The 111,565-nt window shown below is 68.3% G+C and carries 111 protein-coding genes (2 of these 111 only partly in view); 56 read left to right on the forward strand and 55 right to left on the reverse strand.

Annotation, left to right across the window (positions count from 1 at the left end; genetic code table 11):
• Positions 1-1,389, reverse strand: the 5' portion of a protein-coding gene (gene dnaG / locus ACR9FL_RS13740) for a DNA primase (protein WP_436355979.1). The gene continues 504 nt to the left of window position 1, outside the view; the window shows 1,389 of its 1,893 coding nt (coding positions 1-1,389); the start codon lies at positions 1,387-1,389; its stop codon lies beyond the left edge, outside the window.
• A gap of 126 nt (positions 1,390-1,515) precedes the next feature.
• On the reverse strand, positions 1,516-2,652 hold the full coding sequence (locus tag ACR9FL_RS13745; protein ID WP_436355980.1) for a patatin-like phospholipase family protein: 1,137 nt from the start codon (positions 2,650-2,652) through the stop codon (positions 1,516-1,518).
• A 197-nt stretch (positions 2,653-2,849) separates the two neighbouring features.
• On the opposite strand from ACR9FL_RS13745, the gene ACR9FL_RS13750 reads away from it, so the two are divergent.
• Positions 2,850-3,110 (forward strand): hypothetical protein, encoded by a 261-nt coding sequence (locus tag ACR9FL_RS13750; RefSeq protein ID WP_296177064.1) that lies wholly within the window; start codon positions 2,850-2,852, stop codon positions 3,108-3,110.
• Here the strand turns inward: ACR9FL_RS13750 and ACR9FL_RS13755 are convergent.
• The 3 genes from ACR9FL_RS13755 to ACR9FL_RS13765 form a co-directional block, all read right to left on the reverse strand.
• The gene (locus tag ACR9FL_RS13755) at positions 3,107-4,075 is read right to left on the reverse strand and encodes a hypothetical protein (RefSeq protein WP_436355981.1); all 969 of its coding nucleotides are present in this window, start codon (positions 4,073-4,075) and stop codon (positions 3,107-3,109) included. The two genes, ACR9FL_RS13750 and ACR9FL_RS13755, sit on opposite strands and share 4 nt — an antisense overlap.
• Positions 4,076-5,236, reverse strand: a complete 1,161-nt coding sequence (carA, locus tag ACR9FL_RS13760; RefSeq protein WP_296177059.1) for a glutamine-hydrolyzing carbamoyl-phosphate synthase small subunit — start codon at positions 5,234-5,236, stop codon at positions 4,076-4,078. It lies immediately after the preceding gene.
• Between the two features lie 95 nt (positions 5,237-5,331).
• Positions 5,332-6,627, reverse strand: coding sequence for an amino acid permease (locus tag ACR9FL_RS13765; RefSeq protein WP_436355982.1), 1,296 nt, complete (start codon positions 6,625-6,627; stop codon positions 5,332-5,334).
• A gap of 203 nt (positions 6,628-6,830) precedes the next feature.
• On the opposite strand from ACR9FL_RS13765, the gene ACR9FL_RS13770 reads away from it, so the two are divergent.
• From ACR9FL_RS13770 to ACR9FL_RS13820, 11 genes are all read left to right on the forward strand, one after another.
• A complete protein-coding gene (locus ACR9FL_RS13770; protein WP_436355983.1) occupies positions 6,831-7,535 on the forward strand; it encodes an HAD family hydrolase in 705 nt (234 codons plus the stop codon).
• 270 nt (positions 7,536-7,805) lie between these two features.
• Positions 7,806-11,084, forward strand: coding sequence for a TonB-dependent receptor domain-containing protein (locus ACR9FL_RS13775; RefSeq protein WP_436355984.1), 3,279 nt, complete (start codon positions 7,806-7,808; stop codon positions 11,082-11,084).
• Between the two features lie 215 nt (positions 11,085-11,299).
• On the forward strand, positions 11,300-11,575 hold the full coding sequence (locus tag ACR9FL_RS13780) for a hypothetical protein (RefSeq protein ID WP_178823261.1): 276 nt from the start codon (positions 11,300-11,302) through the stop codon (positions 11,573-11,575).
• 9 nt (positions 11,576-11,584) lie between these two features.
• Positions 11,585-14,884 (forward strand): carbamoyl-phosphate synthase large subunit, encoded by a 3,300-nt coding sequence (gene carB / locus ACR9FL_RS13785; protein ID WP_436355985.1) that lies wholly within the window; start codon positions 11,585-11,587, stop codon positions 14,882-14,884.
• A 250-nt stretch (positions 14,885-15,134) separates the two neighbouring features.
• Positions 15,135-15,419 carry a DUF1294 domain-containing protein gene (locus tag ACR9FL_RS13790; protein WP_436355986.1) on the forward strand — a complete coding sequence of 95 codons (285 nt, stop codon included), beginning with the start codon at positions 15,135-15,137 and terminating at the stop codon, positions 15,417-15,419.
• A gap of 67 nt (positions 15,420-15,486) precedes the next feature.
• A complete protein-coding gene (locus tag ACR9FL_RS13795) occupies positions 15,487-16,803 on the forward strand; it encodes an amidohydrolase (protein WP_436355987.1) in 1,317 nt (438 codons plus the stop codon).
• A 91-nt stretch (positions 16,804-16,894) separates the two neighbouring features.
• Positions 16,895-17,125 (forward strand): cysteine protease, encoded by a 231-nt coding sequence (locus ACR9FL_RS13800; protein WP_296178082.1) that lies wholly within the window; start codon positions 16,895-16,897, stop codon positions 17,123-17,125.
• A 67-nt stretch (positions 17,126-17,192) separates the two neighbouring features.
• Positions 17,193-17,861 (forward strand): glutathione S-transferase, encoded by a 669-nt coding sequence (locus ACR9FL_RS13805; protein ID WP_436355988.1) that lies wholly within the window; start codon positions 17,193-17,195, stop codon positions 17,859-17,861.
• A gap of 68 nt (positions 17,862-17,929) precedes the next feature.
• Complete coding sequence (locus ACR9FL_RS13810) at positions 17,930-18,109, forward strand: hypothetical protein (protein ID WP_296178077.1); 180 nt, start codon at positions 17,930-17,932, stop codon at positions 18,107-18,109.
• Between the two features lie 141 nt (positions 18,110-18,250).
• Entirely contained in the window at positions 18,251-18,724 is a 474-nt protein-coding gene (gene greA / locus ACR9FL_RS13815; RefSeq protein ID WP_105564745.1) for a transcription elongation factor GreA, read from the forward strand.
• A 65-nt stretch (positions 18,725-18,789) separates the two neighbouring features.
• Positions 18,790-19,743 carry a mitochondrial fission ELM1 family protein gene (locus ACR9FL_RS13820; RefSeq protein ID WP_436355989.1) on the forward strand — a complete coding sequence of 318 codons (954 nt, stop codon included), beginning with the start codon at positions 18,790-18,792 and terminating at the stop codon, positions 19,741-19,743.
• Here ACR9FL_RS13820 and ACR9FL_RS13825 read toward each other — a convergent pair.
• Positions 19,740-20,039, reverse strand: a complete 300-nt coding sequence (locus ACR9FL_RS13825; protein WP_436355990.1) for a hypothetical protein — start codon at positions 20,037-20,039, stop codon at positions 19,740-19,742. The two genes, ACR9FL_RS13820 and ACR9FL_RS13825, sit on opposite strands and share 4 nt — an antisense overlap.
• 28 nt (positions 20,040-20,067) lie before the next feature.
• Positions 20,068-21,573: a TIGR00341 family protein gene (locus ACR9FL_RS13830; RefSeq protein ID WP_436355991.1), complete on the reverse strand. Its 1,506-nt coding sequence runs from the start codon at positions 21,571-21,573 to the stop codon at positions 20,068-20,070.
• 79 nt (positions 21,574-21,652) lie between these two features.
• Between ACR9FL_RS13830 and trxB the strand changes: the two genes are divergently transcribed.
• Entirely contained in the window at positions 21,653-22,660 is a 1,008-nt protein-coding gene (gene trxB, locus ACR9FL_RS13835; protein ID WP_296178354.1) for a thioredoxin-disulfide reductase, read from the forward strand.
• A 120-nt stretch (positions 22,661-22,780) separates the two neighbouring features.
• On the opposite strand, the gene ACR9FL_RS13840 is transcribed toward trxB, so the two are convergent.
• The 5 genes from ACR9FL_RS13840 to ACR9FL_RS13860 all read right to left on the reverse strand — a co-directional run bounded on the left by ACR9FL_RS13840 (position 22,781) and on the right by ACR9FL_RS13860 (position 26,304).
• Entirely contained in the window at positions 22,781-23,347 is a 567-nt protein-coding gene (locus ACR9FL_RS13840) for a DUF3885 domain-containing protein (protein WP_436355992.1), read from the reverse strand.
• Between the two features lie 76 nt (positions 23,348-23,423).
• The gene (locus ACR9FL_RS13845; RefSeq protein WP_436355993.1) at positions 23,424-24,611 is read right to left on the reverse strand and encodes a cell wall hydrolase; all 1,188 of its coding nucleotides are present in this window, start codon (positions 24,609-24,611) and stop codon (positions 23,424-23,426) included.
• A gap of 110 nt (positions 24,612-24,721) precedes the next feature.
• Positions 24,722-25,201, reverse strand: coding sequence for a Dps family protein (locus ACR9FL_RS13850; protein WP_296178359.1), 480 nt, complete (start codon positions 25,199-25,201; stop codon positions 24,722-24,724).
• A gap of 304 nt (positions 25,202-25,505) precedes the next feature.
• Positions 25,506-25,868 carry a DUF6481 family protein gene (locus ACR9FL_RS13855; RefSeq protein WP_105564738.1) on the reverse strand — a complete coding sequence of 121 codons (363 nt, stop codon included), beginning with the start codon at positions 25,866-25,868 and terminating at the stop codon, positions 25,506-25,508.
• A 235-nt stretch (positions 25,869-26,103) separates the two neighbouring features.
• A complete protein-coding gene (locus ACR9FL_RS13860; protein ID WP_436355994.1) occupies positions 26,104-26,304 on the reverse strand; it encodes a hypothetical protein in 201 nt (66 codons plus the stop codon).
• A 365-nt stretch (positions 26,305-26,669) separates the two neighbouring features.
• Here ACR9FL_RS13860 and ACR9FL_RS13865 point away from each other — a divergent pair, with 365 nt between their 5' ends.
• The gene (locus ACR9FL_RS13865; protein ID WP_436355995.1) at positions 26,670-27,755 is read left to right on the forward strand and encodes a cell wall hydrolase; all 1,086 of its coding nucleotides are present in this window, start codon (positions 26,670-26,672) and stop codon (positions 27,753-27,755) included.
• 22 nt (positions 27,756-27,777) lie between these two features.
• On the opposite strand, the gene ACR9FL_RS13870 is transcribed toward ACR9FL_RS13865, so the two are convergent.
• Positions 27,778-27,987, reverse strand: a complete 210-nt coding sequence (locus tag ACR9FL_RS13870) for a hypothetical protein (protein WP_105564736.1) — start codon at positions 27,985-27,987, stop codon at positions 27,778-27,780.
• 109 nt (positions 27,988-28,096) lie between these two features.
• On the opposite strand from ACR9FL_RS13870, the gene ACR9FL_RS13875 reads away from it, so the two are divergent.
• Entirely contained in the window at positions 28,097-29,245 is a 1,149-nt protein-coding gene (locus ACR9FL_RS13875) for an acyltransferase family protein (protein ID WP_436355996.1), read from the forward strand.
• Here ACR9FL_RS13875 and nadC read toward each other — a convergent pair.
• From nadC to ACR9FL_RS13910, 7 genes are all read right to left on the reverse strand, one after another.
• The gene (gene nadC / locus ACR9FL_RS13880; RefSeq protein ID WP_436358162.1) at positions 29,199-30,056 is read right to left on the reverse strand and encodes a carboxylating nicotinate-nucleotide diphosphorylase; all 858 of its coding nucleotides are present in this window, start codon (positions 30,054-30,056) and stop codon (positions 29,199-29,201) included. The genes ACR9FL_RS13875 and nadC overlap by 47 nt on opposite strands.
• Positions 30,057-30,120: 64 nt before the next feature.
• Positions 30,121-31,668, reverse strand: a complete 1,548-nt coding sequence (locus ACR9FL_RS13885) for an L-aspartate oxidase (RefSeq protein ID WP_436355997.1) — start codon at positions 31,666-31,668, stop codon at positions 30,121-30,123.
• 4 nt (positions 31,669-31,672) lie between these two features.
• Positions 31,673-32,560 carry a metalloprotease gene (locus ACR9FL_RS13890; RefSeq protein WP_296175581.1) on the reverse strand — a complete coding sequence of 296 codons (888 nt, stop codon included), beginning with the start codon at positions 32,558-32,560 and terminating at the stop codon, positions 31,673-31,675.
• Positions 32,561-32,572: 12 nt separating this feature from the next.
• The gene (nadA, locus tag ACR9FL_RS13895; RefSeq protein ID WP_436355998.1) at positions 32,573-33,652 is read right to left on the reverse strand and encodes a quinolinate synthase NadA; all 1,080 of its coding nucleotides are present in this window, start codon (positions 33,650-33,652) and stop codon (positions 32,573-32,575) included.
• Positions 33,653-33,758: 106 nt separating this feature from the next.
• On the reverse strand, positions 33,759-33,968 hold the full coding sequence (locus ACR9FL_RS13900; protein ID WP_436355999.1) for a helix-turn-helix transcriptional regulator: 210 nt from the start codon (positions 33,966-33,968) through the stop codon (positions 33,759-33,761).
• Positions 33,961-34,653 (reverse strand): hypothetical protein, encoded by a 693-nt coding sequence (locus tag ACR9FL_RS13905; RefSeq protein WP_436356000.1) that lies wholly within the window; start codon positions 34,651-34,653, stop codon positions 33,961-33,963. The genes ACR9FL_RS13900 and ACR9FL_RS13905 overlap by 8 nt, the downstream gene beginning before the upstream one ends.
• Positions 34,654-34,719: 66 nt before the next feature.
• Positions 34,720-35,055 carry a GIY-YIG nuclease family protein gene (locus tag ACR9FL_RS13910; RefSeq protein ID WP_436356001.1) on the reverse strand — a complete coding sequence of 112 codons (336 nt, stop codon included), beginning with the start codon at positions 35,053-35,055 and terminating at the stop codon, positions 34,720-34,722.
• Between the two features lie 174 nt (positions 35,056-35,229).
• Here ACR9FL_RS13910 and ilvA point away from each other — a divergent pair, with 174 nt between their 5' ends.
• Both ilvA and ACR9FL_RS13920 read left to right on the forward strand, forming a co-directional pair.
• Positions 35,230-36,786: a threonine ammonia-lyase, biosynthetic gene (ilvA, locus tag ACR9FL_RS13915; protein ID WP_436356002.1), complete on the forward strand. Its 1,557-nt coding sequence runs from the start codon at positions 35,230-35,232 to the stop codon at positions 36,784-36,786.
• A gap of 11 nt (positions 36,787-36,797) precedes the next feature.
• Positions 36,798-37,484: a LamG domain-containing protein gene (locus ACR9FL_RS13920; protein ID WP_436356003.1), complete on the forward strand. Its 687-nt coding sequence runs from the start codon at positions 36,798-36,800 to the stop codon at positions 37,482-37,484.
• On the opposite strand, the gene ACR9FL_RS13925 is transcribed toward ACR9FL_RS13920, so the two are convergent.
• From ACR9FL_RS13925 to ACR9FL_RS13970, 10 genes are all read right to left on the reverse strand, one after another.
• Positions 37,477-38,007 carry a methylated-DNA--[protein]-cysteine S-methyltransferase gene (locus ACR9FL_RS13925; RefSeq protein WP_436356004.1) on the reverse strand — a complete coding sequence of 177 codons (531 nt, stop codon included), beginning with the start codon at positions 38,005-38,007 and terminating at the stop codon, positions 37,477-37,479. The genes ACR9FL_RS13920 and ACR9FL_RS13925 overlap by 8 nt on opposite strands.
• On the reverse strand, positions 37,988-39,109 hold the full coding sequence (locus ACR9FL_RS13930; RefSeq protein WP_436356005.1) for a bifunctional transcriptional activator/DNA repair enzyme AdaA: 1,122 nt from the start codon (positions 39,107-39,109) through the stop codon (positions 37,988-37,990). The genes ACR9FL_RS13925 and ACR9FL_RS13930 overlap by 20 nt, the downstream gene beginning before the upstream one ends.
• 76 nt (positions 39,110-39,185) lie before the next feature.
• The gene (locus ACR9FL_RS13935; protein WP_436356006.1) at positions 39,186-40,319 is read right to left on the reverse strand and encodes a hypothetical protein; all 1,134 of its coding nucleotides are present in this window, start codon (positions 40,317-40,319) and stop codon (positions 39,186-39,188) included.
• 23 nt (positions 40,320-40,342) lie between these two features.
• Positions 40,343-40,642 (reverse strand): PadR family transcriptional regulator, encoded by a 300-nt coding sequence (locus ACR9FL_RS13940; protein WP_436358163.1) that lies wholly within the window; start codon positions 40,640-40,642, stop codon positions 40,343-40,345.
• Between the two features lie 164 nt (positions 40,643-40,806).
• A complete protein-coding gene (locus tag ACR9FL_RS13945) occupies positions 40,807-41,559 on the reverse strand; it encodes an energy transducer TonB family protein (protein ID WP_436356007.1) in 753 nt (250 codons plus the stop codon).
• On the reverse strand, positions 41,549-41,938 hold the full coding sequence (locus tag ACR9FL_RS13950) for a YbaN family protein (RefSeq protein ID WP_436356008.1): 390 nt from the start codon (positions 41,936-41,938) through the stop codon (positions 41,549-41,551). Before ACR9FL_RS13950 ends, ACR9FL_RS13945 begins: the two co-directional genes overlap by 11 nt.
• Before the next feature lie 16 nt (positions 41,939-41,954).
• Positions 41,955-42,545 (reverse strand): biliverdin-producing heme oxygenase, encoded by a 591-nt coding sequence (locus tag ACR9FL_RS13955; RefSeq protein WP_296175600.1) that lies wholly within the window; start codon positions 42,543-42,545, stop codon positions 41,955-41,957.
• A 26-nt stretch (positions 42,546-42,571) separates the two neighbouring features.
• On the reverse strand, positions 42,572-46,072 hold the full coding sequence (locus ACR9FL_RS13960; RefSeq protein ID WP_436356009.1) for a TonB-dependent receptor domain-containing protein: 3,501 nt from the start codon (positions 46,070-46,072) through the stop codon (positions 42,572-42,574).
• 98 nt (positions 46,073-46,170) lie between these two features.
• Positions 46,171-47,118, reverse strand: a complete 948-nt coding sequence (locus tag ACR9FL_RS13965) for a FecR family protein (protein ID WP_296175604.1) — start codon at positions 47,116-47,118, stop codon at positions 46,171-46,173.
• A 72-nt stretch (positions 47,119-47,190) separates the two neighbouring features.
• On the reverse strand, positions 47,191-47,700 hold the full coding sequence (locus ACR9FL_RS13970) for an RNA polymerase sigma factor (protein ID WP_296175606.1): 510 nt from the start codon (positions 47,698-47,700) through the stop codon (positions 47,191-47,193).
• Positions 47,701-47,853: 153 nt separating this feature from the next.
• Here ACR9FL_RS13970 and ACR9FL_RS13975 point away from each other — a divergent pair, with 153 nt between their 5' ends.
• A complete protein-coding gene (locus ACR9FL_RS13975; RefSeq protein ID WP_436356010.1) occupies positions 47,854-48,516 on the forward strand; it encodes a hypothetical protein in 663 nt (220 codons plus the stop codon).
• On the opposite strand, the gene ACR9FL_RS13980 is transcribed toward ACR9FL_RS13975, so the two are convergent.
• Positions 48,479-50,074 carry a hypothetical protein gene (locus tag ACR9FL_RS13980; RefSeq protein ID WP_436356011.1) on the reverse strand — a complete coding sequence of 532 codons (1,596 nt, stop codon included), beginning with the start codon at positions 50,072-50,074 and terminating at the stop codon, positions 48,479-48,481. The genes ACR9FL_RS13975 and ACR9FL_RS13980 overlap by 38 nt on opposite strands.
• Before the next feature lie 176 nt (positions 50,075-50,250).
• Here ACR9FL_RS13980 and ACR9FL_RS13985 point away from each other — a divergent pair, with 176 nt between their 5' ends.
• Positions 50,251-50,649 carry an IPTL-CTERM sorting domain-containing protein gene (locus tag ACR9FL_RS13985; protein ID WP_436356012.1) on the forward strand — a complete coding sequence of 133 codons (399 nt, stop codon included), beginning with the start codon at positions 50,251-50,253 and terminating at the stop codon, positions 50,647-50,649.
• An 18-nt stretch (positions 50,650-50,667) separates the two neighbouring features.
• Here ACR9FL_RS13985 and ACR9FL_RS13990 read toward each other — a convergent pair whose 3' ends face one another.
• A complete protein-coding gene (locus ACR9FL_RS13990) occupies positions 50,668-51,933 on the reverse strand; it encodes a dicarboxylate/amino acid:cation symporter (protein ID WP_436356013.1) in 1,266 nt (421 codons plus the stop codon).
• 164 nt (positions 51,934-52,097) lie between these two features.
• On the opposite strand from ACR9FL_RS13990, the gene ACR9FL_RS13995 reads away from it, so the two are divergent.
• The 4 genes from ACR9FL_RS13995 (at position 52,098) to ACR9FL_RS14010 (ending at position 56,788) form a co-directional block, all read left to right on the forward strand.
• Positions 52,098-52,871, forward strand: a complete 774-nt coding sequence (locus ACR9FL_RS13995) for a CVNH domain-containing protein (protein WP_436356014.1) — start codon at positions 52,098-52,100, stop codon at positions 52,869-52,871.
• 95 nt (positions 52,872-52,966) lie between these two features.
• Complete coding sequence (uvrB, locus tag ACR9FL_RS14000) at positions 52,967-55,327, forward strand: excinuclease ABC subunit UvrB (RefSeq protein WP_436356015.1); 2,361 nt, start codon at positions 52,967-52,969, stop codon at positions 55,325-55,327.
• An 826-nt stretch (positions 55,328-56,153) separates the two neighbouring features.
• Positions 56,154-56,360: a hypothetical protein gene (locus ACR9FL_RS14005; RefSeq protein ID WP_436356016.1), complete on the forward strand. Its 207-nt coding sequence runs from the start codon at positions 56,154-56,156 to the stop codon at positions 56,358-56,360.
• A gap of 98 nt (positions 56,361-56,458) precedes the next feature.
• A complete protein-coding gene (locus ACR9FL_RS14010; RefSeq protein WP_105562705.1) occupies positions 56,459-56,788 on the forward strand; it encodes a hypothetical protein in 330 nt (109 codons plus the stop codon).
• Between the two features lie 171 nt (positions 56,789-56,959).
• Here ACR9FL_RS14010 and ACR9FL_RS14015 read toward each other — a convergent pair whose 3' ends face one another.
• From ACR9FL_RS14015 to ACR9FL_RS14050, 8 genes are all read right to left on the reverse strand, one after another.
• Positions 56,960-57,247 (reverse strand): GNAT family N-acetyltransferase, encoded by a 288-nt coding sequence (locus ACR9FL_RS14015; protein WP_436356017.1) that lies wholly within the window; start codon positions 57,245-57,247, stop codon positions 56,960-56,962.
• A gap of 14 nt (positions 57,248-57,261) precedes the next feature.
• On the reverse strand, positions 57,262-57,636 hold the full coding sequence (locus tag ACR9FL_RS14020; RefSeq protein ID WP_296177817.1) for a hypothetical protein: 375 nt from the start codon (positions 57,634-57,636) through the stop codon (positions 57,262-57,264).
• A gap of 9 nt (positions 57,637-57,645) precedes the next feature.
• Entirely contained in the window at positions 57,646-58,029 is a 384-nt protein-coding gene (locus tag ACR9FL_RS14025; RefSeq protein WP_436356018.1) for a serine/threonine protein kinase, read from the reverse strand.
• Between the two features lie 58 nt (positions 58,030-58,087).
• A complete protein-coding gene (gene folB, locus ACR9FL_RS14030) occupies positions 58,088-58,477 on the reverse strand; it encodes a dihydroneopterin aldolase (protein ID WP_436356019.1) in 390 nt (129 codons plus the stop codon).
• Positions 58,474-59,010: a 6-pyruvoyl trahydropterin synthase family protein gene (locus ACR9FL_RS14035; RefSeq protein WP_296177836.1), complete on the reverse strand. Its 537-nt coding sequence runs from the start codon at positions 59,008-59,010 to the stop codon at positions 58,474-58,476. Before ACR9FL_RS14035 ends, folB begins: the two co-directional genes overlap by 4 nt.
• A gap of 94 nt (positions 59,011-59,104) precedes the next feature.
• Positions 59,105-59,884: an SDR family oxidoreductase gene (locus ACR9FL_RS14040; protein ID WP_436356020.1), complete on the reverse strand. Its 780-nt coding sequence runs from the start codon at positions 59,882-59,884 to the stop codon at positions 59,105-59,107.
• A complete protein-coding gene (locus tag ACR9FL_RS14045; RefSeq protein ID WP_436356021.1) occupies positions 59,885-60,286 on the reverse strand; it encodes a dihydroneopterin aldolase in 402 nt (133 codons plus the stop codon).
• Positions 60,287-60,419: 133 nt separating this feature from the next.
• On the reverse strand, positions 60,420-61,127 hold the full coding sequence (locus ACR9FL_RS14050) for a DUF6624 domain-containing protein (protein ID WP_436356022.1): 708 nt from the start codon (positions 61,125-61,127) through the stop codon (positions 60,420-60,422).
• 95 nt (positions 61,128-61,222) lie between these two features.
• On the opposite strand from ACR9FL_RS14050, the gene ACR9FL_RS14055 reads away from it, so the two are divergent.
• The 5 genes from ACR9FL_RS14055 (at position 61,223) to pgsA (ending at position 65,444) form a co-directional block, all read left to right on the forward strand.
• Entirely contained in the window at positions 61,223-61,696 is a 474-nt protein-coding gene (locus tag ACR9FL_RS14055) for an NUDIX domain-containing protein (protein ID WP_436356023.1), read from the forward strand.
• 9 nt (positions 61,697-61,705) lie between these two features.
• Positions 61,706-62,152, forward strand: coding sequence for a DMT family transporter (locus tag ACR9FL_RS14060; RefSeq protein WP_296177827.1), 447 nt, complete (start codon positions 61,706-61,708; stop codon positions 62,150-62,152).
• A 16-nt stretch (positions 62,153-62,168) separates the two neighbouring features.
• On the forward strand, positions 62,169-64,058 hold the full coding sequence (gene uvrC / locus ACR9FL_RS14065; RefSeq protein ID WP_436356024.1) for an excinuclease ABC subunit UvrC: 1,890 nt from the start codon (positions 62,169-62,171) through the stop codon (positions 64,056-64,058).
• A 44-nt stretch (positions 64,059-64,102) separates the two neighbouring features.
• Entirely contained in the window at positions 64,103-64,717 is a 615-nt protein-coding gene (locus ACR9FL_RS14070) for a carbonic anhydrase (protein WP_296177831.1), read from the forward strand.
• A 94-nt stretch (positions 64,718-64,811) separates the two neighbouring features.
• Complete coding sequence (gene pgsA / locus ACR9FL_RS14075) at positions 64,812-65,444, forward strand: CDP-diacylglycerol--glycerol-3-phosphate 3-phosphatidyltransferase (RefSeq protein WP_296177833.1); 633 nt, start codon at positions 64,812-64,814, stop codon at positions 65,442-65,444.
• Positions 65,445-65,483: 39 nt separating this feature from the next.
• Here the strand turns inward: pgsA and ACR9FL_RS14080 are convergent, their stop codons facing one another.
• Together ACR9FL_RS14080 and ACR9FL_RS14085 are read right to left on the reverse strand one after the other, a co-directional pair.
• Positions 65,484-66,011: a GNAT family N-acetyltransferase gene (locus ACR9FL_RS14080; RefSeq protein ID WP_436356025.1), complete on the reverse strand. Its 528-nt coding sequence runs from the start codon at positions 66,009-66,011 to the stop codon at positions 65,484-65,486.
• The gene (locus tag ACR9FL_RS14085) at positions 66,008-68,125 is read right to left on the reverse strand and encodes a S46 family peptidase (RefSeq protein WP_436356026.1); all 2,118 of its coding nucleotides are present in this window, start codon (positions 68,123-68,125) and stop codon (positions 66,008-66,010) included. Before ACR9FL_RS14085 ends, ACR9FL_RS14080 begins: the two co-directional genes overlap by 4 nt.
• Positions 68,126-68,313: 188 nt before the next feature.
• Here ACR9FL_RS14085 and ACR9FL_RS14090 point away from each other — a divergent pair, with 188 nt between their 5' ends.
• Positions 68,314-68,625, forward strand: a complete 312-nt coding sequence (locus tag ACR9FL_RS14090; protein ID WP_436356027.1) for a YdeI/OmpD-associated family protein — start codon at positions 68,314-68,316, stop codon at positions 68,623-68,625.
• Positions 68,626-68,694: 69 nt separating this feature from the next.
• Here the strand turns inward: ACR9FL_RS14090 and ACR9FL_RS14095 are convergent, their stop codons facing one another.
• A complete protein-coding gene (locus tag ACR9FL_RS14095; protein ID WP_436356028.1) occupies positions 68,695-70,788 on the reverse strand; it encodes a S46 family peptidase in 2,094 nt (697 codons plus the stop codon).
• A gap of 195 nt (positions 70,789-70,983) precedes the next feature.
• On the opposite strand from ACR9FL_RS14095, the gene ACR9FL_RS14100 reads away from it, so the two are divergent.
• The 3 genes from ACR9FL_RS14100 to ACR9FL_RS14110 are packed head-to-tail and all read left to right on the forward strand — an operon-like array spanning position 70,984 to position 73,950.
• Positions 70,984-72,156 (forward strand): ABC transporter permease, encoded by a 1,173-nt coding sequence (locus ACR9FL_RS14100; protein WP_296178189.1) that lies wholly within the window; start codon positions 70,984-70,986, stop codon positions 72,154-72,156.
• Complete coding sequence (locus tag ACR9FL_RS14105; protein WP_296178187.1) at positions 72,153-72,908, forward strand: ABC transporter ATP-binding protein; 756 nt, start codon at positions 72,153-72,155, stop codon at positions 72,906-72,908. Before ACR9FL_RS14100 ends, ACR9FL_RS14105 begins: the two co-directional genes overlap by 4 nt.
• A 25-nt stretch (positions 72,909-72,933) precedes the next feature.
• Positions 72,934-73,950, forward strand: a complete 1,017-nt coding sequence (locus tag ACR9FL_RS14110) for an HlyD family secretion protein (RefSeq protein WP_296178184.1) — start codon at positions 72,934-72,936, stop codon at positions 73,948-73,950.
• 233 nt (positions 73,951-74,183) lie between these two features.
• Here the strand turns inward: ACR9FL_RS14110 and ACR9FL_RS14115 are convergent, their stop codons facing one another.
• Both ACR9FL_RS14115 and ACR9FL_RS14120 read right to left on the reverse strand, forming a co-directional pair.
• Complete coding sequence (locus ACR9FL_RS14115) at positions 74,184-74,981, reverse strand: crotonase/enoyl-CoA hydratase family protein (RefSeq protein WP_436356029.1); 798 nt, start codon at positions 74,979-74,981, stop codon at positions 74,184-74,186.
• 121 nt (positions 74,982-75,102) lie between these two features.
• Positions 75,103-75,261, reverse strand: coding sequence for a hypothetical protein (locus ACR9FL_RS14120; RefSeq protein ID WP_292083720.1), 159 nt, complete (start codon positions 75,259-75,261; stop codon positions 75,103-75,105).
• Positions 75,262-75,427: 166 nt separating this feature from the next.
• On the opposite strand from ACR9FL_RS14120, the gene ACR9FL_RS14125 reads away from it, so the two are divergent.
• Both ACR9FL_RS14125 and ACR9FL_RS14130 read left to right on the forward strand, forming a co-directional pair.
• Positions 75,428-75,655, forward strand: a complete 228-nt coding sequence (locus ACR9FL_RS14125) for a DUF1289 domain-containing protein (RefSeq protein ID WP_436356030.1) — start codon at positions 75,428-75,430, stop codon at positions 75,653-75,655.
• 207 nt (positions 75,656-75,862) lie between these two features.
• Complete coding sequence (locus ACR9FL_RS14130) at positions 75,863-76,345, forward strand: TIGR02281 family clan AA aspartic protease (protein WP_436356031.1); 483 nt, start codon at positions 75,863-75,865, stop codon at positions 76,343-76,345.
• Between the two features lie 130 nt (positions 76,346-76,475).
• Here ACR9FL_RS14130 and ACR9FL_RS14135 read toward each other — a convergent pair whose 3' ends face one another.
• Positions 76,476-77,318: an LD-carboxypeptidase gene (locus tag ACR9FL_RS14135; RefSeq protein WP_436358164.1), complete on the reverse strand. Its 843-nt coding sequence runs from the start codon at positions 77,316-77,318 to the stop codon at positions 76,476-76,478.
• A 76-nt stretch (positions 77,319-77,394) separates the two neighbouring features.
• Here ACR9FL_RS14135 and ACR9FL_RS14140 point away from each other — a divergent pair, with 76 nt between their 5' ends.
• The 7 genes from ACR9FL_RS14140 to ACR9FL_RS14170 all read left to right on the forward strand — a co-directional run bounded on the left by ACR9FL_RS14140 (position 77,395) and on the right by ACR9FL_RS14170 (position 85,093).
• Positions 77,395-78,783, forward strand: a complete 1,389-nt coding sequence (locus ACR9FL_RS14140; RefSeq protein WP_436356032.1) for a UDP-N-acetylmuramate--L-alanine ligase — start codon at positions 77,395-77,397, stop codon at positions 78,781-78,783.
• 117 nt (positions 78,784-78,900) lie between these two features.
• Positions 78,901-80,502: an ATP-binding protein gene (locus ACR9FL_RS14145; protein WP_296172664.1), complete on the forward strand. Its 1,602-nt coding sequence runs from the start codon at positions 78,901-78,903 to the stop codon at positions 80,500-80,502.
• Between the two features lie 129 nt (positions 80,503-80,631).
• Positions 80,632-81,297: a PepSY-associated TM helix domain-containing protein gene (locus ACR9FL_RS14150; protein WP_436356033.1), complete on the forward strand. Its 666-nt coding sequence runs from the start codon at positions 80,632-80,634 to the stop codon at positions 81,295-81,297.
• Between the two features lie 24 nt (positions 81,298-81,321).
• A complete protein-coding gene (locus tag ACR9FL_RS14155) occupies positions 81,322-81,834 on the forward strand; it encodes a DUF2271 domain-containing protein (protein WP_436356034.1) in 513 nt (170 codons plus the stop codon).
• Between the two features lie 12 nt (positions 81,835-81,846).
• The gene (locus ACR9FL_RS14160) at positions 81,847-82,641 is read left to right on the forward strand and encodes a DUF4198 domain-containing protein (RefSeq protein WP_436356035.1); all 795 of its coding nucleotides are present in this window, start codon (positions 81,847-81,849) and stop codon (positions 82,639-82,641) included.
• Between the two features lie 50 nt (positions 82,642-82,691).
• Entirely contained in the window at positions 82,692-83,717 is a 1,026-nt protein-coding gene (locus ACR9FL_RS14165; protein WP_436356036.1) for an FAD:protein FMN transferase, read from the forward strand.
• Positions 83,718-83,719: 2 nt separating this feature from the next.
• On the forward strand, positions 83,720-85,093 hold the full coding sequence (locus ACR9FL_RS14170) for a sulfite reductase subunit alpha (protein WP_436356037.1): 1,374 nt from the start codon (positions 83,720-83,722) through the stop codon (positions 85,091-85,093).
• A gap of 171 nt (positions 85,094-85,264) precedes the next feature.
• Here ACR9FL_RS14170 and ACR9FL_RS14175 read toward each other — a convergent pair whose 3' ends face one another.
• From ACR9FL_RS14175 to ACR9FL_RS14200, 6 genes are all read right to left on the reverse strand, one after another.
• Entirely contained in the window at positions 85,265-85,942 is a 678-nt protein-coding gene (locus tag ACR9FL_RS14175) for a Fe2+-dependent dioxygenase (protein WP_312062183.1), read from the reverse strand.
• A gap of 82 nt (positions 85,943-86,024) precedes the next feature.
• Entirely contained in the window at positions 86,025-88,295 is a 2,271-nt protein-coding gene (locus tag ACR9FL_RS14180; RefSeq protein WP_436356038.1) for a TonB-dependent receptor, read from the reverse strand.
• A gap of 129 nt (positions 88,296-88,424) precedes the next feature.
• The gene (locus ACR9FL_RS14185) at positions 88,425-89,636 is read right to left on the reverse strand and encodes an NAD(P)/FAD-dependent oxidoreductase (protein WP_436356039.1); all 1,212 of its coding nucleotides are present in this window, start codon (positions 89,634-89,636) and stop codon (positions 88,425-88,427) included.
• Positions 89,637-89,726: 90 nt separating this feature from the next.
• Positions 89,727-90,053, reverse strand: a complete 327-nt coding sequence (locus ACR9FL_RS14190) for a hypothetical protein (protein ID WP_436356040.1) — start codon at positions 90,051-90,053, stop codon at positions 89,727-89,729.
• 116 nt (positions 90,054-90,169) lie between these two features.
• Positions 90,170-91,243, reverse strand: a complete 1,074-nt coding sequence (gene rsgA / locus ACR9FL_RS14195) for a ribosome small subunit-dependent GTPase A (protein ID WP_436356041.1) — start codon at positions 91,241-91,243, stop codon at positions 90,170-90,172.
• Between the two features lie 150 nt (positions 91,244-91,393).
• Positions 91,394-94,474: a DUF3857 domain-containing protein gene (locus tag ACR9FL_RS14200; RefSeq protein ID WP_436356042.1), complete on the reverse strand. Its 3,081-nt coding sequence runs from the start codon at positions 94,472-94,474 to the stop codon at positions 91,394-91,396.
• Between the two features lie 251 nt (positions 94,475-94,725).
• Here ACR9FL_RS14200 and ACR9FL_RS14205 point away from each other — a divergent pair, with 251 nt between their 5' ends.
• The 12 genes from ACR9FL_RS14205 to glk all read left to right on the forward strand — a co-directional run bounded on the left by ACR9FL_RS14205 (position 94,726) and on the right by glk (position 106,959).
• A complete protein-coding gene (locus tag ACR9FL_RS14205; protein WP_296172633.1) occupies positions 94,726-95,010 on the forward strand; it encodes a YerC/YecD family TrpR-related protein in 285 nt (94 codons plus the stop codon).
• Between the two features lie 9 nt (positions 95,011-95,019).
• Entirely contained in the window at positions 95,020-95,901 is an 882-nt protein-coding gene (hisG, locus tag ACR9FL_RS14210; protein ID WP_436356043.1) for an ATP phosphoribosyltransferase, read from the forward strand.
• Positions 95,901-97,208: a histidinol dehydrogenase gene (gene hisD, locus ACR9FL_RS14215; protein ID WP_436356044.1), complete on the forward strand. Its 1,308-nt coding sequence runs from the start codon at positions 95,901-95,903 to the stop codon at positions 97,206-97,208. Before hisG ends, hisD begins: the two co-directional genes overlap by 1 nt.
• On the forward strand, positions 97,205-98,638 hold the full coding sequence (hisB, locus tag ACR9FL_RS14220; RefSeq protein ID WP_436356045.1) for an imidazoleglycerol-phosphate dehydratase HisB: 1,434 nt from the start codon (positions 97,205-97,207) through the stop codon (positions 98,636-98,638). Before hisD ends, hisB begins: the two co-directional genes overlap by 4 nt.
• Before the next feature lie 154 nt (positions 98,639-98,792).
• Positions 98,793-99,395: an imidazole glycerol phosphate synthase subunit HisH gene (gene hisH, locus ACR9FL_RS14225; RefSeq protein ID WP_436356046.1), complete on the forward strand. Its 603-nt coding sequence runs from the start codon at positions 98,793-98,795 to the stop codon at positions 99,393-99,395.
• Positions 99,392-100,126: a 1-(5-phosphoribosyl)-5-[(5-phosphoribosylamino)methylideneamino]imidazole-4-carboxamide isomerase gene (gene hisA, locus ACR9FL_RS14230; RefSeq protein ID WP_436356047.1), complete on the forward strand. Its 735-nt coding sequence runs from the start codon at positions 99,392-99,394 to the stop codon at positions 100,124-100,126. Before hisH ends, hisA begins: the two co-directional genes overlap by 4 nt.
• Positions 100,123-100,890, forward strand: coding sequence for an imidazole glycerol phosphate synthase subunit HisF (gene hisF / locus ACR9FL_RS14235; protein ID WP_436356048.1), 768 nt, complete (start codon positions 100,123-100,125; stop codon positions 100,888-100,890). The genes hisA and hisF overlap by 4 nt, the downstream gene beginning before the upstream one ends.
• A 169-nt stretch (positions 100,891-101,059) precedes the next feature.
• Positions 101,060-101,698: a bifunctional phosphoribosyl-AMP cyclohydrolase/phosphoribosyl-ATP diphosphatase HisIE gene (gene hisIE / locus ACR9FL_RS14240; RefSeq protein WP_436356049.1), complete on the forward strand. Its 639-nt coding sequence runs from the start codon at positions 101,060-101,062 to the stop codon at positions 101,696-101,698.
• Between the two features lie 49 nt (positions 101,699-101,747).
• On the forward strand, positions 101,748-103,208 hold the full coding sequence (zwf, locus tag ACR9FL_RS14245) for a glucose-6-phosphate dehydrogenase (RefSeq protein WP_436356050.1): 1,461 nt from the start codon (positions 101,748-101,750) through the stop codon (positions 103,206-103,208).
• A gap of 144 nt (positions 103,209-103,352) precedes the next feature.
• Positions 103,353-104,060, forward strand: coding sequence for a 6-phosphogluconolactonase (gene pgl / locus ACR9FL_RS14250; RefSeq protein WP_436356051.1), 708 nt, complete (start codon positions 103,353-103,355; stop codon positions 104,058-104,060).
• Positions 104,060-105,961, forward strand: coding sequence for a phosphogluconate dehydratase (gene edd, locus ACR9FL_RS14255; protein ID WP_436356052.1), 1,902 nt, complete (start codon positions 104,060-104,062; stop codon positions 105,959-105,961). The genes pgl and edd overlap by 1 nt, the downstream gene beginning before the upstream one ends.
• A gap of 29 nt (positions 105,962-105,990) precedes the next feature.
• Complete coding sequence (glk, locus tag ACR9FL_RS14260) at positions 105,991-106,959, forward strand: glucokinase (protein WP_436356053.1); 969 nt, start codon at positions 105,991-105,993, stop codon at positions 106,957-106,959.
• Positions 106,960-106,979: 20 nt separating this feature from the next.
• Here glk and ACR9FL_RS14265 read toward each other — a convergent pair whose 3' ends face one another.
• Entirely contained in the window at positions 106,980-107,360 is a 381-nt protein-coding gene (locus ACR9FL_RS14265; protein ID WP_436356054.1) for a hypothetical protein, read from the reverse strand.
• Complete coding sequence (gene hmgA, locus ACR9FL_RS14270; protein WP_436356055.1) at positions 107,357-108,652, reverse strand: homogentisate 1,2-dioxygenase; 1,296 nt, start codon at positions 108,650-108,652, stop codon at positions 107,357-107,359. The genes ACR9FL_RS14265 and hmgA overlap by 4 nt, the downstream gene beginning before the upstream one ends.
• 134 nt (positions 108,653-108,786) lie before the next feature.
• On the opposite strand from hmgA, the gene ACR9FL_RS14275 reads away from it, so the two are divergent.
• Positions 108,787-110,136 (forward strand): Gfo/Idh/MocA family protein, encoded by a 1,350-nt coding sequence (locus ACR9FL_RS14275; protein WP_436356056.1) that lies wholly within the window; start codon positions 108,787-108,789, stop codon positions 110,134-110,136.
• A 16-nt stretch (positions 110,137-110,152) separates the two neighbouring features.
• Here ACR9FL_RS14275 and ACR9FL_RS14280 read toward each other — a convergent pair whose 3' ends face one another.
• Entirely contained in the window at positions 110,153-110,437 is a 285-nt protein-coding gene (locus ACR9FL_RS14280; protein WP_436356057.1) for a hypothetical protein, read from the reverse strand.
• 123 nt (positions 110,438-110,560) lie between these two features.
• On the opposite strand from ACR9FL_RS14280, the gene ACR9FL_RS14285 reads away from it, so the two are divergent.
• On the forward strand, positions 110,561-111,322 hold the full coding sequence (locus ACR9FL_RS14285; RefSeq protein WP_436356058.1) for a ribonuclease T2: 762 nt from the start codon (positions 110,561-110,563) through the stop codon (positions 111,320-111,322).
• 59 nt (positions 111,323-111,381) lie between these two features.
• Positions 111,382-111,565, forward strand: the beginning of a protein-coding gene (locus ACR9FL_RS14290) for a hypothetical protein (RefSeq protein WP_296172595.1). 194 nt of this gene lie beyond the right edge of the window; the window shows 184 of its 378 coding nt (coding positions 1-184); it begins with the start codon at positions 111,382-111,384; its stop codon lies off the right edge, out of view.

Here is a 111,565-nt window from a genome sequence, read left to right on the forward strand (position 1 = left end):
GGCGCCCTCGGCCGTCTGACCCAGCTTGGGCGGCGGACCGCGCCAGCGCCCGCCGGGACCGCCCCCTGCACCGGGGCGTCCTCCGCCCTGCTGGAAAGCCTGCTGCTGCTGACGCGGAAACAGGGCGTCGAAACGCTCGAACAGGTCGCGCCGATACTGCTCGGCCAGATCCTTGTCCTGAATGGCGCTGGCCGCCTGACGCAGCCGCCCCTTCAGCCCGGCCTTGCGCTCGGGCGTGTCCAGCGGCTCGGCCTCGGCCTCGCGGCGGAACAGGACCTCGATGAAGGGCCGGGTCTCGCTCAGGGCGTGGCGCAGGGCCGGCGCCCCCTTGTCGCGCAGGATGTCATCCGGGTCCTGACCCGCGTCCAGTAGAGCGAAGCGGAAGGACCGCCCCGATTTCAGCAGGGGCAGCGACCGCTCGATCGAGCGATAGGCGGCCCGCAGCCCCGCCGCGTCGCCGTCGAAACAAAGCACCGGCTCGGACGAGACCCGCCACAGCCGCTCCATCTGCTCCTCGGTCAGGGCCGTGCCCATGGGCGCCACGGCCGGCAGGCCCGCCCGCTGGCAGGCGATGACGTCCATATAGCCTTCGACGACGATGATGCCCTGCTCGCCCCGGCTCTCGGCCCCCAAGATGCGGCGCGCCTCGGGCAGGCCGTAGAGGGTGGCGCCCTTGTGAAACAGCGGGCTTTCCGGCCCGTTCAGATACTTGGCCCGGTCATCGGGGTTCATGGCCCGCCCGCCGAAGCTGACGATACGCCCGCGCGCGTCCAGAATGGGGAACATCAGCCGGTCGCGGAAGCGGTCATAGGGGGCGCCGCCGCTTTCCGGCGAGATCAGCATCCCGGCCTCGACCAGATCGCCGGGCTTGGCCCCGCGCTGGAGCAGCGCCGCCTTCAACCCCTCGCGGTCGTTGGGCGCATAGCCCAGACCGAAACGCTCCCACTGGTCCTCGGGCAGGCCGCGCTTTTCCAGATATTCGCGCGCCGCCTTGCCGACCGAGCGACGCAGGTTGGCGGCGAACCACTTCTGGGCCAGGTCCATCCAGTCGGTCAGGCCCTGCTTCTTGGCCTCGCGCTCGGCCGACTGCGGGTCCTCGGCGGGCAGCTGCATCCCCGCCTCGCCCGCCAGCCTCTGCACCGCCTCGACGAAGCTGAGCCGCTCGGTCTCCTGCAGGAAGCTGATGATGTCGCCGTGCTTGCCGGAACTGAAGTCGTGGAAGAAGCCCTTGTCGTCGTTGACGAAGAAGCTGGGCGACCGCTCCTTCGAGAAGGGGCTCAGGCCCACATACTCGCGGCCCTGACGCTTGAGCTTGACCGTCCGCCCGATCACGTCGGACGGGCGAAGGCGGGCCTTCAGTTCTTCAAGGAAACGATCGTCGAAACGCACGATCTCAGACACTCCGACGCGGCGATGGGGGGAAGGGCCGCCGCATCGTCAGACATGGCCATCCCCGGTTCTGTTTTCCACAGCCTGTGAAGATCGAGGAGAACCGCATCGCTTGCGGACGCGGCCCTACTTCCACGCCTCGCCGGTGCGCCCCAGGGCCTCGCCCAGATCATAGACGGCCTGCATCGAGGCCTGATTGAAGTCCAGGCTGTCGGCCCCGTCATAGTCCTCGGGGATGGCGGCGACGTGGAACTCAAGACCATTACGGGTCGCAAAGGCGCGGTTGGCGGCGATGGTGGCGCGCAACTGTCCGTTCAGGGCCGCGTCCAGGCTGCGGGTCAGAACCGGGATGGCCGCATCGCGGGTGACGGCGAAGCGCGGCGCATCCTTGCCGTTGACCACGACGTGCAGACGCGCGCCCTGGAACACCCCGGCGACGTCGTCCCAGCTCCACATGATCTGCGGCAGGGCGACAAAGGGGTTCATCACCCCGCCGTCGACGTGCATTTCTTCAAAGATCCCGTCCTGTCCCTGCGAGCGGATCATGACGGGAGGAAAGGCGCCGGGAATGCTGGCCGAGGCGATCAGCACGTCGCGGAACAGGGACAAGGCCTCGGGTCCGCCGCGCTGGGCGATGGCGCCCATGTTCCAGATGACGCCGCGCTGGGCGTCCAGATCCGTAGTGGCGACCAGCAGCAGCCGCCCCTTGGCGTGCTCGGCGGCGATCTCGGCCAGCATGGCCTCGTCGACATTGTTCTCGACCAGTTGGCGCAGCGGCTCGCCGCTGAACACGCCCGACCCGACCAAGGCCTTCAGGCCGCGACTTCTCAGCAGGCCCGTCGCCTGACCGCCGGTATAGGCCTCCTTCAGCCGCCCGTCCCAGCGCGGGCCGAGGAAGACGAAGGGCGCAGCCAGTGCGCCGGTGGACACCCCCGTCACCACCTCGAAATCCGGCCGCTTGCCGCTGGCGGTCCAGCCGTTGATCAGGCCGGCGGTGAAGGCCCCGTTGGCCCCGCCGCCGGACAGGGCGATCAGGTCGAAATGGCCGTCCTGCCCCTTCGGAACGCCCTCGGCCAGTTGCGCCTCGATCTGCTGCGCCTCCGCCTCGTCCTCAACCGAGAAGCGGACATTGGGGAAGCCCACGGGCGAGGCCGCCTCGCGCTCGTTCAGGCCGAAATCGCTGCGCGCCCCGCTGGCGCAGGCCGACAACAGCAGGCCGGCGCTCGCAACGGCCGCGACCGTCCGCATCAGGCTGAAACTCATGAGCATCCTCCAAGGCCGACCACCTTAGGCGCGATCGATGACAGATGGAAAAGGACCGTCGCTAAAAAACGGCGTTAGGCCTTCATTAACCAAGAAGGCCGTCGCAGCCCCTTCATCGTCCGAATGCGAACGAAATGCCGCGCGACAACCGCATTATCCACAGCCTGTGGATTGATTCGCTTTTACGGAAGTCTCGAATGTTCATCGCCATCGCCCGCCCGGCGGTGGAGCCCCAAGGCCCCGACGCCGTCGCCGTCCCCGGCTCCCCCGCCATTCCCTTCCTGACGCCGCGCGCCCTGCACGCCCGCCTGCTGGACAACGCCGCCGCGCGTCGTCGCCGGGGACAGGAAAGACGCCAGGCGCACCGGGCGGAGGACGCGGCCTACTGGATTTCAGCGGCGCCGGCGGCGGTCAGAAAAGCCTGCGAACTGCGTCACCGACTGGCGCCCCTGCCCTAACGCAGTTCGGGCAGACGACGCAGAACCGAGTCCTTCAGCTTGCGCCGGCGCTGAGCCGCGCTCTGGGGTCGCACGCGCTCGCGTCGTTCCAGCCCGTCGCCCCATCGCGCATAGGCCGCTTCCAGCAGATGGGGATGGCGGTCATGCTGATGGACGATGGCGCTGACGCCGCCGTCGGGATTGACGATGCGTCCATCCGCGACCGTCAGCTGCTGTCCGGGCGTCAGGCCCAGCGTGGCCACCCGACCGTAGTTGGCCTTCACCTCGCCCTCGATCATGCCGAGGTGAAGCGCGATGTTGCAGGCCGCCTGATCGGCGCCGAACGCCCCCCCGATCTCGGACCGGGGAATGGCCGCCAGCATCAACAGCGTCCGACAGAAGCGCATCATGGCGTCGCGTGCGCCGACCACGGTGCCGACACAGACGCACGGCTTGCCGGACAGGGCGCGGGCGATGTCCTCGCCGCCGACGCCGCGCAGATACTTCATGTTGAAGGCGTGATCGGCCAGCGTCCCCTCGTCGTATTCCGAAAAGAACTCAGAGCCCTGCGGCGCGGGGAAGAAGGGATCGGCCTGGAAGACCACGTCGCGGACGTCGGTCATCAGGACGTGCCGCGCCCAGGGGCGCTCGGCCATCAGGGCGTCGAAGGCGGCGAAACGGGCCATGACGGGATGGGGCGCCCAGGCCCCGGCGGCGACCGGACGCGGCGCCACGCCCTCGACGTCATGGTCCGCCAGGAAGGCCAGCATGGCCGGGTCCTGATCCACCACCAGGACCAGAGGTCCGTCCCAGACCGCGCGCAGGGACCGCACGAAGGGGGCCACGTCGGCGACGTCATAGCCGGTGGCGTAGCCCAGGATCAGATCGCCCGGCGCCCTGGCCGCGGTCGAGGCGACGCCCCGCTTCCCCGTGATCGCGTCAGCGACCCAGCCCAGATAGACTGACTTCGCCGCCGGTCCTGACATTTAGGCCCTCATCGACTCGGCGAAGCGGTTGAACAGATAGAGGCTGTCGGTCGGCCCCGGCGAGGCCTCGGGGTGGTGCTGGACGCTGAAGATCGGCTTGTCCTTGACCGCGATGCCGCAGTTGGTGCCGTCGAACAGGCTGACGTGGGTTTCGACCACAGCGTCGGGCAGGCTGTCGCGGTCCACGGTGAAGCCGTGGTTCATCGACACGATCTCGACCTTGCCGGTCGTCAGATCCTTGACCGGATGGTTGGCGCCGTGGTGGCCCTGCTCCATCTTGACCGTCTGTGCGCCCAAGGCGATGGCCAGCATCTGGTGGCCCAGGCAGATGCCCATCAGGGGCTTGCCGCTGGCGACCAGCTTCTTGATCTCGGGGACGGCGTATTCGCCCGTCGCGGCCGGATCGCCCGGACCGTTCGACAGGACCACGCCATCTGGATTGCGGGCCAGGATGTCCTCGGCCGAGGTGGTGGCCGGAACCACGGTGATCTTGGCGCCCGTCGAGGCCAGGGCGCGCAGGATGTTGCGCTTCACGCCATAGTCCACGACCACGACATTCTTGTCGGTCGCTTCCACGCGCGGATAGCCGGCGGGCCATTCCCACACGCCCTCGTTCCAGTCGAAGGCCTGCAGGGTCGAGGCGTCCTTGGCCAGATCCAGGCCGACCAGGCCGGTCCAGGCCTTGGCCTGGGCCACCAGGGCCTCCAGGTCGAACTGGCCGTCCGGGTGGTGAGCGATGACGGCGTGGGGCGCGCCCTTGTCGCGGATGATCTTGGTCAGGGCGCGGGTGTCCACGCCCGACAGGCCGACCACGCCGCGGCGCTTCATCCAGGCGTCGAGGTCGCCACCCGAGCGCCAGTTGGCCGGATCGGTGGGGACGTCGCGGAAGATGGCGCCGCGCGCCGAGGTGCCCGAGCCGTCGCCGATCTGCTCCACGTCCTCGACGTTGACGCCGACATTGCCGACGTGCGGGAAGGTGAAGGCCAGGATCTGGCTCATGTAGGAGGGGTCGGTCAGGATTTCCTGATAGCCCGTCATGGCGGTGTTGAAGACCACCTCGCCGAGGGCCGTGCCGACGGCGCCGACGCCGATACCCTGCAGGATGGTGCCGTCAGCGAGCGCGAGGACGCCAGTGGCGCCGGACAGAATCTGGGTCGTCATGGCGCAGGCTCCTAACAATGAATACGGGCAGACAAACGGCGGCGTGACTAAAGAGATGCAGGGGCGGGGTCAACCGCCCTTGGAGCTTATAGGCCTTAAACCTTCTGACCCTTGCGCACCCAGACCCAGGCCAGGCTGGTCAGGGCGAAGAATCCGACGCTGGGCAGGATATAGCCGCCCGCCGCCGCCGCCACCGCAAAGGCCGAAAAGACCACGCCGACCACGGCGAGCGCCCGCCAGCCGGTCTTGGTCGTCAGCTTCCACAGCGTCATCGAGCACAAGGCATAGAGACAGAGCGTCAGCACCGAGGTCACGCCGATCAGGACGCCGAACTGCTGGCCCAGGGTCGGCTGGGCGCTGGCGATGACCATGACGCTCATGACGACGCAGTTGAGAATGGGGTTGCTCAGCGGCGTCTTGCCCTTCTGCGCCCCGCCGAACCAGCGCGGCATCCAGCCGGCCTCGGCGGCGCCGCGCGAGGTCTCGCCCGCCAGCATGGTCCAGCCGGCGATGGTGCCCAGCACCTTGATGACGGCGCAGGCCGCGACCAGACCGGCCACCGACGAGCCCATGACCCGCGCCACCAAATCGGCATAGGGGCTGGTCGAATGCACCAGGACGTCCGCCGGAATGACGCCGAAGACGGCCACGCTGGCGGCCACATAGACGATGAAGGCCAAGGCCACGCCGCCCAGGGAGGCCCGGCCCACATCGACCGACGGGTTCTTGACCAGACTGGAGAGGGCGGCGGCGCTCTCCACGCCCAGGAAGGCCCAGAAGATGATGGCCAGCGAAGCCGGCACCGTCTTCAGCAGAGGCTGGTCGCCGGGGCTCCACGAGCCCATGAAGGTCTCGCCGCTGAAGGCCATGGCTCCGGCGATGATGGCCAGGACGATCGGGATCAGGCCGAGGCCGAGCGTGATGGCGCCGAACCGCGCCGCCGTCCGGGCGCCCGAGGCGTAGGCCGCCGAGGTCAGCCAGATCAGGGCCAGGTTGCTGACCGCCGCCCACAGCGGCTCCTTCAGCGCCGGAATGAAGAAGGCCAGGTAGCCCGTGCCCGCCACCGCCAGGGCCACATTGCCCGCCAGGCAGGCGGCCCAGTAGGCCAGCCCCGTCTGATAGCCGATGAAACGGCCCATGCCGCGCCGGGTGAAGTCCGACAGGCCGTCGGCGTCCGGCTGCATCCGCCCCAGACCGCCGAACACCAGGGCCAGGGTCACAGCGCCAAGGCCGCAGATCAGCCAGCCGATGATGCTGGAACTGCCCGTCGGCGCCAGGGTCGCGGGCAGCAGATAGACACCCGAGCCGATCATGTTGCCGGCCACCACCAGGGCGGCGAGCGCCCATCCGATGCGGTGCGGCGGGTCGGGCAAGATTTCCGTCTGGGTCATCTTCGCCGCATAGACCGAAATGTCGCACCCGTCTTCCCCTCCCCGTCATCCCGGCCGAAGCCTCGCGACGCGAGGCGCAGAGCCGGGACCGCCAAACCCTCAGAGGGCGGCGCTTCTGGCGGTCCCGGATAACGGCTCTCGCCGCTTCCGGGATGACGAGGAGAATGTGCTAAAGCCCCGCCGAAGATTCTGGAGCCTCCCCCATGACCATCACCACGGTCGGCCTCGATGCCGACGACACCCTCTGGCACAACGAGACCATCTTCCGCCTCAGCCAGAAGCGGTTCGTGGACCTGCTGGCCGACCACGCCGACGAGCCGGTGATGATGGGGCGCCTGGCGGAGGTAGAGCGGCGCAACCTGCGGCTCTATGGCTACGGGGTGAAGGGCTTCACCCTGTCGATGCTGGAGACGGCGATGGAGCTGTGCGACGGCGCCGCCCCGCCGCACATCATCCGCGAGATCCTGGCCGCCGGGCGCGAGATGCTGGCCCATCCGGTCGAGACCCTGCCCGGCGTCGACGAGGTCCTGGCCGACCTGTCCGAGAAGTATCGCCTGGTCCTGATCACCAAGGGCGACCTGATGGATCAGGAGCGCAAGCTGGCGGCGTCGGGCCTGGGCGAGTTGTTCGCCGCCGTCGAGATCGTGTCCGAAAAGGACCGCTCGACCTATGAACGCGTCTTCGCCCGCCACGGCACCGGCGCGGCCGAGGCCGTCATGGCCGGCAATTCGATGAAGTCCGACGTCCTGCCCGCCATCGAGGCCGGCGCCTTCGCCTGCCACATCCCCTACCACATCACCTGGGCCCACGAACTGGCCGACGCCCCCGAGGGTCACCCCCGCTACGTCAGCCTCAGCCGCATCGGCGAACTGCCCGACTGGATCGCCGCCATCGACCGTCCCGAGTAAATTTCAACGTTACTGGAACAGAAATATAAATTTCAAAGAACAGCGTGTTGATAACACTGTAACTCCACATATCGAAACCAAGATCGTCTTAAATGTGTCTTGTTTGCACCACACGCGACACAAGTCGTCGATTTGTCCACACTTCGACCAAAACTAGACAAACTCAGCCCCATTTCAGCCACACCTGGAGGAATGTGTGGCCGCTTCCGGCTTTTTTGTGTCAGGTGTATTATAGTAATGAGAGCTTTCCTCCTCGGTTCGACGGTGTTGGTGAGCGCAATCGCGCTGACGGCTCCGGCTTTCGCCCAATCGGCCGATGCCGCGCAGCCCGTTTCCCAATCCGACGTGGCCACCGAAGTGGGCGAAATCGTCGTCACGGGTTCGCGCCTTCGTCGCGACCCGGCCAACGCCCCGACCCCGATCATCACGGTCACTCAAGAAGAAATCCTGTCGACTGGCCAAACCAGCGTGATCGACTACCTGTCGACCATCCCGGCCCTCCAGAACTCGACCGTTCCCTCCGACACGACCGGTTCCAGCCTGAACGCCGGCGGCCTGTCCCTGGCCAACCTGCGCGCGCTGGGCGCCAACCGCACCCTGACCCTGGTTGACGGCCGCCGTCACATCGGTTCGTCGGGCGGCGAGTTGTCGGTGGACGTGGACACCATTCCGCGCCTGCTGATCCAGAACGTCGAAATCATCACCGGCGGCGCTTCGTCGGTCTATGGCGCCGACGCCGTTTCGGGCGTCCTGAACTTCATCCTCAAGAAGGACTTCGAGGGCCTGGAGATCGACGCCAACTACGGCCAGATCAACGACAACGGCGAAGCCACGCGTCGCGTTTCGGGCCTGATCGGCAAGAACTTCTTCGATGACCGCCTGAACGTCTACGCTCACGCCGAATACGAAAAGATCGACAACGTCGACTCGATGGATATCGACTGGATTCGTCGTGGTCCGATCCGCCTGGGCGTCGATGCCGATCCGACCAATGCGCCGTATGACGGCGTTCTGGACGCCGACGTCTTCTACGGCGTGAACCGTCTGGATATCGTGCCGTGGGGTCAGACCACCCTGGCCAATATTCAGCGCCCCAGCGACCTGACCAACCCCAACATCCCCTACCAGAACTGCTTCAGCGGCGGCGCCTTCACCTATGCCGCCAACTGCTTCGGCATCACGCCCGGCAAGACCTACTGGTATGAAAACGGCGGAGCCCGCCTGGCCAACTTCGGCGAGCGCGTCGGCAACACCGGCATCAACCGCCCCTACAACATCGGCGGCGACGGCATGCCGCTGGGCGAAGTGGCCGGCTTCAGCCGCGTGCCGTCTTCGGAATCCCAGCGCTATCAGGTCGGCGGCAGCTTCCGCATCACCGACGAGATCAACTTCACCGCCTCGGCCAAGTACGTCACCGAAGAGACCTTCATGCGGGGTCAGCGGACGTTCTTCGACATCGATCTGGACAACAGCTCCTACGGCGCCGACGAAACCAATTCGATCTGGGGCACTTCGGCCTTCGACCTGCGCTGGGCCGACAACGCCTTCCTGCCGCAAACGGTGAAGGACGCCATCGCCGCCAACACGGTCGATATCTACGCACCGCCGACCGCTGACGCCCCCGGCGCCCTGATCGGCACGCAGGCCCTGCCGATCGCCCGCCACACCTTCTTCGGTCCTGAGCGTTCGCAGTCCAACACCCGCGACATCCAGCGCTATGTCGTCGGCTTCGACGGCAGCCACGGCCCGGTGGGCTTCGTGAAGTCCTGGTCGTGGGACCTGGGCTACACCTACGGCAAGGCCGAGATGGAGAACATCGAGCGCGGCGTCGACACCCAGCGCATGGCCCTGGCCGCCGACGCCGTGATCGACACGGCCGGTCTTCTGGGAACCCCGGGCGGCGTGGTCTGCCGTTCGACCCTGCTGGACGCACAAGGCTTGGCGGTTGCGGACAAACACCGCGGCGGCGATCTGCGCGATACGCAATATGGTCGTGACTCGATCGCCCAATGCACCCCGCTGAACATCTTCGGCGCGGGCAATCAGTCGGCCGAAGCGCTCGAATACGTGGACGCCTTCGTCCGCGTTAAGGAAATGAACGAGCAGCATCAGGCCATCGGTTCGGTTTCGTCCGAACTGTGGGACCTGTGGGGCGCCGGCAACCTGGGCGTCGCCTTCGGCGCCGAATGGCGCAAGGAAACCACCTCGGCCATCGGTCGCAGCACCAGCGCCGGCGATCGTCTCCTGTTCCTGAACACCGGCGCCGACTTCCCGGAAGTCAGCTACGAGTCGAAGGAACTGTTCACCGAAGTCTCGCTGCCCCTGTTCCGCGACAGCTTCCTGGGCGACTATGCCGAACTGAGCGGTTCGTACCGCTGGGCCGACTACTCGACCGTCGGCAACGTCGATGTTTACGGCGTGAACCTGGTTTACCGTCCGATCCGCGACCTGACGTTCAAGACCAGCTTCAACACCTCGGTCCGCGTGCCGAACCTGGGTGAAAACTACTCGCCCTACGGCCAGACCTTCGCCAACAACTTCGTCGATCCGTGCGCCACGGCCTCGATCGCCGGCGTTGACGATCAGCAGATCAAGGCGAACCGCATCAAGAACTGCACCGCCCTGGCCGCTCAACAAGGCCTGGTGTTCGACTTCGCGGGCGACACCGCCACCAACACCGACGACTTCCGTCCGAACTACACCTCGGGCATCGCCGGCGTTTCGGGCGGCAACCCTGACCTGGAGCCGGAAGAGTCGGAATCCTTCACCTTCTCGACCGTCTATCAGCCGCGCTTCGCGCCCGGCCTGACCCTGTCGCTGGACTACTATGAAATCCGCATCGACAAGGTCATCGCCTCGGTTTCGGCCGCCGGCATCGCCGCCAACTGCGTCAGCGGCGCCGAACTGAACATGGACGCCTGCAACTCGATCTTCCGCAACAGCCCGAGCATCGAGTTCGGCGTCGGCGCGCCGTCGGGTGACGCCATCGGCGGCTTCATCGAGCGTTCGTTCAACTACGCCGCTCTCGAAACCCGCGGCCTGGACTTCGGCGCCATCTATTCGTGGGACACCGCGGACTGGGGTCGCAACTGGGGTTCGTTCAACTGGCGCCTGAACGGCTCCTGGCTGATCGAACAGAAGCAGTTCCTGAACGAAGGCGATCCGAGCGACTACAATGAGCTGGCCGGCGGCATCAGCGGCACGAGCGTCTATCCGCGCGTCCGCATGTCGTCCTCGCTGACCTGGCGCCCGAACGACGTCTGGAACGTCAACTGGACCGCCGACTGGCAGTCGAGCGCCAACATCGTTTACGCCCGCGACTTCGTGAACAACGCCGACTCGCGTCTGCCCGACCAGATGGAAACCGGCGACTTCACCCGTCACGACATCACGGTTCGCTACAACGTCCGTGACGACCTGACGCTGCGCGCCGGCGTGGTGAACGTGTTTGACGCCGAACAGCGCGACATCCTGGGCACCACCATCTACTCGAACTACGACGCCTACGGTCGTCGCTTCTTCCTCGGCCTGAACTACCGTCCCTGGTAATTCCGGTCTGAAGACAGGTTGAAGGGCGGCCCGCGAGGGCCGCCCTTTTTCTTTGCCTCCTGCAAGGCTTTCCGGGTCTTGCCAGCGGGGGTTCGGCTCTCTAAACGGGCCGCTTAACCGACAACCTGAACGGATCGGTCGCGGGCCTCGCCCTGCGTCCGGTTTCTTCGCGCGCGTGGAGCCCGCCGCTGACCAGCCATGAGGAAAAGGATGCTATGGTGCGCGCTGCTCTGGCCGAGCAGGGCGACAGCGGGATCACCCCGCGCCATACGCTGTTCTATTTCTATGGCGACGGCGACCACGGCGACCTCAACGAGGTGGCCCGCCGCGCCGGGTTCCTGACACGGGGCCAGGACGACATGACCGTTCTGGAGACGACCATAGCGGTCGACGAGGCGTCGTTTTCGCCTGTGTCGGCCATGATGCAATCCTGGGCCGCGGCCTTCCAGCTCGATTACGACGGCTGGGAGTGCGCGGTCGTGACGAACTGAGTAACGCCGATGCCCAAGCGCACAGACATCAAGTCCATCCTGATCATCGGCGCCGGCCCGATCGTCATCGGCCAGGCGTGTGAGTTCGACTATTCGGGCGTCCAGGCCTGCAAGGCGCTGAAGGCCGAGGGCTACCGGGTCATCCTGGTCAACTCGAACCCCGCCACCATCATGACCGACCCGGAGGTGGCCGACGCCACCTATATCGAGCCGATCACCCCGGACATCGTCGAGAAGATCATCGCCAAGGAGCGCCCCGACGCCCTCCTGCCGACCATGGGCGGCCAGACCGCGCTGAACACGGCCCTGGCCCTGAACGCCTCGGGCGCTCTGGCGAAATACGGGGTCGAGATGATCGGCGCCAAGGCCGAGGTCATCGACAAGGCCGAGGACCGTCAGAAGTTCCGCGACGCCATGGACAAGCTGGGTCTGGAAAGCCCCCGCTCGCGCGCCATCCACCATATCGAGGAAGCCGACGACGCCCTGGCCTTCGTCGGCCTGCCCGCCATCATCCGCCCCAGCTTCACCCTGGCCGGCACCGGCGGCGGCATCGCCTACAACATCGAGGAGTTCCACGAGATCGTGGAGCGCGGTCTCGACCTGTCGCCGACCACCGAGGTCCTGATCGAAGAGTCGGTGCTGGGCTGGAAGGAATACGAGATGGAGGTCGTCCGCGACACGGCGGACAACTGCATCATCATCTGCTCGATCGAGAACGTGGACCCGATGGGCGTCCACACCGGCGACAGCATCACCGTGGCCCCGGCCCTGACGCTGACCGACAAAGAATATCAGCTGATGCGCACCGGCTCGATCAACGTCCTGCGCGAGATCGGCGTCGAGACCGGCGGCTCCAACGTCCAGTGGGCGATCAACCCGGCCGACGGCCGCATGGTCGTCATCGAGATGAACCCGCGCGTGTCGCGCTCCTCGGCCCTGGCGTCGAAGGCCACCGGCTTCCCCATCGCCAAGGTCGCCGCCCGTCTGGCCGTCGGCTACACCCTGGACGAGCTGCAGAACGACATCACCCAGGTCACGCCCGCCTCGTTCGAGCCGAGCATCGACTATGTGGTCACCAAGATCCCGCGCTTCGCGTTTGAAAAGTATCCGGGTTCGGAACCCCACCTGACCACGGCCATGAAGTCGGTCGGCGAGGTCATGGCCATCGGCCGCACCTTCCAGGAGTCGATGCAAAAGGCCCTGCGCGGTCTGGAAACCGGCCTGAACGGCTTTGACGAGATCGAGATTGAAGGCGTCGCCGACGCCGACGACGACGCGGGCGCCCGCGCCGCCGTCATCCGCGCCCTGGGCGAGCCCACGCCGGACCGCATCCGCGTCATCGCCCAGGCCTTCCGCCACGGCCTGACCGTGGAAGAAGTCAACGGCGCCTGCTTCTACGAGCCCTGGTTCCTGCGTCAGATCGCCGACCTGATCCGCACCGAGGGCCACGTCCGCGTCCAGGGCCTGCCCGCGACCGAGACCGAGTTCCGCAAGCTGAAGGCCAAGGGCTTCTCCGACGCCCGTCTGGCGGCCCTGACCGGCAAGACCGAGGCCGAGGTGCGCGCCGCCCGTCGTCACCTGAAGGTCCGCCCCAGCTTCAAGCGCATCGACACCTGCGCCGCCGAGTTCGCCTCGGCCACGGCCTATATGTATTCGACCTATGAGACCGGCGCCCTGGGCCAGGTCCCCGAGTGCGAGGCCGAGCCGTCGGACAAGAAGAAGGCCATCATCCTCGGCGGCGGTCCCAACCGCATCGGCCAGGGCATCGAGTTCGACTACTGCTGCTGCCACGCGGCCTTCGCCTTTGCGGACATCGGCGTCGAGTCGATCATGGTCAACTGCAACCCCGAGACCGTCTCGACCGACTACGACACCTCGGACCGCCTCTACTTCGAGCCGCTGACGGGCGAGGACGTGCTGGAACTGATCGACGTCGAGCGTTCCAAGGGCGACCTGATCGGCGTCGTCGTCCAGTTCGGCGGCCAGACCCCGCTGAAGCTGGCCCACGCCCTGCAAGAGGACGGCGTGCCGATCCTGGGCACCAGCGTCGACAGCATCGACCTGGCCGAGGACCGCGAGCGCTTCCAGCAGATGCTGCAGGCCATCGGCCTGCAACAGCCGCCCAACGGTCTGGCCCGCAGCGCCGAAGAGGCCGCCCAGAAGGCCGAGGAAGTCGGCTATCCCGTCGTCCTGCGCCCCTCCTACGTCCTGGGCGGCCGCGGCATGATGATCGTCCACGATCGCGAGCAGCTAGACCGCTACGTCCATGAGGCCATGCGTGTCTCGGGCGACGATCCGGTCCTGATCGACCACTATCTGAACCGCGCCACCGAGGTCGACGTCGACGCCCTGTGCGACGACGAAGACGTCTTCGTCGCCGGCGTGCTGGAACACATCGAAGAAGCTGGCGTCCACTCGGGCGACAGCGCCTGTTCCATGCCGCCCTTCTCGCTGCGTCCCGAGATCGTCACTGAGCTGAAGCGTCAGACCACCGCCATGGCCAAGGCCCTGAAGGTGCGCGGCCTGATGAACGTGCAGTTCGCCATCGAGGAGCCGCACAGCGACAACCCGCGCATCTTCGTCCTGGAGGTGAACCCGCGCGCCAGCCGCACGGCGCCCTTCGTGGCCAAGACCATCGGCCAGCCGGTCGCCGCCATCGCCGCCAAGGTCATGGCCGGCGAGAAGCTCTCCAGCTTCGGTCTGGTGGACAAGGAACTGGAGCATATCGCGGTCAAGGAAGCCGTCTTCCCCTTCGCCCGCTTCGCCGGCGTGGACACCATCCTCGGCCCGGAAATGCGCTCGACCGGCGAGGTCATGGGCCTGGACTGGAAGCGCGACGGCGAGGCCGATCTGGCCCCCGCCTTCGCCCGCGCCTTCGCCAAGTCTCAGATCGGCGGCGGCACCACCCTGCCGACCGAGGGCTGCGCCTTCGTCTCGGTCAAGGAGGCCGACAAGCCCTTCATCGTCGAGGCCGTCCGCTCGCTGCTGGACCAGGGCTTCTCGGTGATCGCCACCTCGGGCACCCACGACTACCTGAAGGCCCAGGGCCTTGAGGTCGGCCTGGTCAAGAAGGTGCTGGAAGGCCGCCCCAACATCGTCGACGCCATGAAGAACGGCGAGGTCCAGCTGGTCTTCAACACCACGGACGGCAAGCAGGCCCTGGCCGACAGCTTCTCCATCCGCCGCACGGCCCTGATGATGAAGATCCCCTACTACACCACCGCCGCCGGCTCCCTGGCCGCGGCCCAGGGCATCGCCGCCATCCGCGCGGGCGAACTGGATGTCCGCCCGGTGCAAAGCTACAACTGAGCCCTCGCGGTTTCAGCCTGATCCAGCCCCCGGTGCTCCAACGCCGGGGGCTTTTTCTTGACCAAAGCCCTCCCCCTCAAGGGGGGAGGGTTGGGTGGGGGTGCAGGCAGACCGTTTCCAATGAGGGCTCAGAGACGCCGCCCATGTCTCACGCGCCCAATCCAGAAGCGCCGCGCCCTCCCCCCCATCCCCCGCCCTTCCCCCTCGAGGGGGAAGGGAGCAGAAACTCAAGCTGGGCAAACAGAACCCCATGACCGACGCCATCCTCCCGTCCCTCACCCTCTTCTCCATCGCCAACCTCCTCGCCTTCAGCCTGTTCGCTGTCGACAAGGCGCGCGCCAGGGCCGGCGGACGCCGCATCCCCGAACGCACCCTGCTGACCGCCGCCCTGTTCGGCGGCCTCGGCGCCTGGCTCGGCCAGCAGCTTCTGCGCCACAAGACGCGCAAGCAGCCCTTCGCCGCCTGGCTGGGCCTGATCCTGACGCTCCACGCCCTCGCCCTGCTGGCGGGCGGCGTCCTCATCTGGCGCGGCTAGGTCGCAGCCTGACCCTTGCCGCCCCTCGCGAAAGGCATAAGCTCGCCGCAGGGATCAGGGGGACATCATGAAAAGACTATCGATCACGGCCGTTCTAGCGGCGGTTCTGGCGGCGAGCGCCGCGCCCGTATTGGCGCAGGACGCCGGACTGAAGGCAGCGGTCAAGGCGGACTATGACGCCAACCTCGGCGCCCTGTTCGACCACTTCCACCGCAACCCTGAGCTGTCGGGCATGGAGGTCCAGACCTCGGCGCGGATGGCGCGGGAGCTGCGCGCCCTGGGCTATGAGGTCACCACCGGCGTCGGCGGGACCGGCGTGGTCGCGGTGCTCAAGAACGGCGCAGGCCCCACCGTCATGATCCGCGCCGACATGGACGGCCTGCCTCTGGCCGAGAACTCCGGCCTCGCCAACGCCTCGACCGCGCGTCAGGTCGACTCGGACGGCGCCGAGAAGCCCGTCATGCACGCCTGCGGCCACGACGTGCACATCACCGCCCTGGTCGGCACGGCGCGTCAGATGGCGGCGCGTAAAGGGAACTGGTCCGGCACCCTGGTCCTGATCGCCCAACCGGCCGAGGAGCGCATCTTCGGCGCCCGGGCCATGATCAACGACGGCCTCTACACCCGCTTCCCCAAGCCGGACTACGCCCTGGCCTTCCACGTCTCAGCCGACACCCCGACGGGCAAGATCGAGGCGCCGCTGGGCATCACCTCGTCCAGTTCTGACAGCGTGGACATCACCGTCCACGGCGTCGGCACGCACGGCGCCTCGCCGCACCTGGGCGTCGATCCGGTGCTGGTGGCGTCGCAGATCGTGGTGTCTCTGCAGTCCCTGCGCAGCCGCGAGACCAACCCCCTGGACGGAGCCGTGGTCACCGTCGGCGCCATCCACGGCGGCATCAAGCACAACATCATTTCCGACCGCGTGGACATGCAACTGACGGTGCGCGCCGACAGCCCCGAGGTCCGCGCCCAGCTTCTGGACGGCATCGACCGCATCACCCGCAACACGGCCCTGGCCCTGGGCGTGCCCGAGGACAAGCTGCCGACCGTGACCCGTTCGGCGCTGGAGAACACCCCGCCCACCATCAACGACGCCGCCACCGCCGCCCGCGTCCGCGCCGCCTTCGTCGCCGGCCTGGGCGAAGACGTGCTGATCGACAAGCCGCGCGGAGGCATGGGCGCAGAAGACTTCGCCTATTTCGTCACCCCCGAGAGCGGGGTGAAGGGGGTCTATTTCAGCGTCGGCGGCACCCCCGCCGATCAGGTGGACAGCGCCCCCGGCCACCACTCGCCCCTGTTCCGCATTACGCCGGAACCGGCCGTGACATTGGGCGTCGAAGGCTCGGTCCTGGCCGCCGAAACCCTGATGCCCCGAACCTGAGTAGACCCGAACCTGAGTAGGCCTGAACCTCTGAACCGCCGGGCGGCTGATCCGTTCAGTCTCGGTCGCCCAGTCTTCACGGAGTTTCCCCATGCGTCTGCCTCGCCTCGCCACCCTCTTGGGGGGTCTGTTGCTGTCGCGGCGCGGGCGCGGCTTCGCCGGTCGCCATGCGGGCAAGCTGGCCCTGGCCGCCCTGGCCTTTGAACTGTGGCAGAAGCATCAGGCCAGCCGCCCCGGCGCCGCGCCTCGCTCGCCATCCGGCGCCAAGCCGAACGCCCGGCCTCATGCCCGCAACCGTTGGAGCGGCCGCTCCCGTCGTTGATCCGTCCCCTCTGGACGGACGCAGCGTCAAGCGCTCAAGCTGAGCCTTCATCAGACGGAGCGCGCCCATGATCCTCGTCCATCACCTGAACAACTCCCGCTCGCAGCGCGTGCTCTGGCTGCTGGAGGAACTGGGGCTTCCCTATGAGGTCAAACGCTATGAGCGGGACCCGGCCACCATGCTGGCCCCACCCGAGCTGAAGGCGGTCCATCCCCTGGGCAAGTCGCCGGTGCTGGACGACGGCGACGTCCGCGTGGCCGAGACGGGCGCCATCGTCGAATACCTGCTGGACGCCCACGACCCGGAGGGGCGGCTGCGCCCGGCGCGCGGCACGGCCGACGGGCGGCGCTTCACCTACTGGCTGCACTATGCCGAGGGCTCGGCCATGCCGCCCCTGCTGCTCAAGCTGATCTTCGGCCAACTGCCCAAGCGGGCGCCGGGCCTGGTCCGCCCCGTCGTCAACGGCATAGCGGCCAAGGCGCAGGCCAGCTTCATCGACCCGCAACTGAAGGCGCACGCCGACTGGCAGGAAGCCGAACTGGCCGCCACCGGCTGGTTCGCCGGGCCGTCGTTCAGCGCCGCCGACATCATGATGAGCTTCCCGCTGGAGGCCGCGGCCAGCCGCGCCATCGACCTGGCCGCCTATCCCCACATCGCGCGCTTCCTGAGCGCCATCCACGCCCGCCCCGCCTGGAAACGCGCTCTGGAGCGGGGCGGGGAATACGCCTACGCCTGAGGTCCGCGTTCGTCGATCACGGCTTCGGGAGGTCGCAACCCCGGCAGGGCGACAACGTTAACGACCCCATGCGCCTGTCCATCATTCAAGTCATCGCGGCCCTGGCCGCCGCCGTCTGCGTTGTCATCGCCTTCATCGCCGCGGGGGTCGGACTGATCTCCACCGTCTTCATGCTGCTGGCCGTGGCGGCGCTCGGCTTCATCGCCTGGACCGCGATCCGCCGGGCCGTGAGCCAGACCAAGCCCTGATCCGTCACGCCGATCATGCTCTTGAGTTTGGCTGAAGGGCGCCCTAGACTCTTGGCCCCGATCACGCGCGCCCCGTGATCGTGTCTGTGCTGATTTACGTCTCTCATTAGTCTCCGGGCGAAGCAAGAAACTCACGACACAATGGAAAAAGTGCCGATGACGGCCGAGGGCTACCGTGTCCTCGACGAACAGTTGAAGCAATTGAAGCAGGTCGAACGGCCGAGCGTCATCGCGGCCATCTCCGAGGCCCGCGAACACGGCGACCTGTCTGAAAACGCGGAGTATCACGCCGCCAAGGAACGCCAGGGCTGGATCGAAGGCTCGATCGCCGACATCGAGGACAAGCTGTCCCGTGCTCAGGTCATCGACGTGTCCAAGCTGTCGGGCAACCAGGTCAAGTTCGGCGCCACCGTCACCTATGTGGACGAGGACACCGAGGAAGAGGGCGTCTATCAGATCGTCGGCGAACACGAAGCCGACGTGAAGCTGGGCAAGATCTCCATCGCCTCGCCCATCGCCCGCGCCCTGATTTCCAAGGAAATCGGCGACGTGGTCGAGGTCAACACGCCCGGCGGCGTGAAGGCCTATGAAATCCTCAAGGTCGAGTGGAAGTAAGCCTTCCTCCGTCTGAGAAGGCCACAGGGGCGCGCGGTTCTGCCGCGCGCCCTCTGTCTGTCTGGGTGGTCTCGGACGGTCGCGCCGGCATCCAGAACCAGGCCCTGGGCCTGGCCGAGGCGGTCGCCCGTCTGACCCCCGCCGACATCGCCGTCAAACACGTCCGCTGGCGGCCCCTGTTCGACCGCTGGCCGTCCGGGCTGAAGACGCCCGCCATGCTGGCGCCCGGCTCCTTCAACCCGCGCGACGTGACCGACTGGCCCGACCTGTGGATCGCCACCGGCCGCGCCAGCCTGCCCCTGTCGGCCCGCGTCCGCGACTGGAGCGGCGGCCGGACCTTCACGGTCCAGACCCAGGACCCGCGCTGGAACAACGACGCCTATGACCTGATCGTCGCCCCCGCCCACGACAGCCTGTCCGGCGACAATGTCTTCGAGATCATCGGCAGCCCCCACCGCATCACGCCGCAAAGGCTGGCCGAGGCCGCGCCGGCCTTCGCCGCCCGCACCGCCCCCCTGCCCCATCCGCGCGTCGCCGTGATGATCGGCGGCCGATCCAAGGCCTTCGACCTGACGCCCGCCCATGCGGCGCTCCTGGCCGACCGGATCAAGGCGGCGGTTCAGGCGTCTGGCGGCTCGCTGCTGCTGACCTTCTCGCGCCGCACGCCGGGCGCCGCCCAGGCCGTCATGACCGAGCGCCTGTCGGCCCTGCCCGGCTGGATCTGGGACGGGACCGGCGACAACCCCCTGTTCGCCATGCTGGACGCCGCCGACCACGTCCTGGTCACCGAGGACAGCGCCAATATGGCCACCGAGGCCGCCGCGACCGGCAAGCCGGTTCACGTCCTGCCCATGATCGCGCTCAAGCCCGCCGGCAAGTTCGCCCGCCTGCACGCCGACCTTCGGGCCCACGGCGCCGCCCGCCCCTTCGACGGGATGCTGGAGGGCTGGACCTATGCCCCGCTCAACGAGACCGAGCGCGCCGCCCGCGCCGTGCTGGAGGCGATGCGGACGCTCTAGTCGCAGCCGCCCCCGCCGCCGCCATCCGACGAACAGCCGGCGTCGCTGGCCGACGACGAACTGGATGACCCGCTGTCCGGGATGTAGGTCGGATCGGACCCTGCGCCTTCGGCCTTCTTCTTCGACTGGGCCAGCATCGCCCCCATCAGGGCCACGCCCAGGCCGCAGCCGATGGCCACGCCCAGCGACAACCCCAGGGCCAGGTTGTCGGTCGCCACGCCGACGCCCACGCCAATCGCGACGCCCGCCCCGATGCCGATGGGCAGGAAGGCCGCCGCCTTGTTCCCCGACTTCATCCCGTCTCCCCCTCGATAAAGACCCGACCTAGCTGAGCGCCAGACGGGCCAGATTCTGATCGCCGCGCTGGCAGGCGGGACCGGCCTCGTCGCGGACCGACACCCCCGCCGCCGCCAGTTGGGCGCGGAAGGCCTGACCCGCGTCCGGCTGGGCTTCGCGGTCGTCCGTCGCCGGGGCGCCGGACGCCGGGCGACACAGGCTCAGGGCCGGGCTGGCGCGCCAGCGGGCCAGGGCCCAGACCGTGCGGGCGCGCGCCTCGGCGTCGCCCAGGTCCACCGACTTCGGCTCCTGCACCGGCGGCGTGACCCAGACGTCCACCCCGTCAAAGCGTCCGCGCAGGGCCGCTTCCAGAGCATAGGCGCTGTCCAGGTCCAACCCAGCGTCGGGCCGCAGCAGGACGATGGCGCGCCGCCCCTCGGCGTCGGTCATGACCGCATCGGTGGCGAAGGGCACGGCGTCGGCCAGACGGTTGCGCAGGGCCGCCGCCGGATCGGGCGCGGCGGTCTGACTGGTCTGGACGGCGCGGGCCGCCGCCTGCGGGTCGGCCACGACGATCTGGTCCAGGGTGGCGGTGACCGGGACATGCAGGGCCGCCGTCAGCCGCTCCTGCAGCCGGTTCTGGGCGTCCGCCACCAGCTTGCGCGTGCTGACCAGGGTCGAGACGGTCACGCCCTTCCCCTCGCTGCGCGCGTCCAGAAGCGTGATGCGGGATTCACCGCCGGCGAAGATGTCCTCGACCGCCAGCCGGGTCTCGGCCGTGGCCCGGCTCTCCAGGGCGATGCTGCGCAGCGACAGGGCCAGGGGAACGGCCAACAGGACGAAGACCACCATGACCGCCACCCCGCGCCAGGGCTTGGGCCGTTCCAGCAGGCGCGGCCGGAAGCCATAGAAGCCCGCCGTCACTGTCGCCGCCAGGGCGATGGCCACCAGGTTGGTCATGAACAGGAAGAAGGCGCCCGCCGCGATCGACAGGTCCCCGGTCCCCAGACCGAAGCCCACCGTGGCGACCGGCGGCATCAGGGCGGTGGCGATGGCCACGCCGATGATGGTCTCGCCACGCTGGCGGATCACCGCATAGGCGCCGGCCACCCCGGAAAAGACCGCGATCAGCAGGTCGAAGAAGTTGGGCCGGGTGCGGGCCAGGATCTCGGCCGTCGGCTCCTTCAGCGGCGACAGCAGGGTCAGCAGGACCGCCACGAACAGAGCCAGACCCACCCCGACGCCGAGCGCCGTCAGCGACTGCTTCAGCTCGCTCCAGTCCAGCAGGGCCAGGGAGAAGCCCAGGGCCACGATCGGCCCCATCATCGGCGAGACCAGCATGGCCCCGATGACCACGGCCGGCGACGACAACATCAGGCCCAGGGCCGCGATGGAGGCCGAAATGACCGTCATCATCAGATAGCGGCCGTTCAGCCCGCCGTTCTCATAGACGGCCTGCGCCACCTCGGGGTGTTCGACCCCGCGTCGGGCGCTGACCAGCAGGCGTCGCAGCAGGTTGCGGGTCTCGTGGGCGGCGGGATTTTCAGCGGTCATGACGCCTTCATATCGCTCCATGAAGCGTCACGGAACGTGGGGCGTCGCGAAATCGGGAATCAGCGCCTAAATAGGACCCATGACCCAAGCTCGTACTGTCCGCCTCGCCGTCATCGGTTCCGGTCCCGCCGGCTGGACCGCCGCCATCTACGCCGCCCGCGCCTCGCTGAACCCGGTGGTCATCGCCGGTCTGCAACCCGGCGGCCAGCTGACCATCACCACCGATGTCGAGAACTATCCCGGCTTCGCCGAGACCATCCAGGGTCCCTGGCTGATGGAGCAGATGCAGGCCCAGGCCCTGCACGTTGGGACCGAGGTCATCCACGACATCGTCACCAAGGCCGACCTCTCACAGCGCCCCTTCCGCCTGACGCTGGATTCGGGCGCCGAGCTGCTGGCCGAAACCGTGGTCATCTCGACCGGCGCCCAGGCCAAGTGGCTGGGTCTGGAGAGCGAGGCCGACTATCAGGGCTTCGGCGTCTCGGCCTGCGCCACCTGCGACGGCTTCTTCTATCGCGGCAAGCAGGTCGTGGTCGTCGGCGGCGGCAACACCGCCGTCGAGGAGGCCCTGTTCCTGACCAACTTCGCCGAGAAGGTCACGGTCATCCACCGCAAGAATGAGTTCCGCGCCGAAAAGATCCTGCAGGACCGCCTCTTCGCCCATCCCAAGATCGAGGTGGTCTGGGACGTGACGGTCGATGAAATCCTGGGCGTCGTCGACGGCGTGGCCCGCAACGTCACCGGCGTCCGCCTGAAGAACGTCAAGACCGGCGACCTGTCGGAAATCCCCGCCGACGGCGTCTTCATCGCCATCGGCCACGCCCCCTCATCGGAACTGTTCGCCGGTCAGTTGGAGATCAACTCCGGCGGCTATCTGCGGGTCAAGCCGGGCACGGCCGCGACCGCCATCGAAGGCGTCTACGCCGCCGGCGACGTGACCGACGACGTCTATCGCCAGGCCGTCACCGCCGCCGGCATGGGCTGCATGGCCGCCCTGGAAGCCGCCCGCTTCCTGGCCGAGGAAGACCACAAGGCCGCCCACACCCCCATCAGCCACAAGGAAGCCGAAAAGATCGGCGCCTGGTAGGCCTCGCAAGCCCATCCTCCCCGTCCGGGAGGGTGGGCGACGGCGCCCGGCGCGCCTAGGTCGACGTCCGATAGATGACGGCTGGTGAATGTCTGCTTTCGACCCTGAGCAGACATTCCGTTATAGGCCTAGAGGATGCTGCGAGAGCCAATCCTTGTGTCGTTCAGACATTCGCAGGACTTGCTCAACGTCGGGCAGAAAGAGATCAACGCCGCCGTCATAAGGAGCGAAGATCGCACCATTCGCGGCCATCCAAAGCGTCGGCCCGGCCTTCTCATCCGCCACTGCAAGAAGCAAATCGTCGAACCGACCAGACGACCAATTGGTTTGGACGGCGTACACCCGCCACGGGCGATCTTCGTCGTCTACGAGAAACGTTGAGACGAAACCTAACCCCAACTCGCGGGTGGCCCGGAAAGGATCGTATTGATCTGCTGCGTCGATCTCATTGGCGTGCGTCGTCCAATGGGTCTGAACAAGCCAGCACGGGTCCGCGCCAAGCACCTCCTCAGCTAGAGCATTGTGACGAGCCAATAGAATTGAACGCTCGTCGTCGGTGTCAGCATAGCGTTTCGAGGCGGGCAGCGAATGAAAGCGCAACCAGTTTTCCGCCCCGTCTTCTCGCAGCATCCAGCCGACCGGTCGTTCACCAGCGTGATACTTCGTCCAAGCATTTTCGAATGACATCTTGTGAGCGTAGCAGGCGAGCGCCTGTATGTCCGCTTTCCACCCTTAGCGGTATTTCAAAGCGACAGCCTTCGGGCTAGGCGGCAGGCTTGCCGACTTCCTCGACCGCCATGGCGGTGACGCCCGGCGGCGTGACCGTCACGGTCGGCGCGGGCGCGGCCTCATAGGCCTTCAGCCGCTCGTTGATGGCGGCGATCTCGTCCTTGCTGGCCTGGCGACGGCCGCCCAGGCTGGCGACGCCGACGACGCGGGTCTGGCCGTCGATCTCGACGGTGCGCAGCTGGTTCGGCGCGGCGCCCGCCAGGGCTTCCTCGACGCTGTCGGCGGCTGTGGCCAGCAAGACCCGGGGGCGAGCGAAGCGGGCCTCGTCGATGACCGGCTCACGGCCCGCCGACTTCTGGACGAAGGCGGCGCTTTCGCCCGGCGCGCCCTTCCAGCGATAGAAGATGTGCGCCCCGACCTGGGTGATCTTGGCCAGGGTCGGCGACCACCAGGGGTGGACATAGTCGGCGTGATAATGGGTCGCGGTGCCCACGCGGGTCGCCACATGACCGGCCAGGGCGCGCTCGGCCACGCGGGCGGCGCGGGTCCAGGCCCAGTTGATGGGGGCGCGGCTCAGGGCGCCATCGCAGGTGAAGCTGAACTGGCAGCCGGTCGTCCGCTCGGCCCCCTGATAGACGACGCCGCAGACCGTGGCCGGATAGTTGGGATCGCGCACCCGGTTCAGCACCACCTGGGCCACGCCCTCCTGCCCCTCGGTCGGCTCCAGCGCCGCCTCGTAATAGACGGCCTGGGTCAGGCAGCGCAGGGCGCGCCTGCGGTCGGCCTCGGTGGCGGGACGCAGGTCGAAGGGCCTGGCCGGCTGCAGGGCGCCGAAAGCATTGGGCATGGCCGCGTTCAACTGCTGGGCGGCCACGCCCGAAACGCCCGCGTCCAGGGACGGCTTGCCGCCCAGGCTCAGGCTCTCCCACCCCGGCGTCAGATCATAGAGCTCGGGCAGGTTCAGGGCCGGATCGAAGCGGCGGGCCACGGCCAGTTGCCCCGCATCCAGCCGCGCCATGACCAGGTCCAGGCCGCGCGGGGTCAGGTCCCCGCCGGTGGCGCGGGCCACGGCCTCGGCGGTGCGGTCGATATCCGGGCGCGGGCTGGAGCTGGCCGACATGGCCACGCCCATGACCGCCAGGCTGACAGCCATGACCATGGGCGCCGCGGCGATGGCCCGGCGTCCCGTGGTCTTCAGCGGCGGCAGTCGGCCTTTCAGCATCCAGCGTCCTGTTTGCGGCGCTGGCGCGCGCCGGAAGGCGATCTGAGTGATCCCTCAATCCGGCGCTTTTCAGGCCCGAAGATTACTGTTCCGTGAGGAGCCGTCGCGATCTAACGATCGCCCAGGCTGGAGCGCAGCATCCAGGCGGCCTTTTCGTGGGCGGCCAGACGCTGGGTCATCAGGTCCACGCTGGCCTCGTCGCCGACCTCGTCGGCGGCGTCCAGGGCGGCGCGCGCGGTGGCGATCAGCACGCCGTGGTCCTTGATCAGTTCCTTCAGCATCTCGCCGGCGTCCTTTTCGGGATCGCCGTCCTTGATCGAAGTCAGATTGGCGAAGGCCGAGGCGCTCTGCGGGGCCAGTTCGCCCAGGGCGCGGATGCGCTCGGCGATGTCGTCCAGCGCGGCCCAGATCTCATTGTATTGCTGCTCGAGCAGCTTGTGCAGGCTGAAGAACTCCGGCCCGCGGACGTTCCAGTGATAGCCGTGCGTCTTCTGATAGACGGCGAAGCTGTCGGCCAGGACCTTGGACAGTTCCCGCGCGACGTCGGCGCGTTCCTTGGGTTTCAGCCCGGTGTCGATAGCGGCGGTCATGGCGGCTCCTGTTTGCGTCGCTGTGAGAAAATCCAGCCTTGCAGTTAGGAAATCCGGACCGCGATCCAAGGGGGCGCGCCCGGTCAAGGCCGGAAACTTCGCCCCTGTAACGCTGCAGCCGCAGGGGCGTTGCAATACGCTTCCTTCTCCCCTTGCGGGAGAAGGTGGCCCGTCAGGGCCGGATGAGGGGTCTCGCAACGGCGGCTGAGGGCGGCGAGTCGAGCCTCGCGCAACCCCTCATCCGTCCGGCTTCGCCGTCCACCTTCTCCCGCAAGGGGAGAAGGGTCTATCGGGAGACGTCTGTTTAGCGCTGACGCGCCTTGCGGGCGGCGTAACGAGCGTCGCGCGCGGCCTTCTGTTCTTCCTTGGTCAGCTGCTTGCGCTCCTTGCGGGCGGCGCGCTTGGCGGCGTCGACCTCGTCCTGGGCGGCCATCTCGGCGGCCAGGCGGGCGGCTTCCTTCTCGGCCTTCTCGCGGCGCTGTTCGGCCTTCTCCAGCTCGAACTGCTGACGCTGGGCTTCCTTCTCGGCGGCGCGCTTTTCAGCCAGCTTCTCGAACTCGGGATCCTGGACCGTCGGCTTGGGCTTGAACTTGGCCAGCAGGGCCTTCTTGGCGTCCTGTTGAGCGGAGATGCGGTCGTTGAAGCCGGTTTGTTTGAGGTCTCGCATGCGTAGAGGCGGTCTTCCTTGAAACTCTGATGAGGGGCGACGCCGATCAATGGCGGCCCGGCGGGCGTGCGGATGCGCGAACGGCCCGGCGCGCTGCCAAAGCGGAATCCGACGCGGAAATCAAGCTCTGCCGCCGTTTTGAGGCGTCAAACACGCAATTTCGCGCCGAAATCGACGTCGGACAGGCAGATGGAGGTTTGCGGCGCCCCAGGCAAGCGGCGCCGCGGATCGCCTCTTATCGGTTCGGCTTGTCGATATGGCCGACGGCCGCGCCCGCCGCGCCGCCAACCGCCGCCCCCACCGGTCCGGCCACCACGGCGCCGGCGATGGCGCCGGTCGCCGCCTTCTGCTCGACCGTGTGCCCGCAGGCGGAAAGAGTCAGGGCCGAAACCCCCAGGGCGAAAACAGCGGCGACGCGGATCGTGGAACGGGTCATCAGGCGAAGAACTCCTTGAAATGGTTGAGCTTGCAACGCGGTCAAAGCCGTTGAGTTCCCATCTGAGGCCGGAGTCAGGCAGACAAGTAAACACCCCCACGCCAATAGGGTTTTGGCCCAACCTCGCCGGACATCGAAATCATCGCCTCGTAATCAAATACAGATGTCGGAAGATGTGCTTCAGCAAAAACTCGCCACATTTATCCATCGTCAAAACATCGTCTGTAGGACGGTAACGAATTGCTGCGCCGCAACAGCAATTGCCGAATCAACCACATTGAGGCCATAAACGGATGGCTTAAGGCCCGCCTTCCGGAGGTCGGCCGTTCGTCGATCTCTGGTCCGGAGCTGGTTCGCGACGCGTCATGTCGCCTGGTTTCGTTGAGTACGGGGGCGGCATCCTCGCCCTGCTGAACAGGACTACGCCTTTGAGTTTCTCCTCGCAGACGCGTGCGCTGATGCACGCCGCCCAATCTGTTCGCCTGCGCCCCAAGACGGCGGCTGCGGCGTTCGGCGGCGTCGTCAGCCTCGCCGTCGGTGGAGCCTATCTGGGCGGCGTCGCCGCCCAGGCTTCGACCGTTCGCGCCCAAGCTGAACGCCTGCAGGGCGCCGGCGCCGAGGGCTATACCCAGGAAGCCATGGCCGCCGCGGCCGGCGGCCTGGACGCCAGCGCCCTGGCCATCGCCGATCGTCACGATCCCTATTCCGTCGCCGGCGCCGCCCAGCGCGACCGCCAGGCCGAGCTGCTGACCGCCCGCCTCGACGAATCCCAGAACGGCCTGCGTCGCGCCAAACTGACCAACCCCGCCGCCCAGCCCTTCCGCCTCGGCGCCCCCCTGGATCAGTCGCGCGACCTCGATTGCCTGACCAGGGCCGCCTATTATGAAGCGCGCGGCGAAGGCGTGGACGGCATGCGCGCCGTGGCCCAGGTGGTGCTGAACCGCGCCCGCCACCCCGCCTTCCCCAATACCGTCTGCGCCGTGGTCTATCAGGGCTCGAACCGCAGCACCGGCTGCCAGTTCAGCTTCACCTGCAACGGCGCCATGCGCGGCGCCGTCAACCGCGCCGCCTGGAACCGCGCCCGCGACGTGGCCTCCAAGGCCCTGTCGGGTCAAGTTTACGCCGCCGTCGGCAACGCCACCCACTTCCACACCACCGGCGTCTCGCCCGGCTGGCGCAACAGCCTGATCCGGGTCGGCCAGGTCGGCGATCACCTGTTTTATCGCTTCGGCGGTCGTTCGGGCTCCAGCGACGCCTTCCGCTACACGCCGCGTCCCTCGACCAGCGCCGAACAGCCACGCATGATCCAGGCCAGCCTGACCACCGCCGAACCGGCCAAGGTCGGCGGCGCCGTGGCCTATACGGCTGTCCTGGCCCGCGAAGGCGCCAGCGTTCCGGCGGCGGTCACGACGGCTGCGACCACCCCCGCCGAGGCTGCGACCACGGAGTGATCCGGGTCGCGGCCGACCGCCCTCAGCGGTCCTGCGTCTTCCATTGCGGCGTCATGTTCTGCTTCAGGTTGCCGAACCGGCCCTGTTGACCCGTGTTGACGTCCGCGTCGCCGGGCTGGCCCGACTGGGCGCCCGTGGCCAGGTCGCGCCGATCCGCCATGTCCTGGATAGTGCGCGCGCCGTGATCGGCGAAGCTGCGCTGCTCCTTGGGAACCGTGGGGGACTTGGTCATGAACCTCTCCTTTCGCCCTCATGAAACGACCTCCGGCGCCGAGGCGTTCCCGGCCTGCTTCTTGCTATAAGCTCGACCGAACGCTCCTCTGACGTCCCGAGTAGGCCGCATGACCCAGACGACCACCGCCCCGGCCGCCCCCGCCAAGACGCGTGGCGGCGCGCTTGACGCCCTGCGCTTCGTCGCGGCCCTGTTTGTCGTGGTGTTCCATTTTGGCAGCTCCGCGCCGATCGAGCTGGAATCCATGCACGCCTTCCTGGGGCGCGGCTATCTGGCCACCGACTTCTTCCTGATCCTGTCGGGCTTCGTCCTGGCCAAGGCCTATGGCGCCGCCGTCGCCAGCCGCAAGGTCTCCCTGGCCCGGTTCTGGCTCAAGCGCCTGGCGCGCTGCTACCCGACCCACATCATCACCCTGGCCATGCTGGTCGCCATGGTCCTCGCCGCCGGCTGGCTGGGCCTGGCCCAGAGCAACGAGGGCCGGTTCGACCTGTCGGGCCTGCCCGCCCAGATCCTGCTGCTGCACGCCTTCGGCCTGGGCGGCGGTCACTGGAACATCCCCAGCTGGACCATCTCGACCCTGCTGATCTGCTACGCCTTCTTCCCCATGCTGTGGCGCGGCATGCTGAGGATCAACAGCCTCTGGGTCAGCCTGGGGCTGGGGCTGGCCATCATCGTCGGCTCCAACGCCCTCAGCCTGGCCCTGCTGGGCGAGCAGCAGTTCAGCCTGCCCTTCCAGTGGTGCATGTTCCGCGCCGCCCCCCTCTTCCTGGTCGGCCTGACCCTGGCGCGCGCGGTTCAGACCGGGCGCTGGACCAGCGGCTCGGCGCGTCTCGTCGGCTTCGGCGGCGGCGCCGTCCTGCTGGCCAACGCCTGGCTGGTGGGGCCGGATCTGATCAACGTCCTGGCCATCTGCGCCGTCATCATCGGCTGTGGCGCCTCGCCGGTGACCAAGCCCATCCCCGGCGCCGAATGGGGCGCCAAGGTCAGCTTCTGTCTCTTCATGGTGCACACCATCACCGGCGCCGTCTGGTTCGACGTGGTCGAGCCCCTGGCCGCCCGCCTGCACCCGGCGGTCGAGAGCGTGGCCTGGGAGGCTTGGGCCATGTGGCTCGGCGCCCTGGTCTTCACCCTGATCGCCTCGGACCTCTACAACCGCTTCATCGACGAGCCGATCCAGAAGTGGATCGGCCGCAAATGGTTCGCCCGGCCGGTCAGTTCGCGTCCAGACCCACGTCCAGTTGCGGAACCGAGTGCGTAAGGGCGCCGACCGAGATCACGTCCACCCCGGTCGCGGCGATGGCGGCCACGGTCGTCAGATTGACCCCGCCTGAGGCCTCCAGCACCACAGGGCCGAAGGCGCTGCCCTTCACCCGGCGCACGGCCTCTTCCAGATCGGCCAGACTGAAGTTGTCCAGCATGACCACGTCGGGGCGTTCCGGCAGGACCTCGTCCAGCTGAGCCAGACTGTCGACCTCGACCTCGACCTTCATCAGGTGGGGCGCGAAGTCCCTGGCGCGGCGCACCGCCTCGCCTGCCCCGCCGCAGACGGCGACGTGGTTGTCCTTGATCAGAATGGCGTCATCCAGTCCGAAGCGATGGTTCAATCCGCCGCCACAGGCCACCGCGTGCTTCTCCAGCGCGCGCAGGCCGGGCGTGGTCTTGCGGGTGTCGGCGATGCGGGCGCCGGTTCCCGCCACGGCCTGGACATAGGTCCGGGTCAGGGTGGCGATGCCGCACATCCGGCCCAGCAGGTTCAGCGCCGTCCGTTCCGCCGCCAGCAGGGCGCGCGCATCAGCCTCGGCCTCGACCAGCACCGTCCCCGCCTCGAAGGCCTCGCCGTCGGCGACCTTGATCGTCACCGTCGCGGACGGGTCCATGGCGTGAATGGCGATCCGCACCACGGCCCCGCCGGCCATCACCCCGGCCTCACGCGCGGAAAAGACGGCGCTGAAGCGGGCGTCCTCGGGGATACAGGCCTGGGCTGTCACGTCGCCGACGCGGCCCAGGTCCTCAGCCAAGGCCATCCGCACGACGGGTTCGATCAGCAGGTCCGGCAGGGTTCGGGTCATGGTCTCAACGTCTTTCATTTCTCGCCGTCATCCCGGGACGCGAAGCGGACCCGGGACCCAGGCGTCAGACTATCTCAGCCGCCTGGGTTCCGGCTCGCGCCTGCGGCGCGTCCGGAATGACGGAAGAATGGGTCATGCGGGTGTGCAAGGCCGTCGGCAGGCTATCCGGATAGTCGGCGCGGAAATGCCCGCCCCGGCTCTCGCGCCGGTTCAGCGCGCCTTCGGCGATCAGCCGCGCCGCCGTCAGGACCACGGCCTCGGGATGGGCCTTGGCCAGCCGGTCGATGACGACGATCAGGGCGCTCAGCCCCTCCTCGTCGCGCACCACCCCCGCGCACCGGGTCATGGCGGCGCGCAGCTCGGCCATGGCTTCGGGCGGCAGGTCCGTGGACGCCCGCGCGGGCCTCAGCGGCACCTTGCCCGGCTGCACCTCATGCGCCGCCGCCCGCCCAGCGCGCCGTCCAAAGGCGCCCGCTTCCAACAGGGAGTTGGAGGCCAGACGGTTGGCGCCATGCACCCCGGTCGCGGCGCATTCGCCAATGGCGTAGAGGCCGGGGACGGTCGTCCGCCCCTCGTCGTCGGCGACGATGCCGCCCATGTGGTAATGGGCCGCCGCCGCCACCGGAATGGGGCTGACGCGCGGGTCCAGCCCGGCGCGCATGCAGGCGGAAAACACCGCCGGAAACTCGTGCGGGAAGGCCTCGCCCACGGCTTTGGTCGCATCCAGAAACGCCCCGCGCCCGTCGGCCCGCGCCGCGTGCACCGCCCGCGCCACGATGTCTCGCGGCGCCAGATCGGCGTCTTCGTCCGCGCCCAGCAGATAGGCGCCGGTCCCGTCGATCAGCCGCGCCCCCTCGCCGCGCAGGGCCTCGGTCGCCAGCGGGGCCGGGTCGAGGCCGACGTCGATGGCGGTCGGGTGGAACTGCACGAACTCGGGGTCGAGAATTTCAGCCCCCGCGTTATAGGCCAGGGCCAGACCCTCGCCGCGCAGGGCCGAGGGGTTGGTGGTCACTTCATAGAGACCGCCGACGCCGCCGGTCGCCAGGACCACGGCAGGTGCGAAGACCTCGTCCACACGGCCGCCGGATCGTTCGATCAGGGCGCCGCGCACCCGGCCGTCCGCGTCCTGGATCAGGCCGCGCAGCCGCCCGTCTTCCCAGATCTCGACATGCTTCGACGCCCGCGCCGCCGCCACCACCGCCGACAGGATGGCCCGCCCCGCGCCGTCGCCGCCGACCCGCGCCACGCGCGGCAGGCTGTGCGCCGCCTCCAGCGACACGGAGAAACCTCCCGCCTCGTCCCGGTCGAAGGGCGCGCCCAGCGAGGCCAGCCACTCCACCGTCTCGCGCCCGCGCTCGGTCAGGGCGCGCGCCGCCTCGGGCTCGACCAGGCCTGCCCCCGCCCCCTCGGTGTCTTTCGCGTGCAGGACCGCGCTGTCCCTGGGCGACAGGGCCGCCGCCAGCCCGCCTTGCGCCCAGGCCGAGGAACAGGCGTTCAGCAGCAAATCCGGCGTGACCACCAGAGCCTTCGCCGGCGCCGCCTCCAGCGCGGCCGACAGCCCCGCCAGTCCGCCGCCGATGATCAGCGGCCCCTCATGCCGGATGCGCGCCATGCGTCTAGCGGCCTCCCACGCCGATGAATCTCAGGCCCATGTCGAAGGCCGGCTCGACCGCGCCGCCGGTCAGGGGCAGCAGGGCGCCGATGGCCGCCGCCGCACAGATCGCCGCCGTGGCCAGATAGAGAGCCAGGCTGCGCCCCGCCTCGGGCCAGCTCAGCCGCCCCCAGGCCGCGCGCCAGACGCCACGCTTCAGATGGCTGATCACGGCGATGCCGAGGAAGACCGCCAGAATCAGCCGCCCCGTCGACAGGCCCCACCAGACGGCCAGACCGCCGACGGCTAGAAGCGCCACCTGCTCCAGTCGCGGATGCACCCGCGTCAGCACCGGGCCGAGCGCCTTGGACCCGTCCAGCGGCGGGGCGGGCAGCAGGTTCACCAGATTGATCATGGCGATGAAGAAGGCCGCCATCAGCCACTCGGGCGACCGCAGCCACAGGCCCGCCGCCACGAAGGGGATCATGGCGATCAGGCCGAAGGCCGGTCCCGCCAGCGACACCAGCACCCCGTGCCACTCGCTCTTGGGCTCGCGCTGGGCCTTGGCCATGCCGCCGAGGAAGGGGATGATGTAGATGCGCGCCGGCCCCATACCGAGGCGGTTCATCGCCAGCACGTGCCCATATTCATGCACGAACAGGCCGAACAGGACGCCGCCCGCCACCACGACGCTTTGCGTGATCCACCACAGAAAGCCCGCCATCAGCAGGGTCGAGGCGATGGCCCAGCCCGGATGCTGGCCCTTGTCCTCTTGCGGCGCAGATCGACGCACAGGTTCAGGCGCCGCCTGTTCGGGCGGCAGGTCCCAGGGACCGGGACGACGGATTGGTGTGTCAGTATCGCTCATGGCGTCGAACTGGGCTTGCAGCGAGCGACCCGCAACGGGCCGCATCGCCGCAGGACCTCAGATCAGCTCCACATCGACGTGGTGTTTGGCCTTGAACAGGTCGTAGCGCGCCGGGACGGCCGGCGGCGGCAGGTCGATCATCCGCTGCACGGCCAGACGCCCGCGCTCGGCCATGTCCGGCTCCACCGTCACCTCGAACTGCATGTCACGCAGGCAGTCGCGGATGTTCTCCAGGGTGATGCGCTTCATGTGCGGGCACAGGTTGCACGGGCCGATGAAGTCGACGCCGGGCACGTCGCCCTTGACGTTCGAAGCCATCGAACACTCGGTGATCATCACCACCTGCTTGGGCTTGCGATCGACCACATAGTCGATCATGGCCGCCGTCGAGCCGGCGAAGTCCGACGCCGCCAGCACGTCCTCGGGGCATTCCGGGTGGGCCAGAATCTCCGCGCCCGGATAGGCGGCGCGCATGTCGGCGATGTCGTCGGCGGTGAAGCGCTCATGCACCTCGCAGCGGCCCTTCCAGGCGATGATGCCGACATTGGTCTGGGCCGCGACGTTGCGCGCCAGGAACTCGTCGGGGATCAGGATGACCTTGTCGACGCCCCACTCCTTCGCCGCCCATTCCACCACCTGCACGGCGTTGGCGCTGGTGCAGCAGATGTCGGTCTCGGCCTTCACGTCGGCGGTCGTGTTGACATAGGTGACCACCGGCAGACCGGGATAGCGCTGCTTGATCAGGCGCACGTCGGCGCCCGTGATCGAAGAGGCCAGCGAGCAGCCCGCGCGCAGGTCGGGGATCAGGACGGTCTTGTCCGGCGACAGGATCTTGGACGTCTCGGCCATGAAGTGCACGCCCGCCTGAACGATGACCTTGGCGTTCGAGCGCGCGGCCTCCTTGGCCAGGCCCAGGCTGTCGCCGACATAGTCGCCGACCCCGTGGAAGATTTCCGGCGTCATATAGTTGTGGGCCAGGATGACGGCGTCGCGCTGTTTCTTCAGCGCATTGATCTCGCTGATCAGCCTGGCCTGTTCCGGCCACTCCAGCGGCGTCACCAGACCCTTGACCTTCTCCCAGACGGGAGCGGTCTCTTCCGCCAGTTCCTTCGACAGACCGAAAGCGCCGTCCGCCATCGCCTCAACTCCCTTGCGGCCGTCTGCGCGGCCCCGACTTATGCTCAAAGTTAGCATAAGCAGGCGCAATGTAGGCCACCCGGCGCGCGGCGCAAGCCAAAAACGCTCAGTCCTCCAGCGCGAACAGGGCGTCCAGCGGCACGTTCAGCGCCCGCGCCAGCGTCAGGGCCACCAGGACGGAGGGGGTGAAGACGCCGTTCTCGACCGTATTCACCGTCTTGCGCGACAGCCTGGCCCGGTCGGCCAGTTCCTGCTGCGTCAGCCCCGCCGCCGTCCGCACCGCCTTCAGATGAATGACCAGACGCGGCTCAGCCACCGCTGGCCCGCCGGTCCAGCTGCCAGTAGCGCAGCCCCGCCGCCGACGACGTGACGAACATCAGGCCCGGCATGGCCGCTACCGCCGCCTCGGGCCGCCACAGTCCCAGAGCAAAGACGCCCAGCAGCCCGACCATGGCCACGGCCAGCGCCATGTTCAGCGCCGAACGTCGGAACGACAGGGTCAGTTCGTCCTCCAGCAACCGCTTCATCTTCTTGTCGCCAGAGTTGTCGAGCCCGGCGACCATCAACAGCAGAACCAACGGAATCATCGGCGACAGGGCAGCCATGCTCCAGTCCGCTTGGTCGCCCCGCCCGTTTGCGATGTTCCAGGCCCCGAGCGTTCCCCGATAGACCAGATAGAGCGACGTGATCGGCATCAGGGCCATCGACACGGCCCGCTGCTTCTGGATCATGTCGCGATAGCCGCCCTTGGCGTTTTCGACGCGGATGGTGTCGCCGTTGGGCATATGGCGGCCGCCCCAGGCGAAGCTGGAAGCCACGACGCTGATCCCGACGACCGCCAGCATCACGGCCAGCGGCTCAGAGGCCGGCCAGCCCGTATTCCATAGAAAAGCAGCACAAGGCAGGGCGGCCACGCCCAGCCCGCCCAGGCCGGCCGCCATCCACAGACGTCGAGCCCTATGCCGCTCGTTCGCCCTGGCCTTTTCCAATTCGTCGCTCATCCGCCCCTCCCGTGACACCTATGGGTTACACATATCACCTACAGGTTACATTGCAAGAGCGCCGGTTCAGAGCTTCTCCGCGCCAAGCCGCGCGGTCCAGAGGGCGGCGCGCTTCTTCAGTTCGTCCTTGCGCGCCATGGCGGACAGGTCGGGCGACAGGCGGTCCAGTTGCTCGAAGCGGAAGCTGTCGGCGCCGTGGGCGTTCCACTCGGCCTGCAACGACCGGAAGGGACTGCCGCCCATCTTCAGCGCGAACCACAGGCCGTTCTGCTGGGTGTCGATGTGGCGGCTCTGGCCCACCCAGACGCGGCCGGTGGCGGAACAGATGACGGCGAACACCCCGGCGATGGTTTCGCGGTCCTTGTAGTCGGCGATCATCGCCTTGCGGTCTGCGGACGTCATGGACGCCTCCTCTTGTTTTACCCGGATCAAATATCAGCAATTATTATCCGGGTAAATATAGACGACCACCGACAATCCAATCGCCGCGCGACGCAAGGCCCTTTCCCCACGACCGACTTCTGGCCTAGACGAAGGGTCGATTGATCCTCCCTGTCGCGCCGCTTCGAGAATTTCGTGCAAGACACCGTCCGCCGCATCCTGACCGCCCGCGTCTATGACGTGGCCGAAGAAACCCCTCTGGACCCGCTGAAGCGGCTGTCGGCGCGGCTCGACCGCCCGGCCCTGCTCAAGCGCGAGGACCTGCAGCCGGTCTTTTCGTTCAAGATTCGCGGCGCCTACAACCGCATCGCCAACCTGAGCGAGGCCGAACTGGCGCGCGGCGTCATCTGCGCCTCGGCGGGCAATCACGCCCAGGGCGTGGCTCTGGCGGCGGCCAGACGCGGCGCGGCCTCGACCATTGTCATGCCGACCACCACGCCGGGCATCAAGGTGGCGGCGGTCAAGGGCCTGGGCGGGACCGTGGTCCTGCACGGCGACAGCTTCGACGACGCCTACGCCCACGCCCGCCAGCTGGAACAGGAGACGGGCGCGACCTTCGTCCACCCCTTCGACGACCCCGATGTGATCGCGGGCCAGGGCACGGTCGGGCTGGAAATCCTGCGCCAGCACCCCGACCCCGTCGACGCCGTCTTCGTGCCCATCGGCGGCGGCGGTCTGGCGGCGGGGGTGGCGGCCATCGTCCGCTTCCTGCGCCCGGAGACGAAGATCATCGGCGTCGAACCCGCCGACGCCCCGACGATGAAGAGCGCCATCGACGCCGGCCAGGTGGTGACCCTGGATCAGGTCGGCCTGTTCGCCGATGGGGTGGCGGTGCGCCGCGCGGGCGACGAGACCTTCCGCCTGTGCCGCGACCTGCTGGACGACATCGTCCTGGTCGACACCGACGCCATCTGCGCGGCGGTCAAGGACATCTTCGACGACGTCCGCGCCGTGGCCGAGCCCTCGGGCGCCGTCGCTCTGGCCGGCTTGAAGATCTGGGCCGCGCGCCATCCCGGAACCGGCGCCCTGGTGGCCGTCAACTCGGGCGCCAATGTCAACTTCGACCGCCTGCGTCACGTCGCCGAGCGGGCCGAGATCGGCGAGGGCGCCGAGGCGCTTCTGGCCGTGGCCATGCCCGACCGCCGCGACGACTATCACCGCTTCCTGCAAAGCCTCGACGGCCGTTCGGTGACCGAGTTCAACTATCGCTGGTCCGGCGACGGCACGGCCCAGATCTTCGTCGGCGTGTCGCTGAAGGGCGGCGGCGCCCTCAAGCAGCCGAGCGCCGCGCGCGAGGCGATAGGGCAAGAAAAAGAAGACCTGATCGAACGCCTGCGCGCCGACGGCTACGCCGTCGAAGACATGAGCGACAACGAGACGGCCAAACTGCACGTCCGTTACATGGTCGGCGGGCGCACCATCGGCCTGCCGCACGAGCGCTTGCTGCGCTTCGAATTCCCCGAGCGGCCCGGCGCCTTCCTGCGCTTCCTCAACAGCCTGCAGCCCGCCTGGGCCCTGACCCTGTTCCACTATCGCAACCACGGCGACGACGTCGGCCGGGTGCTGGCCGGCGTCAGCATCGCCCCGGATCAGGTCGCCGCCCTGTGGACCGCCCTGGACGCCCTCGGCTACCCCTATGTCGACGAGACCGACAATCCGGCCTGCCGCCTCTTCCTCGACGGCGCCGCCTGAGGGGAAGCCGCATGACCTTGAACCGCCGCGCCGTCCTGGTCGCCCCGATCGGCCTCGCCGCCTGCGCCTCCCTACCCGCCCCCGCCGCGCAGCCGGGCCAGACGGTCTGGACCTTCGACCGCCTGACCGGCATCGGCGGCGAGGTCACCCATGTCGAGGGCGCGCCCCGCATCATCGCCAGCCCCTTCGGCCCGGCGGTGCAATTCGACGGCGCCGACGACGCCCTGTTCATCGACAGGCATCCACTGGCGGGCGCCGCGACCTTCACCTTCGAGGCCGTCTTCCGTCCCGACGGCGGTCCCTTCGAGCAGCGCTGGTTCCACCTGCAATCGGACGAGGCGCCGGGCGGCCCAGGCACCCGCATCATGTTCGAGATCCGCGTGGTCGAGGGCGGCTGGTATCTGGACGCCTTCACCAAGGGCGAGGGCTACAACAAGCCCCTGATCGAACCGACCAGGCTGCACCCCCTCGGCCAGTGGGCCCACGTGGCCCAGACCTTCGACGGGACGACCTACCGCGCCTTCGTCAACGGCGAGCTGCAGACCGAGGCCGAGATCGCCTTCACGCCCCAAGGCCCCGGCCGCGCCTCGGTCGGCACCCGCATCAACCGCGTCAACTACTTCAACGGCGCCGTGCGCGAGGCCCGCTTCACCCCCCGCGCCCTAACCCCGGACCAGTTCACCTCGCCGATCAGATAAGGCGCGGCGCGGCGCCCTCATGCGCCAGCAGCCAGCGCTTGCGCTCCAGCCCGCCGGCATAGCCGGTCAGGGTTCCGTTGGCGCCGACGACCCGATGGCAGGGCACGATGACGCCGACCGGATTGGCCCCGTTGGCCAGACCCACGGCGCGCACGGCGCTGGGCTTGCCGATAGCGTGCGCCAGCTGGCCGTAACTCCAGGTCTCGCCCGCCGGAATGGTCCTCAGCGCCGCCCAGACCGAGCGCTGGAAATCGGTGCCGCCGGTCCTCACCGGCAGGCCGTCCAGCGCCGTCGCGTCGCCGCCGAAATAGGCCGCCACCGCCGCCCGCACCGCCTCAGGCGCCCGACCCTCGCTCAGCGCGACCTCGCCGTAATGGCGGGCCAGCAGCTTCAGCATCCGCGCCTCATAGTCAGAAAAGTCAAAGGCCCGCACCGCCCCCTCGGCGTCGGTGACCAGCAGGACCTCGCCCACCGGCGAGGCGATTCGGTCCAGAATGAAGGCTTCAGGCTGCGTCTTTTTCATCGTCCATCTCCATCAGTGCGGCGCCGTCGATCCCCGCTTCGCGCAGGTGCAGCGCGCCATAGGCCCGCCAGGGCCGCCAGTGCTCGGCTCGCCCCAAGAACCCAGGGGTGGCGAGCCCTTCGTCTTCAAGCCGGTCGCTGGCCATGTCCGCCCCCGCATCAATCCAGTCGCCCGGCAGGCGCAGCCCGGGCCGCGCCCGCAGCAAGGGGGCCAGCAAGGCGTCCGCCGACAGGTCGCGCTGGATCGCCTCCGGGTCCGCCGACAGGTCGAACACCCGCCGCACCCGCGCCAGCACCCCCGGCAGCGCCTTCAGGTCCGAGGCCGCCACCGTGACCGCCAGCCGATGTCCAGCCTCGAACCGCGCCGAAACCTGGCCGCTTGCGCCGTCCACGTCCGGCGTCAGCGCGCGCCGCCACACGCCGTCCTCCACAATCTCGCCGCGCGCCCTCAGCGCCGTCAGCATGGCCTCGACCTCATAGGGCGCCCGGTAGGGCAGGCTCAGCCTGACCCCGCCGTCGCCCGCCCTCTCGGCCCGTCGCCGCAGGGCCGAGGGCGGCCGCCCATACAGGCCCTGAAACGTCTCGTTGAAGCGCCGCACGCTGCCGAAGCCGGAGGCCAGGGCCACCTCGGCCATGCCCAGATCGGTCTGGTGGATCAGGGCCTTGGCCAGCAGCACCCGCCGCGTCTGGGCCACGCTGACCGGGGCCGCGCCCAGGTGCTGGCGGAACAGGCGGCGCAGGTGCCGCTCGCCCACGCCCAGACGGGCGGCCAGGGCATCGACGTCGCCCTCATCCAGAGCCCCCGCCTCGATCAGGCCGAGCGCCCGGCTCACCGTATTCGAGGTGCCGCGCCACGCCCCCATGTCGGGCGCCGTCTCGGGTCGACAGCGCAGACAGGCGCGGAACCCGGCCTCCTCCGCCGCCGCCGCGCTGGCGAAGAAGCTCATGTTTTCCCGCTTGGGCGTTCGCGCCGGACAGACCGGGCGGCAATAGATCCCCGTCGTCTTCACACAGGTGAAGAAGCGCCCGTCAAAGCGCAGGTCGCGCGTCAGAACGGCCCGATAGCAGGCCTCCTGATCCAGACTGTCGCGGGCGTTTTCCATGCCCGCACCCTGCGCCTTCGACGCCGCCCTGTCTCGCGGTTTTCGGACATGGCGGCGCCGAGGACCGCAAGGCGGCTCAGTCCTTGATCGTCGCCATACGCCACATCTGCCGCACAATGTCGATCACCAGGGCCAGCATCAGCATCGCCAGCACCCAGCTCAGCACCGTCGACAGGGTCATGGCCGTGTCGAGCACGCCGCGCCCGGCCTCGTTGATGGCGCGTAGGGCCTCAAAACTGACGTTAGTCGGCCCGCCCTCGACGCTTGCGACCTGGTCGCCCTGGGTCAGGGTGAACCAGGACTTGGCCTGGAACAGGCGCCAGCCGATCCACAGCCCGGCCATCGACACCGGGATCTTGAGGAAGGCGCGCAGCCGCGCCGCCTGGGGCTGGATCAAGGCCAGGGCGTCCACCGCCGTCCCCGCCACGGCCCAGGCCAGGATGGGGCCGAACAGGGCGCTCCAGATCGGGGCGGCGGTCACCGTCACCTCGCCGCTCTTCAGGCCGATCTGACCCAGACCCGGCACATGAAGGACGCCGATCCACCACAGGACGAAGACCGTGCCGGCGATCAGCGACCACAGGGCCTCGGAGGCCTCGCGGCTTTCCAGACGGCCGGCCCAGTCGCGGGTTTCAGCCCTGGCGCTCGGCGCCCGCCAGGCCTTGACCTTTCCCGAACTCGACATGGCCGCGCCCCACTTGGCCGGGTCCGCCAGGCCATAGGCGGGCAGGTCCCCGACCCGCCACTTCGTCAGCCAGGCGGGCTTGACGCCGTAATGCTCCATGACCGCCCCGGCCAGGGTCAGGGCTCCCAGCAGGGTCAGGGCCCCGGTGAAGAAGCCGTGGAAGCCCTGGGCGATGGCCTGGCCGAAATCGACGGGATCGCCCAGCACGCGCAGCAGCAGGACCAGAGCCTGGACCCCGGCGACGACGATCAGCCCCGCCTTGGCCCCGAACAGCCAATAGGGAAACAACTCGGGCCCGATCAGACTGTCCGGCCCCTTGCGATAGCGGGCGGCGACGACCAGGGGATGGCCGATCTCGTGCAGGATGGCCTCCTTCTCCTCGTCGCCCAGGGCTCGGCCCAGCTCCTCTTCCCTCGCCTCGACGCGGCTCAGGATCAGGTCGCGCAGTTCGGCGACGATGTCCTCGCGGTCCTCGGTCGACAGCTGGGCCGCCACGGCCTCCAGATAGCGTTCGATCACGTCCATTTCGGTCTCCCTCCCCCGAGAGTTCACAGCATTCGATCCAGCGAGGCGTTGATGCCGCGCCATTCCTCGGTCAGGGCGGCCAGCATGGCCTCGCCCTGGGGCGACAGGACGTAGAAGCGCTTCTTGCGCTTCTCTTCCTCGCGCCATTCGCTGGTCAGCAGCCCCTGCCCTTCCAGCCGCCGCAGCAGCGGATAGAGAGTGGATTCCTCCATCTCCAGCCCGTCCGCCGCCAGGGCCTGACGCAGGGTGTAGCCGTAGCGTTCGGTCCGCAGGCAGGCGAGCACCGCCAGCACCAGGGACCCCCGCCGCAGCTCCAGCCGCATCGCCTCGAACAAGGCCTTGTCCACCTCGCGTCGCCTCACCTGCCGTCACATAGTGTGTGACACACAGTGTATGCGACATACTGTATGAGGCTGTCAACGACCTCGGTTATCGATCCGCCGGATGAACCAGGCGCCGTCGCCTCAAAATCGGTTTCGCCCCCCCTTCACCGCCCTCGGGTGAAGAACTCCACCGGGACGGTCAGGGTGATGCGTTCGCCGGGCGTCTCGGCGGGCGGGGCGGGCAGCGGCTGGGCGCGCTGGAGCAGGGCCAGGGCCTCGCGGTCGAGGGCGGCGTGGCCCGAACTGCGCTCCAGGGCGGCCGACAGCACCCGGCCCTGGCGGTCCATGGTGAAGCGGACATGGGCCACGCCCTGAAGACGCCGCGCGCGGGCCTCGGCCGGATAGCGCTTGCGCCGCTCCAGATGGGCCAGAAGCCGGCCCTGCCAGGTCTGGGTCGCAGCCGAGGCCGAGGCGGCGGGCGGGACGGGACGGCTGGGCGGGGCCGTGGTTTCGGGCGCGGGCGGGGTCTCCGCCGCGGCTTCCTGGCGCGGCGTGGGCGGCGGGGCCGGCAAGGGCTCGACGTCGGCGACGGCCGCGACCTGAAGGCGAGGCTGGATGGGCAGCTTGGGCGCGGGTTGCCGGGCGACGGCCTCGACCTGGGTCGGGCCGGGCGGCTGTTCGGACGGCGGACGCGGCGGCGCCTGCAGGCGCACCAGCTCGACCTCGAACACCGGCTCGGGCGGCGGGACGACCGGCGGGCGCGAGGCCCACAGCCCGCCCGCCACGATCAGAGGCGCGACGTGCAGCAGGACCGAGGCCGCGACGCCCGCGCCCCATCGACCGCCCCGGCGGGTCCGGCTTCCGCCGCGAACTTCCGCGGCGCGGAGCGCGGCGGCGGGCGTCAGGTCAAACGCCATTCCGACCTCCCGGCGACGGGCGCGACACGACGAAGAGCGCGCAGGCCGCCACGACGGACGCCACGGCCAGACCCAGCCAGAGACCGGGTCGAACCGCCAGCCAGAACAGGCCGTAGCCAAGCGCCATGCCCAGGCAGGCGGCGATCTTGGCCCTACGCGGCACAGCCCCCTCGGCCCGCCAGGCGCGCAGGGTCGGCCCGAAACGGGGATGGTTCAACAGCCAGCCCTCCAGTCTGGGCGACGACCGCGTGAAGCAAGCGGCGGCCAGGATCAGGAAGATGGTCGTCGGCATCAGCGGCACGAAGGCGCCGATAAAGCCCAGACCGACAAACCCGAAACCCAGGACCAGCCACCCTGCGCGCACAGATCGCCGGCCCATCGACATCGTCGTCGCCTCAGCGAAGCGCGGCATTGGCCAGGGCCTGAACCCGGGCGAAGGCGGCCTTGGCTCCGGCGACGGCGCGGGCTTCTTCGTCGGGCGTCAGGACGGCGGCGTCCAGGGCGGCGGTGAAGACGCGCCAGTGTGCGGCCGGCCCGCCGCCGGACGGGGCCAGATGCCGCGCGCCGTGGCTGTCGGACAGGCCCAGCCTGGCCGCCTCCTTGCGCAGCAGGGCCGCGCCCAGGTTCGAGCCCTCGGCCACATAGAGCCAGCCCAGGGCCGTCGCGACGTCCGCCGGCTGATCCCGCAGGAAGACCGGCGCCGTCTCGACCGCCGGCGTTTCCCGCCCCAGATCGGCCAGATCCGCCGCAATCAAGGCCATGCGCCGACGCTCGGCCAGGCCCGGCAGCAGGGCGATCAGGGCGGCGTCGTCATAGAGGGCGTCGATGTCGCGGTGGAAGGTCCACTGCACCCCCGCGAACCGGCCATAGCCCTCGAGGCTGTCGAACGACGACGCCTCCATGATCGACTTGTCCAGCCGATCATGAACCTCGTGCGTCAGCGCCTTCAGCCGCTTGGACCGGGGCAGATCAATCGTATCGGTCATCGATGAAACTCCTACTGGGGCTGGGGTCAGAAGCGGTAGCTGAGGCCGATGCGCAGGGTGTGCATCTCGGCGTCGGTGCGGGCCTTGCGGCCGTTGACGATGTCGGACGAACCGGGGGTCGTGACCCATTCGCCGACCACCCAGCCGTTCTCGTCGAAGATGAACTCGCCCGTCACAGGATCGGTCGCAAACTCGTAGCTGGTCGTTTCGCGACCGACGCCCTTGCGCGCCTGGTTGAAGCTGAACTCGCCCTTGCCGAAGTCGGCGTAGAGGTATTCGGCGCGCAGGCTCCAGCGCTCGCCGATGGCGCGCTCGACCCCGCCGCCCAGGCTCCAGCCATTGCGGTCCACTCTGGAGGTCTCGCTGAAGAAGACGTCGACGTTGTTGCCGTCCTGATCGGCGCGATACTGGGTGCGGGTCTGGGTTTCGCGCAGCCAGGCCGGGCCGCCGGTGACGTAGACCAGCGAGCGCCCGAACGCATAGCCGACCCGACCACGTAGGCTGGCGAAGCCGTCCCAGCTGTAGTCGACGCTGGATTCCAGCCGCCTGTAGAAGGACAGGTTGGAGTTGGGGTCCGTGACCAGAACGCTGGAGCCCGCGCCCAGGCCACCGGTCATGATGTCGGCCTCGAGGCCCAGAACGACATTGTTCTGAAGCTGCCAGTTCATGCCGCCGAGGACGCCGCCGACCGCGTTCTGAAGCCGTTCGTTGACCACGCCGCCATCGGCGACGGCGCCCGACAGGTCGGTGACGCTTCCCTTCTCACGCCCGAAGCCATGACCCAGGGTCAGGCCGAGATAGGGACCGCTCCAGTCCACGGCCTCTTCATTGCCTTGGCTGCTGAACCAGTTCCCTGGCCAGTTGAAGTCGCCCGCCCCGATCTGACCGGTCAGGCCCATGCGGAAGGTCCGGCCCGGCGCCGGGATGACGCCCAGGCTGAGCGGCTCGACGTAATACTGATCCGTCAGGTTCTCGACGCTCCAGTCCAGCGTCAGGCCCTCGCCCAGCTTGTAGCGGCCCGTCAGGTCCGCCGTGGCGTAGGCCTTCCACGGCACAGCGGCCAGCAAGGGCGCATAGCCGTTGTCGGTCGGCTCGAAGTCCGCCGCGCGCTCGCCGCGATAGACCAGACGCGCGCCCAGGTTCAGCCGATCGCCGAAGAAGTCTCGACTGACCGACAGGTTGGCCGCGAACTCCGGCGGGATGTAGTTGGTGGCGTAGTCCGAGGCCAAGGTGCTGCTGAGGCAGGCCTCGCCGGGGCGGCAGAAGGAGACGGTGTCGTACCAGGTCGCGCCCGCGTCGATGTTCAGGCTCCCGATCCGGTAGCTGGCGCTGGCCTCCAGACCGCTGAACTTGGCCCGGTCGATATTGTACATCTGCATCGAGAACTTGCTGCGGATGTAGCGGCGCGCGATGTAGTCCTGAATGTCGTTTTCGAACCAGACCAGCTTCAGGCCCAGTTCGTCATCGGCCGAGAACAGGTTGGCGCGGGTGTAGTTGGCCCCGACCTCCCAGTTATGCGCCTCTTCGGCGTGCAGGTCGGGATTGACCACCATGAAGAAGCCGGCGGTCGATTCCATCAGCGACGGCAGGCGCGAGGCCTGTTTGTAGGTGGCGAAGACCTGCCAGCCGTCGGCGGGCATGACCGTCGCCCCGATCGAGAAGCTGAAGGCGTCCTCGTTCCGATCCAGCAACGAGGAATGATAATAGGGACCGGTCTGCAGGTCCTTCAGCCAGTATTGCTGATAGCGCAGCCCGCCGTTCAGCCGCAGCCAGTCGGTCGGCTCCAACTGCATCTGGCTGAACAGGCTGACCTCTTCGCGCCGGCCCTCGCGCCCCGGCGTGCCCTGCCCCACCGGCGCCCACTGGCCGTCCGGCCCCGTCTCTTCGTTGAGGTAGGAGACGCCATAATCCGCCGAAAACAGACCCAGCGGCGTGCCCGTCACCGAGCTGTTGGACACGTCCGCGCCCAGGGTGTCGACATAGCGCGTCACCTTCGGCGTATTGATGATCGCCGCCGAGCTTTCGTGCAGTTGCGTGAACCAGAGGTTGGACTTCAGGTCGATCAGGGCGCTGTCCGGGTTCCAGCGATAGCGGGCGGTGAAGCGGTCCAGGCGGCTTTCCGACAGGACGCCGCGCTGATTGACCGTGCCGCCCTCATAGACCTCCGACGGATAGTTCTCGCCGAACTGGCTCCAGTAGCCGCCATAGCCCAGCTCGACCACATGGTCGGGCGCCGGGCGCAGCGTCGCCTTCAGCAGGACGGATTCGGTGTTGCTGGACGTGTTCAGCACCTCCTCGCCGCCGACGAAGGGCGTCGATCCGGCCGACTGATAGAAACCCGCGGCCTTGGCGCACAGGTCGGCCAGATAGTCGGTCGCTGCGCCGGACGCGCAATAGGCCGACGGCCCGCTCGCACGTTTGGGCGCCCCGTCCCCGCGCGTGCCGGCGTGATAGTTGCCGGAGCGACGGAAGGCGTAGCCCGCGACCAGATCCATCCAGTCGCCCTTGCGCGCAAAGACCAGACTACCCGACCCGCCGGTCGGCGCCAGGAAGGCCGGACGGTCGGTCCCACGCAGGGCGACCAACGGCTTCTGTCCCGCGTAGTCGGCGACCAGCAGGTTGCGTTGCTCGGTGCTGCCCGGTTGGGAGGTGTTGTTGGACAGGCCCAGCTTGAAGCGCAGGCCCGTGTCGCTGCCCTCGGGCACGATGTCGTCGGCCTGGATCGTGGTCATGCTGACCGAACCGCCGATGCCGCCGGCGACGGCGCTCCCCATCGACGGGCCCTTTTCGATGGCGATGCTGCTGATGAAGTCGGGGTCGATGAAGGTCCGGTTGCTGGTGCCCTGATAGCCCCGATACACGGTCGTGCCGTTCAGCGAGCCGTCCACCGTCACCGGCACCCGGCCCTGGCCCTGCATGCCGCGAATATTGACGTCGAGGCTGCCGCTGCTGCGCGCCTCTCCCGACAGGACGCCCGGCACGCTCTTCAGCATGTCGGCGGGCGATGTTCCGGGATAGGCTTCCAGCGTATCGCGCGAGATGACGCTGACCGAGCCGGGCGTGGTGTAGACGCTGTCCCCCGTTCCATCCCAGCCCGCCGCCGCGCCATTGCCGGAGGCGGCGCCGCGCCCCGCTCCGGTCGCGCCCTCGACGCGCACCGCGCCCAGCTGGATCACGCCCTCTGACGCCAGCGGCGCCGGTTCCAGTCGAACCGTGCCCGCGCCGGTGGAGCGATAGGTCAGGCCCGTCCCCGCCAGCAGACGCGACAGCCCCTCGTCCGACGACATCCGACCGGACACCCGCGCCGACCGGCTATTGGGCAGGGCCGCGCCATAGGCGATGTCCACGCCCGTCGCCCGGCTGTAGGCGGCCAGGGCCGAGCCCAGCGGCTGAGCCGGAATATCGAGGGCGACGACGGCGGCGGACTGCGCCTGGGCGGGCGTCGTCGCGACGACGGCTCCGATGGCCGTGGTGCCCATCAGCAGGGCCAGACCTAGTCGTCGGCCAGAGTTCAAGATCATCTTCATACGCGCCCCAGGAGTGCAGATCGGCAGGCGCATCGCCTGCCCTTGCCTATGAAGACGGGCGGCTCGACCATTCGTCAGGATGATAATGCGATTTATTTTCAATAATCGCCGACGACGGTCAAGGCCGACGTCAATCGCGTGATCCGCATCGGCGTCACATCCGCCAGCCGCGCGAGCCCCTCGCGGGCGTCCTCGGTCCCCAGGGTCAGGGTCACGCGCCGCGCGGCCAGGGCCGCATCCAGCACCACGGTCCGCCCCCCGGTCCAGCGATCCAGCGCCGCCGCCACCTCGCCCAGCGGACGATCGACAAAGGCCAGCCGCCCGTCTCGCCAGGCCAGGGCCAGGGGGTCCGCCGCTTCGACGACGCCCAGGCCGCGCGGACCGTAACGCAGACTCTGCCCCTCGGCGACCCGCGCCGCGCCGTCCCGGACGACCCGCACCGCATGTTCGGTCACGGACACCTCGGCGGCGTGTCCATGCAGGGCCACCGCAAAGGCCGTGCCCAGAGCCGTGGTCGATCCGCCCGCCGCCTCGACCACGAAGGGCCGCGCGGCGTCCGGCGCCGCCTGGAACCAGGCCTCGCCTTCCAGCAATCGGATACGGCGCCGCTGCGCGGTCAGGTCGACCGTCAGGGCCGTCGCCGTCGACAGCTCGATGCGCGATCCGTCGGTCAGGATCACCGTGCTGCGCTCGCCCGTCCGCGTCCGGTGATCGGCGAAGGGATGCGCCCCCAGGATCAGCCGCCCGCCGCCCGCCACGACCGCCACCGCCGCCCCGGCCCCCGCGACAGTCCTCAGCAGGGCGCGGCGGTCGAGCGATGGCGCAGGCCGGGCCAGTGTCGGCAGGTGGCCGGATGCGCCCCACAGCCTTTGCAGCCGCTCATAGGCCGCTGCATGACGCGGATCGGCCTCCCGCCAGGCCTCGAACGCCGGCCGCAGGCTCCGATCCGACGGCGCCTCGTGCAGCGTCACGAACCAGCGCGTCGCCTCGGCCATGACCGGGTCGATCCCGGCCTGGCCTTCCGTCCTTGGCTTGCGTCGATTCACAGGGGCGCTTCTCCGGGACGGCGCGACATGCACACGCCCTCGGAAGACAAGGACGAATAACCCTGCCGCTTGTCAGGGTTCCGCATCAAAATCGGCGTCGGCCGCCATCTGCAGCGCCAGCAGCGCCCGCGTCATGTGTTCGTGCACCGTCTGCCGCGAGGTCCCCAGCTTGCGGCCGATCTCCGCGAACGACAGTCCCTCGATACGCGACAGACGAAACACCTCCCTCGGGCGCGCCGGCATGGCGGCCATGATGCGGTCCATGCGCCGCAACTCGTCACGGGTGATCAGCGCGGATTCCGGCGACGGCCGGGGGTCCGCCACCCGGTCCAGCACCGCCTCGTCCGCCTTGATTTCGATGGTCGAGGCCGCGCGGCGCCGATGATCCACGATCAGATTGCGCGCGATGCGAAACAGATAGCCGCGCACATTGTCGATCGCTGCCCGGTCGCCCTGCGTCGCCGCCGTGATCCGCGCCCAGCTCTCCTGCGCAATGTCCTCGGCGTCCTGCCGGTGGCCGACCCTGCCCCGCACATGGGCCTGCAACCGACGATCAACCTCGTCGATGTCCTCGGCGGGCAAGGGAAGGCGTGGCGACAAGTGGGCGATCCGTCAGGGCTTGAGGGTGTCGGCCCTACACCCGTTGCGAACCGGTCGCAAGTTCTGCCGCCTTCCGACTAAGGGATCGGGGCGGCGTTAAGCCGTTGCAACCTCTTGGCCCGTTACAGGTCCAGCATGATGATCCGCCTCGCCGCCCTCTGCCTCGCCGGCCTGACGCTGTGCGCCTGCACGACCACGGTCGGCGGCCTGCCGGTTCGCAACACGCCCTCCGATCTGAGCCAGTGCCCGGACCTGAGCGGCGCCTATCGGGCGCAGGGCGAGACCCTCAGCCGCCGGGGCAAGCCCGTCGAGGTCCCCGACCTGAACGCCCTTCTGGCCCGCCCCCTGGCGGTCCGCGACCTGAGTCAGGCGCCGGAGATCTGGCGCGACGCCCCACCCTCCGCCGTCACCCTGTCGCGGCAAGGCGCGGTCTGGCGCATCGAGACAGTCAACGGCCAGGGCGCGACCGCCGAGGGCCGCCTGCCCCTGCTGAACGGCGCTTCCGATCCTGAACCGAACGAAGCGCCCTACGCCGCCGACCTCCTGTCCCGCGTCAACGGCTGCGCCGACGGCAAGCTGTGGATCACCACCGAAAGCGTGCGCACCCAGTTCGAGAGCTACACCGCCCACAGCCGCTTCGGCGTCCTGACTCCCGCGCCCGAGGCCCTGTTCCTGGATCTGTGGACCGAGCGCCGCCAGATCGGCCTGCTGCCCTGGGCCTTCGTCGACCGGTCCGTCGTCCGCTATCGCTTCGCCCGCGTCACGTCGCCCGCGTCGCCAGCGGCGGCGCGGCCGTAACGGCCCAGGCCTTCGGCGCGACCAGGGGCGTGGCGCACTTCGCCTCGATCAGCCGGCCGTCCTGCGTGCGATAGCGCACCGGCAGCGCGGCCGCGCAACGCGCCTGAATCGCGAAGAACATGGCGGACGCGTCGCTCGCCGGATCATGCCCCTCGACCGAGGCCAGCAGGGGATCGCCCGACAGCACGCCGCAGGTCTGGCCCGTATCCAGCTTGACGCCCTCCTCGACCATGTAGAAGCCATAGGCGCCCGCGGAGCAGTTCTCGCCATTCAGGTGAAACAGGGCCGCCGCCCGATACTCGTCCGCACTGGGTTGCTCCTCCAGCCTCACCCCCAGCGCCGCCAGCCGCGCCTCGATCCCGGCCCAGCGCGCCGCGCCCGGACCGTCCATCAGCACGCCGACCGCGCTGTCGGGCTGCAACAGGGCGCGGAAGTCGGTCACGCCATAGCCGTCGCCCGCCCGCCCGGCGTCCAGCATGGACTTCCACAGATCGAACACATCGCGCGCCCCCTCCGACGTCCGGCGCGTCTCCAGATCGGCGATCCACTGCACCACGACGCCGCAGTTGTAGATGGACGAGCCCGATTGCAGCTTGCGCGCCTCATAGTCGGCGTCGCCCAGGGTCTTGCGACAGCCGTTGAGCCTTTGCGTCAGCGCCCCCCGCGCCTGCTCCTCGTCGATGACGCCGGTCGAGACGGCGGCGACCACCGCGCCATACTCGGCCCCGCCCTCGTGCAGCCAGGGGGCCGTCTCGCCGTCCTTCGTCTCCACCCCGTGGCCGTTCCACAGATGGAAGGCCTCATGCCAGACGAAGGTCCCCAAGGGGACCGCCACGTCCGGCGGCGGCGCCTGCCACATGTCGCCGTGGAAGCGCAGCGAGATGACCCCCGTATCGGTCACGTCGCCGCGATAGGACATCGGCCCCGGACTGTCGGTCGAGATGATCAGCGTCGGCTCGGTCGGCAGGACATGGCCCAGCCGCGCCCCATAGAATTTTTGCGCCGCGAAAAAGCCGTCGCGCAGCAACCCCGTCAAGGCCGGCGGGGCCGAGGCGCTGGTCACCACCGCCGCCCCGTCGCGGCGCATCACCGCCTCCTGCGGCCCCAGATAGACATAGCCCTTGACCGCCTCGGCCGTCGGCAAGGTCGCCTCGCCGGCGACCGGGCGCGCGGTCAGGACCGCCTCCATGCCCTGCAGCCCCAGACCCGGCCCATAGAGGACGTAGCCCGCGCCGACGCGGGTCAGCCCCATGTAGGTGCGGTCCACCTCGGCGGCGTCAGGCGCGATCTCGATCTCGAAACGGTCGAAGGGTTCGGCGCCCTCGACGGCCCCGTCCTTCAGCGTCAGCCCCGGCGTCGTCACCGTCCATAGGTTGCGGATGACATTGGCCTCTAGAAAGACCGCCCGCGTCGTCGGTTCGGCCAGGCGCCAGGTCACGACCACGCCGCCCGACGCCGTGCGCGCCTCAATGGTCGCCGCCTGCTCGGCCAGCGCTGGCGACGCCGCGCCGCAAACCATCGCCAGGGCGGCGAACGCCCCCGTCAGCTTCATGCTCATGATGTCTTCCCTCCAACGCCCCGTGGTAAGGAAGCTTGGCCTTGATGGCGGATTTTCGTCAAACGCCGATTATCGACGACGGCATGGCCTAGGGCCGCTTCATGGTGACGCCGAACTCGAACTGCGATAGCAGGCGTACGAACGCTCGCCGAACGCTGGCGTCAGAGGAGCTCCAAGTGCGCAAACTCGCCCCCTTGCTGATCGCGTTCTTCCTGAGCCTGGGCCTGGCCCAACCCGCCTCCGCGATGCAGATCTTCGTCAAGACCCTGACCGGCAAGACCATCGCGCTCGAAGTCGAAGGGAACGACACGATCGAAAACGTGAAGGCGAAGATCCAGGACAGGGAGGGCATCCCCCCGGATCAACAACGCCTGATCTTCGCCGGCAAAGAGCTCCACGAGGGGCGCACGCTGGCCGACTACAACATCCAGAAGGAGAGCACCTTGCATCTGGTCGCGGTGCAGCCGCCGGCGGCGGTTCCGACGATGTCGGAGTGGGCCATGATCCTGCTGGGCCTGTCGCTGGCCGGCGGCGCAGCCTTCCATCTTCAGCGGCGGCGTCCGACCCAGGCCTGATCCAACGCCCAAAGGACCTTAGTCGGACTCAACCGCCTCGCCGCCCTGGACCATGCGCGTCACGGCCATGTCGGCGGTGACATTGCCCAGGGTGCGGAAGATGTCGGGGATGACCTCGACCGCCAGCAGCAGGGGCAGCATCTCCAGCGGCACGCCCATGGCGATGCAGATGGGGGCGATGGAGGCGAAGAAGCTGGCCTGACCGGGCAGGCCCACGGTGCCGATGCTGATCAGCACCGCCGTCAGCATGGCCGCCAGCAGTTGCCCCGCCGACGGCTCGATGCCGAACAGGTGGGCGCAGTAGATGGCCACGCCCAGGTTGGCCACCGGGCTGGTGATGCGGAACACCGCCACCGCCAGCGGCAGGACCAGACCCGCCGTCGCCCGCTTGACGCCCAGCATGTCCACCGACCGCTCGACCATGACCGGCAGGCTGGCCAGGGACGACTGGGTCGAGAAGGCCACCACCTGGGCCGGCGCCGCCGCCCGCGCGAACCGGCCCAGGCTCACCCGCCCGAAGATGACCGCCAGCGGATAGAAGATCAGGCCGATGCCGATGCAGGCGATGGAGATCAGGGCCACATAGTGCAGCAAGACCCCCGCCGCGCTGGCCCCCGCCATCAGCCCCACCCCGATCGACAGGGCGAAGACCCCCAGCGGCGCCGCCATCAGCACCCAGCGGACGATGGTGATCATGGTCTCGCCCACCGCCTCGAAGAAGGTGATCAGCGGCGTGCGCAGCCGGTCGGGCAGGCCCGAGGCCGCGAAGCCGAAGAAGACGGCGAAGACCACCATGCCCAGGATGGCGTCCTCGGCCGCCGCCCGGATCGGGTTGGACGGGGCGATGGTCTTCAGGAACTCGCTGAAGGGCGCGCCGGCGCTCAGGCCTTCCGCGCCCTCAGGCTTGATGGCCAGCAGCAGACGCGCGCCCTCGGGATCGATCGGCCACAGGGCGTGCAGGCCATAGGCCGCGCCCACGGCGTAGATGGTGGCGAAGACGATCAGCCCGCCGAACCAGGCCACGGCCTTCATCGCCAGCCGCCCGGTCCGCGCCGCGTCCGCGATGGAGGCTATGCCCGTCACCAGCAGGCTGAACACCAGGGGGATGATGGTCATGCGCAGGGCGTTGAGCCACAGCTGGCCCAGGGCCTGGATGAAGTCCGCCGTGGCGTGGCCGCCCGGCAGGCCCCACTTCTGCGCCCCCGCCCCGGCCAACAGGCCCAGCACAAGCGACAGCAGCACCATGGTGCTGAGAGAGGTCAGAAAGGAGCGCGCCGTTTTCATAACGGCGACGCTATCAGCGCCGGTGAAACACGCCAGCGGAACTTGCCGTCGTCCCTCAACCTTTTCGCGCCGCCCGGCCCCTCATGAAAGCCAGTAGCCCGACCGAGGATTGAGTCATATCGTCGTTACGCCGCAACCGGCACAGCCAACTTGGACGCCCTGCCATGTCACGTCAGCGCTTCATGTTCATTCTCGGCGCGATCGGCGCCGTCGCCGCCCTGTCTTCCGCCTCCGCTTCCGCCCAGCAACGCTCCAGTCCCGTTCGCCCGCCCAGCGCCTCCGCCCCCTCGGGCAGCTATCAGCAAAGCTGTCGCGGCATAAACATGAACGGCAATATGCTCAGCGCCCAATGCCCCAACCGCTCGGGCGCGCCGGTCTTCTCGTCGATCGACACCAACAGCTGTCGGGGCCGCGACATCGCCAACGACAACGGCTACCTGCGCTGCAGTTCCGGCGGCGAGCCCGTTCCGCCGACCCCGCCCATCCCCACCGGCAGCTATCAGCAGAGCTGCCGGGGCATCACCCTCAACAGCAACATCCTGCGCGCCCAGTGCACCAATATGCAGGGCCGGCCGGTCTCCTCCAGCCTCGACGTCAACGGCTGCCGAGGTCGCGACATCCGCAACGACAACGGCTACCTGCGCTGCAGCACCGGCCCTGTCCCGCCGGTTCCGCCTCCTGGCGGCGGCGGCGCCTTCGAGGCCATCGCCTACACCAGCGCCAACTTCGGCGGACGCCAGCTGCGCATCCGCACCCCGATCGCCAACCTGGGCAATATCTCCGGCTTCAATGACAACATCCGCTCGATCCGCATCATCAGCGGCCGGGCCGAGGTCTGCGTCGATTCCCGCTATCGCGGGCGCTGCGTCACCCTCAGCCAGTCGGTCAGCGACCTGAACCGCATCGGCATGGGCAACCGGATCTCCTCGATCCGCTAGAGACGGCGGCGGGAGGTCCGGCCTCGGGCCTCCCGCACCTCGCTTCGGCCCCTGCCCTATGGCGTCGCGCGCCCGCGCGCACTACCTTGACGTTCATGGCTCGTTCTCCTTCGACACCGCCCACCAAGCCCGTGCACGTCCCCGGCCAGAGCGCCAGTCAGAGCGCGGGCATGCAGGAGATGGCCGCGCCCTTCGTCCACGACGCCCCGCGCGGTCGCGGCGGCAAGGCCCCGCCCATGTTCGCCCCCGTCGCCGGCCCGCGTCTGACGCCGGAAATACCGCCCGCCGCCCCGGCCGACTGGGTCCCCCACCGCCCCTCGCGCGAAGGGACGAAGAAGGGCGGCCGCTTCCGGCTGGAGACGAAATACACCCCCGCCGGCGACCAGCCCGCCGCCATCGCCGAACTGTCCGCCATGGCCGAGGCGGGCGAGCGCGATCAGGTCCTGCTGGGCGTCACCGGCTCGGGCAAGACCTTCACCATGGCCAAGGTCATCGAACAGACCCAGCGCCCGGCCCTGATCCTGGCCCACAACAAGACCCTGGCGGCCCAGCTCTATTCCGAGTTCAAGGCCTTCTTCCCCGACAACGCGGTCGAGTATTTCGTCAGCTACTACGACTACTACCAACCCGAGGCCTACGTCCCGCGCACCGACACCTACATCGAGAAGGACAGCTCGATTAACGAGCAGATCGACCGGATGCGCCACGCCGCCACCCGCGCGATCCTGGAGCGCGACGACGTCATCGTGGTCGCCTCGGTCTCCTGCATCTACGGTATCGGCTCGGTCGAGACCTATACCGCCATGACCTTCACCCTGAAGGTCGGCGACACCATCGACGAGGCCAAGCTGCGCGCCGACCTGATCGCCCTGCAATACAAGCGCAACGACCTCAACTTCGAGCGCGGCATGTTCCGCAAGCGCGGCGACGTGCTGGAGATCTTCCCCGTCCACATGGAGGACCGCGCTTGGCGCATCCAGCTGTTCGGCGACGAGTTGGAGTCGATCCAGGAGTTCGACCCCCTGACCGGCAAGAAGACCGCCGAGCTGGAAGAGGTCACCGTCTACGCCGCCAGCCACTACGTCACCCCGCGCCCGTCGCTGAACCAGGCCATCACCGGCATCAAGGACGAGCTGAAGGAGACGCTCGCCTGGATGAACGAGAACGGCAAGCTGCTGGAGGCCCAGCGGCTGGAGCAACGCGTCCGCTTCGATCTGGAGATGATGGAGGCCACCGGCTCCTGCGCCGGCATCGAGAACTACAGCCGCTGGCTGACCGGCCGCGCCCCCGGCGAACCGCCCCCCACCTTCTTCGAATACATCCCCGACAACGCCCTGCTGTTCGTGGACGAGAGCCACGTCACCGTGGGCCAGATCGGCGCCATGTTCAAAGGCGACTACAGCCGCAAATCCACCCTGGCCGAGTACGGCTTCCGCCTGCCCTCCGCCATCGACAACCGCCCGCTCAAGTTCGACGAATGGGACGCCATGCGGCCCCAGACCGTCCACGTCTCGGCCACCCCCGGCAGTTGGGAGATGGACCGCACCGGCGGCGTCTTCGTCGAACAGGTCATCCGCCCCACCGGCCTGATCGACCCCCCGGTCGAGATCCGCCCCGTCTCGGGCGCCACCCGCAACCAGGTCGACGACGTCATCGACGAGGTCAAGGCCACCAGCCGCGCGGGCTACCGCTCCCTGGTCACCACCCTGACCAAGAAGATGGCCGAGGACCTGACCGAATACATGCACGAGCAGGGGGTGCGCGTCCGCTACATGCACTCCGACGTCGACACGCTTGAACGCATCGAGATCCTGCGCGACCTGCGCCTCGGTTCATTCGACGTCCTGATCGGCATCAACCTGCTGCGCGAGGGCCTCGACATCCCCGAATGCGGCCTGGTCGCCATCCTCGACGCCGACAAGGAAGGCTTCCTGCGTTCGGAAACCTCCCTGATCCAGACCATCGGCCGCGCCGCCCGCAACGTCGACGGCCGCGTCATCCTCTACGCCGACAAGATGACCGGCTCGATAGAACGCGCCATCGCCGAGACCAACCGCCGCCGCGACAAGCAGCAGGCCTACAACCTCGAACACGGCATCACGCCCGAGAGCGTTAAGCGCGACATCAAGGACATCCTCGACAGCCCCTACGAGTCGCGCGACCTCGACCAGCTGACCCGCCCCGGCGTGGCCGAGGCCGCCAAGCCCTTCCTCGGCTCCAACTTCCAGGCCGCCCTCAAGGACCTGGAAGGCAGGATGCGCGAGGCCGCCGCCAACCTCGAGTTCGAAGAAGCCGCCCGCCTCCGCGACGAGATCAAGCGCATGAAGCTCCTCGACCTCGAATTCGCCAACGAAGCCCTCACCGGCGCCGGCGAAGAGGTCGACAAGTCAGCCCCGAAGCGCTGGCGCAAGGAAGCCGCCGCCGAAAAGGCGGAGGCGTTCAGAAAGGGACGGTAGGCCCTTCCTTCTCCCCTTGCGGGAGAAGGTGGCCGAGCGGAGCGAGGTCGGATGAGGGGTCGCGCTCCGGTTGGCCGACGACCGGCCTTCATCCGACCGCCAGAAACCCCTCATCCGCCCCTGCGGGGCACCTTCTCCCGCAAGGGGAGAAGGAAAACATGCGCGCACCTCCACGCCCCAATCCCGATAATTTCCCGCCCTTCCCCCTCCGCCATCCTCTTTCGGCTCGCCCTACCCGCCGTCCATGCCACCCTGCGCTCGTTCCGTCGCATGGAGGGCTCGTAAGGCCTGCGACCTTGCGGCGACGGGAGCGGATGGAGCGGGGTCCTTGTCGGGCCGCGCGGCGTCCGTCGCGGTCTCCGGTCAAGGGCGATGGCCCAGCGGACAGGTCGCGGCGGGCTTCGCCGCGCGACCTACAGATGCAACGGACGGAGCAAGGGCGAACGCCTGAACCTTCGTCTCGTGGTCTCAAGTAGCCCGCAAGGGCGATAGACCACACGTCAGGACAAGGAGCCGATGGAGCCTAGCGACGGGGCGTTCGACCCGTCCGACATAGAGGTTTCGGTCAGGGTCGCGGGGGTTACGCGGACCGTTCCAGGAGGCCTGTCGCAAGCAGGTCCCTGCCTGCCGCGGGCGCCGGGGGTAGCCGATAAGACCGGCGCCTGCCCCGAGCTCGTGGAAGCCCGTCCGCGCGGAGCGCTGCGTCTACGTCGAAACGGTAATACACATCCACTCCGGGCGTCGGCCCGGCGCTCCGCCCAGCCCTCCACCGCCCGCTGAACAGCGCGGCGGCGAAACCCGTTGGCCTGAACCGGAGCAAGACCCCATGGCCCGTCCCCGTCCCTCGCGCCGCGACCGCGTCGCCGACCCCAACCTTGACCCTGACGACGTGAGCGACGTCCACCCCGCCGAGCTGCGGCGGCTGCAAAAAGAGTTCTTCGCCCGCGTCGACCACCTGGTCGCCGCCTTCCGGCGCAAGGACGAAGCGGCGGGCGCCTGCGGCAAGGGGCCGCCCTTCATCCCCGATTCATGATGCGTCGGTGCAACATGGGCCGCCTGCCGCAAGCTTGGCCGCAAATCGGTTGCGACCTTGCGGCGAAAATGCGGCATGGTGCGTTACGGAGATACGCGATGACCAAATCGAGCAACCCCGACACCGAGGCCCGCGCCAATCTGCGCGTCGTCTCTTCGCCTGAGGCCGAGGTCTATGACCTGATGCGTGCGCCCGAGACCACCGCCGAGCGCGTCAAACGCCTCCAGGCCGAGGCGCGCGCCCTGGCGCTCGAACAGGTCGAGGCGCTGGAGGAAGTCTTGCTCAAGGCCGCCGACATGGCGCGTGAAATCGCCGACGGCGGCGACGCCTATCCCGTCGGCGCCCGCGAACTGGCCCACCGCCTGGTCCAGGACCTGCCCGCCAAGGCCGAAACCATGAAGGCCATCATCGCCAAAAGCCATCCATGATGGTTGAAGGGCGCTAACGCTCGGCTCGCGGAGCCTCGCTGCTTGAGCGCATAAGCGCCCTCTTCTTCACCGTCATCCCGGCCTAAGCGTCAGCGCAGAGCCGGGACCGCCCAGGACGCCGCCGTCAGGCCGCGTCGGGTCGAGAGGTTCCGAAGGGCCGACGACCTCGGCCTAGCCAAGAATGTCGGAGAACTCCGGGTGGCGGCGCAACCACGCCACGGCATAGCTGCAGTGCGGGATCAGCGTCAGCTTCTCGGCCCGCGCGTGCTCAGCCATGGCCTGCATGAACCTGCCCGCCGCCCCCGCGCCGCGCAGGGCCGGGTGGGCCTCGACGTGCAGGATGACCCGCGCATGGCCGCGCACCGCATACTCGGCCCAGACGGGCTGCTCGTTTCCGTCCGCGTCGGCGAACTCCTGCTGGAAGCGGCGGTCGGCGGGCTGGTCGCGGAAGGCGGTCATGACGGCTCCTGAAATCAGGCCGGCCGATCGTTCAGCAGGGCCAGCAGACCCAGAACGCTCTTCACCGTGAACCAGATCGACACCAGCAGCAAAAGAAGGCCGAACAACATCAGGAAGGGAATGCCGATCAGCAGCATGGAGGCCACGGCGCTGACCGCGATCAGGCCCCACAGCACGATGCTGACCCAGAAGACCGACCAGAACAGCTTGATCTGGGCTTCGATATGCTGGGCCGCCAGCCCCGTCGCCGAGCCCCGGCAGGCATAGGCCACGATCAGTCCGACCAGAACCAGGATATTGGCGCTGGGGATCGACAGAATATAGAGAATCCAGGCCAGAACGGCCCCGTCGCGCCCATTGCCGCGCGCCTCGGAAATCTGATCGGTCATGATCGGCCTCTAGTAGAACAGACGAAGGGGATGACGGATGGCGCGGCCCTCCAGCAGGTCCTTCAGACCCAGAGCCCCGCGCACGATGGTCCACACCGCCATGACGAACAGGACGAAGACGCCGACGTTGATCAGGATCAGCACCACCCCGCCGACGATGGCGGCCACGGCGGCGAACAGGGTCCGCTGCTGGAAGATGAAATGGCTGCGCGCCAGCGGATCAGCGGGCGGCGCCTTGCGCCACATCCGCAGCAGGCCGATCGCCGCCGCCACGCCGAAGGTCGGCACCGCGAACAGGATCAGGGCATAGCCGACATAGAGGCTGGTCAGGTCGCCGGCCTGATCGGTCGAGGCCGTCGGGCTGTTGCTGCTGTAATCGCCGGACTGGACCATCGGAACCTCTTGAACGAGGCGGGACAATGGCGGGACGAACGGCCCCGCGCAACCGGCCTCAGCGCGAATAGGCGACTTCGCAGCCCGCCGCCGCCGCGCCGGGGATGGCGCCGGGCTTCTCCACCCGGACCTTGACCGCCAGGACGCGATGATCGTCCAGACAGGCCAGGGCCACCCGCTCGGCGAAGGTCTCGACCAGGGCCACATGCTCGCCGCCCGCCAGTTCGCGGGCGATCCGGGCCACGCCCTCATAGTCCAGGGTATCGGACAGGGTGCGGATCGGGGCGGCGCCGAGGTCCAGTTCCACGTCCACGAACAGGGGCTGCAACCGGCCATGCTCATGGGCGTGAACCCCGATGGCGGCCTGAACCTCCAGACCGCGCACCAGGACGGTCAGGCCCAGACGGCGCGGCTCGACGGAGGGCAAGGGGGTGACGACAGCGCTCACGACCAGGTCTCCGGCGGCAGGATATCGTTGATGCTGAAATCGGCCCGATCACACCAGTCGCCCAGCTTCCAGGCCCGTTCGGCCTCGCTCAGGCCGCGCGTCAGAACGGTATTGGTCGGCGTCTCCTCGATGGCCAGTTCGGCCAGCCGAAACGGCACGCCCTCGGCGGCCAGAATGGCTTCCAGCTTGCGCCACAGGGCGATGACCAGGGCCTCGGTCGTCGGATCGCCGTCGATGGTCAGGACCTGGTTCAGCCGCTGCGGCTCATGGCTCTGGAACCAGGCCAGCAGCGGGTCGGCGCGGTTCAGCTGGAAGGCGTGGTCCAGGCTACGGTCGACAAAACCGTGCCAGCGCCGCTTCAGGTTCTCGAACGAGGCGGCGTGGTTCGACTGGCCGAAGGCGATCTCAGCCGTCGGTTCCAGCGTCACCTTGACGAACTCGTTGTGCCCGTGCGGCACGGCGCACTTGGACCCCGCATCGGCGATCAGCCGGTGCGCCATCGAGAAGCGGCGGGTGAACTGGACGGCAGGCATCAGGGGCAAGGGTTCCGAAAACGCAGTCGCCCCATATAGGCGCCGCGAAGGGCTCGCGCATCAACACCCTGACGACGGCGAAGTAAAGGCGGGTTCAGGGAACAGGAATTCCGTCAAAGGCCACGTCCCGCCCCCGGCCGATCAGGCTCTCGCCCCCGTCAATGGTCAGGTTCTGCCCGGTCAGGCTGGGGGTCTCGAGGATGAAACGCACGGTCCGGGCCACGTCCCCCAGCGAGGCGCCGCGCCCCAGCGGCGTATCGCGCCACGCGGCTTCGTACTCGGCCTCGGTCTGCTCGCCGCTGCGCAGGATCAGGCCCGGCGAGACGCCGCACAGCCGAATGCGAGGGGCCAAGCCCATGGCCAGGGTCCGCGTCAGCCCCGCCAGACCGACCTTGCCCGCCGTATAGGCGAAGAAGTCCGGGTTCGGACTGTCCACCTTGTGATCCAGGATATTGACCACCACGCCCTGCCCGTCCGCCGCCTCGACCGCCTTGGCGAAGTCGCGGATCAGGAAGACCGGCGCGGTCAGATTCGACGCCAGATGCTCGCCCCAGGACGCCTCGGTCAGGGTCGACAGGGTATCATAGCGAAACAGGGAGGCGTTGTTCACCAAGGCGTCGATCCGCCCGAAATGGCCGACCACCCGGTCGATCAGGCCGTCGCGCTCGCCCGCTTCGTTCAGGTCAGCCGCAAAGGCCGCCGCCCGCACGCCCAGGCCGGTCAGTTCGGCGACCAGGGCCAACGCCTCGTCCGCCCCGCCGCGATGATGGACCGCCACGTTCCACCCCGCCTCGGCCAGGGCCCGCGCGATCCCGGCGCCGACGCGCCGCGCAGCCCCAGTGATCAGCGCCGTCTTGTTCGGAAGGTCGCCCATTCAGCCCGGCCTGCGGCGGAAGATTTCCACGCCCGCGCCGGCGGCCTCAGGGAAGATGTCCGGCTTGGTGATCCGCACCCGGCAGGCCTCGACCGGCGGCAGGGCGAAGCAGACGCCGATCAGTTCTTCGACCAGGGTTTCCAGCAGCTCGACATGGTCACGACCGCGCCAGCCGGAAATATGATCGCGCACCCGGTCGTAATCGATGAAGCCGCCCTGCGCCAAAGGCCAACTGGCGAACATCTCGACATTGACGATCAGCCGCGTGGGGCGCTCGGGGTGCCGCTCCCACGGGTGCAGGCCGATGCGCACATCGACCGCCACATCCGACAACAGGACGCGGACATGGTCCCCGGCGTTACGCCAGTCGAACCCGCCCGCGCCGGCGGCCGATTCAGTCAACCCGGCCGAACTCGTAGAAGTTCACAGCGGCGATGACGGCGATGAAGGTGAAGATGATGCCGATGGCCAGCATGTGAAGTCTCCTGTTTCGCTTCCCCGAATAGGGGCAAGCGCGCCCCGGTTCAAGCCGGGGTCAGTCGCCTATGTCCATGCCGGGCGGCGGAGGCGACAGAGTCTGCGGACAATGCGGCTGGCTTTCAAAATGCGCGCGATAGGCGGCGAAGGGCACGGGGAAGGCCATTTCCTGCCGGTGCGCCTCCAGCGCCTCGACATTCTCGATCGGATAGGGCCGCCATTTGCCGTTGTCGCACCGGAACTGGGTGCCATAGCGTTGCGGACGCCCCTCGGATGTCGCCAGACGATCAAACATCATGGCGTAGCTCTGACCGTCGATCTCATCCGTTGCGACCAGGGGCTGCAACACCGGCAGAAAGCGCCGCCACAGAGCCTCATCGGAGTGCTGGACAATGTGAAAGGCTGCCGCTGCGGCCTCGGCGCCATATCGGCTTTTCAGGAACCAGCCTTCTGGCGGCGTCATGGCGATAAGCGCCTGCTGGTTCTCCTGATCCACAGCTTCGATCGGCGCGCTCGCCGCCCGAACCGCCGCCATGCGTTCCGCGTCCGACAGACGTGAGAAATCCAGCTGCATGATGACCCGACGCCCCGCCTGGTCCAGTTCCCCCATCCGCTTCAGACGCGTCTGCTCGTCGGGCGCAGGCCCGAGGGCGGCGTGCTGCGCCCGGACATCCTCGATCGCCGTCGCCACCGGCGCGATGATCGCCTGCGCCTCGGGGGAAAGTCCCTGAACCTGAAGTCCAAGCATGATGGCTGCGAGCCACATCAGCGCCTCCCGGATGAACCCCATCTATCCCGCCCAAGCCGTCGCCACGCAAGCCATGGTCGCGCCGTCCCTGCCGCCATGCCATGCTTGGCCGCATGACCACCTGGCGCACCCGAATCGAGCCCTTCACCCGGCCCCTCTTCTTCGCCTGGTCGCTGATGAACCGGGGCATGACGCTGGGCGTGCGCGGCGTGGCGACGGATGCCGAGGGCCGGGTGCTGCTGGTAAAGCACACCTATCTGCATGGCTGGTGGCTGCCCGGCGGCGGAGTGGACCGGGGCGAGACCACCCAGGCCGCCGTGGTCCGCGAGTTGCGCGAGGAGGCCGGGCTGATCGCCAGGGGCGAGCCGCGTCTGATCTCGGTCCATTCCAATGAGCGCTTCTTTCCCGGCGACCACGTCCTGGTCTTCGCCATCGACGCCTTCGACCTGACCGAGCGCACGAGCCACGGCGAGATCGCCGAGATCGGCTGGTTCGGCCCCGACGCCCTGCCCGAGGATACGACCCGCGCCACCCGCGACCGTCTGGCCGAAATCTTCGGCGGCGCGCCCGCCGATCCGAACTGGTAGAGTCCGCCCATGCAGGCTCCCATCCTCGTCCTTCTGACCTTGCTGCTGGCGGGCGCCGCCACGGCCTTGCAGGGGCCGACCAACGCCAGACTGGTCACGGCGGTCGGCTCGCCGCTGAACGCCGCCTTCATCTCCTTCGCCGTCGGCACGGTGGCCCTGGGCCTGCTGGCCCTGGTCCTGCAGACGAGGCCGGACGTCGGCGCGATGAAGGCCCTGCCCTGGTGGGCGTGGATGGGCGGGCTCTACGGCTGCGCCTTCGTGGTCTCCGCCGCCTGGGGCGTGCCGCGTCTCGGGGTGGCGACCACCATCACCGTCATGATCGCGGGCCAGCTCTTGCTCAGTCTGGCGCTCGACCACTTCGGCGCCCTAGGCGTCGAGAAGCAGCCGCTGAGCCTGGGTCGCATCGCCGGCGTGGCCCTGGTGATCGGCGGCGTGGTTCTGGTTCGCCGGTCCTGAGCCTATATCCGCCCCGATGACCGACGAGACGATAGACACCGCCGCGACCGAGGCCCTGCCGCTTCAGGCGACAGCCCTGATCGCCGACGAGGCGCGCCGCGCGCCGGACAAGCCCGGCGTCTATCGCATGTATGGCGAGGACGGCGACTGCCTCTATGTCGGCAAGGCCAAGTCGCTGAAGAAGCGCATCGTCCAGTACGCGCAAGGCCGTTTCCACACCCAGCGCATTGGCCTGATGGTGTCGCTCACCCGGTCGATGGAGCTGGTGGTCACCACCACCGAGACCGAGGCCCTGATCCTCGAAGCCGGCTACATCAAGCGGCTGAAGCCGCGCTTCAACGTCCTTTTGAAGGACGACAAGTCCTTCGCCGAGATCATGATCCGGCGCGACCACCGCGCCCCCCAGGTGCGCAAGCATCGCGGCGCCCACACCACGCCGGGCGCCTATTTCGGCCCCTTCGCCTCGACCTGGGCTGTGAACCGGACGCTGAACACCCTGCAGAAGGCCTTCCTGCTGCGCACCTGTTCGGACAGCGTCTATGAGACCCGCACCCGGCCCTGCATGCTGCATCAGATCAAGCGCTGCTCGGCCCCCTGCACGGGCCTGATTTCGCTAGAGGACTACGGCGATCTGGTGAAGGAGGCCGAGGCCTTCCTGCGCGGCAAGTCGCGCGCCGTCATCGCCCGCCTGTCCGCCGAGATGCAGACGGCCTCGGACGAGATGGAGTTCGAGCACGCCGCCCGTGTCCGCGACCGCATCCGCGCCCTGTCGGCCATCGCCATGGAATCGGGCCTCAACGCCGAGGGCGTGGGCGACGCCGAGGCCGACGTCTTCGCCCTGCATTCCGAGGGCGGACAGGCCTGCGTCCAGGTCTTCTTCTATCGCGCGGGCCAGAACTGGGGCGGGCGGGCCTATTTCCCGCGCATCGACAAGTCGGACACCGATCCCGAAATCCTCGGCGCCTTCCTGGCCCAGTTCTACGAGGACAAGCCGATCCCGCGCCTGATCCTGTCCAACGTTCGACCGCACGAGCTGGAGCTGCTGCAGGAGGCCTTCACCCTGAAGTCGGGGCACAAGGTCGAGATCGCCCGCCCCCAGCGCGGCGAGAAGCTGGCCGTCGTGGACTACGCCCTGACCAACGCCCGCGAGGCCCTGGGCCGCAAGCTGGCCGAGAACTCGGCTACGTCCAGGATTCTGGACGAGGTCTGCGAGGCCTTCGGTCTGGACGCCCGGCCCGAGCGGATCGAGGTCTATGACAACGCCCACATCCAGGGGACCAATGCGGTCGGCGGCATGATCGTCGCGGGGCCCGAGGGCTTCCGCAAGAACCAGTACCGCAAGTTCAACATCCGCGGCGACGACCTGACCCCCGGCGACGACTACGGCATGATGCGCGAGGTCATGCGCCGCCGCTTCGGCAAGATGGTCAAGGACGAGGAGGCCGGCGAGATCGTCGAGCGCCCCGACCTGCTGCTGATCGACGGTGGGGCGGGCCAACTGGCCGAGGTGCTGGCGGTCCTGGCCGATCTGGGCGTCGACGACATCACCGCCGTCGGCGTGGCCAAGGGTCCGGACCGGGACGCGGGCAAGGAGCATTTCTTCATGCCCGGCAAGCCGCCCTTCATGCTGCCGCTGAAGTCGCCGGCCCTCTATTACATCCAGCGGCTGCGCGACGAGGCCCACCGCTTCGCCAACGGCGCCCACGCCAAGCGCCGCTCGATGGACATCACCAAGAACCCGCTGGACGAGATCGAGGGCGTCGGCCCCTCGCGCAAGAAGGCCCTGCTGCACGCCTTCGGCTCGGCCAAGGGGGTGTCGCGCGCCTCGGTCGCCGACCTGATCAAGGTCCCCGGCGTCAACCAGTCGCTGGCCGAGCGCATCCACGGCTTCTTCCACAAGAACTGATCGGGACTTGAGCCGGAAACCGCTGCGGGTCTAGGAAGGCGCTTATGACCAATGAACTGATCAAGGGCTATCACCGCTTCCGCCAGAACCGGTGGCCGTCCGAACGCGCCGAATACGAGGCCCTGGCCACGAACGGTCAGAAGCCGCACACCCTGGTCGTGGCCTGTTCCGACAGCCGCGCCGACCCGGCCCTGATCTTCGACACGGCGCCGGGCGAACTGTTCGTGGTGCGCAACGTCGCCAACCTGGTCCCGCCCTATGAGCCCGACGGCAAGCTGCACGGCGTCTCGGCGGCGCTGGAGTTCGGCGTCAATGTGCTGAAGGTCCAGCACGTGGTCGTCATGGGCCACGCCTCGTGCGGCGGGGTCAACGCCATGCGCAACGGCGCCCCGTCCAACTGCCAGGACTTCGTCGCCCCCTGGGTCGCCCAGGGCGTGCCCGCCGTCAGCGCCGCCATCGAGGGCGTGCCCGCCGACGAGCAGGAAACCGTGGCCGAAGAGGCCGTGGTGCGCCTGTCCCTGGACAACCTGCGCACCTTCCCCTGGATCGCCGAAAAGGAGGCGGCGGGCGAGCTGCGTCTCAGCGGCCTGCATTTCGGCATCGCCGCCGGCCTCCTGACCAAGCTGACCGGCGCCAAGCGGTTCGAGCGCCTGGACTGAGCCCCGTCCGAGGGCGACAGGTCGTCGCCCTCGTGAGCTCTCGCATCGCGTGGCGAACCATGCCACACCGCCAGGCGTTGCAATGGACGTGATGATGACCTCTGCCCACAAAGCCAACCCGATCCCCAACATCCTGACCAGCATCCGTCTGGCGGCCGGGGTGGTCATGTTCCTGCTGCTGGCCGGCGCCACCAGCGGCGTTCCCTTCTTCTCGGCCATGCTGAGCCCGGACGACCAGTTCGCCCTGTATCGAACGGGCTTCTGGATCTTCGTCATCGCCGCCTCGACCGACTGGGTCGACGGCTACCTGGCCCGCCGCTGGCACGCCGAGACGCGCTGGGGCGCCATCCTGGACCCCATCGCCGACAAGATCCTGGTCACCGGCGCCATCCTGGGCGTGCTGACCTCCGGTTCGGTGCAGCAGATCATCATTCCCTGCGGCCTGATCCTGTTCCGCGAGTTCGCGGTCTCGGCCCTGCGCGAGACCATGGCCGGGCGCATCAACCTGCCCGTCACCCTGGCCGCCAAGTGGAAGACCACCCTGCAGATGGTGGCCCTGGGCTGCCAGCTGTTCGCCCGCAACTGGGACGGCTGGGGCCTGCCCTTCGACTACCTGCCCGCCTTCCAGCTGTTCTCGGACGCCCTGATCTGGCTGGCCGCCATCGTCACCCTGTGGACCGGCTGGCAGTATTTCAGCGCCGCCCAGAAGCAGATGCGGGATCTCTGATCTTCGTCGCGGCCAAGCTGAAATGCAGAAGGCGCTGGGTTATCCCAGCGCCTTTTCCATGACCACGAAGGTCAGGTCGCGATCGGACAGGCCGAAGGTGGTTTCGTCCAGCGGGAAGGGCCGGGTTTCGCCGGTTTGGGCGTAGCCGCGGCGTTCGTACCAGGCGATCAGTTCGGACCGCTGGCGGATGACGGTCATCTCCATGCGCGTGGCGGCAAAGCGGCTGCGGGCCTCGGCCTCGGCGGCCTCGATCAGCAGGCGGCCCAGACCGCCCGCCTGCCGGGTCGGATCGACGGTCAGCAGCCCGAGATAGGCCAGGCCTTGGCCCTGATCCGCCACCTGGACGCAACCGGTCAGGGCGCCGTCGACCTCGGACAGCAGGATGACCCGGCCGGTGTCGGCGATAATGCCCAAAAGCTCGGCCTCGTCGGTGCGCTGGCCGCCCAGCAGGTCGGCCTCGTGGGTCCAGCCGGCCTTGGCGCTGTCGCCGCGATAGGCGCTTTCAACCAGGCGATGCAGCGCCGCCACGTCCGAGGACGTGGCGGGCCGGAAGGTCGGGGCGATCAACGGCGAGCCTTGCGGGGCGCCGGAACGCCCAGCTCAGCGACCAGGTGATCCATGCCGTAGACGTCGCGCAGGGCCGTGGTCACGGCCTGGGTGGTGACGATGACGCTGCGATTGACGTTGCGGTCATAGCCGTAGGCGTTGCGCTGGGTCAGGACGGTGGAGTCGAAGTTGGCGCCGATGATCTCGCCCCTGGCGTTGACGGCGGGCGAGCCCGACGAGCCGCCGATGGTGTCGGACGAGACGGCCATGTTCATCACCGCATTGGGATCGATGCGGTCCTTGGCGGCCAGCAGCTTGGGTGCGACGTTGAAGGGCTCGGCCCCCGTCGCGCGATCCCATAGGCCGGCGAAGGTGGTGAATGCGCCGATGCGCTGGCCCGGAACGTCCGTGCCTTCGACCCGGCCATAGGTCAGACGCAGGGTGCCGGTGGCGTCGGGATAGACGGCGTCGCCAAAGGCGACGAAGCGGGCGGCGGCCAATTGCTCGGAGGCGCGGTCGGTCGGGGCCTTGACCTTGTCATCCCACTCCTTGCGCACGGCGCGGGCGTCGGCGTCGATAGCCAGGACATACTGAATCAGCGGATCGGTTGAGGCCTGGACGGCGGGCAGGCCGCCTTCCCACAGGGCGCGGCGCACAGCCGGGTCAGCCAGCTTCGTGCCCTCGATCAGACGGGCCGACAGGGCCTCGGGGCTTTCCTTGCCCAGCAGGGTGCGGACCTGGGGGCTGTCGACGGTCAGCCATTCGCGGGTCTTGGACAGCCACCATTCCAGACGGATCTGCTCCAGGGCCGGATAGGTCGGACGCTCGGCGAACAGGCCGGATTGCACGCCGGGCAGGCGGCTGTCGGCGAACTCGCCCAGACGCTGGTCTGACGGCTTGGCGCGTTCCTGAGCGCCGCGCACGATGGCGCGGGCCCACTGGAACAGAGGCGAGCCGCCCGCAACCGAGGTCGTGCCCATGCCCGTGCCGCCTTCCAGCAGGGCCATCGGGGCGTAGAGCTCGCGCGCCAGGGGTTGAACCTCGGCCAGGGCGGCCCAGGGGTCGCCGACCTGACCCGACAGCGCCTCGTTCTCGGCCACGCGACGGCGGAAGACTGTCTCCTGACCGGCCAGCTGGTCCATGAAGGCGGGGTCGATCAGGGCGGCCATGCGGCCACGACCGCGCTTGTAGGTGTTCTCGACGCCGACAATGGGGTCCATGGCGATGAAGGCCTGCTCCTCGCCCTCCTCGGAATAACGGATCAGACGGCCGCGCAACTCCGAGGCGATCAGTTGGTCCATCGGCAGGACCACGTCGCGGATGGTCATCAGCTGCGACTGGGTCAGCAGGCGCTGGGTCGAGCCGGGGTTGCCGGTGATGAAGACGGGCTCGCCCTCGGTCGGCCTGTTCGGGTTCCAGGTGAAGTGGGTCGGCGTCGCGGCGGGCTTGCCGTCTTCGTACAGGCGAATGAAGGCGGCATCGATGGCGAAGCGCGGGAAGGAGAAGTTGTCCAGATCGCCGCCGAAGGTCGCGGCGCGGTCTTCCGGCGCCCAGGCCAGACGCACGTCGGAGTATTTGCGGAACTTGTAGAGCTTGAACTGGCCGCCGCGATACAGGCTGACGACCTGGCAGCGGATCTTGGGATCAGAACCGCAGTTTTCGGTTTCGATGCGGCCGGCCTCGGCCTCGCGCGCCTGGGTGAAGGCCTGGCCGTCCAGGCCCTCGCCCGCCTTCTGCACCCGCGCGGTGACGTCGCTGATGTCGGTCAGGATTTCAGCCGAGCCGCCGGGGCATTTCAGCTCCTCCTCGCGGCTCTTCGGCGTGAAGCCGGTCTCGGCGTATTGCAGTTGCGGCGTGGACAGGTTGGCGACGCAGGTGGCGACGCAGTGGTTGTTGGTCATCACCAGGCCTTCGCCCGAGATGACGCCCGCCGAGCAGCCGCCGAACTTGACCGAGGACAGGCGGACGCGGTCCAGCCAGTTCTGGTCGATCGAGGTCCCCAAGGTCTGGTTGGCGCGGGCGATGGGGAAGTTGTCATAGGTCCACATGCCCTCCTCCGCCTTGGCGGAAGAGGCGGCGGCGAAGGCCAGGACGGCGGCCGAGGCGAAGAATAGCGGGGCGTGACTGGTGCGCATGGGGTTCCTCAGCGTCGCTGCCCCGACCACCGCCGGAGCCCGTTTGCAGGCCTTTGGAAAATCAGGCCCTTGTTTCGGTCAGTCTGAACAGAACCTGGATGAAAACCGCAACCCCTGGCGAGAGCATTCACAGCCTGCCTTGGCGGGACTAGATTCGGCGAATGACGAAACGGGACGGGATTGACGCGATGTCGGACGACTTCCCTCAGGGCGTGGCGCATCTTGCGCCGGACGATATGCGGGCGCGGCTGTCGTCCGACGCCGAAACCCTTGAGCTATGGCGAAGCCTGACGCCGCTGGGCCGCAATGAGTTCATCTGCTGGGTCGAAGACGCCAAACAGGCCGCCACGCGTCAAAAGCGGATCGAACGCGCGATCGAGGAACTGCGCGAAGGCAAACGGCGGCCCTGCTGCTGGGCCGGCTGCATCCACCGAACCGACAAGGCCCCGAGCCGCTGGCAACAGGCGGTGCTCATCGAAAAACGCGAGAAGCCGCTTTAGACGCGAGCGCGCAAAGAAAAAGGGGCGCCCGAAGGCGCCCCTGATCCATCGAACCTCAATCCGAGGCGCTTAGCGCGTCACGCCCAGTTCGCGCAGCAGGCGCGGCTGGTTGTAAACATTGCGCAGGGCCTCGGTGACGGCGGCGGTCGAGACCGTCACCGTGCGGTTCAGTTCGCCGTCATAACCGAACGAGCCGCCCAGCGAGTGGATGTTGCCGTCGAAGGCGGCGCCGATCACCTCACCACGCGCGTTGATCACCGGCGAACCGGAGTTGCCGCCGATGATGTCGTTGGTCGAGACGAAGTCATAGACGACGTTCTTGTTCACACGGCTTTCGGCGTCGACGAAGCGGGCGGCCGCGTTGAACGGCTCGGCGCCGGTGGCGCGTTCATACAGGCCGCCGATCTGGGTGAAGGCCGGCACGGTGACGCCGCGATAGGTCCAGCCCTTCACCTGGCCGTAGGACAGGCGCAGCGAGAAGGTGGCGTCGGGATAGAGGTTGTCGCCATAGACGGCGAAGCGGGCCTGGGCGACCTTTTCGGCGGCGCGGGCGGTCGGGGCGTTGACGCCCGCGTCCCACTGGGTGCGGACGGCTTGCGCCGCGTCGTCGTTGGCCAGGACGAAGGCGATCATCGGGTCGCCCGAGGCGGCCAGCTGTTCCGGCGTCATGGCCAGGGCTTCGGCGCGGAAGGCCGGGTCGATCAGCTTGCTCTCGACCAGACGGGCGGCGATGCCCTCGGGGTTTTCGCGACCCAGCATCGCCTTCACATTGGCGTTGTCGACAGTCAGGTATTCGCGGGTCTTAGACAGCCAGAAGGACAGCTGGATTTCCTCAACGCCCTTGGCGATCGGGGCTTCCGAAGCCAGACGACGGCCCAGGGCGGCGATGTCGCTGTCGGCATAGCCGGCGCGGCGTTCAGCCACCGGCTTGGCGCGTTCCTTGGAGGCGCGGACGATGGCGCGGGCGTAGGAATAGAGGGTCGAGCCGCCGCCGGCGTTACCTTCCAGCTGGCGATACGGCAGGTAGAGGTCGCGCGCCGTGGTCTGGGTCTTTTCCAGATCGGCCCACGGATCGCCGATGCGCTCGGCCAGGGCCGGGTCGGCGGCGACGCGTTGACGCAGTTCGGCCTCTTCCGCGCGCTTCTTGCCCATGAAGGCCGGGTCGGTCAGGGCCCCCTGCTGGCCGTAATAGACCTTGAAGCTGTTCTCCAGGCCGAAGATCGGGTCCAGAGCGACGCGCTTTTCCTCTTCCCCGGTCGTCGAATATTCAACCAGACGACCGCGCAGCTCCGAGCCCTGGATCAGGGTGATCGGGATCTGCTGATCGCGCAGACGCTCCAACTGGCTCATGGTCAGCAGGCGCGAGGTCGAGCCGGGGTTGCCGGCGACGAAGGTCACATCGCCCTCGGCCGGGGCGTTGGCGTTCCACTTCAGGTGGTTCGGCGTGGCGACCGGCTTACCGTCCTCGTAGGCGCGCAGGAAGGCGGCATCGAGGGCGTAGCGGGGGAAGTTGAAGTTGTCGGGGTCGCCGCCGAAGAAGGCCGCCTGGAACTCCGGCGCAAAGGCCAGACGGACGTCCTCATACTTGCGGAACTTGTAGAGGGCGTACTTGCCGCCGCGATAGAAGCTGATGACCTGGCAGGTCAGCTTGCGGTCGTCGCCGCAGGCTTCCTTCTGAATTTTGTCGATCTCGGCCGAACGGGCGGCGACGAAGGCCGCGCCTTCCAGGCCCGCGCCGGCGCCGAGCACGCGCTCGGTGACGTCGGTGATGTCGGTCAGGACCTCGGCGGTCTGACCGGGGCAGGTCTTCTCTTCCTCACGCGTGGCCGGCATCCAGCCGTTCTTGACGTAGTCGTTCTGGGCCGTGGACAGGTCCTGAACGCAGGAGATGACGCAGTGGTGGTTGGTCAGGATCAGGCCTTCGCCCGAGACGAAGGAGGCCGAGCAGCCCTGCAGGCGCACGGCGGCGTTGCGCACGCGGTCCAGCCACGACTGGTCGATGCGGGTGCCGTACTTGTCGTTCACCGTCTGGATCGGGAAGTTGTCGAACGTCCACATGCCCTCGTCGGCGCGGGCCGGAGTGGCGGTCGCGCCGGTGACGGCGGCGGCGACGCCCAGGGCCGCCAGCGAGGCGGTGAAGGAAAAGGTGCGACGAAGCGACATTCAGGCTCTCTCCCGAGCGCAAGGCACGGCGCCTCGCGTCTGTTATTGTGTAACTAGCGCCGTCGATGGACGGGCCTCAAGCCCCCTTAGTGCCGCAAGACGTCGGGGGGAAGCCGCAGCCTTACCCCGATTTAACTTGGCCCCAGCCCGGCGCGCCGTCAGATAACACTGCAAGTCAGGGGTTTGAGACGCGTCATGTCACTCGCGCTATCCACGCTGCTCTTTGAGTGGCGACGTTATATGGCCGCCGTCATGGCGCTGGCCCTTTCGGGCCTGCTCGTGCTGGCGATGACCGGGGTCTTCATCGGCATCGGCAAGGGCTTCACCGCCCAGATCGAGCGCTCGAACGCGGACATCATGATCCTGCAGCCGGGCGCCAAGAGCCTGATCAACGGACCGTCGGGCGTGCCGCGCCGCTTCATCCCCCTGGCCTACAACCACCCCGCCGTGGTCGAGGTGCAGCCTCTGGACGGCGCGGGCGGCACCTTCCAGTCGGTCAAGGAGGTCGATCCGACCCGCAGCCAGGCCGACAATGCGCGCCAGGGCGCCCCGCGTCAGAAATTCGTCCAGTCCAGCATCATCGACACCACGCCCGGCTCGGTGACCATCCCCACCGACTATTCCCAGGAACTGGTCGACGCCCTGCGTCAGCCCTACACCGTCGCGGTCGACGAGACGGCCCTGACCACCCTGGGCGTCAAGCTGGGCGACAAGGCCCTGTACAACGGCCAGACCGTCACCGTCGTCGGCGTGACGCGCGGCTATCCCAACATGATGCAGCCCGGCGTGGTCATGTCGCGCGACACCCTGCGCATGCTGGGCCAGGCCGACACCGGCCCGCGCGTCGGCCCGCTGATGATCAAGATCAAGGACCCCGCCCAGGCCCCCGCCGTCGTCGCCGAACTGAACAAGATGGGCAACGGCCAGTGGAAGGCCTGGACCCGTCAGGAACTGGCCGACGCCAACGCCGGCGCCATGTTCGAGGAAGGCATCCTGGTCATCATCATCGGCGGCTGCGTGGTGCTGGGCATCATCATCGGCGTGGCCATCACCTGGCAGACCCTGCGCGGCGCCATCATGGCCAACATCAAGGAGTTCGCCTCGCTGCGCGCGCTCGGCGTCGGCATGGGCTCCTTGCGCCGCATCGTCATGGAGCTGAGCTTCTGGGTCGGGGTGGTCGGCGTCGCCGCCGCCATCGGCCTGACCTGGCTGCTGTCCCTGTTCGCCATGTCCAAGGCGGTGATCATCGCCCTGCCCCTGCCCCTGCTGATCGTGGTCGGCGGCGGTCTGATCCTCATCGCCATGGTGTCGGGTCTGCTGTCCATGGGCATCCTGAAGAAGAGCCAACCTGCGGACCTGCTGCGATGAACATGCATACGAAAGTTCAAGGCAAGCATGGCGAATTCGCCATCGAGGCCAAGGGTCTGGTCAAGCGGTTCAAGTCCGGCAAGAACTATGTCGAGGTCTTGAAGGGCGTAAACTTCGACGCTCGCCACGGCGACCTGACCATGGTCATGGGGCCGTCCGGTTCAGGCAAGTCGACCCTGATCGCCGCCCTGTCCGGCCTGCTGCGCCCCGAAGAAGGCCGGGTCGATGCGCTGGACGTTGACGACATGTGGAAGCTGTCGTCGGGCCGGATCGACAAGTTCCGCCTGGATCACTGCGGCTTCATCTTCCAGGGCTTCAACCTCTTCCCTTCGCTCAGCGCCCTGCAGCAGGTGACGACGGTGCTGAAATTCCAGGGTCTGACCCCGGATCAGGCCAAGAAGCGCGCCACCCTGGCCTTGGAAGAAGTGGGCCTGGCCCATCGCCTGCATCAGCGCCCGGCGGCCCTGTCCGGCGGCGAGAAGCAACGCGTCGCCATCGCCCGCGCCCTGGCCAAGGACCCGCAGATCCTGTTCGCCGACGAACCGACCTCGGCCCTGGACGGCGAGAACGGCCAGGTGGTGATTAAACTTCTGCGCCGGGCCGCCACTGAACACGGCGCGGCGGTCATCTGCGTGACCCACGACCCCCGTCTGGAAGCCTGGGCCGACCGGGTCATCCACATCGAAGACGGCGTGATCATCGACGATCAGCGCCGCATCCCCAATCCCGACGCCGTTCTGGCCTCGCACTAGACACCGATCCTCAAGGACGCCTCACATGCCCGCTTTCCTGAAAAACAAATGGCTCTGGATCGGCCTCGTGGCCGTGATCGCACTGATCATCGGCTTCAGCGTGTTCCAGAACGCACAGGCCGCCAAGAAGGCTGAGGCCGCCGCCGCCGCCGAGAAGAAGGTCGAGAGCCCCTATGCGGCCATCGCCAACGGCAAGGTCGACATCGAGGGCGGCATCATCCAGATCGCGGCCCGCCGCGGCGGCGTGGTGCGCGAAGTTCTGGTGCAGGAAGGCGACCGCGTCACCACCGGCCAGATCCTGGCCCGTCAGGAAGACGACGAGCCCCGCCTGGCCCTGCAGACCGCCGCCGCCAACCTGGCGGAGGCCGAAAGCCAGCTGCGTCTGATCAACGTGGACATCGCCACGGCCCAGCGCGAGTATGACCGCCTGCAGAAGCTGGTCTCGACCAATTTCGTCGCCGCTCAGCGCCTGGACCAGGCCCGCGACGCCATCGCGCAGGCCCAGGCCCGCCTCGGCTCAGCCCAATCGGGCGTCCAGACCGCCCGCGCCCGCCGCGATCAGGCCGCCTATGACGTCGAACTGACCGTCATCCGCTCGCCGGCCGACGGCCGCATCGTCCGCCGCTACGCCAACCCCGGCGCCGGCGCCTCGACCCTGAACGTGTCCAACATGTTCGACCTGGAGCCCGACGCCCCGCGCATCGCCCGCGCTGAAATCGTCGAGGCCGACATTCCGAACATCACCGCCGATCAAGCCGTCGAGATCACCCCCGAAGGCGACCCGTCGAAGGTCTATGTCGGCAAGGTCCTGCGCCGCGCCGCCGTCTTCGGCGCCCGCAAGCTGGCCTCGGACGATCCCTCGCAGCGCACCGACGAGCGCGTCGTCGAAGTGGTCGTGGCTGTCAACGACGCCCCGCTGCTGATCGGCCAGCGCGTTCTGGTCAAGTTCATGAAACCGGGCCAGACGGCCGGCGCCAAGCGCGACACCAATGTCGCCGGCGTCCCCGCCGCCCGCGCGATGCAGACGCCGGCCCGCCGCTAGGGGTCGGCTAACCTGAACATGGAAAAGAGGCCTCGCGAGGGGCCCCTTTTTTGTTGTCTACCGACAGCCTCCCTTCCCCCTCGAGGGGGGAAGGGTCGGGGATGGGGGTGAGGGCGCGAGCTTGCCGATGGAGCGCATGAGGCGCGGCGTCTCCTGAGGACCATGAGACAGGGCCTGCATACACCCCCACCCAACCCTCCCCCCTCGAGGGGGAGGGCTTTATGATCATTGGATCAGCGGCCGGTGAAATCCCCAGGCCGCTTCTCCAGCACCGCCGTCACGCCCTCGATGTGGTCCTCGGTCAGGTGGGCCAGGGCCTGCATGGCGGCGGACAGTTCCAGCATCTGATCGAAATTCATGTCGCGGCCCTGACGCAGCAGGCTCTTGGCCATGCGCAGGGCCTGGGGCGGCTGGGCGGCGATCTGAGCGGCCGTGGTCATGGCCTCGTCCATCAGGGTCTCGTGCGGGACCACGCGGTTGACCAGGCCCCATTCCGTCGCCGTCTCGGCGTCGATGGATCGGGCGGTGAACAGCATCTCGGCCGCGCGGACATAGCCCACGTTTCTCGGCAGCAGCCAGGACCCGCCGTCGCCGGGAATGATGCCCAGCTTCATGAAGGGCACGCCGAAGCTGGCGCGGTCCGAGGCGATGCGGATGTCGCCCAGGCCGGCGATGTCGCAGCCCAGCCCCATGGCCGGGCCGTTGACGGCGGCGATCAGCGGAACCTCCAGCCCGTAGAGCGAACGCACGATGCGGTGGACGACCCGGCGATAGCGTTCGCGGATGACCGCGCCCGAGCCCTCGAACAGGTCGGCGCGCGCCTTCATGGCCTTGAGGTCGCCGCCGGCCGAAAAGGCACGGCCCGCACCGGTCATGACCACGCAGCGGATCGACGGGTCGGCGTTGACCGCCTCGCAGGCGGCGGCGAAGGCCTCGCCGTCCTCCAGGTCCGGCAGGGCGTTCAGCCGGTCGGGCCGGGTCAGGGTCCAGACCATGACCGCGCCACGGCGCTCCTCGACGATCAGACCCATGACGATGCTCCTGTGATTGGTGCAGCCGGTTTCAGCGGGGCGGCGCGCCAAGGCAAGGGCGGAATTGAAAAACCCCGGTCGTTCTGACCGGGGCTTGCGGTTGGATCGTTCGGTCTCGCGACTACGCGCGCGGCCGTTTGATCGTTATGGGCACGAAGTTGGAAGGATGACTGACCACGCGGTTGTTCGCGTTGTTCATCTGCTTCGTGTTGACCAGCATCCCGCCCCAGAGGGCGAAGGACATCATGGCGTGCTGGAGGTTGCGCTCCTTGTCGTTCATTTTTGGCGTCTCCTTTCGCTGAACGATGAAAGAAGACGCGTCGTGCTTTTCGGGAATCTCACCGTCATAGTCGTTTCGCGTCAGCAGCCTAGATAGCTCCGCTTGGTTAAAAAGTCAAGATTTTGGTCCGAACTCGGACTTCTTGTAGTGTCGTCGTCATAAAATCATGAGCCAGCCGCCCGTCCCTTCTCCCGCCCGACCGCCGCGCTCCATCGCCACGCCCTGCGTCATGGTCTGTACCGTGGACGGGGCGTCGGGGCTTTGCCTGGGCTGTTTTCGCACCCTGCCCGAGATCGCGACCTGGAGCCGGATGAGCGACGAGGAACGAGCGAAGGTCATGGATGAACTGAGCGGACGGCGCGGCAAGATCGATCCGAAGTTGCTGGGCGAATAGCCTCTCCCTGTCATCCCGGAAGCGGCGAAGCCGCTATCCGGGACCGCAAGAAGCGCCGACCGCAGAGCCTTGTGCGGTCCCGGTTCTACGCCTGCAGCATCGGCCGGGATGACGAGCAAAGACGGCGCGTAACGCGGTTCGTCCGTCAACCTTTCGTTCGCCGTATCGCTTCACCCGACGCCAAGACCCTTGCGGCAGATTAGGGTCATGATCCGCTTTGAACCGCGCTCTGCTGTCGTTTTCGCCGCTGCCCTGGCCACGTCCCTGGCCTGCGCCGGCGCCCTGCGCTGGATGGACGGCGCGGGCGAGGCCCAGGCCGCCATCGCCGCCCCCTCGGTCGTGCGTTCCGCCGACGGCCACTACTGGGCCGAGGCCGTGGTCGACGGCAAGCCGATGCGGATGCTGGTCGATACCGGCGCCAGCGTCGTGACCCTGAGCCGCGCCGATGCGCAAAAGGCCGGCGTCAGCGTCGTCGCCGGGGACTTCACCCGCACCCTGAACACCGCCTCCGGTCCGGTGAAGGCGGCGCCCGTCGTCCTGCCGTCGCTGGCGGTGGCGGGGGTGCGTCTGACCTCGGTCGAGGCCCTGGTGGTGGACGCCGACATGCCCGCCTCCCTGCTGGGCATGAGCTATCTGGGCCGGCTGTCCGGCTTCGAGGCGCGGCCCGAAGGCCTGACCTTCAAGGGCTGAAGCCTTGCCCCTTTGTCATCACGGAAGCGGCGAAGTCGCTATCCGGGACCGCCAAAAATGCTGACGGCGACGCCTTGAGCGGTCCCGGCTCTGCGCCTCTCTGCGAGAGGCTGGACCGGGATGACGGGTTTCACCGGTTCGCGCCGAACGGCGCCACCTTATTGTCCGGGTCATGGCCGATGTCGGCGGTCCCCAGATAGGGAATGCCCGAGCGCTCGCACCAGTAGCGGACGATCTCATCCGCCGTCAGGCCGAAGTCGGGGTCATTGGGCGTCACGTCCGAGACGCGGCCCAGACGGATGCCCGCCGCGCGGCGGATCGAGGCCTGGCCCGTCAGGTGGAACATCATCCGGTCGACGCGATAAAGCGCCTCGGACACCTCTTCCAGCATGATAACGTGGCCGCTCAGGTCCGGCTCCAGCGCCGTGCCGACCAGTTCGTTCAAGATCGTCAGATTGAAGGCGACGGCCGGGCGCGGGTCGTCCAGCAGGGAAGGCTCCAGCGAGGCGCGATCACCGCTGACCAGCCAGTCCACCGCCCGGCGCCCCGTTGCGTCATGCCGCGCCCCGTCCGAGGCCATGGGCCCGTGGGCGACATGGGGAAAGCCCGCCTTGTAGAGCAGGGCCAACAGGCTGCCGGCGTCGGAATAGCCGAGGTAGCGCTTCTTCCTCGCGACCTCCGTCAGTTGCGGCAAGACGGCCTCGGCGATGCGGCACGAACCATAGCCGCCGCGTGCGAACCAGATGGCGCTGAGGCGCGGATCATTGGCGAATTCGACGAAGGCGGCCGCGCGGACGGCGTCGTCGCCGCCGAAGTGGCCATGCGTCTCGAACGCCATCGGATGAAAGACCAGCTGGACCTCGCCGCCCGGATAGGCCTGATCCATCCAGGCCTGGATGGCTGCGCCGCGCTCGGGGTCCAGACGCGAGCTGGCGTTGACGACGCCGATCTTGAAGGGTGCAGAACGGGTGATGGGGCTGGCCTCCGGCGTCGCCCGTGCTAGTCAGGCGCTCGGACATTCCCCGGTTTCGCGCGTCAAAATCAAGCCGATGAACAAAGACTATTTCTTCTGCGGCGTCGGCGGGTCCGGCATGCTGCCCCTGGCCATGATCGTTCAGGCGATGGGCGCTCGCATCGCGGGTTCGGACCGGGCGCTGGATCAGGGGCGGACGCCGGACAAGTTCGACTGGCTGCGCGCCCACGGCGTCGCCCTGCATCCGCAGGACGGATCGGGCGTGACCAGCCCTGACCAGATCGTCGTCGCCACGGGCGCGGTCGAGGACACGGTGCCCGACATCGGCGCGGCCAAGCGCATCGGCGCCGTCATCAAGACCCGGCCCCAGTTGCTGAGCGAACTGTTCAACGCGGCGCCGACCTCGATCGGGGTGGCGGGCACCAGCGGCAAGTCGACCATCACCGGCATGGTCGCCTGGATCCTGGATCAGGCGGGCCGCAAGCCGACCGTGGTCAACGGCGCGGTGATGAAGAATTTCGCCGACGCCGACCATCCCTTCGCCAGCGCCCTAGTCGGCGGACCGGACCTGTTCGTGGCCGAGGTGGACGAGAGCGACGGCTCCATCGCCCGCTATGACGCCACGGTCGCCGTGGTGTCGAACATCTCGCTGGACCACAAGTCGATGGAGGAGCTGCGCGACCTGTTCGGCGGCTTCGTCGGGCGGGCGACGACGGCGGTGCTGAACCTCGACAATCCCGAGACGGCGGCGCTGGCGCAGGAACTGGCGCCCGGCAAGCCGATCACCTTTGCTCTGGGCGAGGAAGAGGCCGACCTGTCGGCGCACGACCTCAAGCCCCTCCCCACCGGCATGAGCTTTGAGCTGCGGGTGCGAGGCGAGGCCGCGCGCGCGGTCGTGCTGAACGTGCCGGGCGCGCACAATGTCGCCAACGCCCTGGCGGCCCTCGGGGCGGTCAAGGCGCTGGGCGTGTCGGTCGATGATGCGGTCGCGGCGTTGGAGACCTTCGCTGGCATCCGGCGGCGGCTGGAGGTGGTGGGGACGCGCAACAACGTCACCGTCATCGACGACTTCGCCCACAACCCCGACAAGATCGCCGCCACGCTGAAGACCCTGCACGCCTTCGACGGGCGGCTGCTGATCCTGTTCCAGCCGCACGGCTTCGGACCGCTGAAGCTGATGAAGCGGGAGTTCATCGAGGGCTTCGCCGGACTGATGCGCGAGCATGACGTCCTGCTGATGCCCGAGCCGGTCTATTACGGCGGCACCACCGACCGCAGCGTGGGGTCGGAAGACATCGCCGCCGGCGTGCGCGCCGAGGGGCGTCAGGCCGAGGCCCTGGCCACCCGCGCCGACTGCGGCGACCGGATCGTCGAGATCGCCAAGCCCGGCGACCGGGTGGTGGTCATGGGGGCGCGCGACGACAGCTTGTCGAGCTTCGCGGCGGAACTGCTGGCCCGGCTTTAAGCTCCGCACTCTGAACAAACGTCAAATTGTTCTTGTAAAACATTCACTTTCGGCAAATCGGCTGTTAAGCGCCCCCAGCCTAACTGCGCTCTCGCAAAACGCGGGAGGGGCGTCAGGATGGCCAGGATCGGAGACTTCGTCGAGGCGGCGCCGCCCATGGCGCCCGAGGCCTTTGGCGCCGAGGCCTTCGACCGGTTCCAGGCCGAGCCCGACACCCTGGTCATCGCCGTCGTGGACGAGGACGGTCGGCCCGTCGGCCTGATCGAACGCAACGCCTTCACCCTGAAGATGGCCGCCGAGTTCGGTCGCGCCCTCTATGCCCGCCGCCCGGTCTCGGCTCTGATGGAGCCCGACCCGCTGATGGTAGAGGCGGACGCCTCGGCCGACGTCCTGTTCCAGAACATGGACGCGGCGGGGCTGGGGGCCCTGCTGAAGGGCTTCATCGTCGTGTCGCGCGGCCGCTATGTCGGGGTCGGGGCAGGGCTGCACGTGCTGCAGGCCGGGGTGGCCATCCACAAGCGCCGCGCCGAAGCCATGAGCGAACTGGCCCAGAACCTGGTGCGCGCCGAGGCCGAGGCCCGCGCCTCCAGCCGCGCCAAGTCCGAGTTTCTGGCGGTGATGAGCCACGAGATCCGCACGCCTCTGAACGGGGTGCTGGGCGTGGCCGCCCTGATGGAGCGCGAACTGACTCAAGATTCGCTGCGCCCCTATGTCCGCACCATTCTGGATTCCGGGAACAGCCTGCTGCGGCTGCTGACCGATGCGCTCGACATGTCGCGCGCCGAGGCGGGCATCCTGACGCTGGAGCCGGCGCCGCTGGATCTCGACGCCGTGGCCGCCGACCTGTCGGCCCTGTGGCGGCCCCGCGCGGAGGAGAAGGCCCTGCGCCTGACCGTGACGACGCAAACCGGCGCCGCGCGCTGGGTCGTCGGCGACGAAATGCGGCTGAAGCAACTTCTGAACAACCTGATCGGCAATGCGCTGAAGTTCACGCAAGCCGGCGCGGTCGAGGTCAGCCTGACCACACGGCTGGACGACGGGCGTGTGCGGCTGGACGCCCTGGTGGACGACAGCGGGCCCGGCGTCAGCGATGAGGCCGCCGCCGCCATCTTCGAACCGTTCAACACCGGCGAGGCGGGACGACAGGGCGCGGGGGCCGGTCTGGGCCTGGCCATCTGCCGCCAGATCGTCGAGCGGATGGAGGGGCGTCTGGCGCTGGAACGCTCGCCGGTCGGCGGGGCGCGCTTCCGCTTCGACCTGCACCTGCCCCTGGCCGAGGCCGACGCGCGGCGCGACGAGGATCAGGCCGCCGCGCCGACGACGCACGAGACCCTGCACGTCCTGGTGGTGGACGACAACGCCGCCAACCGCTTCGTCGCCGGCAAGGTGCTGGAGCTGTTCGGCTGCACCCACGAAACCGCCGAAGACGGGCGCCAGGCGGTGGAGCGGGCGACCATAGCCCCCTTCGACCTGATCCTGATGGATGTGAAGATGCCGGTGATGGACGGGGTGAGCGCGACGCGCGCCATCCGCGCCCTGCCCGGCGCCGCCTCCGCCACGCCCATCCTGGCCCTGACCGCCAACGCCGACCCGCGCGACGAGGCCGAGTATCTGGCGGCGGGCATGGACGGGGTGGCGCAGAAGCCAATCCAGCCCGACGCCCTGCTGAACGCCATCCGCCTGGCCCTGTCTCGGCATACGGTGGCCGAGGCGGCTTAGGAACCGTCGTAGCCTTGAACCCCCGTCCGCAGCAGATCTCCCTCAAAGCTGCAGGCGATAGGCGAACCGCGACATTCCGACCGGCGAATGGCATTGCAAATCGTTCGCACACTGTGGCAGAGCCATGTTGTGACCGAAGCCGCCGCCAATCCCGCCAAGACCGCCGCGAAACCCAAGGCGGCGCTGAACGCCAAGCGATCGTTCTGGCTGAAGCAATTGCACAGCTGGCACTGGATCTCGGCGGCGGTCAGCCTGGTCGGCATGATCCTGTTTGCGGCGACCGGCATCACCTTGAACCACGCCGCCCAGATCCCGGCCGAGCCGGTGACCAAGGAGGCGACGGCGACCCTGCCCGCCCCCCTGCTGGCGCGTCTGGCCGACTTCCCCGCCGAGACCACCGACGCCGTGCCCGCCCCCGTGGCGCGCTGGGCGGCCGAGGCCTTCAAGGTTCAGGTGGACGGCAAGCCGACCGAGACCACGGCGGACGAAATTTATGTCGCCCTGGCCACGCCTGGCGGCGACGGATGGCTGACCATCGACCGTTCAACCGGCGAAGCCGTGCATGAGAAGACCACGCGCGGCTGGGTCGCCTACCTCAACGACCTGCACAAGGGGCGGAACGCCGGAAAGGTCTGGTACTGGTTCATCGACGTCTTCGCCGTGGCCTGCGTGATCTTTTCCGTCACCGGTCTGGCCCTGCTGTGGCTGCATGCGCGCGGCCGTCCCTCGACCTGGCCCATCGTGGCCCTGGGTCTGCTTGTTCCTGTCGTCATCGCCCTTCTCTTCATCCACTGATCTCTCAACTGGCGAGCTCCCCTCATGCGTAAGCTTCCTCTCGTCCTGACCGCCGCCGGCCTGGCCGCCGCACCGGCCGTCGCCAGCGCCGCCGACCTGACCGTCAACGTCGAACTGCCGCGCATCGCCAGCGCCTCCTATCACCGGCCCTACGTCGCCGTGTGGATCGAGAAGCCGGACCAGACGACGGCCCAGACCCTGGCCGTCTGGTACCAGCAGACCCGCAACAACGAGGGCGACGGCAAGGACTGGCTGAAGGACCTGCGCACCTGGTGGCGCAAGGGCGGCCGCGCCATGGCCATGCCCGCCGACGGCGTGTCCGGCCCGACCAAAGCCCCCGGCCGCCACGCCGTGACCGTGCCCGCCGCTCGTCTGCGCAACCTGCCCGCCGGGCAATACAACATCGTCGTCGAGGCGGCCCGTGAACTGGGCGGCCGCGAGGTCGTTCGCGTGCCCTTCCGCTGGGGCGCCGCCAACACCGCCGCCGGAACCGGCTCCACCGAACTGGGCGCCGTCCGCGTCGCCGTGACCCGCTAAGGATCTGAGATCATGAAAAAGACGCTCGCCTTCCTGTCTCTGGCCGCCGTTCTGGCCGCCCCGCTCTCGGCCCAGGCGCACCGCGCCTGGCTGGCGCCGACCTCGACCGTGCTGTCGGGCAATGACGCCTGGGTCGGTTTCGACGCCGGCATGTCGAACGGCGTCTTCATCCCCGACCACGCCGCCATGCGCCTGGCCGGGCTGACCATCACCGCACCGGACGGCTCGACCGCCCAGGCCGAGAACGTGATGCAGGCCAAGTATCGCTCCAGCTTCGACTTGCACCTGGCCCAGGCCGGCACCTATCGCGTCGCTAACGTCGGCTCGGGCTTCATGGCCAGCTACAAGCAGGGCGGCGAGCAGAAGCGCTGGCGCGGGGCCGAGGCTGACTTCGCCGCCGCCATCCCGGCTGACGCCACCGAGGTTCAGGCCACGCGCACCGACAGCCGCACCGAGACCTTCGTGACCCTGGGCGAACCGACCGACATCGCGCCCGTCGGCAAGGGTCTGGAACTGGCCCCCGTCACCCACCCCAACGACCTGGCCGCGGGTGAAGCCGCGACCTTCAAGCTGCTGAAGGACGGCCAGCCCGCCGCCGACGTGGAAGTGACCATCGCCCGCGGCGGCACCCGCTATCGCGACAACCCCGAGGAAATCACGGTCAAGACGGGCGCTGACGGCGCCTTCACCGTGACCTGGCCGCAGGCCGGTCTCTACTGGCTGGGCGCCTCGGTGCGCACGGCGGGCGTGAACGGCCAGCCCGGCTCCAACGCCTCGTGGAACGGCGCGCTGGAAGTCCTGCCCTGACCTCGACACGTTCCAGCTCGATCCCGCCGCCGCTCCAGATCGGAGCGTTGGTGGAAGGCCGTCAGGACACGCGCGTCCTGATCCCGCCGACCACCCGCGCGCCGGAGCGGCCGCCCAGCGACCTGATCTGGTCGCTGGCGGGGGAGAGCATGGGCACCACCTGGTCGGTGCGTCTGGTCCCGCCTTTGGGCATGACGCAGGACGTGTTTCAAGCGGCGCTCGAGGAAGAGCTGGCGCGCATCGTCGCCCTGTTCAGCCCCTGGACGCCCGCCAGCGAGATCAGCCGCTTCAACACCGCCCCGGCCGGGACGTGGAAGCTGTCGGACGACTTCTGGGCCCTGCTGAACGCCTCGCTGGATCTGGCCGACGACGTCAACGGCGCGGTCGATCCGACGCTGGGGGCTCTGGTCGACCTGTGGGGCTTTGGCCCGCCCGGACCGCGCGATCCGCTCAATCCATTGCCCGCCACCGAAGAAATCGAGGCGGCGCTGGCCGTGTCCGGCTGGCAGAAGCTGCGGCTGAACCGCGACGCGCAGGCGGCGGTGCAGGCCGGCGGCACGAAGCTCGACTTCTCGGGCATCGCCAAGGGTCATGCCGTGGACCGCGTCTCGGCCCGCCTGACCGAGATGGGCGCGACCTCGCATCTGGTCGAGATCGGCGGCGAGCTTCTGGGGCGCGGCGTCAAGCCGGACGCCCAGCCCTGGTGGGTCGAGATCGAGACCGTGCCGGGTTCGCCCGCGCCGCAGACGGTGGCGGCCCTGTTCGACGTGGCGGTGGCCACCTCGGGCGACTGGCGCCGCGCCTTCGTGCATGAAGAGCGGCTTTATCCGCACACCATCGACGGTTCGACCGGACGGCCGGTGGACAATGGCTTGGCGCAGGTGACGGTGTTCGACGCCTCGGCCATGCGCGCCGACGCCCTGGCCACCGCGCTGACCGTGCTGGGTCCGTTCGACGGGCCGGAGTTCGCCGAGGCCATGCAGATCGCGGCGCACTTCGTCGAGCGCACGCCGCGCGGTCTGATCGAGCGAATGACGCCCGCCTTCGCCGCCATGATGGACGAAGAAGAAGCCTGATTGTGACCGCCGACCTGACCCGCTGGCTGTGGACGGCCGTCGCCGTCGCCCTGTGGCTGGGCCTGATCGGCCTGACCGTCTGGCGCGTGCGTGCCGCCGCCAAGAAGGCCGCCGAGCAGGCGCGGGCATTGGCCGAGGCGGCGGGCGAGGACGCCGTGCTGATCGCCTTCGCCAGCCAGACCGGATTCGGCGAGGAACTGGCCTGGATGACGGCGCGTGCGCTCGGCGACGGCGGCGTGGGTGCACGGATCACGTCCTTCGCCGATCTGGATCTGGAGACGCTGAAGGGCGCGCGCCGCCTGCTGGTCATCGCCTCCACCACCGGCGAGGGCGACGCCCCCGACGGCGCCGCCCGCTTCGTGCGGCAGGTGATGAAGGGCGAGGCCGACCTGTCGCATCTGTCCTATGGCCTGCTGGCGCTCGGCGACCGCTCCTATGACGCCTATTGCAGCTTCGGCCACGCGGTCGGCGACTGGCTGGACGGCTGCGGCGCCCAGACCCTGTTCGATCGGGTCGAGGTCGACAACGGCGACGCGGGCGCCATCCGCCACTGGCAGCATCAGCTGAACCAGATCACCGGTTCCACCGCCGCGCCCGACTGGACACCGCCCGCCTATGACCGCTGGCGACTGGTCGAGCGGAGCCTGCTGAACGCGGGCAGCCCAGGCGGACAGGCCTGGCATCTGGCCTTCGAGCCCATCGACCACGCCCCCGACTGGGCGGCCGGCGACATCGCCGAGGTGGGCCTGCCGGTGCGCGACGGCGAGCAGCCGGCCAGCCGCGAATACTCGGTCGCCTCGCTTCCTTCGGACGGGCGGGTCGAGTTCTGCATCCGCCTGATGACCCAGCCCGACGGCACGCGGGGTCTGGCCTCCGGCTGGCTGACGCAGGAGGCGCAGATCGGCGACGAGATCGCCATGCGGGTGCGCGCCAACCGCGGCTTCCACGCCCCGCCGCCGGAAGCCCCCATCATCCTGATCGGCAACGGCACCGGCATCGCCGGCCTACGCGGGCATCTGAAGGCGCGGGCGCGGCATGAGAAGACCGGCGGTGCCTGGCTGTTGTTCGGCGAGCGGACGCGGGCCCACGACGCCGTCTATGACGCCGACCTGCAGGCCTGGCTGGCGTCGGGCGCCCTGACCCGGCTGGACCGCGCCTTCTCGCGCGACGGCGGCGAAAACCGCTACGTCCAGTCGCTGGTGGCCGAGCACGCCAGGCCCATGGCCGACTGGGTCGATCGCGGCGCCTATGTCTATGTCTGCGGCAGCCTGGAAGGCATGTCCAAGGGCGTTCATGCCGCGCTGGAGGCGGCGCTGGGCGAGGAACGGCTGATGCGGTTGACGGAAACCGGGCGGTATCGGCGCGACGTTTACTGAAGACCTCTGCTTTCCTCCCCATTTCATGGGGAGGTGGCGCGGCGCAAAGCGACGTGACGGAGGGGGCGGAGCCACCCTGTCCGAATGTGCTCTAGAAAGCCCGGCGACAGCGTCGCCCCCTCCACCGCTACGCGGTCCCCCTCCCCATAAAATGGGGAGGAAAGATGGGCGTCAGACCTCCGACCACCGCCGCAGCAGGTTGTGATAGAGGCCGGTCAGTTCGATCACCGCCTGATCCTTCGGCCCCTTGTCGAGGTTCACCCGCTGGGTCGCCACGTCGAGGCGGAACAGGCTTTCACGGTCGGCGTCGTCCCGAACCAGGCTTTGCAGCCACATGAAGCTGGAGACGCGGGCGCCGCGGGTGACGGGCGTGACCCGGTGCAGGCTCTTGGACGGATAGAGGACCAGGTCGCCGGCCGGCAGCTTGACCGACTGGGCGCCGTACAACTCCTCGATGATCAGTTCGCCGCCGTCATAGTCCTCGGGCTCGGACAGGAAGAGGGTGGCCGAGAGGTCGCTGCGGATACGCACATCGCCTCGCTGGCGGATGGCGTTGTCGACGTGGACGCCAAACTCGCCGCCGCCCTCGTAGCGATTGAACAGGGGCGGAAAGATCGTGTGCGGCAGGGCCGCCGAGACGAACATGGGATTGGCGTTCAGGGCCTGAACGATCAGGGCCGAAACTTCGCGCGCCTGCGCGCTGTCCTCGGGCAGTTGCTGGTTCTTCTTGGCGGTGGCCGACTGATGGCCCGAGGTCATGTTGCCGTCGGCCCAGGGCCCGGCGTCCAGGGTCCGGCGCAGGGCGGCGACCTCGGCCTTGGTGAAGACGTCGGGGATGTGCAGCAGCATGGCTCTCTCACCGGGAAAAACGCATCGGCCCCGCCGCTCGGATGAACGACGGGGCCGACATGATGGCGCGAAACGCCGTCGCTTAGTAGCGGACGTTCAGCGTCAGTATGGCCGAACGGGCCGGGGCCACGTCGGCGTGGTGAACGCCGTTGGTGCGGATGATGTATTCCTCGTCGCCCGCGTTCTGGACGTTCAACTGCAGCGAGGCGCGGTCGTTGATGTCGTAGGAGGCGAACAGGTCCACGCGGGTGTAGGCCGGAGCGTAGATGCGATTGCCGCCGCCGCCGGCGCCGCCCTGATTGCCGCCGAACGACTTGGACACGTAATAGACGCCGCCGCCCAGGCTGAGCTTGGGCATGACGCGGTAGGTGGTGAACAGGCTGGCCGTATGCTCCGGCGTATTGGCCAGAGGGTCGCCGATGTTGGCGTTGTTGTAGGCGCCCTTGACCAACTCCGAGTCCATCCAGGTGTAGCCGCCGAAGACCTGCCACTTGCTGGTGACATTGCCCGAGACGCCGAGTTCCAGACCCTGGACCTCGGCCTCGCCGGCCTGTTCGTAGAAACCGGACGAAATCTGGATCAGGGCGTTCTCGCGAACCGTCTTGAACAGGGCGCCGCTGACCGCCAGGCGATCGCCGAACAGGTTGGCCTTGGCGCCGATTTCGAAGCTCTGCGTCTCTTCCGGATCCAGAAGTTCAGTGGCCAGATTGCCCGAGCCCAGGCCGCTACCGTTGTTCTGGTCGCCGGCCGAGATGGTCGGCGGGGTCGAGGAGGTGGCGTAGGAAGCGTAGATGCTGCTGTTCGACGTCGGCTTGTAAACCAGGCCGATCTGATAGTTGACGAAGTCCCAGTCGCCGCTGCGGGGCGTCAGGGTCGGAACGGCGGGCGTGCCCACGTTCACCCAGTCTGCGCCCTCGACCGAATAGTCGTCCCAGCGCAGGCCGAGGTTCAGGATCCACTTCTCGCCGAACGCCATCGAGTCGAAGGCGTATACGCCGATGGTGTCGGTGGTGTTGTGGTTGACGTTGCCGCGCGTGACCGTGCCGGTCCAGGGGTCGTTCGGGTTCGGGTTGTAGACCTGGGTGCAATCCAGACCCGTCAGGGGCGCCGGGCAGGCCGTGCCGGTCAGGGTCGTCACCACATAGGAAGCGTTGCGGTTCTTCTCGCGCGAAAGCTCCAGACCGACGTCGAAATTGTGCCTGATCGAGCCGGTCGTGAACGAGCCGTGCAGGTCGGTGACATTGGCCAGGGTTTCGGTGGGGTTCCAGCGCGACTTCAGACCCCGCTTCATCCACCAGACGCCGTCGATGTTCTGGGCCGCGCCGCCGTCGCCGGGGTTGGTGACGATGTAGTCGTTCAGCGTCTGCGAGTAGCGGGTGACGTTGCGCAGGGCCAAGGTGTCGCTGAACCGGTGCTCGACATCGAGCGTGAGGGTGTCGACCTTATTGTTCAGATAGTCGCGCGCCTTCAGCCCGTAGAAGCTGTCGTAAGGCACGTCGAGGATACCCGAAGCGTCGGGGCGCGGCGCCGTGGCCCCGCCCAGCTTGGTGTAGAGCGGAATGCCGTAGTCGGGCATCTGATCGCTGTCGAGGTGATAGTAGCTGGCGGTCACGGTCGTCGGCGTGCCGAGGCCGGCGGCGATGGCGGCGCCCACGCCCCACTTGTCGAAATCGACCGAGTCGCGACCGGCGACGTCGCCCTGCGACGCCATCAGGTTCAGGCGCATGGCGGCCGTAGGGCTGACCTGCCAGTTGGCGTCGACCGTGCCGCGCGCATAGGCGTCGGTGCCGACGCCGGCCGAGCCGTGGACGAAGTTCTGCAGGCGCGGGACCTTGGAGCCCAGATTGATGCTGCCGCCGCCCGAACCGCGACCCGAATAGACCGAGTCCGGACCCTTGATGACTTCGACCTGCTCCAGATTAAAGACTTCGCGCTGCTGGCCGCCGGTGTCGCGGATGCCGTCAACGAAGATGTTGTTGCCCGAAGCTTGGCCGCGGATGAAGGGACGGTCGGCCAGGGGTTGGCCGCCTTCGCCGGCGCCGAAGGTGATGCCCGGCGAGGTGCGCAGGATGTCCTGCAGCGAGGTGGCGGCGGTTTGCTCGATGATCTGCTGCGGGATCACGGTGACCGAGCGCGGCGTGTCGACCAGAGGGGCGACGAAGGTCGGGTCCTTGGGCTCGCGCTTGACGCGTTGGCCGTGCACGTCGACCGCGCTCAGGGTGGTGGCGTCCTGGGTCACGTCCGCTGTAACGACCGGGGCCTCGTCAGCCGCCAGCACGGGTGAAGCGCACAGCATGCCGGCGGCGCTGGAGGCGAACAGGAGCGCCTTGAGGGCGGTGGAGCGGTCGGACATGGGGGAGCAGCCAGTCAGTTAATATTGAGACCGGGTCGCAATATCACTTTTTGCAGGTGCGACAATCTGACTCCTGCGACTAAATCGCAATTGCGGCAGAGATGTCACACTGGCGTCATGACCGCGCCCTCAGGCCGGTTTCGCCACCGCCTTGATGGAGATCGAGGGGTCGGCCAGGAGGGCCGTGTCCACCGGCGTTCCCTTGCCGATCAGCAGGCGTCCGCCCATGAACTCGGCCGGCGCATTGACGGCCTCGACGCAGACAATGCGGTCGCCCTGTAGATGGAAGACGGCGAAGGCGCCGCTGGCCGGATCGCCGCGCACCACCTGACGGTCGGCGTCGAAGGGCAGGCCGGCGATCTGAAGCTTGACGTCATACTGGTCCGACCAGAACCACGGCACCTCGGGGGCGGGGGCCGCGCGACCGACGATGGCGGCGGCGGCCTGCTTGGCCTGTTCCAGGGCGTTGGGCACGCTTTCCAGGCGGTGCATCCGCCCGCTGTGGACCGGGATGGGGCGGTGGGTCACGTCGCCGATGGCGTAGATGGAGGGGTCGCTGGTGCGCGCGCTCTCATCGACCACCACGCCGTTTTCGCAAGCCAGACCGGCGGTGCGCGCCAGGGCTTCGCGCGCCAGAGCGCCGACGCCGACGAGGACAGTGTCGGCGGCGATCAGCCCGCCGTCGGCCAGACGCACGCCGCCGTTCTCGAAGCCCGCGACTTCGGCGCCGGTCAGGATCTCGACGCCGTGGCGGCGATGCAGGTTGGTGAAGAAGGCCGAGAGGGTTGCCGACGCCACGCGGGCCAGCACCCGATCCATGCGCTCGATCACCACGGCCTCGGCGCCGAGGGCGCGGGCGGAAGCCGCCGCCTCAAGGCCCACATAGCCGCCGCCGACCACGGCCAGCCGCTTGCCGGGGGACAGGGCGGACTTGAGCCGTTCGGCATCGTCTAGGGTGCGCAGTTCCAGCAGGTCGGAACGGTCCGCGCCGGGGATAGCGAGGCGCCGCGCCGTCGAGCCGGTAGCCAGGATCAACACGTCATAGGTCTCGCCCCCGCCGTCAGCGAACGTCACGGCCTTGCCCGCCGCATCGATGGCGGTCGCCGTGACGCCGGTGCGCAGGTCGATGTTCTGCTCGGCGTAGAAGCTCTCGGGGCGCAGCAGCAAGTCCTCCAGACCCGCCTCCCCCTTCAGCCAGGCCTTGGACAGGGGCGGCCGCTGATAGGGCGCCGCCGTCTCCTCGCCCGCCAGGACGATCTCGCCGTCAAAGCCATATTGTCTCAGCAGCGCCGCCGCCGAGCCCCCCGCGTGTCCCGCGCCGATAATCAGAACCTTGGTCATGGCACCGCAGATAGGACGGATCGGTCGAGGCGGCTACTCCCGCCGCCCGACTTGCGGGCAGCGGCGACGACGCGGGCGGCGAATCGCCGCTCAGGCAGGGTCGGCGTCGGCCTCGCCAGCCAGGAATTCCTCGGCGGAGACGAAGGCCGCGCCCTCGGCGTCCAGCACCCACAGACCCAGGAAGGCCGGGTGTTCGGGGTCCAGATCCTCGTCGATCAGGTCGCCGTCGTAGAGGCCGATATTGCTGTAGTCGAAATCGAGCAGCAGCTGATCGGCCATGCCGACCATTTCCTCGGCCATACGGCGCGAATAGCCCAGGGCTTCGCTGACATCGATGAACTCGTCGGAAATCGTGTTGACCTCGGCCGCCTCGCTGCCTTCGGTCGCGCTGGTGGTGACGATGGTATAGGCGGGCATGGCGTCTCTCTTAGAATAGGGTCCCCCTCACCTAGCCCGTTTGCCGACAAGCGCCGCCTAGATTCTGCACGCCTGACCCGTTCGTGACCGGCAGTGCGAAACGACCCGCCGCCGGATCAGTCCCGAAGACCGCGATCATTGCGCTTGGTGGCGCGGTATCGCTTCTGAAGCGCCGCCAGACGGCGACGCTCGGCGTCCTTGGCGATGCGCTCGGCCTTTTCTTCGGCCGCCGCCAGTTCCAGCTTCAGTTTCTGGAAGTGCGCCCAGCGGTCCGGGTCCAAGGCCCCGCTTTCCAGGGCCGCGCGCACGGCGCAACCGGGCTCGTTGGCATGGCTGCAATCATTGAAGCGACAATCCTGAGGCAGGCGTTCGATGTCGTCGAACACCGCGCTGACGCCCTCATCGGCGTCGATCAGACCGACTTCGCGAATGCCGGGCGTGTCGAGGATCATGCCCCCGCCGGGCAGGAGAATCAGTTCGCGGTGGCTGGTGGTGTGGCGGCCTTGGTCGTCGGTCTCGCGGATGGCCTGAGTGGCCATCCTATCTTCATTCAGGAAGGCGTTGACCAGGCTGGATTTGCCCACCCCGGACGAGCCGATCAGCACGCAGGTCTCGCCGGGTTGGACCTGGTCCAGCAAGGCGTCGAGGCCGAGGTCTTGCCGGGCCGAAACCATCAGAACCGGACAGTCGCTCGCCACGGCGGCTATCTCGGCGGCCTGGGCCTGAGGGTCGTCGCAGAGGTCGGACTTGGTCAGCACCACCACGGGCCGGGCCCCGCTCTGCCAGGCGGCGGCGAGATAGCGCTGTATCCGGCGCGGGTTGAGGTCGGCGTTCATCGAGGTGACGACAAAGGCCACGTCGATATTGGCGGCGATGATCTGCAAGCCGCGCGAACTATGCGCCGCACGGCGGACAAAGGCCGTGCTACGCGGCAGGATGGCATGGATGGTGGCGGCGCGTTCGTGCGGACTGCGCGACAGCGCCACCCAGTCGCCGACCGCTGGGTGGCCGATCTCCTGGGCCTCATGGACCAGGCGGCCCGAGGCCTTGGCCCGCACCTCTCCGTCCGTCGTGGCGACCAGATAGCCGTCTCGCTGTTGAAGAATGACACGTCCGGGGATGTGGCCTGCGCGCGCATGCGGGGCGAAGGCCGCCGCCAGCAGGTCAGTCCATCCATATTGCTCGATCAAGTCAGGGTCACCCTATCGCGGACGACCTTCCGCCGCCGGCTCGCAGTCCCTCTATGAGGCCATCTCCGCGCAACGACCAGCGCCCGACGTGGGTCTTTCCTCGTCAGGACACGCAAACCCATGGGCGTTCAGGCCTCACCCGCCTCTGGCCTAGTCGCTGACGCGAACCTCAAGCAGAGGGGCGTCATAATCTTCGTTGGCCTTCGGATCGGCGCTCAACGCCGCTGCCATGAGGGCGTCGCCCTCTGCGGCTCGCCCGGTGTTCTTGAGCATCTTGCCCAGACCGTATTTGGCCTTTTGGCTGGACGGGTCCAGCTCAGTCGCCGTGCGATAGGCGGCGAGGGCGTCACTTTCACGGTCCAGGACATACAGCAGATATCCACGCCGCATGTGGAGTTCGGCATCGTTCCCTTGTCGCTCAATGGCCTGCTCGCACATGGCCAGTGCGGCGTCTCGACTGTGCCGTAATAGAGCCTGCGAGACACAGGCCTGCGCGGGATCGTCAAGGTCGATGCGGGTCAGATTCTTGAAGCGCGCCCTATCGGCGGCGGCGCCCCGACTGTCGCCCTGCCTTTCGCGGATGCCCGCGCGATCGATCAACAAGGCTGGGAAGTCGCTTTCGACCGACAGAGCATTGGTCAGCACTGCCTCGGCCTTGGCGGGCGCGGAATCCTTCAGGCTGGACGCCAGGGATTGCGCCAAGTTGACGAACATCTGAACCTTGGCGTTGGGGTAGCCGAGGGCCTGAGTGATCAGGCCGACCTGTTCATAGGCCTGTTCGGTACGGCCCATTCTCAGAAACTGGGTCGCCAGCGAGATCTTGGCGCCATTGTCCTGTGGTTGCAGCGTCGCGATCCGTTCCAGGTCGGCGAGGGCTCGGGCCGACTGACCCATCCGCTCATAGGCCGCGGCGCGACGGTAAAGGGCGTGCGTGTTTGCGGGCCACGAGCGAAGAGCGCCGGTGAAGGCCAGAACGGCTTCAAGGTCATCTTCTTCGATCTCAGCCAGACGTCCCTTGGCGTGGAACAAGATCGCATCATCCGGATCGGCGGCATCCCCGGCCGCGATATCGGCACGGGCCTTTTCCAGATCATTCAGCGCCAGATAGGCTAGGGCGCGATTGGCCAAGGCGTTGGCATGGGGCGCAGTAAAACCCGCAATGGCGGCGTCGAACTGGGCGATGGCTCCGGCATAGTCGCCTTCGGTGTGAAGGGCGTAGCCGCGACGCAGGGCCGCCTCCGGATTGCCCTCCGGGGTCGTTGTCAGGGTTTGACGGTCCGCCGCAGTCAGGGTGTAGCCCCGCTTCACCTGCATGGTGGCCTTCAGGTCCTTGAAGCTGTCCATGCCCGCCTGTTCGGTCTGGACTTCCGCCGCAGAGGCATAGGGGCGCAGAGTGATCGAGCCGCGATCCGTCTCCAGCCGATTTCCGTTGCGCTGGACGGTGCGGAAATAGCGGGTCGCGCCAGCCTCCACTTCATAAGGCTGAACCGACAGGTCCATGGCGTCCCCACCTTCGGGCAGGATGACGGTGGTGCGGAATGAGGATGAACTGGGGAATTTCTTGCCGTAGTCGGCGTCCTTGAACCGTTCGTCCTTGTGCGGCTCAAAGCCTTTCCATGTGACATGGGCCAAGGGGATGTCGACCGGTCCGTCACTCCAGTCGAAGGCGATGCGAGCCGTCGCGCCGGCAATGAACTCATGGGTGTCTTCGCGATACTCCCACTGGCTCTTGAGGTCCGAAACCTGCCCATAGTCCTGCAGGAATTTGTTCCAGCGTTCATCATACAAGCGAGTCAGTTCAGCGGCAGGGATATGTGCCACGCTCGCCTGCATTTCGGTGGCGCTGGCGCCCCGGTCAACATCGCTCAACGTCACGCGCGCTGGACTGTAGATGCCGTCAGAGAAGTCAACCTCGACAAGCATCATGCCGGTCGGGCGCGGCGGCAGTCTGAGCGGAATGTGTTCCAGACGGGCACGCGCCACGATGGGCAGAACATATTCGTGCACCAGAGGAACGTCCGGCGTCAGGCCGCGATCACCGATCCGCGCGCCATCCATCAGATAGGTCTCGCCGTTGATGTGCGCCTTCACGATCACATGATCGAACGCGCTGACCATCGGCAGGTATTTGTCGAGCGGCAGGTTCTCCGAGGACACCAGAACGGGAACCGCATCGATGCCCAGCTCTCTCAGGAGGGCGACCAGAAGCACGGTCTTGCCCTTGCAGTCGCCTTGACGCCTTGCCCAGACTTCGCCGGCCGAGGTTGGCGTCCAGCCGTCCTCGCCGAGCGTCAGGGCCATATAGCGCACCTCGTCCTGAACCAGCCGCAGCGCCGCCAGGGCGCGGGCCTCCGGGGTGGCGTGCTCGGACCTTATCCGCGCAACGTGCGCGGCCAGATCGGCGGCGTCGGGCAGGACGCTGGCTCGATCATAAGCGGGGTGGATATGGTCCGCGATCGCGCCCCATTGCGCGATGCTGCTGACCTGCCAAGCATAGTCGGGAAGAGAACGGGGCGCGATGGTGTCGGGATAGGTTTCTCCTTCAGCGTCGGTCATGCGGTTGACCAGAACTTTGAAATCCCCCTGTTGGGTAATTGGGGGAACGACAGCGTGACGCCCCGCGCGGGTTTGCACCCTCATTGATGCGGGCCAGCTGATGGTCGTCACGCCCAGATCCACAGGGAGCGGAGAACTGGAATAGGCCAGGACTTCGAGCGGGTTGTTGAAGAGATCGAACTGCGTACGGAAGGAATAGGCGAAGTCGATGGCGTCCCCAACGCGGATGTCGGGATTCACCAGAACGCCAGTCAGAACACCATTGATCTGCAGCGACTGCTCCAGCGCCGCCTCGCGACGAAGGACGGTGAAGTCGGCCTTGTCCAAAATGTCAGTGGTTTCGCCCTCGCGGATGATACGGGCGTGGTGAACGGTGGGCGTCTGCAAGGCCGGGTTCCATTCCAGCCCCAGTTGCGAAGCCTGTTGCAGCCCCAAGGGAGACAGCACCCGTAGCCGCATGCGGACATAGGTTTCAGTATGGTCGCCGAAGGTGCGCACATGGCTTTCGACCACTTCATAGCGGACGTGTTGAGATGGAGCATCGGGTCGGTTGGACAGATGCGGCGCAACGGTCGGAATCCATTCAGGCGCGGGACCGCGCAAGATCGTCTCCCCCGCAATGGCGGGCGCACTCAACAACCAGGCCAATGCAGCCAGAATAAGTTTGTTTTTCAACGCTATTTCCGCCACCCGAATATCGTCGAAATCTGCGTAGCAGACAGACCATGTGGAGAATAGGGTTTCTCTTTCCTGGCCGAGCGCTCGCAGTTCGGCTCTGCTTTGGCGCTGCTGGCGACCAGCTGACCATCACGGCCGGCGATCCCCACAGGGTGATCATCAATCTTCTTCACGCTCCGACATACCTCGACACCAAAAAGCAAGATGCCGGTTGACCGTTCCATTGTTACAGCATAATGGAACGCGTCATGAGCACCGACCCCGCCAAGATCGCCCTGCTGGACGCCCTGCTTTCGCTGCAGACGCGGGCGGAGGCCGAGGCCTTTCTGTCCGACCTCTGCACGCCTGCCGAGCTGCGCGCCTTTAGCGAGCGGTGGCAGGTGGCGCGGCTGCTGGACGGCGGGGACAAGACCTATCGCGAGATCGCAGTGGAGGCCTCGGCCAGCCCGACCACCGTGGTGCGCGTCGCGCGTTCCCTGAAGGACATGCCGCACCAGGGCTATCGCCTGGTGCTGGACAGACTGAAAGCCTGAGTTGAGATCATGAGCACCGTGCAGGGGCGGCTACGCATCGCCGTCCAGAAATCCGGCCGTCTGGCCGAACGCAGCCTCGACCTGGTCCGCGACGCGGGCCTGCGGGTGGTCAAGGGCAACAACGAGCTGCTGTACCGGATCGAAAACTATCCGATCGACCTGCTGCGGGTGCGCGACGACGACATCCCGACCTTCGTGGCGGACGGGGTCTGCGACCTGGGCATCGTCGGCGAGAACGTGCTGGAGGAGGTCAGGAACGGCGGACCCAACGCCGAGGTGGTCATGCCGCTGGGCTTTGGCCGCTGCACCCTGAAGATCGCCGTGCCGCCGACGCTGGACTATGCCGGGCCGCAATCGCTGGACGGTCTGCGCATCGCCACGTCTTACCCCAAGATCCTGCGTCGCTTCCTCAACGACCGCGACGTGCGCGCCGACATCGTCACCATGCGCGGCGCGGTCGAGGTGGCCCCGCGGCTGAAGCTGGCCTCGGCCATCTGTGATCTGGTCTCGACCGGCGCCACGCTGGAGGCCAACGGCCTGATGGCCAAGGAGACGGTGCTGGACAGCCAGGCGGTCCTCATCAAGTCGCCGACCGCGCCCGAGGCCGGGCTGCAGCACCTGTTGGACAGCATCATCGAGCGCATGGCCGGCGTGGTGTCCTCGCAGGGCGCCAAGTACGTCATGCTGAACGCCCCGCGCTCGGCTCTAGCCGAGATCACCGCCATCCTGCCGGGTGCCGGGTCGCCGACCGTCATGCCCCTGTCGGGCCGCGACGACGCCGTGGCCGTCCACGCCGTCTGTCAGGAAGCCGTCTTCTGGGAGACGCTGGAGAAGCTGAAGGCGGCGGGGGCTTCGGCCATCCTGGTCCTGCCGATCGAGAAGATGATGTGATGAAGCGTATCGACTGGAACAAGCTCAACCCGGTTGAGCGCCAGGCCGCCCTGGCCCGCCCGCAGCAACGTACTGAGGGCTTCGTCACCAGCGTGGTGCGCGAAATCTTCGACGACGTGCAGACGCGCGGCGGGGCCGCCGTGACCGACTGGGCGATCAAGCTGGACGGCGCAGCGCCGCGCCGGGTGACGATCAATGAAGCCGTCGCCGCACAGGCCCGCGCCGACCTGCCCCCCGCCGCCGCCCGCGCCCTGCGGGTCGCCGCCGACAATGTGCGCGTCTTCCACGCCGCGACCCGGCCCGAGGACACCGCCTTCATCGAGACCACGCCGGGCGTGCGTTCCAAGCTGGTCTGGCGGCCCATCGGCTCGGCGGGCCTCTATGTACCGGGCGGCACGGCGCCGCTGTTTTCCTCTCTGCTGATGCTGGCCATTCCGGCGGGCGTGGCCGGGGTTGGGCGACGCGTCGCCGTCACGCCGCCGTCGAAGGACGGCTCGGTCCACCCGGCCATGATCGTCGCCGCCGCCGAGGCGGGCCTCGATGAGTTGTGGCTGCTGGGCGGGGCGCAAGCCATCGCCGCCCTGACCTTCGGCGCGGAACTGGACGACGGCGTCATCGCCCCGGTCGACAAGCTATTCGGTCCCGGCAACGCCTATGTGGCCGAGGCCAAGCGCTATGCCTCGTCCCTGCCGAACGGTCCGGCCCAGGACATGCCGGCGGGGCCGTCGGAACTGCTGGTCATCGCCGACCGCGACGCCGATTTCGAGATCGTCGCCGCCGACCTGCTGAGCCAGGCCGAGCACGACGCCGACGCGCAGGTGATCCTGGTCTCCGACAGCGGCACGGCCCTGACCGAGATCGTCGCCGAGGTCGAGCGTCAGGTGGAGACCCTGCCCCGCGCCGCCGTGGCCCGCGCTTCGCTGGAGCAGGCCCGCGCCATCCGCGTCGCCGACATGGCCGAGGCCTGCGCGGTCGCCAACCTCTATGGCCCCGAACACCTGTCGATCCAGACCGAGGAGGCGGACCGGCTGGTGGATCGGATCACCGCCGCCGGGGCCGTCTTCGTCGGTCAGTGGGCGGCCGAGACCTTGGGCGACTACGCCGCCGGACCCAGCCACGTCCTGCCGACCGACGGCGGCGCGCGGACGCTCGGCGGCATCACCACCGCCAGCTTCATGACCACCATGTCGGTGCAGACGGTGACGCAAGGAGGCGCCGCCGCCCTGGCCCCCGTGGCCGCCCGTCTGGCGCGGATGGAGGGGCTGGAGGCCCACGCCCGCGCCGCCGATCTGAGGACGGAAGCGTGACCCTGCCCGCCCCCTATCCGCCGCTGGTGTCGGGCGGCGAAGGTCTGGATCGCTACCCGGCGGACCCGACCGCCCTCGCCGCGCGGCTGGCCGAGCTTTACGGCGTCGCCGCCGATCAGGTGCTGCCGGTGCGCGGACTGACGCACGGGCTGGAGCTGGTCTGGCGTCTGGCCGCGCGTGACGGCTTGAAGGTGCAGGCGCCGGAGGCTGAGCCCTATCAGGGACTGGCGGCGCTCTACGCCCGCCCGGCCGAAGGGGCCGAGGTCGCCGCCGTCGTCATCCGAGCCCTGGGTTCGCCCGAGGCCGTGGCCGAGATGGCCGAGCGCGTCGCGCCCGCCCTGCTGGTCGTGGACGAAGGCCTGGTCGAGTTCGCCGAGGCGGCGTCCGCCGCCAGCGTGGTCAAGGACCACGCCAACCTGATCGTGCTGCGCAGCCTGTCGCTGGCCTATGGCCTGGCCGGGGCGCGCGTCGGGGCGACGGTGGCGCAGGCGCAGACGCTGGCCCGGCTGGCCAGCGTGCTGGAGCCCTACGCCCTGCCCGAGGTCTCGGTGCGGCTGGCGTCGCAGGCGCTGGACCCGTCGCGGATGATCGAGACCGCCGAGCGCATCGACGGCGTGCGCCGCGAGCGCGCCCGCGTGGCCGAGGCCCTGTCGCGACTGATGCCGCTGGAGGCCGGGGTCGGGCCGGTGATCATCGCCCGGCCGTCCGATCCGGCGGCGCTCATCGCCGACCTGCGCCGCTTCGGGCTGGCCGCCGATGCGGCAGGGGACCGCGTGCGCCTGCCGGTCTCACTGAAGCCCGAGGTCAACGACCGGCTGCTGGTCGCCCTGGGCGCCGCCGCCCCGAAAGTCCGCCGCACCCGCGTCGGTCAGGCCGTGCGCGATACGAAAGAGACCCGCATCGTCTGCGCCGTCGATTTGGACAGCGCCGGGCCGGTGACGATCCACACCGGCGTCGGCTTCTTCGACCACATGATCGAACAGGTGGCGGCGCACGGCGGATTCTCCATCCGCCTGTCGTGCGAAGGCGACCTGCACACCGATCCGCACCACACCATCGAGGACAGCGCGATTGCCTTGGGGCAGGCGCTGAAACAGGCGCTGGGCGAGAGGAAGGGCATCGCCCGTTACGGCTTCGTCCTGCCGATGGACGAGGCCAATGCGGCGGTCTCCATCGACCTGTCGGGACGGCCCTATCCGGTGTTCGAGGGGAGCTTCGCCACCCCCTTCATCGGCGACTACCGCACCGACCTGACGGCCCACGTGATCCGCTCGCTGGCCGAGAACCTGGGCGCCGCCATCCACGTCACGGTCAGCGGCGACGACGACCACCACAAGACCGAGGCCGTATTCAAGGCCCTGGGTCGCGCCCTGCGTCAGGCCATCCGCGTCGAGGGCGATGTGGTGCCGTCGACCAAGGGGGTGCTGTGAACGGCTTTCCTTTTCCGCTCATCCCCGCGGAGGCGGGGACCCAGTCCTTTGGCCGCATTCGCGACAGCGACCGTCTCGACCGCAATGAAGCCAAGGGCAGCGTGCGTGGCTCTCACTGGGTCCCCGCCTCCGCGGGGATGAGCGGTGAATATAGATGAGCAACGTCACCCTGATCGGCTACGGCTCGGGCAATGTCGCTTCGGTGCGGTTCGCGCTGGAGCGGCTGGGCGCGCGGGTGCGGATCAGCGCCGATCCCGCCGATCTGGACGAGGCCGAGCGGGTCATCCTGCCCGGCGTCGGCGCGGCGGGCTATGCCATGCAGCGTCTGAACGCGCTCGGTCTGGTCGAGCCGCTGCGACGGTTCAAGCGTCCGCTTCTGGGCGTCTGTCTGGGCCAGCAGTTGCTGTTCGAGACCAGCGCCGAAGACGGCGGCGCCGACCTGCTGGGCCTGATCCCCGGCCGGGTCGAGGCCATCGCCCCCGCTCCGTCGCGACCCTCGCCGCACATGGGCTGGAGCCGGCTGGCGATCCGCCGTCCCGATCCGCTGCTGGAGGGGATCAAGGACGGCGACTGGGCCTATTTCGTCCACGGCTTCGTCTGCCCCGACGGCCCGGCGACCCTCGCCGCCGCCGACTACGGCATCGCCGTGCCCGCCGTAGTCAACAGCGCCAACCGCTGGGGTTGCCAGTTCCACCCGGAACGGTCCGCCGCGGCGGGCGCGCGTATCCTGAAGAACTTCCTCGAGTTGCCTGCATGATCGTCTATCCCGCCATCGACCTGAAGGACGGCGTCTGCGTGCGGCTGATGCACGGGCGCTTCGATCAGGTGACCCGTTATGACGAGGTTCCGGCCGCGCGTCTGACCGCCTTTGCAGACGAGGGCGCCGCCTGGGTCCACATTGTCGATCTGGACGGGGCCGAGGCCGGGCGCGCCATGCAGCACGGCCTGATCGGCGAACTGGCCGCGTCCGTCGCGGTGAAAATTCAATCGGGCGGCGGGGTGCGGTCCGAGGCTGATGTCGAGCGCTTACTGGAGGCGGGGGTCAGCCGCGTCGTGGTCGGGTCGCTGGCCGTCACGAAATCCGACGAGGTGCTGGCCTGGCTGGACCGCTTCGGGTCCGAGCGCATCACCCTGGCGCTGGATGTGAAATACGAGGACGGGGTTCCGGTGCCGGCGCTGAAGGGCTGGACCCAGTCGGCAGGGGTCGATCTGTGGAGCGTGCTGGAGCGCTATCCCTCCGATCTGCTGACCCATGTGCTGATGACCGATGTGGGCCGCGACGGCGCCCTGACCGGACCGAATCTCGACCTGCTGGGCGAGGCCCTGGCGCGGCGGCCCGAGCTGAAGCTTCAGGCCTCGGGCGGGGTGGCGTCGCTGGACGACCTGATCGCGGCGCGCGACCTGGGTTGCGACGGAGCCGTCGTCGGGCGGGCCATCTATGAGGGTCGGTTCACCGTGGCCGAGGCGCTGAAGGCCGTGGTTCAATGACGGCGAGACGCATCATCCCCTGCCTCGACGTCAAGGACGGGCGGGTGGTCAAGGGCGTGCGCTTCGAGGGCCATGTCGACATGGGCGACGCCGCCGAACTGGCCGCGCGCTATCGCGACGCCGGCGCCGACGAACTGGTCTTCTACGACATCACCGCCAGCCCGCAGGGGCGAACCCTGGACTATGGCTGGGTGCAGGACATCGCCCGGCTGCTGGACATTCCCTTCTGCGTCGCTGGCGGCATCCGCACGGTGGAGCAGGCGGCGCGCTGCCTCGACCACGGGGCCGACAAGGTGTCGATCAACTCGCCCGCCTTGGAACGCCCCGACCTAATCGGCGAGATGGCGCAGCGGCTGGGGCGGCAATGCGTCGTCGTCGGCGTCGACAGCGCCTTTCAGGACGGCGAGTGGCGGGTGCACAAATACACCGGCGATCCCGACGCCCGGCGCGGCGCAGGCCGGCTGACCATGGACTGGATCGTCGAGGCGCAAGGCCTCGGCGCCGGGGAGATCGTGCTGAACTGCATCGATCAGGACGGGGTGCGGCGCGGCTATGACCTGAAGCAACTGACCGAGGCGCGGCGGCGGCTGACCATTCCGCTGGTGGCCTCGGGCGGCGCCGGGGCGGTCGAGCATTTCCGCGATGTCTTTGTCGAAGCCGACGTATCGGGCGCGCTGGCCGCCAGCGTCTTCCACTCGGGCGCGATCGCGATTCCCGATCTCAAACGTTACCTGGACACGCAAGGCGTGGAGGTGAGGATATGACACCACAACCAAGAGCCCTCCCCCTCAAAGGGGGAGGGTTGGGTGGGGGTGAGCACGCCTCGCCAGCCCGTTCATACGCTGGAGGCGCCACCCGCGCCCAGACCAGCCGCCGCCCTGCCTTCACCCCCATCCCCGGCCCTTCCACCCTCGAGGGGGAAGGGAGACTGTCATGACCCTGATCAACACATTCAACATCAGCAAGATCGACTTCGCCAAGGGCGACGGCCTAATCCCCGCCGTGGTGCAGGACGCCGACACCCTGCAGGTGCTGACCCTGGCCTATATGGACGAGGCGGCGTTGCGCGAGACGCTGGACAGCGGTCAGGCCACCTTCTTCTCGCGATCGCGCGGCGGGCGGTGGAGGAAGGGCGAGACCTCGGGCGACTTCCTCAACGTCGTGTCGGTGACGCCCGACTGCGACGGCGACGCCGTGGTGGTGAAGGTGCGCCCGGTCGGCAACGCCTGCCACCTGAACCGCATCAGCTGCTTCGGCGACGAGGACGCGCCGGGCGTGGGCCGCATCGCCCGGCTGGAGCGCACCATCCATGTGCGAGCCCAGGCCGACCCCACCGACAGCTGGACCGCGCGCCTGATGGCCCAGGGCCCCAAACGCGCCGCGCAGAAGGTCGGCGAGGAGGGCGTGGAGACGGCTCTGGCCGGGGCTGCGGGCGACGAGGTGGAACTGGCCAGCGAGGCGGCGGATTTGATCTATCACCTGCTGGTTCTTCTCCATGCCCGTAACATGGTGTTTCAAGACGTGCTGGACGTCTTGGCGCGCCGCGCGGAACCGGCCAAGGACGATGCATAAGCCTTGAGGCGAATATCCCGCATGTCGGGATCAGGGAGGAACGGGACGAATGGCGGCACTGATTCTGTTCGGCGGCGGCGGCGACCTCGCCATGCGGATGCTGTTGCCTTCGCTCTATTTCCTCGACCACGACGGCCTGCTGCCGGACGGGCTGAAGATTATCGGCGCCGCGCGTTCCGAGGAGAGCGCCGAGGAATATGTCGCCAAGGTCCATGAGGCGGTGAAGGCCCGGGCCGAGGCCGACGGCGGCTGGAGCGAGATCAGCTGGGCGCGGATGAAGGCTCGCCTCGACTACCTGGCGGTGGACGCCACCGATCCGGCCAGCCTGGCCCCGCTGAAGGCGAAGTGCGGCGACGGCGAGGTCACGTCGTTTCTAGCGGTCTCGCCCTCCCTCTATGGCCGCATCGTCACGGCGATGAAGGCGGCGGGTCTGGCCGAGAAGAACTGCCGCATCGTGCTGGAGAAGCCGGTCGGGCGCGACCTGGAAAGCTTCCTCGAAATCGACGACGCCGTGGCCCACGCCTTTGACGAGCGTCAGGTCTTCCGCATCGACCACTACCTGGGCAAGGAGACGGTGCAGAACCTGATCGCCCTGCGGTTCGGCAACACCATCTTCGAGCCCTTGTGGAACAATCTGACGGTCGATCACGTCCAGATCACGGTCGGCGAGACGGTCGGGGTCGGCGACCGCTGGCCCTATTACGACGAATACGGCGCCCTGCGTGACATGCTGCAGAACCACATGCTGCAGCTGCTGTGCCTGGTGGCGATGGAGCCGCCCAGCGACCTGGACCCGGACTCGGTGCGCAACGAGAAGGTCAAGGTGCTGCGATCCCTGCGCCCCATCACCCTGGAAGAAGCCGAACGCGTCACCGTGCGCGGCCAGTATGTGGCCGGGACCAGCGAGGGCAAGCCGGCCAAGGGCTATGACGAGGAACGCGGTCAGGCCTCCGACACCGAGACCTTCGTCGCCATCCGCGCCGACATCGACAACTGGCGCTGGGCGGGCGTGCCCTTCTTCATGCGCACGGGCAAGCGACTGCCCGAGAAGCGCACCGAGATCGTCATCCAGTTCAAGCCGGTGCCCCACTCCATCTTCGACCACGGCGACCGGGGCGCCATCGAAGCCAACCGCCTGGTCATCGAGCTGCAGCCCGAGGAAGACATCTCGCTGTCGGTGATGAACAAGAAGCCGGGGCTGGATCAGCGGATGCAACTGCAGCCGATCAAGATGAGCCTGTCGTGGGGGGTTAACGGCAAGGACGCCGCCCCGCCGCGCCGCCGCATCGCCTATGAGCGCCTGCTGCTGGACGCGATGCACGGCGACAGCACCCTGTTCGTGCGTCGCGACGAGGCCGAGCAGGCGTGGAAATGGGTGGACGAGGTGTCCGAGGCCTGGTCCGGCGCGAGCTTCAAGCCGCTGGACTATGTGGCCGGAACCTGGGGGCCGGAAGCGGCGGACCTTCTGCTGTCGCGGACGGGACGCAAGTGGAACACGCGCGATGAGTAGGAATTATCCGCTCATCCCCGCGGAGGCGGGGACCCAGTCCTTTGGCGACAAACGCCGCGTTCTGGGTTTTGCAGACAAGGCCGCCGTCCGTCGGATGGCTCAAACCTGGGTCCCCGCCTCCGCGGGGATGAGCGGGAGAGTTTGATGTCCCCGATTGACGCTTTTGCCTCCTCCGCCGCCTGGGCCGAGGCCGCCGCCACGCGATTGGCCGAGGCGCTGGCGGAAGGCGTCGCCGCCGAGGGCCACGCGATCTTCGCCGGCGCGGGCGGCTCGACTCCCGCGCCCATCTATACACGGTTGGCGCAGACCGATCTGGACTGGTCCAAGGTCGTCGCGACCTTGGTGGACGAGCGCTATGTGCCCGAGACCTCACCGGAGTCGAACGCGGCCCTGATGAAGCGGACCCTGCTGACGGACCGGGCCTCGGCCGCGCGCTTCCTGCCGCTCTACAGCCCCTCGGTCACTGTCGATCGCGCCGCCGCCGAGGCGTCGAAGGCGCTGGCCGCAGAGGGCGGTCGTCTGGACGCCGTCCTGCTGGGCATGGGCGAGGACGGGCATATCTGCTCGATGTTCCCCGAAAGCCCGACGCTGAAGACCCTGCTGACGCCGAACCTGAAGCCCGCCGTCTATGGCGTGCCTGCGGGGCGCGACGGTCTGGCACCCTCGCTGGAACGCCTGTCGATCAACCTGCCCTATCTGATCGGCGCGCGCCGCGTGGTCCTGGCCCTGAGCGGGGCCGCCAAGCGCGCCGTCTTCGAGCGCGAGGCCGAGGGCGATCCGATGACCCATCCCATCGCCGCCCTGATCGCGGCGAAGGTTCCTCTTGAAGTGCTTTGGACGGAGGCCGTCTAATGGCTCTCAACCCTCCCCTGCATCCGGTCGTGGCGGAAGTCACAGCCCGCATCATCGAACGCAGCCGCGCCACCCGCGCCGACTATCTGCGCCGCATGGACGCCGCCCGCGACAGCGGCGCCGGGCGGGCCAAGCTGTCCTGCGCCAACTGGGCCCACGCCTTCGCCGGTCAGACCATCGCCGACAAACTCACTGCGATGGACGGGTCCAAGCCCAACGTGGGCGTGGTCACCGCCTACAACGACATGCTGTCGGCCCATCAGCCGTTCGAGCGCTTCCCCGACGTGATCCGCAAGGCGGTGCGCGAGGTCGGCGCCACGGCCCAGGTAGCGGGCGGAACCCCGGCCATGTGCGACGGCGTCACGCAAGGGCGCCCCGGCATGGAGCTGTCGCTGTTCAGCCGCGACGCCATCGCCATGGCGACGGGCGTGGCCCTGACCCACGATGCGTTCGACGCCGCCATGATGCTGGGGGTCTGCGACAAGATCGTGCCTGGCCTCTTCATGGGGGCCCTGGCCTTCGGCCATCTGCCGGTCGTCTTCGCGCCCGCCGGGCCCATGCCGTCGGGCATTCCCAACGCCGAGAAGGCCCGCGTTCGCGCCGAATACGCGCAAGGCCTGGTGGACCGCACCACCCTGCTGGCCAGCGAGATCGGTTCCTATCACTCGCCCGGCACCTGCACCTTCTACGGCACGGCCAACTCCAACCAGATGATGATGGAGATCGCGGGCCTGCACCTGCCCTCGACCGCCTTCGTCCACCCGGAGACGGGCCTGCGCGACGCCCTGACGGCGGCGGCGGCCAAGCGGGCGGTTGAACTGGCCCGCAGCGGCCAGGGCCGGATGGCCGACGTCATCTCGGAAAAGACCATCGTCAACATGATCGTGGCCCTGCTGGCCACCGGCGGTTCGACCAACCACGCCATCCACCTGGTGGCCATGGCGCGGGCGGCCGGGGTGCTGATCGACTGGACCGACATGGACCAGCTGTCGTCGGCGACGCCGCTGCTGGCGCGGGTCTATCCCAACGGCTCGGCCGACGTGAACGCCTTCCAGGCGGCGGGCGGCACGGCCTTCGTCACGCGCGAACTGGTGCGGGCCGGCATCCTGCACAACGACGTCACGACCATCATGGGCCAGGGCATGGAGGCCTATTTCCAGGAACCCTGCCTGATCGACGGCGAACTGGTCTGGCGCGACACGGTCGAGGACAGCCTGGACCTGGACATCCTGCGTCCGGCGTCGGACCCGTTCCAGAAGGACGGCGGTCTGCGGCTGGTTCAGGGCGACCTGGGCCGGGCGGTGATCAAGGTCTCGGCGGTCAAGCCCGAGAACCGCATCGTCGAGGCTCCCGCCGCCGTGTTCGAGACCCAGGAAGACGCCTTGCAGGCCTTCAAGGACGGCAAGCTGAACCGCGACGTGGTGCTGGTGCTGCGCTTCCAGGGCCCCAAGGCCAACGGCATGCCGGAACTGCATTCCCTGTCGCCGGCCCTCAGCGTGCTTCAGGACAAGGGTTTCAAGGTCGCCTTCGTCACCGACGGCCGCATGTCGGGCGCCAGCGGCAAGACCCCCGCCGCCATCCACGTCTCGCCCGAGGCCCTCGCGGGCGGCCCCCTGGCCCACGTTCGGGACGGCGACATCATCCGCCTGGATGCCGAGACCGGGGTGCTGACCACGGTGGGCGTGGCCGACCTGACCGCGCGCCCCCTGGCCGTCCGCTCGAGCGCCAACGCCGAAGGTTCCTCCTGGGGCTATGGTCGCGAATTGTTCGGCGCCTTCCGCCACGTCGTGACGACCGCCGAACAGGGCGCGACCGTCTGCTTCGCCGTGCCCGCCGGCGTCGGCGGCCACACGGACACCCCGCCCAACCCCAACTTCGTCGACCGGACGGTGGACGCCTGATCCGCCCAACCGAGCGCAGGAAACGACCCATGAATGACAAGATCCTTCTCGTCGGCGACGTCGGCGGCACCAATGCCCGTTTCGCCCTGACCCGCATGGTCGACGGCCGTCCGGTGCTGGAACATCACGAGAGCTTCCCCGCGTCTGAACACCCCACCTTCCTCGGCGGGGTGAAGGCCTTCCTCGACGGCTGTGACGTCAAGCCGACCGGCGGCGTCATCGCCGTGGCCGGACCGGTGACGGACGGGGCCATCGACCTGACCAACTCGCCCTGGCGCGTGTCGGAGGGCGAGCTTCAGACCCTGGGCCTGAACCCGATCAAGCTGATCAACGATTTCGAGGCCCTGGCCTGGGGCGCGCCCATCGTGCCGGAGGCGGAACTCGCCTCGCTCGGCGGGCCGGTGGACGGCGATCCGCATGCGACGGTGGCGGTGCTGGGCCCCGGCACCGGCTTCGGCGTCTCGGCCCTGGTGCGCGACGCTCACGGCAAGGAAATGGCCATGCCGTCAGAAGGCGGTCACGCCTGCTTCCCGCCGGGCGATCCCGTCGAAGACGAAATCCTGCGCATTCTGCGCCGCCGCTATGACCGGGTGTCGATCGAACGCCTGATCTGCGGCCCCGGTCTGCTGAACATGCACCGCGCCCTGGCCGAGATCGACGGACGCGAGACCCATGTCGAAGACCCGGCCGAGATCACCGAGACGGCGATGAAAGACCCCGACAGTCCCTGCGGCGCTACGCTGGCCCGCTTCTGCGCCATCCTGGGCGCCGTGGCCGGGGACATCGCCCTGACCACCGGGGCGCGCGGCGGGGTCTATATCGCCGGCGGCATCGCCCCGCGCATCCTGCCCTTCCTCAAGGCCAGCCCCTTCCGCACCCGCTTCGAGCGCAAGGGCCGGTTCAAGGAATACATGCAAGCCATCCCGACCAAGGTGATTCTGCACAAGCAGGCCGCGCTGCTGGGCGCCGCGCGCGTGGCCTTCAACGAGGCGGGCTGAGCCCGCCTCGCTTCACCGCCTCAGTCGATGCAGAGGGTGGCCTCGGCCTTACCGTCCTTGACCGTGGTGCGGCAGCCGAAGCGGTTGCTGTCGGCCTGACACTGGCCGGCCGCGGCGGCGCCCGGGGCGATGCCGCTGTTGCCGGAAATTTCGCACTGGCCCTGGCATTGCGAGGCGTCGGTGCAGCGCTTGCCCGCGTCGGCGTATTTGACCACGCACTGCCAGGTCCGGGCGCGCCCGACCTGCTGCATCTCGCCGCCGCGCGCGGCGCAGGCCGAAGCCTCGGCGCTCCGCACCGGCGCCTCGGCGCCCGAGCCGCCAGGGGTCTCGGTCGGCGCGCAGGCCCCGGCCAACAGCAGGGCGCCGAGCCCCGCTGCAGCGAAAGCAGCTTTCAGCCTCATCCGACTTTTCCCTTGTTGAACCCGGTCCAGCAGTCGTCGTAGTCGAGCTGCATCAGCGGCGTCTTCTCGGCCCAGGCCGTGGTGCGGATCGGCATTCGCGTCTCGAACATGAAGGCCAGGGTGTTCTCGATCTTAATCGGCTTCAGCTCGGCCTGGGTCGCGCCGTTCCAGCTGGCCTGGTCCGGGCCGTGGCCGCTCATGCGGTTGTGCAAGGACGCGCCGCCGGGGGCGAAGCCGCCAGCCTTGGCGTCGTATTCGCCGAAGATCAGCCCCATGAACTCGCTCATGACGTTGCGGTGGAACCACGGCGGACGGAAGGTGTCCTCGGCCACCATCCAGCGCGGCGGGAAGATGACGAAGTCGCAATTGGCCGTGCCGGGCGTGTCGCTGGGCGAGGTCAGGACGGTGAAGATCGACGGGTCCGGGTGGTCGTAGCTGACCGTGCCGATAGTGTTGAAGCGCGCCGTGTCATAGCGATAGGGGGCGTAGTTGCCGTGCCAGCCGACCACGTCCAGCGGGCTGTGGTCGAAGGTCGTGGCCCACAACAGGCCACCGTATTTCTGCACGCACTGGGTCGGACGATCCACGTCCTCGAAGGCGGCGACCGGGGTCTCGAAGTCGCGCGGATTGGCCAGGCCGTTGGAGCCGATGGGGCCCAGGTCCGGCAGACGGAAGGGGCTGCCGTAGTTCTCGCAGACATAGCCGCGCACCTCGCCCTCGACCTCGACGCGGAAGCGGACGCCGCGCGGGATGACGACGACATGACCGGGCGCGGCCTCGATCACGCCCATCTCGGTGACGAAGCGGTGGCTCCCCTGCTGCGGCACGATCAGCAGCTCGCCGTCGGCCGAATAGAAGACCCGATCGGTCATCGAGCGGTTGGCGACATAGAGGTGGATGCCCACGCCCGCGCCGGAATCGGCGTCGCCATTGCCGCCATAGGTGGCCAGGCCCTCGACCCAGTCGGTCGGCTGATCCGGCATGGTCAGGGGGTCCCAGCGCATCCGGTTGGGGTTAGGCGGGGTCTCGGTGAAGGGGCCGGAGCGGACGCGGCCCTGGGCGAAGGGCTGATACGGCCCATGCTGGGCCGAGGGCCGCAGACGATAGAGCCAACTGCGCAGATTATGGTCGCGCGGCGCGGTGAAGGCCGCCCCCGACAGCTGTTCGGCGTAGAGGCCCAGGGCCGGACGCTGCGGCGAGTTGCGTCCAACCGGCAGGGCGCCCTCGACGGCCTCGGTGGCGAAATGGTTGGCGAAGCCGGTCTGATAGGCGGGCGCGTTGGATCGCGTCATGTGGTTTCTCCCTTGGCCATGGACTTAGCCGGGGAAGCGCGCGCCGTCATCCTTCTCCCGCCCGGCCGGAACAATGATTGGCGCGTCCGATGGCATGACGTATGGCGGAATCTCCCCTGCCCCACGGAGTTGTCATGGATCGTCGCGCCTTCATCGCCGCCTCTTCCGCCACCGCCGCGAGCCTGGCGACACCCGCCCTGGCCCGAACGCAGGGCGCCGACCGACTGCAGATCGGGATCATCGGCGTCGGCCTGCGGGCGCAGAGCCTGATGCCCATCCTGCTGAAGCGCAACGATGTGGACATCGTCGCCGTCTGCGACATCGAGCCCCTGATGATCGCCCGCGCCAAGGGCATGATCGCCGCCGCCGGTCGCCCCGCCCCGCGCGCCTATGAGGGCGCGCCCGACCGGGCCTACCTCGACCTGCTGGCCCACCCCGGCCTCGACGCCGTGGTCATCGCCACGCCCTGGGAATGGCACGCCCCCATGGCCATCGCCGCCATGGAGGCGAAAATCCCCGTCGCCTGCGAGGTCATCGCCGGGGTAACGCTGCAGGACCACTGGGACCTGATCGAGGTCCATGAGCGCACCGGCACCCCCTATATGGTGCTGGAAAACGTCTGCTATCGCCGCGACGTCCTGGCGGCGCTGAACATGGTGCGGGCCGGTTTGTTCGGCGAGCTGGTCCACCTGCAGGGCGGCTATCAGCACGACCTGCGCGCGGTGAAGTTCAACAGCGGCGATCCGCAGAAACCGTACGGCGGCGGAGTCGAGTTCGGGCCCAAGGGCTGGTCCGAGGCTCGCTGGCGCACCTGGCACTCGGTCAACCGCAACGGCGAGCTCTATCCCACCCACGGCATCGGCCCGATCGCCAACTACATCGACCTGAACCGGGGCAACCGGATGGTCAATCTGACCAGCCATTCGTCCAAGGCGCGCGGCCTGCACGACTATGTGGTCAAGACCGGCGGAGCCGATCACCCCAATGCGGCGGTCAAGTTCAAGCTGGGCGACGTGGTCACGACCTCGATCACCTGCGCCAACGGCGAGACCATCCTGCTGCAGCACGACACCAGCCTGCCGCGTCCCTATTCGCTGGGCTTCCGGGTGCAGGGGACGGGCGGCCTCTGGATGGATCTGAACAAGTCGGTCCACATCGAGGGCCGCAGCCCGGCCCACCAGTGGGAGGCGCAAGAGGCCTGGTTCGAGCAGTACGACCACCCCCTGTGGAAGACCCATGAGGCGCTCGCCGCCGGGGCCGGCCACGGCGGCATGGACTTCTTCGTCATCCACGCCTTCATCGAGGCCCTGAAGGCCAAGGCGCCCATGCCGCTCGACATCTATGACGGCGTCAGCTGGAGCGCGATCACGCCCCTGTCGGAGCAGTCGATCGCGGAGGGCAACCGCACCTTGGACTTCCCCGACTTCACGCGCGGCAAGTGGAACGCGCGCAAGCCGAGCTTCGGTTTCGACGGGCGCTACTAGGCGGACTGAAGGCCAGTCAGGCCCCCTTGCGCCCCATCAAGGGGGCCAGGGTCTGGTTGACCTCGTCCATGACCGAGCCCTTGCCGGCGGCCACGCGGGCCTCCAGTTCGTCGGCTCGCTCCTGCAGACGGCGGATATCCTCGACGCGCGGGTCGTCCTCCGGCACGGCGGTCAGGGCCGCGCGACGCGTCTCGATCTCGACCAGCAGGGCGTCGAAGCGCTTGTGATCCAGCCCCTCGCCCTGCTCGAACAGGGCGATCGCCTCTTCCAGGGCGGCTTCGAAGGCGGCTTGATCGGGCATGGGCCTCATCCTCATTATGCTTACGCTTTTCAATGAGCGGACGCGGCGAGGGTTCCGTCTTGGCCGCCGCTCACGAAGGGTTTACGGGCGGACCACCCGTCGCCAGCCAAAAGGAGCGTCCCGATGCGGCCCCTGACCATCCCCGCCGCCCTGCTGGCCCTGTCCGTGACCCTTGCGGCCTGCGACGGACTGCCGCCCGCCGCCTCGGTTCCGGCGGCCGAGGTCGTCGGCGCGACCTGCGACGTGCCCGCCGACCTGACCCCCGCCCGCCCCTATCGCATCCCGGCGGACGAGGCCGCGCCCGACGTGCCGGTCGCCTTCAACATGCTGGCCGTCAGTTGGTCGCCCCAGGCCTGCCGCTCGGGCAAGGACTATCCCGACGAACGCTATCAGTGCGCCGACAACCGCTTCGGCCTGACCCTGCACGGCCTGTGGCCCAATGGCGCGGACAACAAGCACCCGCGCTACTGCGCCGCTCCCGGTCCGGCCATCCCGGTCGAAACCGTGCGCAAGAACTTCTGCATGACGCCGTCGCCGTCCCTGCAACAGCATGAATGGGCCGCCCACGGGACCTGCGGCTGGGACAGCCCCGAAGCCTATTTCGAACAGGCCGCGAAGATGTGGAACGGCCTGAACAAGCCGGACCTGGAGGCCATCCCGGCCCAGCGCCTGACCGCCGGCGCCATCCGCGACGCCTTTGTCGCCGCCAACCCCGGCCTGCCGCGCGAGGGCGTCTTCATCGCCACCACCGATGGCTGGTTCCGCGAGGCCCGGCTTTGCTACTCCAAGGACTATCGCCCCATGCGCTGCCCGCGGGGCCTGGGCGCGCCTGACCGCGAGCGCCTGAAGCTGGCGCCGACCGGCCCCACGCAAACGACCCGTTAACCGAAGCGGCGCAGCCTCGCATTCGCAGCCCCTGTGGGCCGTCTTGTGGAGCGCCGCCGATGTCGACCGTGCTGACCCAGAGCTATCGCCGCCAGCGCGACCATTTCGAGCCCCAGGATCTGGACCCGCAGGAGCAGCGCCGCCTGCGCGGTCAGCTGGAGCAGATCGACTACGCCGCCTTCGTCTCGAACCGCGAAGTCCTCGGCCAGACCCTGTCGCGGGTGGACGTCGGCACGTTCCAGA

It is taken from the genome of Brevundimonas sp. CEF1 (assembly GCF_051353055.1).
GTDB lineage: Bacteria > Pseudomonadota > Alphaproteobacteria > Caulobacterales > Caulobacteraceae > Brevundimonas.

Coding starts and splice junctions, on each gene's coding strand:
- hisA (WP_436356047.1), top strand. CDS start 99,392: ATGATCGTCTATCCCGCCATCGACCTGAAGGACGGCGTCTGCGTGCGG.
- ACR9FL_RS13995 (WP_436356014.1), top strand. CDS start 52,098: ATGTCACGTCAGCGCTTCATGTTCATTCTCGGCGCGATCGGCGCCGTC.
- ACR9FL_RS14175 (WP_312062183.1), bottom strand. CDS start 85,942: ATGCTGCTGCACATCCCCGACGTCTTCACCAAGGCCGAGGTCGCCGCC.
- ACR9FL_RS13805 (WP_436355988.1), top strand. CDS start 17,193: ATGATCCTCGTCCATCACCTGAACAACTCCCGCTCGCAGCGCGTGCTC.
- ACR9FL_RS13950 (WP_436356008.1), bottom strand. CDS start 41,938: ATGGGCCGGCGATCTGTGCGCGCAGGGTGGCTGGTCCTGGGTTTCGGG.
- ACR9FL_RS13990 (WP_436356013.1), bottom strand. CDS start 51,933: ATGAAAACGGCGCGCTCCTTTCTGACCTCTCTCAGCACCATGGTGCTG.
- hmgA (WP_436356055.1), bottom strand. CDS start 108,652: ATGACGCGATCCAACGCGCCCGCCTATCAGACCGGCTTCGCCAACCAT.
- ACR9FL_RS13765 (WP_436355982.1), bottom strand. CDS start 6,627: ATGACCCAGACGGAAATCTTGCCCGACCCGCCGCACCGCATCGGATGG.
- ACR9FL_RS13845 (WP_436355993.1), bottom strand. CDS start 24,611: ATGCTGAAAGGCCGACTGCCGCCGCTGAAGACCACGGGACGCCGGGCC.
- ACR9FL_RS14095 (WP_436356028.1), bottom strand. CDS start 70,788: ATGTCGCTTCGTCGCACCTTTTCCTTCACCGCCTCGCTGGCGGCCCTG.
- ACR9FL_RS14035 (WP_296177836.1), bottom strand. CDS start 59,010: ATGCCTGCCGTCCAGTTCACCCGCCGCTTCTCGATGGCGCACCGGCTG.
- ACR9FL_RS13795 (WP_436355987.1), top strand. CDS start 15,487: ATGAAAAGACTATCGATCACGGCCGTTCTAGCGGCGGTTCTGGCGGCG.
- hisG (WP_436356043.1), top strand. CDS start 95,020: ATGAGCACCGTGCAGGGGCGGCTACGCATCGCCGTCCAGAAATCCGGC.
- ACR9FL_RS13745 (WP_436355980.1), bottom strand. CDS start 2,652: ATGAGTTTCAGCCTGATGCGGACGGTCGCGGCCGTTGCGAGCGCCGGC.
- ACR9FL_RS13875 (WP_436355996.1), top strand. CDS start 28,097: ATGACCCAGACGACCACCGCCCCGGCCGCCCCCGCCAAGACGCGTGGC.
- ACR9FL_RS14155 (WP_436356034.1), top strand. CDS start 81,322: ATGCGTAAGCTTCCTCTCGTCCTGACCGCCGCCGGCCTGGCCGCCGCA.
- ACR9FL_RS14105 (WP_296178187.1), top strand. CDS start 72,153: ATGAACATGCATACGAAAGTTCAAGGCAAGCATGGCGAATTCGCCATC.
- hisH (WP_436356046.1), top strand. CDS start 98,793: ATGAGCAACGTCACCCTGATCGGCTACGGCTCGGGCAATGTCGCTTCG.
- ACR9FL_RS13830 (WP_436355991.1), bottom strand. CDS start 21,573: ATGACCGCTGAAAATCCCGCCGCCCACGAGACCCGCAACCTGCTGCGA.
- trxB (WP_296178354.1), top strand. CDS start 21,653: ATGACCCAAGCTCGTACTGTCCGCCTCGCCGTCATCGGTTCCGGTCCC.
- ACR9FL_RS13855 (WP_105564738.1), bottom strand. CDS start 25,868: ATGCGAGACCTCAAACAAACCGGCTTCAACGACCGCATCTCCGCTCAA.
- ACR9FL_RS13780 (WP_178823261.1), top strand. CDS start 11,300: ATGGTGCGCGCTGCTCTGGCCGAGCAGGGCGACAGCGGGATCACCCCG.
- ACR9FL_RS14120 (WP_292083720.1), bottom strand. CDS start 75,261: ATGAACGACAAGGAGCGCAACCTCCAGCACGCCATGATGTCCTTCGCC.
- ACR9FL_RS13960 (WP_436356009.1), bottom strand. CDS start 46,072: ATGAAGATGATCTTGAACTCTGGCCGACGACTAGGTCTGGCCCTGCTG.
- ACR9FL_RS14265 (WP_436356054.1), bottom strand. CDS start 107,360: ATGAGGCTGAAAGCTGCTTTCGCTGCAGCGGGGCTCGGCGCCCTGCTG.
- zwf (WP_436356050.1), top strand. CDS start 101,748: ATGGCGGCACTGATTCTGTTCGGCGGCGGCGGCGACCTCGCCATGCGG.
- hisIE (WP_436356049.1), top strand. CDS start 101,060: ATGACCCTGATCAACACATTCAACATCAGCAAGATCGACTTCGCCAAG.
- ACR9FL_RS13945 (WP_436356007.1), bottom strand. CDS start 41,559: ATGGCGTTTGACCTGACGCCCGCCGCCGCGCTCCGCGCCGCGGAAGTT.
- pgsA (WP_296177833.1), top strand. CDS start 64,812: ATGACCTCTGCCCACAAAGCCAACCCGATCCCCAACATCCTGACCAGC.
- ACR9FL_RS14145 (WP_296172664.1), top strand. CDS start 78,901: ATGGCCAGGATCGGAGACTTCGTCGAGGCGGCGCCGCCCATGGCGCCC.
- ACR9FL_RS13770 (WP_436355983.1), top strand. CDS start 6,831: ATGACCATCACCACGGTCGGCCTCGATGCCGACGACACCCTCTGGCAC.
- ACR9FL_RS14020 (WP_296177817.1), bottom strand. CDS start 57,636: ATGACCGATCAGATTTCCGAGGCGCGCGGCAATGGGCGCGACGGGGCC.
- ACR9FL_RS13755 (WP_436355981.1), bottom strand. CDS start 4,075: ATGTCAGGACCGGCGGCGAAGTCAGTCTATCTGGGCTGGGTCGCTGAC.
- ACR9FL_RS13925 (WP_436356004.1), bottom strand. CDS start 38,007: ATGAAAAAGACGCAGCCTGAAGCCTTCATTCTGGACCGAATCGCCTCG.
- ACR9FL_RS13790 (WP_436355986.1), top strand. CDS start 15,135: ATGACCGACGCCATCCTCCCGTCCCTCACCCTCTTCTCCATCGCCAAC.
- ACR9FL_RS13980 (WP_436356011.1), bottom strand. CDS start 50,074: ATGAGCATGAAGCTGACGGGGGCGTTCGCCGCCCTGGCGATGGTTTGC.
- ACR9FL_RS13955 (WP_296175600.1), bottom strand. CDS start 42,545: ATGACCGATACGATTGATCTGCCCCGGTCCAAGCGGCTGAAGGCGCTG.
- ACR9FL_RS13905 (WP_436356000.1), bottom strand. CDS start 34,653: ATGAGCGACGAATTGGAAAAGGCCAGGGCGAACGAGCGGCATAGGGCT.
- ACR9FL_RS13825 (WP_436355990.1), bottom strand. CDS start 20,039: ATGAAGTCGGGGAACAAGGCGGCGGCCTTCCTGCCCATCGGCATCGGG.
- ACR9FL_RS13800 (WP_296178082.1), top strand. CDS start 16,895: ATGCGTCTGCCTCGCCTCGCCACCCTCTTGGGGGGTCTGTTGCTGTCG.
- ACR9FL_RS14040 (WP_436356020.1), bottom strand. CDS start 59,884: ATGGGCGACCTTCCGAACAAGACGGCGCTGATCACTGGGGCTGCGCGG.
- ACR9FL_RS14070 (WP_296177831.1), top strand. CDS start 64,103: ATGACCAATGAACTGATCAAGGGCTATCACCGCTTCCGCCAGAACCGG.
- ACR9FL_RS13890 (WP_296175581.1), bottom strand. CDS start 32,560: ATGCGGCCCGTTGCGGGTCGCTCGCTGCAAGCCCAGTTCGACGCCATG.
- ACR9FL_RS14125 (WP_436356030.1), top strand. CDS start 75,428: ATGAGCCAGCCGCCCGTCCCTTCTCCCGCCCGACCGCCGCGCTCCATC.
- ACR9FL_RS14115 (WP_436356029.1), bottom strand. CDS start 74,981: ATGGGTCTGATCGTCGAGGAGCGCCGTGGCGCGGTCATGGTCTGGACC.
- ACR9FL_RS13865 (WP_436355995.1), top strand. CDS start 26,670: ATGTCGCCTGGTTTCGTTGAGTACGGGGGCGGCATCCTCGCCCTGCTG.
- ACR9FL_RS13910 (WP_436356001.1), bottom strand. CDS start 35,055: ATGACGTCCGCAGACCGCAAGGCGATGATCGCCGACTACAAGGACCGC.
- ACR9FL_RS14085 (WP_436356026.1), bottom strand. CDS start 68,125: ATGCGCACCAGTCACGCCCCGCTATTCTTCGCCTCGGCCGCCGTCCTG.
- ACR9FL_RS14110 (WP_296178184.1), top strand. CDS start 72,934: ATGCCCGCTTTCCTGAAAAACAAATGGCTCTGGATCGGCCTCGTGGCC.
- ACR9FL_RS14140 (WP_436356032.1), top strand. CDS start 77,395: ATGAACAAAGACTATTTCTTCTGCGGCGTCGGCGGGTCCGGCATGCTG.
- ACR9FL_RS14130 (WP_436356031.1), top strand. CDS start 75,863: ATGATCCGCTTTGAACCGCGCTCTGCTGTCGTTTTCGCCGCTGCCCTG.
- ACR9FL_RS14280 (WP_436356057.1), bottom strand. CDS start 110,437: ATGCCCGATCAAGCCGCCTTCGAAGCCGCCCTGGAAGAGGCGATCGCC.
- ACR9FL_RS13750 (WP_296177064.1), top strand. CDS start 2,850: ATGTTCATCGCCATCGCCCGCCCGGCGGTGGAGCCCCAAGGCCCCGAC.
- carA (WP_296177059.1), bottom strand. CDS start 5,236: ATGACGACCCAGATTCTGTCCGGCGCCACTGGCGTCCTCGCGCTCGCT.
- ACR9FL_RS14060 (WP_296177827.1), top strand. CDS start 61,706: ATGCAGGCTCCCATCCTCGTCCTTCTGACCTTGCTGCTGGCGGGCGCC.
- ACR9FL_RS14050 (WP_436356022.1), bottom strand. CDS start 61,127: ATGTGGCTCGCAGCCATCATGCTTGGACTTCAGGTTCAGGGACTTTCC.
- ACR9FL_RS13975 (WP_436356010.1), top strand. CDS start 47,854: ATGATGATCCGCCTCGCCGCCCTCTGCCTCGCCGGCCTGACGCTGTGC.
- ACR9FL_RS14090 (WP_436356027.1), top strand. CDS start 68,314: ATGTCGGACGACTTCCCTCAGGGCGTGGCGCATCTTGCGCCGGACGAT.
- ACR9FL_RS14285 (WP_436356058.1), top strand. CDS start 110,561: ATGCGGCCCCTGACCATCCCCGCCGCCCTGCTGGCCCTGTCCGTGACC.
- ACR9FL_RS14025 (WP_436356018.1), bottom strand. CDS start 58,029: ATGGTCCAGTCCGGCGATTACAGCAGCAACAGCCCGACGGCCTCGACC.
- ACR9FL_RS14190 (WP_436356040.1), bottom strand. CDS start 90,053: ATGCCCGCCTATACCATCGTCACCACCAGCGCGACCGAAGGCAGCGAG.
- ACR9FL_RS13940 (WP_436358163.1), bottom strand. CDS start 40,642: ATGCGGCTGGAGCTGCGGCGGGGGTCCCTGGTGCTGGCGGTGCTCGCC.
- carB (WP_436355985.1), top strand. CDS start 11,585: ATGCCCAAGCGCACAGACATCAAGTCCATCCTGATCATCGGCGCCGGC.
- pgl (WP_436356051.1), top strand. CDS start 103,353: ATGTCCCCGATTGACGCTTTTGCCTCCTCCGCCGCCTGGGCCGAGGCC.
- ACR9FL_RS13860 (WP_436355994.1), bottom strand. CDS start 26,304: ATGACCCGTTCCACGATCCGCGTCGCCGCTGTTTTCGCCCTGGGGGTT.
- hisF (WP_436356048.1), top strand. CDS start 100,123: ATGACGGCGAGACGCATCATCCCCTGCCTCGACGTCAAGGACGGGCGG.
- ACR9FL_RS13850 (WP_296178359.1), bottom strand. CDS start 25,201: ATGACCGCCGCTATCGACACCGGGCTGAAACCCAAGGAACGCGCCGAC.
- ACR9FL_RS13930 (WP_436356005.1), bottom strand. CDS start 39,109: ATGGAAAACGCCCGCGACAGTCTGGATCAGGAGGCCTGCTATCGGGCC.
- ACR9FL_RS14015 (WP_436356017.1), bottom strand. CDS start 57,247: ATGACCGCCTTCCGCGACCAGCCCGCCGACCGCCGCTTCCAGCAGGAG.
- nadA (WP_436355998.1), bottom strand. CDS start 33,652: ATGGCGGACGGCGCTTTCGGTCTGTCGAAGGAACTGGCGGAAGAGACC.
- uvrC (WP_436356024.1), top strand. CDS start 62,169: ATGACCGACGAGACGATAGACACCGCCGCGACCGAGGCCCTGCCGCTT.
- ACR9FL_RS13840 (WP_436355992.1), bottom strand. CDS start 23,347: ATGTCATTCGAAAATGCTTGGACGAAGTATCACGCTGGTGAACGACCG.
- edd (WP_436356052.1), top strand. CDS start 104,060: ATGGCTCTCAACCCTCCCCTGCATCCGGTCGTGGCGGAAGTCACAGCC.
- ACR9FL_RS13870 (WP_105564736.1), bottom strand. CDS start 27,987: ATGACCAAGTCCCCCACGGTTCCCAAGGAGCAGCGCAGCTTCGCCGAT.
- nadC (WP_436358162.1), bottom strand. CDS start 30,056: ATGACCCGAACCCTGCCGGACCTGCTGATCGAACCCGTCGTGCGGATG.
- hisD (WP_436356044.1), top strand. CDS start 95,901: ATGAAGCGTATCGACTGGAACAAGCTCAACCCGGTTGAGCGCCAGGCC.
- ACR9FL_RS14160 (WP_436356035.1), top strand. CDS start 81,847: ATGAAAAAGACGCTCGCCTTCCTGTCTCTGGCCGCCGTTCTGGCCGCC.
- ACR9FL_RS14100 (WP_296178189.1), top strand. CDS start 70,984: ATGTCACTCGCGCTATCCACGCTGCTCTTTGAGTGGCGACGTTATATG.
- ACR9FL_RS14010 (WP_105562705.1), top strand. CDS start 56,459: ATGACCAAATCGAGCAACCCCGACACCGAGGCCCGCGCCAATCTGCGC.
- ACR9FL_RS14205 (WP_296172633.1), top strand. CDS start 94,726: ATGAGCACCGACCCCGCCAAGATCGCCCTGCTGGACGCCCTGCTTTCG.
- ACR9FL_RS13935 (WP_436356006.1), bottom strand. CDS start 40,319: ATGGACGTGATCGAACGCTATCTGGAGGCCGTGGCGGCCCAGCTGTCG.
- ACR9FL_RS14275 (WP_436356056.1), top strand. CDS start 108,787: ATGGATCGTCGCGCCTTCATCGCCGCCTCTTCCGCCACCGCCGCGAGC.
- ACR9FL_RS14180 (WP_436356038.1), bottom strand. CDS start 88,295: ATGTCCGACCGCTCCACCGCCCTCAAGGCGCTCCTGTTCGCCTCCAGC.
- ACR9FL_RS13885 (WP_436355997.1), bottom strand. CDS start 31,668: ATGGCGCGCATCCGGCATGAGGGGCCGCTGATCATCGGCGGCGGACTG.
- uvrB (WP_436356015.1), top strand. CDS start 52,967: ATGGCTCGTTCTCCTTCGACACCGCCCACCAAGCCCGTGCACGTCCCC.
- greA (WP_105564745.1), top strand. CDS start 18,251: ATGGAAAAAGTGCCGATGACGGCCGAGGGCTACCGTGTCCTCGACGAA.
- ACR9FL_RS13920 (WP_436356003.1), top strand. CDS start 36,798: ATGACCTTGAACCGCCGCGCCGTCCTGGTCGCCCCGATCGGCCTCGCC.
- ACR9FL_RS14185 (WP_436356039.1), bottom strand. CDS start 89,636: ATGACCAAGGTTCTGATTATCGGCGCGGGACACGCGGGGGGCTCGGCG.
- ACR9FL_RS14005 (WP_436356016.1), top strand. CDS start 56,154: ATGGCCCGTCCCCGTCCCTCGCGCCGCGACCGCGTCGCCGACCCCAAC.
- ACR9FL_RS14055 (WP_436356023.1), top strand. CDS start 61,223: ATGACCACCTGGCGCACCCGAATCGAGCCCTTCACCCGGCCCCTCTTC.
- ACR9FL_RS13810 (WP_296178077.1), top strand. CDS start 17,930: ATGCGCCTGTCCATCATTCAAGTCATCGCGGCCCTGGCCGCCGCCGTC.
- glk (WP_436356053.1), top strand. CDS start 105,991: ATGAATGACAAGATCCTTCTCGTCGGCGACGTCGGCGGCACCAATGCC.